The 115,343-nt window shown below is 42.5% G+C and carries 115 protein-coding genes, 1 tRNA gene, 1 other RNA gene and 3 riboswitches (2 of these 120 only partly in view); of the genes, 93 read left to right on the forward strand and 24 right to left on the reverse strand.

Going from position 1 to position 115,343, the window contains the following annotated elements; translation table 11 throughout:
- The 4 genes from nagA to JI665_RS14065 form a co-directional block, all read right to left on the reverse strand.
- A protein-coding gene (gene nagA, locus JI665_RS14050) for an N-acetylglucosamine-6-phosphate deacetylase (protein WP_206840160.1) crosses the window boundary here: on the reverse strand, positions 1-146 show its start. It extends 1,045 nt beyond the left edge of the window; the window shows 146 of its 1,191 coding nt (coding positions 1-146); it begins with the start codon at positions 144-146; its stop codon lies beyond the left edge, outside the window.
- A gap of 190 nt (positions 147-336) precedes the next feature.
- Positions 337-1,242: an N-acetylmuramic acid 6-phosphate etherase gene (gene murQ / locus JI665_RS14055; RefSeq protein WP_206840161.1), complete on the reverse strand. Its 906-nt coding sequence runs from the start codon at positions 1,240-1,242 to the stop codon at positions 337-339.
- 2 nt (positions 1,243-1,244) lie between these two features.
- Positions 1,245-2,312, reverse strand: a complete 1,068-nt coding sequence (locus JI665_RS14060; RefSeq protein ID WP_206840443.1) for a DUF871 domain-containing protein — start codon at positions 2,310-2,312, stop codon at positions 1,245-1,247.
- Between the two features lie 87 nt (positions 2,313-2,399).
- Positions 2,400-3,779 carry a PTS transporter subunit EIIC gene (locus JI665_RS14065; protein WP_206840162.1) on the reverse strand — a complete coding sequence of 460 codons (1,380 nt, stop codon included), beginning with the start codon at positions 3,777-3,779 and terminating at the stop codon, positions 2,400-2,402.
- 360 nt (positions 3,780-4,139) lie between these two features.
- Here JI665_RS14065 and hprK point away from each other — a divergent pair, with 360 nt between their 5' ends.
- The 21 genes from hprK (at position 4,140) to JI665_RS14170 (ending at position 23,234) form a co-directional block, all read left to right on the forward strand.
- Positions 4,140-5,075 (forward strand): HPr(Ser) kinase/phosphatase, encoded by a 936-nt coding sequence (gene hprK / locus JI665_RS14070; protein WP_009331851.1) that lies wholly within the window; start codon positions 4,140-4,142, stop codon positions 5,073-5,075.
- Between the two features lie 221 nt (positions 5,076-5,296).
- A complete protein-coding gene (lgt, locus tag JI665_RS14075) occupies positions 5,297-6,121 on the forward strand; it encodes a prolipoprotein diacylglyceryl transferase (protein WP_211202567.1) in 825 nt (274 codons plus the stop codon).
- Between the two features lie 19 nt (positions 6,122-6,140).
- Positions 6,141-7,088 (forward strand): nucleoside recognition domain-containing protein, encoded by a 948-nt coding sequence (locus JI665_RS14080; protein ID WP_206840163.1) that lies wholly within the window; start codon positions 6,141-6,143, stop codon positions 7,086-7,088.
- Positions 7,078-7,725: a pyrophosphatase PpaX gene (gene ppaX / locus JI665_RS14085; RefSeq protein ID WP_206840165.1), complete on the forward strand. Its 648-nt coding sequence runs from the start codon at positions 7,078-7,080 to the stop codon at positions 7,723-7,725. The genes JI665_RS14080 and ppaX overlap by 11 nt, the downstream gene beginning before the upstream one ends.
- On the forward strand, positions 7,722-8,273 hold the full coding sequence (locus JI665_RS14090; RefSeq protein WP_206840167.1) for an acyltransferase: 552 nt from the start codon (positions 7,722-7,724) through the stop codon (positions 8,271-8,273). The genes ppaX and JI665_RS14090 overlap by 4 nt, the downstream gene beginning before the upstream one ends.
- A gap of 271 nt (positions 8,274-8,544) precedes the next feature.
- Complete coding sequence (locus JI665_RS14095; protein ID WP_206840169.1) at positions 8,545-9,729, forward strand: ATP phosphoribosyltransferase regulatory subunit; 1,185 nt, start codon at positions 8,545-8,547, stop codon at positions 9,727-9,729.
- Positions 9,726-10,370, forward strand: a complete 645-nt coding sequence (hisG, locus tag JI665_RS14100; RefSeq protein ID WP_206840170.1) for an ATP phosphoribosyltransferase — start codon at positions 9,726-9,728, stop codon at positions 10,368-10,370. The genes JI665_RS14095 and hisG overlap by 4 nt, the downstream gene beginning before the upstream one ends.
- A gap of 160 nt (positions 10,371-10,530) precedes the next feature.
- Positions 10,531-11,802: a histidinol dehydrogenase gene (gene hisD / locus JI665_RS14105; protein WP_206840171.1), complete on the forward strand. Its 1,272-nt coding sequence runs from the start codon at positions 10,531-10,533 to the stop codon at positions 11,800-11,802.
- 15 nt (positions 11,803-11,817) lie between these two features.
- A complete protein-coding gene (gene hisB, locus JI665_RS14110; RefSeq protein ID WP_206840172.1) occupies positions 11,818-12,405 on the forward strand; it encodes an imidazoleglycerol-phosphate dehydratase HisB in 588 nt (195 codons plus the stop codon).
- Positions 12,406-13,044 (forward strand): imidazole glycerol phosphate synthase subunit HisH, encoded by a 639-nt coding sequence (hisH, locus tag JI665_RS14115; RefSeq protein WP_206840173.1) that lies wholly within the window; start codon positions 12,406-12,408, stop codon positions 13,042-13,044.
- The gene (hisA, locus tag JI665_RS14120; protein WP_206840174.1) at positions 13,041-13,778 is read left to right on the forward strand and encodes a 1-(5-phosphoribosyl)-5-[(5-phosphoribosylamino)methylideneamino]imidazole-4-carboxamide isomerase; all 738 of its coding nucleotides are present in this window, start codon (positions 13,041-13,043) and stop codon (positions 13,776-13,778) included. The genes hisH and hisA overlap by 4 nt, the downstream gene beginning before the upstream one ends.
- On the forward strand, positions 13,772-14,530 hold the full coding sequence (hisF, locus tag JI665_RS14125; protein ID WP_206840175.1) for an imidazole glycerol phosphate synthase subunit HisF: 759 nt from the start codon (positions 13,772-13,774) through the stop codon (positions 14,528-14,530). Before hisA ends, hisF begins: the two co-directional genes overlap by 7 nt.
- Positions 14,527-15,171 (forward strand): bifunctional phosphoribosyl-AMP cyclohydrolase/phosphoribosyl-ATP diphosphatase HisIE, encoded by a 645-nt coding sequence (hisIE, locus tag JI665_RS14130; RefSeq protein ID WP_206840177.1) that lies wholly within the window; start codon positions 14,527-14,529, stop codon positions 15,169-15,171. The genes hisF and hisIE overlap by 4 nt, the downstream gene beginning before the upstream one ends.
- Positions 15,172-15,414: 243 nt before the next feature.
- Positions 15,415-16,416 (forward strand): nuclease-related domain-containing protein, encoded by a 1,002-nt coding sequence (locus JI665_RS14135; RefSeq protein ID WP_206840179.1) that lies wholly within the window; start codon positions 15,415-15,417, stop codon positions 16,414-16,416.
- 147 nt (positions 16,417-16,563) lie between these two features.
- Positions 16,564-18,063 carry a tetratricopeptide repeat protein gene (locus tag JI665_RS14140; RefSeq protein WP_206840181.1) on the forward strand — a complete coding sequence of 500 codons (1,500 nt, stop codon included), beginning with the start codon at positions 16,564-16,566 and terminating at the stop codon, positions 18,061-18,063.
- Between the two features lie 129 nt (positions 18,064-18,192).
- Positions 18,193-19,143, forward strand: coding sequence for a thioredoxin-disulfide reductase (trxB, locus tag JI665_RS14145; RefSeq protein ID WP_206840183.1), 951 nt, complete (start codon positions 18,193-18,195; stop codon positions 19,141-19,143).
- A gap of 380 nt (positions 19,144-19,523) precedes the next feature.
- The gene (locus tag JI665_RS14150; RefSeq protein ID WP_113883709.1) at positions 19,524-19,982 is read left to right on the forward strand and encodes an 8-oxo-dGTP diphosphatase; all 459 of its coding nucleotides are present in this window, start codon (positions 19,524-19,526) and stop codon (positions 19,980-19,982) included.
- A gap of 28 nt (positions 19,983-20,010) precedes the next feature.
- Positions 20,011-20,904, forward strand: a complete 894-nt coding sequence (rapZ, locus tag JI665_RS14155; protein WP_206840185.1) for an RNase adapter RapZ — start codon at positions 20,011-20,013, stop codon at positions 20,902-20,904.
- Positions 20,901-21,878 (forward strand): gluconeogenesis factor YvcK family protein, encoded by a 978-nt coding sequence (locus JI665_RS14160; RefSeq protein WP_206840187.1) that lies wholly within the window; start codon positions 20,901-20,903, stop codon positions 21,876-21,878. Before rapZ ends, JI665_RS14160 begins: the two co-directional genes overlap by 4 nt.
- A gap of 118 nt (positions 21,879-21,996) precedes the next feature.
- Positions 21,997-22,947, forward strand: coding sequence for a DNA-binding protein WhiA (whiA, locus tag JI665_RS14165; RefSeq protein ID WP_206840189.1), 951 nt, complete (start codon positions 21,997-21,999; stop codon positions 22,945-22,947).
- Between the two features lie 29 nt (positions 22,948-22,976).
- A complete protein-coding gene (locus JI665_RS14170) occupies positions 22,977-23,234 on the forward strand; it encodes an HPr family phosphocarrier protein (protein ID WP_009331822.1) in 258 nt (85 codons plus the stop codon).
- 43 nt (positions 23,235-23,277) lie between these two features.
- On the opposite strand, the gene clpP is transcribed toward JI665_RS14170, so the two are convergent.
- A complete protein-coding gene (gene clpP / locus JI665_RS14175) occupies positions 23,278-23,883 on the reverse strand; it encodes an ATP-dependent Clp endopeptidase proteolytic subunit ClpP (RefSeq protein ID WP_009331821.1) in 606 nt (201 codons plus the stop codon).
- Between the two features lie 306 nt (positions 23,884-24,189).
- On the opposite strand from clpP, the gene JI665_RS14180 reads away from it, so the two are divergent.
- From JI665_RS14180 to JI665_RS14275, 20 genes are all read left to right on the forward strand, one after another.
- A tRNA-Arg gene (locus tag JI665_RS14180) sits at positions 24,190-24,261 on the forward strand.
- Between the two features lie 359 nt (positions 24,262-24,620).
- Entirely contained in the window at positions 24,621-25,952 is a 1,332-nt protein-coding gene (gene rpoN / locus JI665_RS14185) for an RNA polymerase factor sigma-54 (protein ID WP_206840447.1), read from the forward strand.
- Between the two features lie 17 nt (positions 25,953-25,969).
- Entirely contained in the window at positions 25,970-26,218 is a 249-nt protein-coding gene (locus JI665_RS14190; protein ID WP_206840190.1) for a glutaredoxin family protein, read from the forward strand.
- A 135-nt stretch (positions 26,219-26,353) separates the two neighbouring features.
- Entirely contained in the window at positions 26,354-27,376 is a 1,023-nt protein-coding gene (locus JI665_RS14195) for a sugar-binding transcriptional regulator (protein WP_206840192.1), read from the forward strand.
- A 45-nt stretch (positions 27,377-27,421) separates the two neighbouring features.
- Positions 27,422-28,429 (forward strand): type I glyceraldehyde-3-phosphate dehydrogenase, encoded by a 1,008-nt coding sequence (gene gap / locus JI665_RS14200; RefSeq protein WP_206840193.1) that lies wholly within the window; start codon positions 27,422-27,424, stop codon positions 28,427-28,429.
- 282 nt (positions 28,430-28,711) lie between these two features.
- On the forward strand, positions 28,712-29,896 hold the full coding sequence (locus JI665_RS14205) for a phosphoglycerate kinase (RefSeq protein ID WP_206840194.1): 1,185 nt from the start codon (positions 28,712-28,714) through the stop codon (positions 29,894-29,896).
- A 71-nt stretch (positions 29,897-29,967) separates the two neighbouring features.
- Positions 29,968-30,729 carry a triose-phosphate isomerase gene (tpiA, locus tag JI665_RS14210; RefSeq protein WP_206840195.1) on the forward strand — a complete coding sequence of 254 codons (762 nt, stop codon included), beginning with the start codon at positions 29,968-29,970 and terminating at the stop codon, positions 30,727-30,729.
- On the forward strand, positions 30,722-32,257 hold the full coding sequence (gpmI, locus tag JI665_RS14215; RefSeq protein ID WP_206840196.1) for a 2,3-bisphosphoglycerate-independent phosphoglycerate mutase: 1,536 nt from the start codon (positions 30,722-30,724) through the stop codon (positions 32,255-32,257). The genes tpiA and gpmI overlap by 8 nt, the downstream gene beginning before the upstream one ends.
- A 64-nt stretch (positions 32,258-32,321) precedes the next feature.
- Positions 32,322-33,617, forward strand: a complete 1,296-nt coding sequence (eno, locus tag JI665_RS14220; protein WP_206840197.1) for a phosphopyruvate hydratase — start codon at positions 32,322-32,324, stop codon at positions 33,615-33,617.
- A 372-nt stretch (positions 33,618-33,989) separates the two neighbouring features.
- Positions 33,990-34,223: a preprotein translocase subunit SecG gene (secG, locus tag JI665_RS14225; RefSeq protein WP_009331810.1), complete on the forward strand. Its 234-nt coding sequence runs from the start codon at positions 33,990-33,992 to the stop codon at positions 34,221-34,223.
- A gap of 208 nt (positions 34,224-34,431) precedes the next feature.
- Positions 34,432-35,178, forward strand: a complete 747-nt coding sequence (locus JI665_RS14230; RefSeq protein ID WP_206840198.1) for an alpha/beta hydrolase — start codon at positions 34,432-34,434, stop codon at positions 35,176-35,178.
- Positions 35,179-35,215: 37 nt separating this feature from the next.
- Positions 35,216-37,540: a ribonuclease R gene (rnr, locus tag JI665_RS14235; RefSeq protein ID WP_206840200.1), complete on the forward strand. Its 2,325-nt coding sequence runs from the start codon at positions 35,216-35,218 to the stop codon at positions 37,538-37,540.
- A 152-nt stretch (positions 37,541-37,692) separates the two neighbouring features.
- Positions 37,693-38,160 (forward strand): SsrA-binding protein SmpB, encoded by a 468-nt coding sequence (gene smpB, locus JI665_RS14240; protein WP_009331807.1) that lies wholly within the window; start codon positions 37,693-37,695, stop codon positions 38,158-38,160.
- A gap of 144 nt (positions 38,161-38,304) precedes the next feature.
- Positions 38,305-38,664, forward strand: a transfer-messenger RNA (tmRNA) gene (ssrA, locus tag JI665_RS14245).
- Positions 38,665-38,872: 208 nt separating this feature from the next.
- Positions 38,873-39,511: a TetR/AcrR family transcriptional regulator gene (locus JI665_RS14250; protein ID WP_244671197.1), complete on the forward strand. Its 639-nt coding sequence runs from the start codon at positions 38,873-38,875 to the stop codon at positions 39,509-39,511.
- A gap of 44 nt (positions 39,512-39,555) precedes the next feature.
- Complete coding sequence (gene sinI / locus JI665_RS14255; RefSeq protein WP_206840201.1) at positions 39,556-39,702, forward strand: DNA-binding anti-repressor SinI; 147 nt, start codon at positions 39,556-39,558, stop codon at positions 39,700-39,702.
- Positions 39,703-39,758: 56 nt separating this feature from the next.
- Positions 39,759-40,202 carry a hypothetical protein gene (locus tag JI665_RS14260; protein WP_206840203.1) on the forward strand — a complete coding sequence of 148 codons (444 nt, stop codon included), beginning with the start codon at positions 39,759-39,761 and terminating at the stop codon, positions 40,200-40,202.
- Between the two features lie 52 nt (positions 40,203-40,254).
- Positions 40,255-40,315: riboswitch (Fluoride riboswitch) on the forward strand.
- 23 nt (positions 40,316-40,338) lie between these two features.
- Entirely contained in the window at positions 40,339-40,749 is a 411-nt protein-coding gene (locus JI665_RS14265) for a fluoride efflux transporter FluC (protein ID WP_206840205.1), read from the forward strand.
- Positions 40,746-41,114: a fluoride efflux transporter CrcB gene (crcB, locus tag JI665_RS14270; RefSeq protein WP_206840207.1), complete on the forward strand. Its 369-nt coding sequence runs from the start codon at positions 40,746-40,748 to the stop codon at positions 41,112-41,114. Before JI665_RS14265 ends, crcB begins: the two co-directional genes overlap by 4 nt.
- 100 nt (positions 41,115-41,214) lie before the next feature.
- Positions 41,215-42,315, forward strand: coding sequence for a mechanosensitive ion channel family protein (locus JI665_RS14275; protein WP_206840210.1), 1,101 nt, complete (start codon positions 41,215-41,217; stop codon positions 42,313-42,315).
- 34 nt (positions 42,316-42,349) lie between these two features.
- Here the strand turns inward: JI665_RS14275 and JI665_RS14280 are convergent, their stop codons facing one another.
- Complete coding sequence (locus tag JI665_RS14280) at positions 42,350-42,889, reverse strand: flavodoxin family protein (protein ID WP_206840212.1); 540 nt, start codon at positions 42,887-42,889, stop codon at positions 42,350-42,352.
- A 174-nt stretch (positions 42,890-43,063) separates the two neighbouring features.
- On the opposite strand from JI665_RS14280, the gene JI665_RS14285 reads away from it, so the two are divergent.
- From JI665_RS14285 to JI665_RS14305, 5 genes are all read left to right on the forward strand, one after another.
- Positions 43,064-44,440 (forward strand): alkaline phosphatase, encoded by a 1,377-nt coding sequence (locus JI665_RS14285; RefSeq protein ID WP_206840214.1) that lies wholly within the window; start codon positions 43,064-43,066, stop codon positions 44,438-44,440.
- A 65-nt stretch (positions 44,441-44,505) separates the two neighbouring features.
- Positions 44,506-45,141 (forward strand): DUF4352 domain-containing protein, encoded by a 636-nt coding sequence (locus JI665_RS14290; protein ID WP_206840215.1) that lies wholly within the window; start codon positions 44,506-44,508, stop codon positions 45,139-45,141.
- Between the two features lie 420 nt (positions 45,142-45,561).
- Positions 45,562-46,533, forward strand: coding sequence for a nuclease-related domain-containing protein (locus JI665_RS14295; RefSeq protein ID WP_206840218.1), 972 nt, complete (start codon positions 45,562-45,564; stop codon positions 46,531-46,533).
- A gap of 100 nt (positions 46,534-46,633) precedes the next feature.
- Entirely contained in the window at positions 46,634-47,083 is a 450-nt protein-coding gene (locus JI665_RS14300) for a MarR family winged helix-turn-helix transcriptional regulator (protein WP_206840220.1), read from the forward strand.
- A gap of 218 nt (positions 47,084-47,301) precedes the next feature.
- Positions 47,302-50,406: an MMPL family transporter gene (locus tag JI665_RS14305; RefSeq protein ID WP_206840221.1), complete on the forward strand. Its 3,105-nt coding sequence runs from the start codon at positions 47,302-47,304 to the stop codon at positions 50,404-50,406.
- A gap of 63 nt (positions 50,407-50,469) precedes the next feature.
- Here JI665_RS14305 and JI665_RS14310 read toward each other — a convergent pair whose 3' ends face one another.
- Genes JI665_RS14310 through JI665_RS14325 form a run of 4 tightly spaced genes read right to left on the reverse strand, consistent with a single transcriptional unit; the run spans position 50,470 to position 55,022 of the window.
- A complete protein-coding gene (locus JI665_RS14310) occupies positions 50,470-51,696 on the reverse strand; it encodes a Zn-dependent hydrolase (RefSeq protein ID WP_206840222.1) in 1,227 nt (408 codons plus the stop codon).
- A gap of 18 nt (positions 51,697-51,714) precedes the next feature.
- Positions 51,715-53,199 (reverse strand): sodium:solute symporter family protein, encoded by a 1,485-nt coding sequence (locus JI665_RS14315; RefSeq protein ID WP_206840223.1) that lies wholly within the window; start codon positions 53,197-53,199, stop codon positions 51,715-51,717.
- A complete protein-coding gene (locus JI665_RS14320; protein WP_312886206.1) occupies positions 53,196-53,399 on the reverse strand; it encodes a DUF3311 domain-containing protein in 204 nt (67 codons plus the stop codon). Before JI665_RS14320 ends, JI665_RS14315 begins: the two co-directional genes overlap by 4 nt.
- A gap of 18 nt (positions 53,400-53,417) precedes the next feature.
- Positions 53,418-55,022 carry an amidohydrolase gene (locus tag JI665_RS14325; protein WP_206840224.1) on the reverse strand — a complete coding sequence of 535 codons (1,605 nt, stop codon included), beginning with the start codon at positions 55,020-55,022 and terminating at the stop codon, positions 53,418-53,420.
- A gap of 164 nt (positions 55,023-55,186) precedes the next feature.
- Between JI665_RS14325 and JI665_RS14330 the strand changes: the two genes are divergently transcribed.
- From JI665_RS14330 to JI665_RS14345, 4 genes are all read left to right on the forward strand, one after another.
- Complete coding sequence (locus JI665_RS14330; protein WP_206840225.1) at positions 55,187-56,770, forward strand: PucR family transcriptional regulator; 1,584 nt, start codon at positions 55,187-55,189, stop codon at positions 56,768-56,770.
- Positions 56,771-57,158: 388 nt separating this feature from the next.
- A complete protein-coding gene (locus JI665_RS14335) occupies positions 57,159-58,511 on the forward strand; it encodes an aspartate aminotransferase family protein (protein WP_206840226.1) in 1,353 nt (450 codons plus the stop codon).
- A 103-nt stretch (positions 58,512-58,614) separates the two neighbouring features.
- The gene (locus JI665_RS14340; RefSeq protein ID WP_206840228.1) at positions 58,615-60,129 is read left to right on the forward strand and encodes a CoA-acylating methylmalonate-semialdehyde dehydrogenase; all 1,515 of its coding nucleotides are present in this window, start codon (positions 58,615-58,617) and stop codon (positions 60,127-60,129) included.
- 237 nt (positions 60,130-60,366) lie between these two features.
- On the forward strand, positions 60,367-60,975 hold the full coding sequence (locus JI665_RS14345) for an FMN-binding negative transcriptional regulator (protein WP_206840230.1): 609 nt from the start codon (positions 60,367-60,369) through the stop codon (positions 60,973-60,975).
- Between the two features lie 54 nt (positions 60,976-61,029).
- Here JI665_RS14345 and JI665_RS14350 read toward each other — a convergent pair whose 3' ends face one another.
- Positions 61,030-61,746 carry a 3-ketoacyl-ACP reductase gene (locus JI665_RS14350; RefSeq protein WP_009331790.1) on the reverse strand — a complete coding sequence of 239 codons (717 nt, stop codon included), beginning with the start codon at positions 61,744-61,746 and terminating at the stop codon, positions 61,030-61,032.
- A 141-nt stretch (positions 61,747-61,887) separates the two neighbouring features.
- Here JI665_RS14350 and JI665_RS14355 point away from each other — a divergent pair, with 141 nt between their 5' ends.
- Positions 61,888-62,886: an LLM class flavin-dependent oxidoreductase gene (locus JI665_RS14355; protein ID WP_206840232.1), complete on the forward strand. Its 999-nt coding sequence runs from the start codon at positions 61,888-61,890 to the stop codon at positions 62,884-62,886.
- A gap of 241 nt (positions 62,887-63,127) precedes the next feature.
- On the opposite strand, the gene JI665_RS14360 is transcribed toward JI665_RS14355, so the two are convergent.
- Together JI665_RS14360 and liaG are read right to left on the reverse strand one after the other, a co-directional pair.
- Positions 63,128-63,820, reverse strand: a complete 693-nt coding sequence (locus tag JI665_RS14360) for a C39 family peptidase (RefSeq protein ID WP_206840234.1) — start codon at positions 63,818-63,820, stop codon at positions 63,128-63,130.
- Positions 63,821-63,949: 129 nt separating this feature from the next.
- Positions 63,950-64,804: a LiaG family protein gene (liaG, locus tag JI665_RS14365; protein WP_206840235.1), complete on the reverse strand. Its 855-nt coding sequence runs from the start codon at positions 64,802-64,804 to the stop codon at positions 63,950-63,952.
- Between the two features lie 265 nt (positions 64,805-65,069).
- Here liaG and JI665_RS14370 point away from each other — a divergent pair, with 265 nt between their 5' ends.
- From JI665_RS14370 to JI665_RS14390, 5 genes are all read left to right on the forward strand, one after another.
- Positions 65,070-65,612 carry a GNAT family N-acetyltransferase gene (locus tag JI665_RS14370; RefSeq protein ID WP_206840236.1) on the forward strand — a complete coding sequence of 181 codons (543 nt, stop codon included), beginning with the start codon at positions 65,070-65,072 and terminating at the stop codon, positions 65,610-65,612.
- 366 nt (positions 65,613-65,978) lie between these two features.
- Complete coding sequence (locus tag JI665_RS14375; RefSeq protein ID WP_206840237.1) at positions 65,979-67,469, forward strand: potassium/proton antiporter; 1,491 nt, start codon at positions 65,979-65,981, stop codon at positions 67,467-67,469.
- A gap of 213 nt (positions 67,470-67,682) precedes the next feature.
- Positions 67,683-67,874 carry a helix-turn-helix transcriptional regulator gene (locus JI665_RS14380; protein ID WP_009331775.1) on the forward strand — a complete coding sequence of 64 codons (192 nt, stop codon included), beginning with the start codon at positions 67,683-67,685 and terminating at the stop codon, positions 67,872-67,874.
- A complete protein-coding gene (gene def, locus JI665_RS14385; RefSeq protein ID WP_206840238.1) occupies positions 67,867-68,445 on the forward strand; it encodes a peptide deformylase in 579 nt (192 codons plus the stop codon). The genes JI665_RS14380 and def overlap by 8 nt, the downstream gene beginning before the upstream one ends.
- A 103-nt stretch (positions 68,446-68,548) precedes the next feature.
- A complete protein-coding gene (locus tag JI665_RS14390) occupies positions 68,549-68,761 on the forward strand; it encodes a hypothetical protein (protein ID WP_206840239.1) in 213 nt (70 codons plus the stop codon).
- 308 nt (positions 68,762-69,069) lie between these two features.
- Here the strand turns inward: JI665_RS14390 and JI665_RS28975 are convergent, their stop codons facing one another.
- Positions 69,070-69,201, reverse strand: a complete 132-nt coding sequence (locus tag JI665_RS28975; protein ID WP_280516093.1) for a hypothetical protein — start codon at positions 69,199-69,201, stop codon at positions 69,070-69,072.
- Positions 69,202-69,329: 128 nt separating this feature from the next.
- Between JI665_RS28975 and JI665_RS14395 the strand changes: the two genes are divergently transcribed.
- The 5 genes from JI665_RS14395 (at position 69,330) to JI665_RS14415 (ending at position 73,404) form a co-directional block, all read left to right on the forward strand.
- Positions 69,330-70,157 carry a DUF2935 domain-containing protein gene (locus tag JI665_RS14395; protein WP_206840240.1) on the forward strand — a complete coding sequence of 276 codons (828 nt, stop codon included), beginning with the start codon at positions 69,330-69,332 and terminating at the stop codon, positions 70,155-70,157.
- A 110-nt stretch (positions 70,158-70,267) separates the two neighbouring features.
- Positions 70,268-71,083 carry an amino acid ABC transporter substrate-binding protein gene (locus JI665_RS14400; protein ID WP_206840241.1) on the forward strand — a complete coding sequence of 272 codons (816 nt, stop codon included), beginning with the start codon at positions 70,268-70,270 and terminating at the stop codon, positions 71,081-71,083.
- On the forward strand, positions 71,070-71,771 hold the full coding sequence (locus JI665_RS14405; protein ID WP_206840243.1) for an amino acid ABC transporter permease: 702 nt from the start codon (positions 71,070-71,072) through the stop codon (positions 71,769-71,771). Before JI665_RS14400 ends, JI665_RS14405 begins: the two co-directional genes overlap by 14 nt.
- A gap of 18 nt (positions 71,772-71,789) precedes the next feature.
- Positions 71,790-72,524 carry an amino acid ABC transporter ATP-binding protein gene (locus JI665_RS14410; protein ID WP_206840245.1) on the forward strand — a complete coding sequence of 245 codons (735 nt, stop codon included), beginning with the start codon at positions 71,790-71,792 and terminating at the stop codon, positions 72,522-72,524.
- A 244-nt stretch (positions 72,525-72,768) separates the two neighbouring features.
- Positions 72,769-73,404 carry a histidine kinase gene (locus JI665_RS14415; RefSeq protein ID WP_206840246.1) on the forward strand — a complete coding sequence of 212 codons (636 nt, stop codon included), beginning with the start codon at positions 72,769-72,771 and terminating at the stop codon, positions 73,402-73,404.
- 31 nt (positions 73,405-73,435) lie between these two features.
- Here JI665_RS14415 and JI665_RS14420 read toward each other — a convergent pair whose 3' ends face one another.
- From JI665_RS14420 to spoIIP, 3 genes are all read right to left on the reverse strand, one after another.
- Positions 73,436-74,182, reverse strand: a complete 747-nt coding sequence (locus JI665_RS14420; RefSeq protein WP_206840247.1) for a (S)-benzoin forming benzil reductase — start codon at positions 74,180-74,182, stop codon at positions 73,436-73,438.
- 65 nt (positions 74,183-74,247) lie between these two features.
- Complete coding sequence (locus JI665_RS14425) at positions 74,248-74,430, reverse strand: hypothetical protein (RefSeq protein ID WP_206840248.1); 183 nt, start codon at positions 74,428-74,430, stop codon at positions 74,248-74,250.
- Positions 74,417-75,550, reverse strand: coding sequence for a stage II sporulation protein P (gene spoIIP, locus JI665_RS14430; protein ID WP_206840249.1), 1,134 nt, complete (start codon positions 75,548-75,550; stop codon positions 74,417-74,419). Before spoIIP ends, JI665_RS14425 begins: the two co-directional genes overlap by 14 nt.
- Positions 75,551-75,723: 173 nt before the next feature.
- Here spoIIP and JI665_RS14435 point away from each other — a divergent pair, with 173 nt between their 5' ends.
- The 4 genes from JI665_RS14435 to rodA all read left to right on the forward strand — a co-directional run bounded on the left by JI665_RS14435 (position 75,724) and on the right by rodA (position 79,725).
- The gene (locus JI665_RS14435; protein ID WP_244671198.1) at positions 75,724-76,179 is read left to right on the forward strand and encodes a hypothetical protein; all 456 of its coding nucleotides are present in this window, start codon (positions 75,724-75,726) and stop codon (positions 76,177-76,179) included.
- Between the two features lie 154 nt (positions 76,180-76,333).
- Entirely contained in the window at positions 76,334-77,098 is a 765-nt protein-coding gene (locus JI665_RS14440) for a FixH family protein (RefSeq protein WP_244671199.1), read from the forward strand.
- Positions 77,099-77,360: 262 nt separating this feature from the next.
- Positions 77,361-78,143 carry a DUF4931 domain-containing protein gene (locus JI665_RS14445; RefSeq protein ID WP_206840251.1) on the forward strand — a complete coding sequence of 261 codons (783 nt, stop codon included), beginning with the start codon at positions 77,361-77,363 and terminating at the stop codon, positions 78,141-78,143.
- A 409-nt stretch (positions 78,144-78,552) separates the two neighbouring features.
- Complete coding sequence (gene rodA / locus JI665_RS14450) at positions 78,553-79,725, forward strand: rod shape-determining protein RodA (protein ID WP_206840252.1); 1,173 nt, start codon at positions 78,553-78,555, stop codon at positions 79,723-79,725.
- Positions 79,726-79,757: 32 nt separating this feature from the next.
- Here the strand turns inward: rodA and JI665_RS14455 are convergent, their stop codons facing one another.
- The 4 genes from JI665_RS14455 to JI665_RS14470 all read right to left on the reverse strand — a co-directional run bounded on the left by JI665_RS14455 (position 79,758) and on the right by JI665_RS14470 (position 84,637).
- Complete coding sequence (locus tag JI665_RS14455; RefSeq protein ID WP_206840256.1) at positions 79,758-80,816, reverse strand: Ger(x)C family spore germination protein; 1,059 nt, start codon at positions 80,814-80,816, stop codon at positions 79,758-79,760.
- Entirely contained in the window at positions 80,813-81,913 is a 1,101-nt protein-coding gene (locus JI665_RS14460) for a GerAB/ArcD/ProY family transporter (RefSeq protein WP_206840257.1), read from the reverse strand. Before JI665_RS14460 ends, JI665_RS14455 begins: the two co-directional genes overlap by 4 nt.
- A gap of 35 nt (positions 81,914-81,948) precedes the next feature.
- Positions 81,949-83,442, reverse strand: coding sequence for a spore germination protein (locus JI665_RS14465; RefSeq protein WP_206840258.1), 1,494 nt, complete (start codon positions 83,440-83,442; stop codon positions 81,949-81,951).
- Between the two features lie 226 nt (positions 83,443-83,668).
- Complete coding sequence (locus tag JI665_RS14470) at positions 83,669-84,637, reverse strand: ABC transporter substrate-binding protein (protein WP_206840260.1); 969 nt, start codon at positions 84,635-84,637, stop codon at positions 83,669-83,671.
- Between the two features lie 226 nt (positions 84,638-84,863).
- Here JI665_RS14470 and JI665_RS14475 point away from each other — a divergent pair, with 226 nt between their 5' ends.
- From JI665_RS14475 to JI665_RS14495, 5 genes are all read left to right on the forward strand, one after another.
- Entirely contained in the window at positions 84,864-85,865 is a 1,002-nt protein-coding gene (locus JI665_RS14475; RefSeq protein WP_206840261.1) for a FecCD family ABC transporter permease, read from the forward strand.
- On the forward strand, positions 85,865-86,920 hold the full coding sequence (locus JI665_RS14480; protein WP_206840262.1) for a FecCD family ABC transporter permease: 1,056 nt from the start codon (positions 85,865-85,867) through the stop codon (positions 86,918-86,920). Before JI665_RS14475 ends, JI665_RS14480 begins: the two co-directional genes overlap by 1 nt.
- A gap of 83 nt (positions 86,921-87,003) precedes the next feature.
- Positions 87,004-87,828, forward strand: coding sequence for an ABC transporter ATP-binding protein (locus JI665_RS14485; protein WP_206840263.1), 825 nt, complete (start codon positions 87,004-87,006; stop codon positions 87,826-87,828).
- A complete protein-coding gene (locus tag JI665_RS14490) occupies positions 87,825-88,589 on the forward strand; it encodes an IucA/IucC family C-terminal-domain containing protein (protein WP_244671200.1) in 765 nt (254 codons plus the stop codon). Before JI665_RS14485 ends, JI665_RS14490 begins: the two co-directional genes overlap by 4 nt.
- Entirely contained in the window at positions 88,582-88,827 is a 246-nt protein-coding gene (locus JI665_RS14495) for a YusU family protein (RefSeq protein ID WP_206840265.1), read from the forward strand. Before JI665_RS14490 ends, JI665_RS14495 begins: the two co-directional genes overlap by 8 nt.
- Positions 88,828-88,918: 91 nt before the next feature.
- Here JI665_RS14495 and JI665_RS14500 read toward each other — a convergent pair whose 3' ends face one another.
- From JI665_RS14500 to JI665_RS14510, 3 genes are all read right to left on the reverse strand, one after another.
- A complete protein-coding gene (locus tag JI665_RS14500; protein WP_206840266.1) occupies positions 88,919-89,266 on the reverse strand; it encodes a spore coat protein in 348 nt (115 codons plus the stop codon).
- A gap of 15 nt (positions 89,267-89,281) precedes the next feature.
- Positions 89,282-89,554 carry a hypothetical protein gene (locus tag JI665_RS14505; protein ID WP_206840267.1) on the reverse strand — a complete coding sequence of 91 codons (273 nt, stop codon included), beginning with the start codon at positions 89,552-89,554 and terminating at the stop codon, positions 89,282-89,284.
- A gap of 159 nt (positions 89,555-89,713) precedes the next feature.
- Positions 89,714-89,845, reverse strand: coding sequence for a YuzL family protein (locus tag JI665_RS14510; RefSeq protein WP_019383262.1), 132 nt, complete (start codon positions 89,843-89,845; stop codon positions 89,714-89,716).
- A gap of 268 nt (positions 89,846-90,113) precedes the next feature.
- Between JI665_RS14510 and JI665_RS14515 the strand changes: the two genes are divergently transcribed.
- The 23 genes from JI665_RS14515 to JI665_RS14625 form a co-directional block, all read left to right on the forward strand.
- Positions 90,114-92,495 (forward strand): 3-hydroxyacyl-CoA dehydrogenase/enoyl-CoA hydratase family protein, encoded by a 2,382-nt coding sequence (locus JI665_RS14515; RefSeq protein ID WP_206840455.1) that lies wholly within the window; start codon positions 90,114-90,116, stop codon positions 92,493-92,495.
- Between the two features lie 39 nt (positions 92,496-92,534).
- Positions 92,535-93,710 carry an acetyl-CoA C-acetyltransferase gene (locus tag JI665_RS14520; RefSeq protein ID WP_206840269.1) on the forward strand — a complete coding sequence of 392 codons (1,176 nt, stop codon included), beginning with the start codon at positions 92,535-92,537 and terminating at the stop codon, positions 93,708-93,710.
- A 68-nt stretch (positions 93,711-93,778) separates the two neighbouring features.
- Entirely contained in the window at positions 93,779-95,563 is a 1,785-nt protein-coding gene (locus JI665_RS14525; RefSeq protein WP_206840271.1) for an acyl-CoA dehydrogenase family protein, read from the forward strand.
- A gap of 493 nt (positions 95,564-96,056) precedes the next feature.
- A complete protein-coding gene (locus JI665_RS14530) occupies positions 96,057-96,416 on the forward strand; it encodes an arsenate reductase family protein (protein WP_206840272.1) in 360 nt (119 codons plus the stop codon).
- Between the two features lie 75 nt (positions 96,417-96,491).
- Positions 96,492-96,875, forward strand: coding sequence for a glycine cleavage system protein GcvH (gcvH, locus tag JI665_RS14535; protein ID WP_009331744.1), 384 nt, complete (start codon positions 96,492-96,494; stop codon positions 96,873-96,875).
- A 433-nt stretch (positions 96,876-97,308) separates the two neighbouring features.
- Positions 97,309-97,548, forward strand: a complete 240-nt coding sequence (locus JI665_RS14540; protein ID WP_206840273.1) for a YusG family protein — start codon at positions 97,309-97,311, stop codon at positions 97,546-97,548.
- A gap of 325 nt (positions 97,549-97,873) precedes the next feature.
- Complete coding sequence (locus JI665_RS14545; protein WP_206840457.1) at positions 97,874-98,089, forward strand: hypothetical protein; 216 nt, start codon at positions 97,874-97,876, stop codon at positions 98,087-98,089.
- Positions 98,090-98,127: 38 nt separating this feature from the next.
- Entirely contained in the window at positions 98,128-98,481 is a 354-nt protein-coding gene (locus JI665_RS14550) for a toprim domain-containing protein (RefSeq protein ID WP_034296067.1), read from the forward strand.
- 15 nt (positions 98,482-98,496) lie between these two features.
- Entirely contained in the window at positions 98,497-98,805 is a 309-nt protein-coding gene (locus tag JI665_RS14555) for a thioredoxin family protein (protein ID WP_206840274.1), read from the forward strand.
- A 153-nt stretch (positions 98,806-98,958) separates the two neighbouring features.
- Entirely contained in the window at positions 98,959-100,230 is a 1,272-nt protein-coding gene (locus JI665_RS14560; protein WP_206840275.1) for an MFS transporter, read from the forward strand.
- 226 nt (positions 100,231-100,456) lie between these two features.
- Positions 100,457-100,795 (forward strand): hypothetical protein, encoded by a 339-nt coding sequence (locus JI665_RS14565; RefSeq protein WP_206840276.1) that lies wholly within the window; start codon positions 100,457-100,459, stop codon positions 100,793-100,795.
- Between the two features lie 51 nt (positions 100,796-100,846).
- A riboswitch (SAM riboswitch) is annotated at positions 100,847-100,948 on the forward strand.
- 152 nt (positions 100,949-101,100) lie between these two features.
- Positions 101,101-102,417, forward strand: coding sequence for an O-acetylhomoserine aminocarboxypropyltransferase/cysteine synthase family protein (locus tag JI665_RS14570; RefSeq protein ID WP_206840277.1), 1,317 nt, complete (start codon positions 101,101-101,103; stop codon positions 102,415-102,417).
- A 140-nt stretch (positions 102,418-102,557) separates the two neighbouring features.
- Positions 102,558-102,661: riboswitch (SAM riboswitch) on the forward strand.
- A 155-nt stretch (positions 102,662-102,816) separates the two neighbouring features.
- On the forward strand, positions 102,817-103,842 hold the full coding sequence (locus tag JI665_RS14575; RefSeq protein WP_206840279.1) for a methionine ABC transporter ATP-binding protein: 1,026 nt from the start codon (positions 102,817-102,819) through the stop codon (positions 103,840-103,842).
- On the forward strand, positions 103,835-104,503 hold the full coding sequence (locus tag JI665_RS14580) for a methionine ABC transporter permease (RefSeq protein ID WP_159345494.1): 669 nt from the start codon (positions 103,835-103,837) through the stop codon (positions 104,501-104,503). The genes JI665_RS14575 and JI665_RS14580 overlap by 8 nt, the downstream gene beginning before the upstream one ends.
- A gap of 12 nt (positions 104,504-104,515) precedes the next feature.
- Positions 104,516-105,361 carry a MetQ/NlpA family ABC transporter substrate-binding protein gene (locus tag JI665_RS14585; RefSeq protein ID WP_206840281.1) on the forward strand — a complete coding sequence of 282 codons (846 nt, stop codon included), beginning with the start codon at positions 104,516-104,518 and terminating at the stop codon, positions 105,359-105,361.
- Between the two features lie 129 nt (positions 105,362-105,490).
- Complete coding sequence (locus JI665_RS14590; protein ID WP_206840283.1) at positions 105,491-105,862, forward strand: carboxymuconolactone decarboxylase family protein; 372 nt, start codon at positions 105,491-105,493, stop codon at positions 105,860-105,862.
- A 293-nt stretch (positions 105,863-106,155) separates the two neighbouring features.
- Positions 106,156-106,308 carry a hypothetical protein gene (locus JI665_RS14595; protein ID WP_169799774.1) on the forward strand — a complete coding sequence of 51 codons (153 nt, stop codon included), beginning with the start codon at positions 106,156-106,158 and terminating at the stop codon, positions 106,306-106,308.
- Between the two features lie 336 nt (positions 106,309-106,644).
- A complete protein-coding gene (gene sufC / locus JI665_RS14600) occupies positions 106,645-107,430 on the forward strand; it encodes a Fe-S cluster assembly ATPase SufC (protein WP_035329355.1) in 786 nt (261 codons plus the stop codon).
- 17 nt (positions 107,431-107,447) lie between these two features.
- A complete protein-coding gene (gene sufD / locus JI665_RS14605) occupies positions 107,448-108,758 on the forward strand; it encodes a Fe-S cluster assembly protein SufD (protein WP_206840285.1) in 1,311 nt (436 codons plus the stop codon).
- Positions 108,758-109,987 (forward strand): cysteine desulfurase, encoded by a 1,230-nt coding sequence (locus tag JI665_RS14610; RefSeq protein WP_206840287.1) that lies wholly within the window; start codon positions 108,758-108,760, stop codon positions 109,985-109,987. Before sufD ends, JI665_RS14610 begins: the two co-directional genes overlap by 1 nt.
- Positions 109,977-110,426 (forward strand): Fe-S cluster assembly sulfur transfer protein SufU, encoded by a 450-nt coding sequence (sufU, locus tag JI665_RS14615; RefSeq protein ID WP_009331729.1) that lies wholly within the window; start codon positions 109,977-109,979, stop codon positions 110,424-110,426. The genes JI665_RS14610 and sufU overlap by 11 nt, the downstream gene beginning before the upstream one ends.
- A 107-nt stretch (positions 110,427-110,533) precedes the next feature.
- A complete protein-coding gene (gene sufB / locus JI665_RS14620) occupies positions 110,534-111,931 on the forward strand; it encodes a Fe-S cluster assembly protein SufB (RefSeq protein WP_206840289.1) in 1,398 nt (465 codons plus the stop codon).
- A gap of 507 nt (positions 111,932-112,438) precedes the next feature.
- On the forward strand, positions 112,439-115,343 hold the 5' portion of the coding sequence (locus JI665_RS14625; RefSeq protein WP_206840291.1) for a S8 family serine peptidase. Its footprint extends 536 nt past the window's final position; the window shows 2,905 of its 3,441 coding nt (coding positions 1-2,905); it begins with the start codon at positions 112,439-112,441; its stop codon lies off the right edge, out of view.

Below are 115,343 nucleotides of genomic sequence, written 5' to 3' on the forward strand. Positions count from 1 at the left end.
ATGATTTCTGTATCCTGGCCGACGGCAGGAAGCTCCTCCAAAGTTCCAGTTTTTAAGATTCGCTCATTTTCTATTAAAATAAATCCTTGATCAATCATGCGGTTTTCCAGAATAATTCTAGCGTTTTTCAGTAATAGACGGCTCATTTTTTAATTCATCTCCGTTTGAATGATACTTTTATTATAAAAGGTTTGTGTTTAGATGTCTATACCAGTTGAGATAATTAGCTCAATATGGTGTTTTGGTCTATACAACTAAAAGAGGATAGAAAGCGGCTGGACGCTTTCTATCCTATTATTTTGAATTTGAAGGTAAATTCATACAATTTATATCTGTTTATTTAGTATGATATTCCGCAATGGCTTCGCGTAAGTAGCCATTATGCTTTTTCAGAAGCCTGGCAGCTGCTTCACCTTTTAATCCTGTTAAAATTTGAAGAATCGCTGCCTTTGTATTATGGTTTTGTTCTTTGAGAGCAGCATGGGCTTCTGCATCAGATGCACCTGTTGCCATTTTAACGATATTTTCAGCACGTTTAAACAGCTTCTCATTTGTCATTTGCACATCCACCATCAGATTGCCGTACACTTTTCCGAGTTTGATCATGGAAGCTGTTGTTAACATGTTCAGGACGAGCTTTTGTGCGGTGCCTGCTTTCATTCTTGTAGAGCCTGTAACCACTTCAGGACCTGTGATAGGTGCTATCGTATATTTAGAGATTCTTCCCATTTCGGAGTTTTTGGTGCAGGCAACAGCAACAGTAACAGCACCGACTTCATTTCCATATTGAAGAGCTCCGATCGTATAAGGCGTACGGCCGCTCGCTGCAATGCCGACAAGCACATCCTTGTCCGATAATTGAATATCTGCGACATCCTGACGTCCCTGTTCACTGTCATCCTCGGCGCCTTCAACTGCTTCCGTCATGGCTTCTTTGCCGCCGGCGATAATGCCGACAACCATTTCCGGGTCCGTTCCATACGTTGGCGGACATTCTGAAGCATCGATAATGCCAAGACGTCCTGAGGTGCCGGCTCCAACGTAAATCAAGCGGCCTCCTTTTTTAAAACTATCCGTAATTTCATCCACCACGTTTACAATGTGAGGGATTTCTCTTGCAATGGCATTAGGAACAATCGTATCTTCCTGGTTTATGATTGTAATAATTTCTTCCGTTGTCATTAAATCTATTTTCATTGTTTTTGGGTTTCGCTGTTCGGTATTTAGCTTTGTAATATTCATTGTTAATCCCTCACTATTAATTGGAATTTAGTTCCTGCCTTGATCTGATCAAGAAGCGGCAGATCCTCATCAATAACTCTTGCGATCACATTCACGCGTTCATCCCGGGGCAGATCTGCTAAGGTAATTTGCATCTCGCCTGCGTAGCGGCCATATAGGCTATTATCAATTATGACACTGCCTTTTTTACGTTCCAGCTGGTTCATAGGTTCCCATGTCTTTGATCCCTGCCCAGCATATGACCTTGATTCAACTGACCTTACAGCATCCCGGGCAGGATCCATCCGATTTGTATGGGGTTTGTTAAAAAGCTCCTCATAGATTTGTCCGCCAATCAGCTCGATTCGGAGAGGCAAAACACCTTCAGCAATTTTTTTCAGTTGTGCAAGAGTCCCGTCTTTTACTGAATGGTCACCGATCAGCACCTTGTCTGTATAGCAGCTGTTCATCAATTCAGCCGCCGCCGCAGCGGGTGAACAGACACGGTGTTTTTCAAGAGTGGGAAGCCCGGCAAAAATAGGCCCGCGAAGTTCAGCGTCACCAGGCACAAACGCCATGGTGGTTATCCCCATACTTTTTAGGAACCGATTTCTCTCTATAAAAAAGTCCTTATCCAAACCCGTTTCAGGCCGAGGATAAAAATTATGCCAGGCTTCAACATTATGGGCGTTTAAGCCCAGCTCCATCCACTCCCGCAGTTCCTCAGCAGAGATAGTACTCGCATTGATTCCAAGCTTCATTTTTTTGGAGAGTTCAACAATCTGCTCAGAAGTAAAGCCGTAGTCTGCCCGTATTCCGGAGAGACCCCATTCGAGAAGAGTATCGAGCGATTCCCAGTCCAACCCCAGATGGTCCAATGATTGAGGGGAAACGTCGGCGAGGAGTTCCATTTGATGGTGCTTTGCAAGAGCACCGAGGCTCTGAAGCAAATGTTTATAAGTGCTGTGGTCATCTTCGGGAATATGGAGGGAAGTGAAGATGGATGTGAGGCCGTGAGAAGCTGCACGTTCAATCCATTTTTCATTTTGAAGCTGGCGCTCTTCTGATAGATAAACTGATATTCCAAGCATCATGGTCACCTCTATAAGTCTGAATTTTTAAAAAATGTAATTTCATAAGTAAAGAAGGAGGAATGGCTCCTCCTTCTCCTTGTTTTATTATATATTCTTAGCCATTTCCTCTTTGAATCCGAAAAGCCATGTGAACAGGAATCCAAATGCATAGGCAATTAATAGGCCGATCAGATACAGTACGATTTGATTTGTGTGAACGAGGAATGCAAGCGGTATGCCTGAAACCCCGATGGCTACTGTAGCAATCTTGAAGAACGCCTGGAAAGCACCGCCTACAGCAGCTCCCAGACATGCTGTTAAGAAAGGACGTCCCAGCGGCAGGGTAACCCCAAAAATAAGCGGTTCGCCAATACCGAGCATTCCAACCGGAAGTCCGCCTTTGATCACTTTCTTCAGACGGGCATTTTTTGTTTTGAAGTAGATGGCGAATGCCGCACCTACCTGGCCGGCACCACCCATTGCCAGGATTGGCAGGAGCGGATCGTCGCCGATTGAGTTAATCAATTCCATATGAACTGGAGTTAACCCTTGATGCAGCCCAGTTACTACAAGCGGAAGGAAGGTTCCGGCAAGTACAAGGCCTGCCAGGATGCCGCCAACATCCAGAACGCCAAGGAGACCTTTTGTGATAATGTCAGAAAGGAATCCGCCAACAGGCTGCAGAACAAAGAATGTCGCAAAGCCTGTTATTAATAATGCCAATGTTGGTGTTACGATGATATCAATTGCTGATGGAACGACTTTGCGGATTCTTTTTTCCAAAAAGGCCACTAGCGCAGCAGCGAGCATGACTCCAATCAAGCCGCCACGGCCTGGCACCAGCGCTTCACCGAAGAGAGTTATATTGGCAAGGCCCGGGTTGATTAATAGAATACCAGCCGCACCGCCCAGAGCAGGAGACCCTCCAAACTCCTTCGCTGTGTTAATACCTACAAACACGCCCAGGTAACCGAATAAACCCCATCCAATCAGATCAAGCATTTGAACGAGCGTGGATTCCGGATCTCCGCCTGATTTGATGATTACATTATTGATACCTGCAATCAAACCTGAAGCAACGATAGCTGGAATCAGCGGGATAAAGATACTGGCAATCTTTCTTAAAAATAACTTGAAAGGAGTAGCGTTCTTCTCATTGAGTCCCGCTTTTGTCCGGGCTGCCAGTCCTTCCAATGATGTGTCAATCTCTTCGTCATCATCAACGGATGAAACATTTTTGCCTGTCATCCTGGAAACTTCGTCAGCTACTTTGGTGACAATCCCAGGTCCGAGGATGATCTGGAGTGTTTCTGCTTCCACCACACCCATAACGCCATCAATATCCTTGATGCCATTCAGGTTGACTTTACTCTCATCGACCGGCTTCACGCGAAGGCGGGTCATGCAGGAGGCCAGTTCCGCGATATTGCCGGTGCCGCCCAACTGCTCCGTAATCTCTTTCGCCAAGCGTTCTTCTTTACGCATGAGTTTTTCCCCCTCTTTTTTTAAAAATAAATGAACGTAATAAAGGCTAAAAAAATGTAAATGAATTCGCTTACATAATTATATTACCAAGGTTTAGTATAGTTGTCTATACCATCTGAATATTTTTACAAAAAGCATATCATCATATTTATACGCAGAATATCCCTGGAAATTGTCCCTATTGAGAAGGATTAAGCATATGGGCCTAGTGTTAATTTTGTAAAAATCGTTTTCAGAAATTTGGTTCTGCGCTAAAAAGTGCTAAAATAGAGTGAAACTTCAGAGTGAATTTTTTTTGAAATTATAAGTTACATATAAAGAGATCATCCAGAAGTGCCAGCATTAAAGGAGGAACCTATTTTGGTAAAAGTGCGCACAAAAGATATTATAGAAAAATTTGGGCTCGAATTGATTGCCGGAGAGGAAGGCATTAACCGGCCGATTACGACGAGTGATATTTCCCGTCCAGGCCTGGAGATGGCTGGTTATTTTGATTACTATCCGGCTGAACGTATTCAATTGGTCGGAAAAACCGAGCTGTCTTTCGTTGAAAAGTTAAATAACTCCGAGCGGGAGATCCGGCTTGAACGGCTCTGTACAGATATTACACCCGGCATAATCGTCACGAGAGGACTGGATATACCTGACGAACTGATTGAAGCGGCAGAGAGGGAATCGGTTCCGCTGCTCCGCTCCAAGCAGAAAACGACCCGTTTTTCCAGCTTGCTGACCAACTTTTTGGAAAGCAAGCTTGCTCCAACCACGGCAGTTCATGGCGTCCTTGTCGATATTTATGGGGTGGGGGTATTGATAACTGGAAAAAGCGGAGTTGGTAAGAGCGAGACGGCGCTTGAGCTTGTTAAGCGGGGTCACCGCCTTGTTGCAGATGACTGCGTGGAGATCAGACAGGAAGATGAAGATTATCTGGTCGGAAACTCACCGGAATTGATCGAACATCTGCTTGAAATCCGCGGCCTCGGCATTATCAATGTCATGACCCTTTTTGGTGCTGGAGCTGTCCGCAGCTATAAGAAAATCTCTGTGGTCATGAATTTGGAGCTTTGGGATCCGAAAAAGCAGTATGACCGTCTTGGGCTTGATGAAGAAAAGATGAAAATCATCGATACAGAAGTGACAAAGCTGACCATTCCGGTAAGACCCGGACGAAACCTGGCTGTCATCATTGAAGTGGCTGCCATGAACTTCCGTTTAAAGAGAATGGGCATGAATGCAGCGGAACAGTTCACGAACCGCCTGTCGGATGTGATTGAGGATGGAGACCATGATGATCGTTAAAGAGGGCAAAACACGTTCAATCAAACGTTTGATTGAAAGCTGATAAACCTCACGCATAGCTTAATTAGAAGAATATTAGGAAAATGTCTGGCATTAGCGCCTGTGGCAAAAGACCAGCCCAGAGGTGTGTGCGCTTTTCCTGCCATAATAGAATTTATACCATTGAACTTAGATAACTTAAGCGGGCGCCTTGCGCTTTTCGATGAGAAGGAGAAGTGATCATGGAAAACAATATTCAGCCGTTAGATCCAATTGCCATTTCCCTTGGGCCGATTCAGGTCCACTGGTATGGCCTGATTATCGGTGTTGGCATTGCACTGGCTCTCATAATCGCAATGAGAGAAGGGGAGAGAAGGGGACTCCCTAAAGATATCTTTGCCGACTTAATGCTGTGGGCTATTCCCATTGCGATAATTTCTGCAAGAATCTATTACGTTATTTTTCAATGGGATTTTTACTCACAGAATCCGGGTGAAATCATCAAAATATGGAATGGCGGAATTGCCATTCATGGAGCCTTGATTGGTTCTGTCATCACAGCTTATGTTTTTGCAAAGAAAAAGAAGATATCATTCTGGAAGCTGGCCGATATAGCTGCCCCAAGCATCATTTTAGGGCAGGCAATCGGGCGCTGGGGCAACTTCATGAACCAGGAGGCCCATGGCAGGGAAGTCAGCCGGGCATTCCTTGAAAATATGCATTTGCCTGAATTTATCATTGACCAGATGTATATTAATGGAGCCTATTATCATCCGACGTTTTTATATGAATCAATTTGGAATATCATTGGATTTATCATTCTTATCTTATTAAGAAGAGCAAACTTAAGGCGCGGGGAGCTATTCCTCTCGTATGTAATCTGGTATTCGATCGGCCGTTTCTTCGTAGAAGGCCTGCGGACCGACAGCCTCATGCTTACTGAGACTTTAAGGATTGCCCAGACGATATCTATCGTTCTTATTATTGGGGCGCTAGTCCTGATTTTTTATAGAAGAGCAGAGGGTCTTGCCAAATCTCGTTATTTGGATAAAGCCGAGGGGAAATAACGGACAGGGGAGAGTAGAGATGCTGGTTGAATCTTGCAAACGGGGGCTGATGGCCGGCTTGAAGACAACATGGACACTGGGGAAAGTCATATTTCCGGTCACGCTGATTGTGGCACTGCTGCAGCATACGCCAGTGCTTCCATGGGTCATCAGGCTGATCACGCCCCTTATGAATCTGATTGGGCTGTCAGGAGATGCAGCCATACCGCTTGTATTGGGGAACTTCTTGAATTTGTATGCGGGGATTGGAGCCATTTTAACACTCGATCTCTCGGTAAAAGAAGTATTTATTATTGCCGTCATGCTGTCTTTTTCACATAATATGCTGATTGAAACAGGAGTGGCATTGAAGGTCGGCGTTAAGCTTTGGGTCGTTCTGGCAGTTCGCATCGGACTGGCGCTTTTAAGCGCAATTGTCATAAACCTTGTTTGGCAGGGAGGATCCAAAACGGCTAAGTACGGATTTATTCCGGCAAAAGAAGAACAGGTATCCGGTGCAATGCCAATCCTGCTGGATGCACTGCAGACTGCATTGCTCGGTATTCTCCAGCTTGCCATCATCGTCATACCGCTGATGATTATTATTCAAATCTTAAAAGATAAGCAATGGCTTGCTGTTTTTTCAAAATGGATGGCGCCTGTGACCAGGGCACTTGGAATGAAAGAAAATACGTCTACCACTCTTGCAGCCGGTTTGCTGATTGGCCTTGCATATGGGGCGGGCGTCATGATTCAGGCAGTAGAGGAAGATGGCGTCAGCAAACGAGATGTAACGATCGCATTTATTTTCCTCGTTGCCTGCCATGCCGTCGTTGAAGATACTTTGATTTTTGTGCCGCTTGGCATTCCGGTATTACCGCTTCTGCTGATCCGCCTGGGAGTGGCAATTATTCTGACGTTAGCAGTGGCATCGATCTGGAAGCGTGCTGATCTGGCAAAAAGAAAGGAAGCAACATATGAGCATTAACACACTATTATTTGACTTAGATGGAACATTGATTGACACAAATGAATTGATTATTTCCTCGTTTTTGCATACGCTGGGAAAATATTATCCTGACCGCTATCAGCGGGAAGATGTTCTCCCGTTCATGGGGCCGACCCTGCATGAAACTTTCGAGTCCATCAACCCGGAAAAAGTGGAGGAGATGATCTCGGTTTACCGGGAGTACAATATTAAGAACCACGACGTGCTTGTAAAGGAATTTGCCGGTGTGTTTGAAACGATTCGGACATTAAAAGAGTCGGGATATAAACTGGGCATTGTTACGACGAAAGTTTCCAATGTAGTTGAAAAGGGCCTAAAGCTGACAAATCTTGACCAGTTTTTCGACGTGGTTGTTACGCTCGACCATGTGGATAAGCCAAAGCCCGATCCGGAGCCAATCCTGAAGGCATTGAGCCTGCTGGATGCGAAGCCTGAAGAAGCAATTATGGTCGGCGATAATTCGCACGATATCGATGGAGGAAAAAACGCCGGCACAAAAACGGCTGGTGTTGCCTGGACAGCGAAAGGCCGTGATTTCCTCGAGCGCTTTGAACCGGATTATATGCTGGACAATATGGCTGACCTGCTCGATATTCTTGAGGCAGAAAACCAATGAGAAAAACGGAGCGTTTTCCGGTAGAGGGAGGCAATTCTCTCTGGCATGTGTATAAAACGGTTCCGTTCTTAAAGGTGGTCAAAAACTTTATTGTGATCCAGCTTGCGCGCTATACGCCATTTCTGGGCATGAAAAATTGGCTCTATCGTAATTTCCTGAGAATGAAGGTAGGGGATCAGACATCATTCGCACTCATGGTTATGCTGGATGTCATGTTCCCGGAAAAAATCAGTGTCGGCCGCAACTCGGTCATCGGATATAACACGACGATTCTCGCCCATGAATATTTGATTAAGGAATATCGCCTCGGCAGGGTTGAAATTGGCAGCGAAGTCATGATTGGCGCCAATTCAACCATTCTTCCCGGCATCACGATCGGAGATGGTGCGATTGTTTCAGCTGGAACGCTTGTTCATAAAGATGTCCCATCTGGCGCTTTTGTTGGCGGAAACCCGATGCGTGTCATCTATACAAAGGAAGAACTTGCCGCACGCTGGGCGGATGATCCGATATATGGTGGTAATAAAGAGAAGACTCCGCTAGCTTAGGCTGGCGGGGTTTTTTATTATTGTGTGAGATGTTGGATAGATAACAAAAGATGCAGATATTTTTAGATGTAAGTCTTAACTTAAATAACCTTTCCAAAAAAGTACAAACTATAAGAAAGCTCCTTTTTTAAAAAAGGGAGTCTTTTTTATTTTTCTGCTCCTTTTGGTTGACGGCATGGAGTTTGCGCGTTAAACTACATATAACTTCAATTTGCTACCATATTAGCGAACTAAAGGATTCGGAATTTTTAAGTCATAGAGGTGAATACGCTTGAGCCGATTATTTATGTTTGAAAAGCCGTTAGGCATGAGAGATACATTACCGGATTTATATGAAAGAAAGGCAGCAGTCCGGTCATCCATCCAGGGGGAAATGAAACGCTGGGGCTATCAGTTTATCGAAACGCCTGCACTCGAATATTACGAAACAGTTGGAGCGGCATCAGCAATACTTGATCAGCAGCTGTTCAAGCTGCTTGATCAGCAGGGCCATACCCTTGTGCTGCGTCCGGATATGACTGCACCGATCGCAAGGGTGGCAGCATCCCGTCTATTAAAAGACGAGCTGCCGATCAGGCTTGCCTATTCTGCCAATGTATACCGCGCCCAGCAGCGGGAGGGTGGCAGGCCGGCTGAGTTTGAGCAGATCGGTGTTGAATGCATTGGCGACCATACGATCAGTGCGGATGGAGAAGGGATGGCGATGATGATCTCTGCTTTGAAAGAAGCTGGGCTTCAGAACTTCCAGCTTTCCGCCGGCCACATCGGTTTTGTCCGGGACTTCTTCCAGCAAATTTTAGGAACAGAAGAAAGAGTGGAAAACCTGACAAGATTTTTATATGAGAAGAATTATGTAGGATACAGGGAACATGTAAAGAGCCTGGCTCTTTCATCCATTGATAAACAAAGGCTTCTTGATTTTCTTAAATTAAGAGGCGGGGAAGAAGTCATTGAGATTGCTTATGGGCTTCTGGAAAACGGCACAGGAAAAAAAGCCTTATCCGAGCTCGAACAGCTTTGGGGCATTATGCAGGACTACGGCCAGGAAGGCACAGTTAAATTTGATTTAACACTCGTCAGCCATATGAGCTACTACACAGGAATTCTTTTTGAAGTATATGCAGGAAATGTTGGTTTCCCGATCGGAAATGGCGGCCGCTATGATCTGCTCCTCCAAAAGTTCGGAAAAGATACGGGAGCAACCGGCTTTGCCATCAGAATGGACCGCTTGCTCGAGGCGCTTGAAGGCAGCAATGCAGCAGAACCTGTGTACTGCATTTTATACAGTCCGGAACGCCGCAAAGAGGCATTCGATTTTGCGAAAGAAGAACGTTCTGCCGGAAAGAAAGTGGTCCTGCAGGATATTAGCGGTGTCAAGGATATCGATGCCTGCACCAGCCAATACGAGGATATTACCTTTTTAGTCGGAAAAGCTGGAAAGGAGAGCATAAAATGAGTGATGTTTTAACGATTGCGATGCCAAAGGGGCGCATTTTTGAAGAAGCGGCTGAATTGCTCCGCCAGGCAGGCTTTCAATTGCCGCCGGAATTTGATGATTCTCGAAAATTGATTATAGATGTGCCGGAAGAGAATTTCCGCTTTATCCTCGCCAAGCCGATGGATGTGCCAACCTATGTAGAGCATGGGGTAGCAGACCTTGGGATTGCCGGGAAAGACGTAATGCTTGAAGAAGAACGAGATGTTTACGAGCTTCTTGATTTGAAAATCAGTGCCTGCTATCTTGCGGTTGCAGGACTGCCAAATACAAGGCTGAATGATGTTGCTCCTAAAATTGCAACAAAGTATCCGCAGATTGCGGCAGCTTATTTCCGAGAGCAGGGGGAGCAGGTGGAGATCATTAAATTGAACGGCTCCATAGAGCTGGCGCCGATGATCGGGCTGGCCGACCGGATCGTCGATATCGTATCAACTGGCCGTACGCTAAAAGAGAATGGCCTCGTTGAATACGAAACCATTGTCGGCATCACTTCAAGATTGATAGTCAATCCTGTCAGCTACCGCATGAAGGATGAACGCATAAGTGATCTGGTTGGACGTCTTACGGAAGTAATAGCAGGAGAAGAAATTCGTACTTAAAGTGAAACTTCCATAAGTGGCGTTCTTCCACTGATGGTTAGTTGAACCAATCGGGCCTTTATGGGCAGTTTATCCCTGCCTGATTCTAATTAGGTCTTGATTGGAAATATGAGGTAGGGTATTACTGCCCGTTAATCTGCGATAAAGGATGTAGAGGTCTATGAAAATTTTAAAAGTTAATGACCAGATTTCAATTAAACGGTCTGTTGATAACGGAACAGAAGAACAGCGGGCGATTGTAAAAGATATTATTGAATCAGTCCGCCAAAACGGAGATCGGGCATTAAAAGATTACACAAAAAAATTTGATGGCATCTCCCTGGATGATTTCAAGGTATCGCAGGCTGAAGTAGAAGAAGCATTGAGTCAAGTGGATGGAAAAATCCTTGAAATCATTAAAAAAGCTGCTGAAAACATCCGGTCTTTTCATGAAAAGCAGCTGCGTCCTTCCTGGATGACAACGGAAGAAAACGGCACAGTGCTTGGCCAAAAGATCACACCGCTTGATTCAGTCGGCCTGTATGTCCCGGGCGGTACGGCTGCCTATCCATCATCAGTCCTTATGAATGTGATTCCGGCAAAAGTGGCGGGCGTCAAACGGATTGTCATCACCTCTCCTCCTGATAAAAAGACTGGAAAGCTGCCTCCTGCAGTCCTTGCTGCAGCCCAAATCGCAGGGGCAGAAGAAATCTATAAAGCTGGCGGTGCCCAGGCAATTGCCGCGCTGGCATATGGAACGGAAACGATTGCACCTGTTGATAAAATTACCGGTCCCGGAAATATCTATGTGGCTCTTGCGAAGCGTGAAGTTTTTGGGGATGTTGATATTGATATGATCGCAGGTCCCAGTGAGATTGCCATTTTAGCAGATGATACGGCACACGCGGATGAAGTGGCTTCAGATCTTTTATCACAGGCCGAACACGATCCAATGGCAAGTGCAGTCCTTGTCACACCATCACCTGCTCTGGCAAAACAGGTCTCAAGCGAAGTGGACCGCCAGCTGGCTGAGCTGCCGAGGCGGGAAATCGCTGCTCCGTCCATCGAAACTTATGGTGCTATCTATGTGGCCGAAAACATGGATGAGGCCATCGAAACGGTGAATAGCCTCGCTCCTGAGCATCTGGAGATTTTAACAGAAAATCCGATGGAGCTTCTCGGACGGATTCGTCACGCGGGTGCGATCTTCCTCGGACGATTTAGCCCTGAACCGGTCGGCGACTATTTTGCCGGTCCAAACCACGTTCTGCCGACAAACGGGACGGCCCGTTTTTCAAGCCCGCTTAATGTGGAGGATTTTCAAAAGAAATCAAGCATTCTTTTATACAGTGAAAAAGCATTAAAGGATAACGGCGAAAAAATTGCAGCCTTTGCGCGTCTGGAAGGACTTGAAGCCCATGCCAGATCCATTGAAACAAGACTAAGAAAATAAGCTGGAGGAATAATCATGGCCAGAACTGCAGAAATTTCACGTAAAACCAATGAAACGAATATCACTCTTTCTTTAAATATAGACGGCGAAGGCAAAAGCGATCTGGAAACAGGTGTGCCTTTTATGACCCATATGCTGGACCTGTTCGCCAAGCACGGTCAATTCGACTTGAACATCGTCGCAAATGGCGATACGGATGTAGATGACCACCACACAACAGAGGACATTGGCATCTGCCTTGGCCAAGTACTTAAAGATGCTTTAGGAGATAAAAAAGGCATCAAGCGCTATGGAAATGCTTTTGTTCCGATGGACGAAGCGCTGGCTCAAGTTGCAGTTGACCTCAGCAACCGCCCTCACTTGGAGATGCGTGCTGAGTTCCCATGCCAAAAGGTTGGTACATTTGATACCGAGCTTGTTCATGAGTTTCTTTGGAAACTTGCACTTGAAGCGAGAATGAACCTGCACGTCATCGTTCACTATGGACAGAATACACACCACATTATCGAAGCCATTTTCAAAGCACTCGCTCGTGCGCTTGATGAGGCAACAACGATTGACCCAAGGATTAAGGGAGTTCCATCAACGAAAGGGATGTTGTAAATGATCGGCATCATCGATTACGGAATGGGGAATTTGTTCAGTGTCAGTAAAGCGCTTGAACGGTTGGAGGTTCCTTATTTCCTTTCTGAAAATAAAGACGAGCTTCTGGGAGCAGACGCCTTGATTCTGCCGGGTGTCGGCTCTTTCAAAGATGCCATGGCCATCTTAAATTCTACAGGCCTGGCAGATCTGGTAAAGGAGTTTGCTGATACAGGCAAGCCGCTTCTTGGCATTTGCCTTGGCATGCAGCTTTTATTTAAAGATAGCGAAGAGAATGGCATGACGGAAGGCCTGCAGCTTCTCCCTGGCCATGTGAGGCGTTTTCCCGGTACGACAGCAGAAGGCGAAACGTATAAAGTTCCGCATATGGGCTGGAACCGTCTTGAATTCTTACAGGGTTCGCCGATTTTAAAAGGCCTTGATGAAGATTATGTCTATTTCGTCCACTCCTACTTTGCAGATACAGATGATAGAGAAGTTGTTATCAGCAGAAGTATGTATGATGTAGAAGTGCCGGCAGTTGTCGGAAGGGGCAATGTGTTCGGCATGCAGTTCCACCCTGAAAAAAGCAGTTCGCTCGGCATGGCGCTATTACGCAATTTTACCGAGCTGGTTGAAGAAAGGATGTCTGTGAAATGAGTTTTACGATCTATCCGGCGATCGATATGAGAGGCGGCAAGTGCGTCCGGCTGCTGCAGGGGGATTACGATAAGGAAACGGTGTATGGCGACTCTCCGTTTGATATGGCCAAAAAGTTTGCTGATGAAGGAGCAGACTGGATTCATATGGTAGACCTTGACGGGGCAAAGGATGGGAAGCGGGTTAATGATCAGTATGTCATTCAGGCTGCCCGCGAACTTGGCGCCTCCGTCCAGATCGGAGGGGGAATCCGTACGGAAGAAGACATCCTGCATTACCTGGATAATGGCGTAACACGCGTAATCATTGGAAGCATCGCCGTCTCCAATCCTGAGTTTGCTATTGAAATGATCCGCAAATACGGCAAAGCCATTGCAGTCGGCCTTGATGCGAAAAACGGCTTTGTGGCCACACATGGCTGGCTGGAAACGTCTGAAGTGAGGGCAGTTGACTTAGGAAAGCGATTTGCCGACGCAGGTGCGGAAACTTTTATTTTTACAGATATCGCAACAGACGGAATGCTATCGGGGCCAAATATTGAAGCGGTTCGTCTGCTTGCAGGGGAAACCGGGAAAAGTGTCATTGCATCTGGCGGTGTCAGCCAGCTGGCTGATTTGGCGAAGCTGAGGGAGTATGCTTCTGAAGGTGTAACTGGCGCCATTGTCGGAAAGGCCATTTATGAAGGCCGGTTTACCGTAGCGGAAGCTCTGAAAGAGGTGAAGGAATCATGCTGACGAAACGCATCGTTCCCTGTCTGGATGTAAAAGACGGCCGTGTGGTAAAAGGGGTGCAATTTGTGCAGCTGCGTGATGCTGGAGACCCGGTTGAGCTTGCCCGGTTTTATGATGGACAGGGAGCTGACGAGCTGGTCTTCCTCGATATCTCCGCCTCTCATGAAGGACGGAAAACAATGGTTGAGGTTGTGAAGGCAGTTGCGTCTGAGCTGGCCATTCCATTTACAGTCGGCGGCGGGATTAACGCCCTGGAAGATATGAAACGAATTTTGCGGGCAGGGGCTGATAAGGTTTCTCTCAATACAGCTGCCGTAAACAATCCAGATCTAATTACAGAAGGGGCAAATTTCTTCGGATCACAGTGCATTGTTGTTGCGATAGACGCTAAGTACGATGAAGAGCTCGGTTCCTGGCGCGTGTACACTCATGGCGGACGGACACCGACCGATCTTGAGGTTATCGCCTGGGCGCGTGAAGCTGCGGAGCGCGGAGCCGGAGAAATTTTACTGACAAGCATGGACTCTGACGGAGAGAAAAAGGGCTTCGATATCAAGCTGACAAAAGCAGTCAGTGAAGCGGTTTCGATTCCGGTAATCGCTTCTGGCGGGGCCGGAAATGCCGATCACTTTGCTGAGGCGTTTATCGACGGAAAAGCGGATGCTGCATTGGCTGCATCAATTTTTCACTATAAAGAAACATCTGTTGCAGAAGTGAAATCTTATATTAAGGAAAAAGGGGTGGTAGTCCGATGAATATTGAAAGTGTAAAGTTCGATGAAAAGGGACTGATCCCTGCAATTGTGCAAGATGCGAAAACAAAAGAGGTATTAACGTTAGCCTATATGAATCGCGAATCCCTTTTAAAATCGGCGGAAACAGGTGAATCCTGGTTTTTCAGCCGTTCCCGCAATGAACTGTGGCACAAAGGGGCAACAAGCGGAAACACACAGAAAATTGTTGAAATGAAGCTTGACTGTGACCAGGATGCCATTGTGGTTCTGGTTGAACCAGCAGGACCTGCCTGCCACAATGGAACAGTCAGCTGCTTTGAGGAAAGAGTATACGGGAAAGAGTCAGGCGGCTTATCTGACTATGAAATCCTTTATACTCTTGAAAAAGTTATTGAAGAACGCGAAAAGACACGCCCTGAAGGAGCATACACGACGTATCTTTTTGAAAAAGGCGTGGATAAAATCCTGAAGAAGATCGGCGAAGAATCCGCAGAAGTCATCATCGCGGCGAAAAACCGTGATAAGGATGAACTGAAATGGGAAGCGGCCGACCTGATTTATCATTTGATGGTGCTGCTGCGTGAGCAGGAGCTGCCTTTTAATGAAGTTTTGAAAGTACTCAATAAACGGCATGACTCGAAAAAAGAACCGGCCTCCGAATAGGGAGGACGGTTTTTGTTTTGCAGTGTCAGGAATCTAGTTGTATCAAGGAGTGACTCATATATTTTAAAAGTGACGCATATTTACCGCGAAGTGGAGCAAAAAAATAAAAAGTGATTCATAAATCCAATTAGTTAATACATAATTCATAAAAGTGACGCATATATTATTTTTTCTTTCAGAATAAAGGTTTTATAGCCTTAAGAACCGAAATTACATAGAGGATAATAACAAAGGAGTGATAAATTGATTGTAAAAAAACGGAACGTACCCATAAGAATCTTAAAAAATCATGCATTACTTCGGCGGCTGCCAAACAATAACAAAGCCTATGTTGAAATTACAAATGATCTCGCAAGACGAATAGCCGGTTACAGAGGTGAACAGGCTGTTGATTTCCACTTAAGTAAACTTTCAGAAAAGGACTTTTATATTTTTCATGGACTTCGGCTGACGAACGGTAAATACTTTTTTCAAATCGATACACTCATTCTGACTTCAAGATATGCACTTATTCTTGAAATAAAAAATTATGCAGGTACTCTGTTTTTTGATCCAGTTTGTAATCAGCTCATTCAAACAAATTCTTCCGGAGAGGAGAAAGGTTATGCAAATCCAGTTGAGCAGGCAAATCAGCAGCTGCGTGAGTTAAAAAAATGGTTAAATCATAAAGATAGTAAACTCCCTATTGAATTCCTCGTTGTGATAAGCAAGCCAACTACAATTATAAAAACAAACCCCAATTCTGTTCATCTCCTCCAAAAAGTTAAACACGTCCAATACCTGACCAGCGAAATAGAGAAGTTAAGCCAAACCTATAATGAGCATATTGACTTAAAAGAATTAAAAAGAATTTCCCGCCAGCTAATGAAAGAGAATCATCCTGAAACATTTGATGCCCTAAATTTTTATAAGATTCCCTTTTCAGATATAAAAGCTGGTGTTATTTGCCCTTCTTGCCACACAACGTTTATGAAACGGCTCTTCGCAGCGTGGCATTGCCAAAAATGCAATTCAATAAGTAGAGAAGCTCACAGCCATGCACTAGTTGATCTGTTTCTATTAAATAATAATCAGCCAGTTTCAAACCAAGAGATCCGGCATTTCCTTGGTATAACATCCCGCACTGTAACTTTAAAACTTATCCAGTCCCTCAATCTCCCTCACACAGGCACCAACAAAGGCCGCCGCTACCACCCGCCGTTAAACTGCCAGAATTTTACCGATCTTAAACACCAGCACCGCTAAACCACCGCAACAACCCTTTAAAACATAACCGCAATAAGATTTCCAATAAAAAATTAAGAATGGGAATAGTATTGTCATTTCTTCCCTTCTCCACAGGCTTGTTCGTGTGATATACTACTTTAGTTACTAACATTTATGGAGGATTTCATGAGTAAAGACTCTAAAGCTAGACACCAAAAGGGAAAGTTACTGTCATTTATCCCGAATGGTGAGTACTATTTTTCCAAAGGGATTAAGGCGTACCACCGCAGGGATTTTCATAAAGCAAAGAAATATTTAATGAGGGCAATGCAGCTTGAGCCGGGTGAACCGATGATTATCTGCCAGCTTGCGATTGTTCATTCAGAAATAGGTGAGTATCAGGAGTCGAATGAGCTGCTTCATATGATATTGGAGGAGCTTGATGAGGATATGGTGGAATGCCATTATTTCCTTGCCAACAACTATGCTCATATGGGCCTTTTCAAAGATGCTTACACACATGCAAATACGTATCTGGATTTGGATCGGGACGGAGAGTTTACGGAAGATACAGAGGATCTGCTGGAACTTCTGACGCTTGAAGGGGAAGATTTGGATGATGAGCTCTACGAGCAGGATGACCTGATTACGAAGCAGGAACACGCACGGGAATTGCTGGAGTCCGGCCATTTTCCAAAAGCGGTTGAGATCCTGAACTCTGTTATTGATGAGTATCCGGAATATTGGTCCGCATACAACAATTTGGCCCTGGCGTATTTTTATCTTGGAGAAGTGCAAAAGGCATCAGATATTTTAGAGAAGGTCCTTGAAGAAAATCCGGGAAATCTCCACGCTTTGTGCAACAAGCTTGTCTTTGCTTTTTACGAGCGGAATTTCAGGCAGGTGCGCTTGTTAAAAGAGGCGCTGAAAAAAATTAAGCCGCTTTCAATAGAACATCAGTTCAAGCTTGGTGCCACTTTTGCTCTGACCGGCGAGTATGAGGCTGCCTTTGCATGGCTTCGCAAGCTTCAAAAGAAAGGCTTTGAAGGGGACGGACCATTTTATTACTGGTTATCCTATTCCGCCTATTTTACAGGCCGGGAAGAGATGGCGAAATCGGCATGGAAGAAAGCCATCGAGATTAATCCGGAAAAAGAAGGCTTTGAGCCCTGGAACGATGAAAAAGTAACCAGCAGCGGCTTTGAAGACCATTATTCATCCATTTTAAAAAAGCTGGAAAGCGACTATATAGAAGAGCGGCTATTCGGCCTTTTCCTTACGTCCGTATCCAGCAGAAGAGATGAAATTTTGATCTCTGAAGCAATTGTACAGAACAATAAGTTTTCGGCTATAGAGAAGGAATATCTCTCTTTTGTGAAAACAGACCAGGAAGCGCCTGCCCAGGTTCAGGCCGCACATGAGACAGCAGAACTGTTCTATGAAAACTACCATCCGATTGGCACGGTGGAAGCCGGCCTATATTTAATGTGGTTTACCATTTTTGCTGAATTGACAAACAACAGCCAGAATATTAAAAACAAAAAGGCCTGGGCTGCAGCCATTGAGTATGTCTGGCATAAGCTTCGAAACGAAAAGGTTTCCCAATCAAAAATTGCAGGGAGATACGGGATTTCCGCTTCGACGATGGGCAAATATGTAAAATCGGTGAATGACCGCCTTCAGTGAGCAGATGTTTGGACGAAACACGCGCCAATTTTATAGGATAACAGTAAGAAGGTCATACTATAATATGCGTATTTATAGAGTGTTTTATTTAAAATACTGGATTTCTGATTACTGAAGGAGTGATTCGCTGTGACTGAAGAAAAAATTTATGATGTCATTATCGCTGGCGCAGGCCCTGCAGGAATGACTGCTGCTGTATATACATCTCGTGCAAATCTGTCTACTCTAATGATTGAACGCGGTGTTCCGGGCGGGCAAATGGCCAATACAGAAGAAGTTGAAAACTATCCTGGCTTTGACCATATTCTAGGCCCGGATTTATCCACTAAAATGTTTGATCATGCGAAGAAATTTGGCGCTGAATATGCTTATGGAGATATTAAAGAAATCATTGACGGCGAAGAATATAAAACAGTTGTTGCTGGATCGAAGCAATATAAAGCACGCTCAGTCATTATTTCAGCTGGTGCCGAATACAAAAAGCTTGGCATTCCTGGTGAGAAAGAGCTTGGCGGACGCGGGGTATCCTATTGTGCAGTCTGTGACGGAGCATTCTTTAAAGGCAAAGAGCTTGTTGTTGTCGGCGGCGGCGACTCTGCTGTTGAGGAAGGCGTATATTTGACCCGTTTCGCTTCTAAAGTGACAATCGTTCATAGACGGGACCAGCTTCGTGCGCAGGCGATTCTGCAGCAGCGTGCATTTGACAATGAAAAAATTGACTTTATCTGGAACACGACAGTGAAGGAAGTCAATGATAAGGACGGAAAAGTAGGCAGTGTAACGCTTGTGTCTGCTGAAACAGGTGAAGAAAGAGAATTCAAAGCAGATGGTGTCTTCATCTATATCGGCATGGTTCCTCTTTCCAAGCCATTTGAAAGCCTTGGCATCACGAACAGCAATGGCTATATTGAAACAAACGACCGAATGGAAACTAAGGTGGAAGGTATTTTTGCAGCCGGGGATATCCGCGAAAAATCTCTTCGCCAAATCGTTACTGCGACTGGTGATGGAAGCATCGCTGCACAAAGCGCCCAGCACTATGTGGAAGAATTGCAAGAACGCCTTAAAACGAAAAAATAATGTGAGCAGGCATATGGTCCTATGGGCTGTACCCCTTTTATTTTAGTAAAAATAGCCACTGGTTGAAAAGTTTTACAAAAAGTCATGTGGTTTTAATTCTCCTGTAACCTTGATGAAATAAATTTCGGGTAATATAGGAATAGAAATTGACCCCCTTTTAAAGATATAATCCTTTTTAAAGCACAGGCATATGCCTGTGCTCTTTTTTTTATAACTGTAACTTTTGAAGAATGTATTTTGGAAATCTGTATTCATTGTGGCCCTAAGACAAAAATAGTATAATGAAATGAATAAGAAAAGAACGTTAGCCAGCCTTTGCTTTAAGCGATTTCATGGAAAGGCGGCAGCGGTATGATTTCGGAAATTAGAGGTGAAATGTGTTGCAGCGAGTCACGAACTGTGTGTTACTTAAAGACGATAAAGTATTGCTTTTACAAAAGCCAAGAAGAGGCTGGTGGGTGGCTCCGGGCGGAAAGATGGAGCCTGGTGAATCAGTGAGGGACTCGTGCATACGTGAGTTCAGGGAAGAAACAGGCATCTACCTGCGCAATCCGAATATTAAAGGCATTTTTACGTTCATCATGAAGGATGGCGATAAGGTCGTACAGGAGTGGATGATGTTTACTTTTCTGGCTACAGCTTCTGATGGGCTGAACCTGGATGAATCAGAGGAAGGCAAGCTTCGCTGGCATCCGTTTTCAGAGATTAAGAATCTGCCGATGGCTGCCGGAGATTCACATATTTTGGAGTATATGATTCATGGCCAGGGCATGATTTATGGAACGTTTACGTATACGCCAGATTTTGAACTGCTTAGTTACAGGCTGGATCCAAGCTGAATTTGACAGAAACAGGGGGAAATTATAAATGAGTACGGGTGCAGTTAATGATACTCAAATGGTGATTATTACGGGAATGTCAGGGGCAGGGAAAACAGTAGCCATCCAAAGCTTTGAAGATCTTGGCTTCTTCTGTGTAGATAATTTGCCGCCGACGCTGCTGCCGAAATTCCTTGAACTTATGAAGGAATCAGGGAATAAAATGAATAAGGTCGCATTGGTGATGGATTTGCGCGGCCGTGAGTTCTTTGACCACTTATTTAAAGCGCTGGATGAATTATCCGAAACATCCTGGGTCACCCCGCAAATTTTATATCTTGATGCAGATGATTCTACACTCGTCAGAAGATATAAAGAAACAAGACGATTCCATCCCCTTGCACCATCAGGATTGCCTCTTGAAGGCATAAAGCTTGAACGGGAGCTGCTTGAAGAATTGAAAGGCAGGGCCCAGCTTATTTATAACACATCGCAAATGAAGCCGAGGGAATTGCGCGAGAAAATCCTAACGGAATTCTCTTTGAATAAAAAAACAATATTTACGGTTAACGTCATGTCTTTTGGCTTTAAGCATGGAATTCCAATTGATGCCGACCTGGTATTCGATGTCCGATTCCTTCCGAATCCTCATTATATTGAACATATGAGGCCGAAGACAGGTTTGGATGAAGAAGTATCCAGCTATGTGCTGAAATGGACCGAAACTAGTAAATTTCTCGAAAAGGTTACGGATCTGCTGAGCTTTATGCTTCCGCATTATAAACGGGAAGGGAAAGCTCAATTGGTCGTTGCAATCGGCTGTACGGGAGGCCAGCATCGTTCGGTAGCGCTGACAGAATATATCGCTAACTTCTACAGCAAGGATTACCATACGGCAATCACTCACCGTGACATCGAGAGGAGAAAGGAAAACATCAAATGAACCGACAGCCAAGAATCGTCATCATCGGAGGAGGAACAGGGCTTCCTGTCCTCTTAAGGGGATTGAAACAATACCCTGTTGATATAACTGCCATTGTGACAGTTGCCGATGATGGCGGCAGTTCCGGAAGATTGAGAAATGATCTTCATATTCCGCCGCCCGGTGACATCCGCAATGTGCTGGCAGCTCTTTCAGACGTGGAGCCGCTCATTGAGGAGATGTTCCAGCATCGCTTTGCGACATCCAATGAGTTATCCGGGCATTCGCTTGGCAATTTAATTCTCGCGGCAATGACCTCGATTACCGGAAACTTTGTTCATGCGATTCAGGAAATGAGCAAGGTGTTAAACGTAAGGGGCAAGGTGTTGCCGGCTGCTAACCAGAGCGTGGTCCTTCATGCTGAAATGGAAGACGGGACCATAGTATCGGGAGAATCAAAAATTCCTTATTCCGGTAAAAAAATAAAACGGGTATTTTTAACCCCCAAAAATATTAAAGCCCTGCCTGAATCACTGCAGGCTATCAGACAGGCTGATATGATCATCATCGGGCCTGGCAGTTTATATACCAGTATTCTTCCAAACCTGCTTGTCCCCAGGCTGGGACGTGAAGTCTGCCATTCGAAAGCGAAAAAGGTATATATATGCAATTTAATGACACAGGCAGGAGAGACGCTCGATTATACAGCAAGCGATCATGTGAAAGCACTGTATGATCATATGGGAAGTGCTTTTATCAATACCATTCTGGTAAACAATGAAGAAATCCCTCCCCATATTCAGGAGCGGTACAGCGAAGAAATGGCAAAGCCTGTTGTGTATGATACAGGTGCTCTTACCGAACTGGGCCTTGAAATCATGCACGGTGAAATTGTCAGCCACGAAGGCGGCATCATTCGCCATGATACAAAAGAAGTTGCCCAGATGCTTTATAATTTGCTTTTACATGAAACCAATAGGCGTTTTAACGCGTAATATATAGGTGTGAAAGGGCTTTTGCCGGTAAAAAATAAACTGTGCATACGTTTGCTCAGTGAAGAATATCTTTTTATATGCCACTGGCTTAGCGCTTTTGCGGATAGGGGGTGAAGGGATGTCTTTCGCTTCGGAAACGAAAAAGGAATTGACGAACCTGGAAATAAAAGACTGCTGCGGCAAAGCGGAATTGTCCGCCCTGATCAGGATGAATGGTTCACTTTCTTTTTCCAGCCGGAAACTGATTGTGGATATTCAGACGGAAAATGCAGCAATCGCAAGAAGGATTTACACACTGATTAAAAGAAATTACAACGTTCAGGTTGAGCTTCTGGTCCGGAAAAAAATGCGGCTGAAAAAGAACAATGTTTATATTGTCAGGCTAACCGAACAGGCCAGCATGATTCTTGATGATCTGGAAATTTTAAGCGAGGGATTCGTGTTTACACACGATATCTCCAATGAGCTTATAAAAAAGAAATGCTGTAAGCGTTCTTATCTGCGCGGTGCATTCCTTGCCGGGGGATCTGTTAATAATCCGGAGACCTCCTCCTATCATCTTGAGATCTCTTCGCTTTACAAGGAGCATAATGACTCCCTTTGTGAACTGATGAATTCGTTCGGGCTGAACAGCAAAACGCTTGAACGTAAAAAAGGCTATATCACTTATTTAAAGGAAGCCGAAAAAATAACGGAGTTTCTAAATATTATTGGCGCACACGCTGCTCTGCTCCGATTTGAAGATATCCGGATTGTCCGAGATATGCGAAATTCGGTCAATCGACTCGTAAATTGTGAAACAGCGAACTTAAACAAAACTATCGGAGCGGCCTTGCGTCAGGTGGAAAATATCCGGTTCATCGATCAAACTGTCGGACTTCAGGTTCTGCCTGACAAACTGAGGGAAATTGCCGAATTGCGTGTAGCTTACCAGGATGTCACTTTAAAAGAACTTGGGGAAATGGTTTCAGGAGGAAATATCAGTAAATCGGGTATTAATCACAGATTAAGAAAAATAGATGAAATTGCTGAGAAACTTCGGTCAGGCGACACTATAGATGCTCACTGACAGAGGGATCAGCAGGGAGGAGATGTACAATGGCGGAAAAACAGGTTGAAGTTAAGCTGAAAACAGGATTACAGGCACGTCCGGCGGCATTGTTCGTACAGGAGGCCAATCGGTTCTCATCCGATATTTTTCTGGAGAAGGACGGAAAGAAGGTAAATGCGAAAAGCATAATGGGTCTGATGAGTCTGGCTGTAAGCTCAGGATCAGTCATTACCCTCAAGGCCGAAGGAAACGATGAAAACGAAGCCCTTGAGGCACTTGCGAACTATATTCAAAAGGAAAACTAAAACAACTCGCATCGGGAAGATGCGAGTTGTTTTTTTATGCTTATTATTTATCTTTCTTCTCATCCAAAGAGTTTCTAGTAATGATTTGGTCAACCAAACCGTATTCAAGAGCTCTTTCAGCTGTCATAAAGTTATCGCGGTCAGTGTCTCTCGCAATGACTTCAAGAGGCTGTCCAGTGCGCTCTGAAAGAATTGTGTTTAATTTTTCGCGAAGGAAAAGAATGCGCTTTGCAGCGATTTCGATTTCAGTCGCCTGTCCCTGAGCTCCGCCCAGCGGCTGATGAATCATGACTTCACTGTTTGGAAGGGCAAAACGCTTGCCTTTCTCACCAGCAGCAAGAAGGAACGCACCCATGGATGCTGCCATACCAATACAAATGGTTTGTACCTTCGGCTTGATGAATTGCATCGTATCATAAATAGCCATACCTGCCGTAATGCTTCCACCCGGGCTATTAATGTAAATGGAAATGTCTTTTTCAGGATTTTCTGCTTCAAGGAATAAAAGCTGGGCAACAATTGAATTTGCCACATTATCATCGATTGCGCTTCCCAGCATAATGATGCGGTCTTTTAAAAGGCGGGAGTAGATATCATAAGCGCGCTCCCCGCGGTTTGTTTGTTCAATAACTGTAGGGATTAAGTTCATTTTCCAATTCCTCCTTCAAGATAAGGTCAACATACAAGATGAACAAGCATGTTCTTCCAAGTAAAGAAAATTTTTTAACTCCTATGTATTATCATGATACACTGATGGTCAATTAAGGTCAAACGAATCGCATGGAAATCATGTTTGATTCGTTCGACACTTTTTTCTGTGCTGCACTATCTCATTCCATGATACCCATTGTTCTAACTTTTAAAACTAAAAGGAGGCTTGCAAAGTGAATAAACATATCATATAATTAGTTATCGTAGCGGCTGAGCGCTTGGTCAGCCACCTAATAAAATATTTGCCCTCGTGGTGCAACGGATAGCACGTGAGATTCCGGTTCTTAAGATGTGGGTTCGATTCCTGCCGAGGGCGCTGCCAAAACTCCTTGTCTGATATGGACAGGGAGTTTTTACTTTTTATGCTATCCGCAAATAAATCCGGCCTATATGCACATAAAAAATTTTATCCGCAAGTAAATTGGCTTTATCCGCAAATAAATTTCCTCTATCCGTACATAAATCAAAAAAACTTCCTGAATTTAAACCTGAATTTCAAAAAAATCCTTAAAATCCGCAGTTTTCACCATAAAAAATGAATATTCTTCCCTCTGCCATGCATATTGTGAAGTATTCAGAAAAATGGAGAAGTGCCGGTGCGAATGGCATTTGCCAACATATTTCCATACAACATTTACCGGGAATATTGTAAAATGGGGACAGGGGGAATGTATGATGAATTTGAAAGCTGGGTTATGGCAGCAGCAGACAATGAAATTAACAATGACACAGGAGCTGACGCAGGCGATTGCCCTTCTGCAATACAGCACACAGGAGCTCTCTGAATTCCTGGAAAGCAAAGCGCTTGAAAATCCCCTTTTAAAAGTTGAGTCCGGACATGTCCAGACGATGGATCCCCGTTATGACCGTGTCAAACTGACTAGAACAAAAGTGGAAAAGGATAAAATAAACTGGATTGAGCAGATTGGCTGCGGTAAGACGATGATGCTGGATGAATATTTGAGATCGCAGCTTCATTTGAAATTAAACAAGGACGAACAAAGAGTGATTGAGCACCTTATTGAGAGCCTTGATGAAAACGGTTACTTTCGGGCGGATCTGCAGACAGTTGCCAAGACTCTCCAGATGCCATTTGAATATGTGGAACAAATGCTTGAAGAGCTGCAGGAACTCGAACCTGCTGGCATTGGTGCTAGGAATCTTCAGGAGTGCCTGTCCCTGCAGATTAAGAGATTGCCAGAGAGAAATGAACTGGCTGAAATCATTATAGATGATTACTTTACCTTTTTTGCGGAAAAGAAATGGAAGGAGATTGCCAAACAGCTCAGTGTGGAGCTCAAAGAGATTCAAGAGGTATTCGACTTTGTTCAGACCTTGAATCCAAGACCGGCTTCATCCTTTCAAAGCGAGAAATCCGCATATATAACACCGGACGTGATTATTAAGTGGGATGGAAGCTCTTTTTCTGTCAGTGTTTTTGATGAAGTGCTTCCTAAAATCAGTTTTAATGAAGGCTATTATAAAAAGTTTTCGGCCACTGGTGACCGTAATGTCAGCCGCTTTTTACAGGAAAAGCAGCAGGATTACCAATGGATCATGAGGAGCATCCAGCAGAGAAAAGAGACTCTTGCGAATGTAACACTTAAAATCGTTGAAAAACAGCAGGACTTTTTTATAAAAGGACCTTCTCATCTGAAGCCGATGACCATGAAGGAAATATCAGATGAACTCGAAATACATGAATCAACTGTCAGTCGTGCTGTCCGGGAAAAATATGCACAAACGCCATATGGGACGTATGAGCTGAGATCGTTCTTCTCAAGCACAATCAAAACAACCTCCGATGAAAATACGTCTTCACAGCAGGTAAAGACGATTATTGGTAAAATGATTGAAGAGGAAAATAAGCAAAAGCCTTTATCCGATCAAGAACTTGTGAAGCTGCTGAAGGAACAAGAGGGGATGGTTGTCAGCAGAAGGACGATCGCAAAATATCGGGATCAGCTGGGCATCCCATCATCATCGAAACGGAAAAGGTATGACTGACAAAGGAGATTTGCTGATTGAAACAGCCAGAGCTAGTGTTTTATACACGCAGCAGATGCCCGCTGTGTGATAAAGCTAAGGAAGTAATAGTGGAATTAAAGAAAGAATATGATTTTACCATAATTGAAAAAGACATTGATGTGAGCGATGAACTGACCGAGAAGTATGGGCTCATGATCCCGGTGGTTGAAATTGATGGGAACGAAGTTCAGTTCGGGCATATTGACGCCATTACATTAAGTGAAGCGCTTACAGAAAAAAACTGAGTTTTATCAGTTGATTTCAATACTCACTCTTGCTATTATGAAGGAGAAGCAAGGGTGATTTTTTTTGTGGTAAGTGGGACATAATATGTCTATGCGGGACAAAAAATGACCACATATGATGAAGGAGTTTTCCGGATGTACTCACTAATTGATATTCAAAAAAGATTATTGCCTGATATGCTTGCGGTTATGCAGAAGCGCTATGGGATTCTTCATTACATAGGGCTGATGGAGCCGGTTGGAAGAAGGAGCCTTGCGGTTAGTTTAGGCCTGACGGAAAGAGTGCTGAGAGGTGAGGTTGAGTTTTTAAAAGACCAGAACCTGATCCGCATCTCGAGTACGGGAATGAGTCTTACTTCCGATGGGAGGGAATTGCTTGAAGCTCTTGAAGGAATAATGAGGGATATTTCGGGTATAGCCTTAATGGAGCAGGAGTTATCCCGAAAACTTGGCATTCGCCAGGCGATCATTGTTTCCGGAAACAGCGATGAATCTCCATGGGTGAAGCAGGAACTTGGCAGGGCCACAGCGCTGTGTATGAAATCAAGGCTCAAAGGAAAAAATATCATCGCAGTTACCGGCGGATCCACAATGGCAGCCGTAGCAGAGATGCTTACTCCAGATCTTGCTGAACGGGATTGGCTGTTTGTGCCGGCACGGGGCGGAATTGGCGAAGATGTTAAAAACCAGGCTAACACCATTTGTGCAAAAATGGCTGATCATACAGATTCCAGGCACCGCGTCCTTTATGTACCTGACCAGGTAAGCAGGGAGATGTATGAAAGCATCATCAAAGAACCCAATATTAAAGAAGTAATCACCCAGATCAAATCTGCAAGCATGGTTTTACACGGGATTGGGGACGCTATAACAATGGCTGAACGCCGCAAAACCAGTAAAGAAGATTTTGTTAAAATCAAGCATGCCAAAGCAGTAGGAGAATCATTCGGCTATTACTTCAATGAAGGCGGCGAGGTTGTACATAAGGTTCAGACCATCGGCCTTCAGCTGGATGACCTATCTCACATTGAACACGTCGTTGCAGTGGCAGGCGGTTCCTCAAAGGCGAAAGCCATCGCGGCATACATGAATCGGGCACCATCCTCTACCATCTTGGTAACTGATGAAGGTGCAGCACAACAGTTGTTAAAAGGGTAATCCCTTTTCAAATATAAAATCTACCTTTCTAAGGAGGAAATATTCATGGCAGTTAAAGTTGGTATTAACGGATTTGGAAGAATCGGGCGTGTTGTTTTCCGTGCAGCTCTTAAAAACCCTAACGTAGAGGTTGTAGCAGTAAATGACCTGACAGATGCAAACATGCTTGCACACCTTTTAAAATATGATTCCGTACACGGAACATTAAATGAAGAAGTAACAGTTGACGGCGATTACCTTGTTGTTGGCGGCCATAAAGTAAAAGTTCTTGCTGAGCGCGATCCTGCTCAATTAGGATGGGGAGATCTTGGCGTAGAAGTAGTAGTAGAATCTACTGGCCGTTTCACAAAGCGTGCTGACGCTGCGAAACACCTTGAAGCCGGCGCGAAGAAAGTAATCATCTCTGCTCCTGCAACTGACGAAGATATCACAGTGGTAATGGGTGTTAACCATGATAAATATGACCCTGCAAACCACCATGTAATCTCAAATGCATCTTGTACAACAAACTGCCTGGCTCCATTTGCAAAAGTATTAAACGACAGCTTCGGAATCAAGCGCGGTATGATGACAACTGTTCACTCATACACAAATGACCAGCAAATCCTTGACTTGCCTCACAAAGACTATCGCCGTGCCCGTGCAGCAGCAGAAAATATCATCCCAACAACTACTGGAGCTGCAAAAGCAGTATCTCTAGTATTGCCTGAACTAAAAGGCAAATTGAACGGTGGAGCTATGCGTGTTCCAACTCCAAACGTTTCTCTAGTTGACCTTGTTGCTGAGCTTGACAAAGATGTAACAGCTGAAGAAGTAAACAGCGCTCTTAGAGCAGCTGCTGAAGGCGAACTAAAAGGCATCCTTGCATACAGCGAAGAGCCATTAGTATCTGGCGACTACAACGGAAATCCTGCATCTTCTACAATCGATGCACTTTCTACAATGGTTATGGAAGGCAGCATGGTAAAAGTCATCTCTTGGTATGACAACGAATCTGGTTATTCTAACCGTGTAGTGGACCTTGTTGATTACATCGCTCAAAAAGGCCTTTAATAGATAAATCTTTTCCAGAAAAATTTTCGTTTTGCGAAGCATTCTCAAGGTGAATTTTTTCTCTAAAAAAATACCTCATCTTGTTGGATATTAAAATCGCTAACGTCTATAATGGATAAGGGTAAAAGGGGAGCAGGGAAACAATCCCTCTCCCTTTTGTTTTAAAGCAAAAAGTAAAAATAATTAACTGGGATCGTGTTTAGCTCCGGAACCTGGAGGCTCAAGCTTATTAGCCGCCGGGCAAGGCGCTTCCGTTTTTCCTGGTAAGGAGGTCCTTTTGCTGTGAACAAAAAAAGCGTAAAAGATGTGGAGTTAAAAGGGAAACGAGTTTTTTGCCGCGTTGATTTCAACGTACCTATGAAGGATGGACAGGTTACAGATGAAACTCGTATCCGCGCAGCTCTTCCAACGATTGAATATTTGACTAACCAGGGTGCTAAAGTGATCTTAGCGAGCCATTTGGGCCGTCCGAAGGGTTCAGTTGTTGAAGAATTGCGTTTAACACCAGTAGCAAAGCGTTTGTCCGAGCTTCTTGGCAAAGAAGTGAAGAAGGCAGATGAAGCATATGGAGATTCTGTAAAAGCAATGGTTGACACGTTAGGTGAAGGAGATGTTCTCCTTCTTGAAAACGTGCGCTTCTATCCTGGCGAGGAAAAGAATGATTCTGAACTTGCAAAGGCATTTGCTGAGCTTGCTGATGTGTATGTGAACGATGCTTTTGGAGCAGCACACCGTGCACATGCTTCTACGGAAGGAATTGCGCAGCATCTTCCTGCAGTATCAGGACTATTAATGGAAAAAGAACTTGATGTACTTGGAAAAGCTCTTTCAAATCCGGAACGTCCATTTACAGCCATTATCGGCGGTGCAAAGGTTAAAGATAAGATCGGTGTAATAGAAAACCTTCTTGAAAAGGTAGACAACCTGATTATTGGCGGCGGACTTGCCTATACGTTTGTAAAAGCTAACGGCCATGAAGTAGGAAAGTCACTTTTAGAAGAAGATAAAATTGACCTTGCAAAATCGTTTATGGAAAAAGCGAAAGAAAAAGGCGTGAACTTCTATATGCCTGTTGATGTCGTGGTAGCAGACGATTTTTCTGAGGAAGCAAATATTAAAACAGTAGCAATTGAAGAAATTCCTTCTGACTGGGAAGCACTTGATATTGGGCCTAAAACGCGTGATATCTACAGCGATGTAATCCAAAATTCAAAGCTTGTTATCTGGAATGGACCAATGGGTGTATTCGAATTGAAAAAATTCGCCGGCGGAACAAGAGCAGTGGCTGAGGCTTTAGCAGAAGCAAACGATACATATTCAGTCATTGGCGGCGGAGATTCTGCAGCTGCAGTTGAGAAGTTCCATCTTGCAGACCGCATGAGCCATATCTCGACAGGCGGCGGGGCTTCCCTTGAGTTTATGGAAGGAAAGGCTCTGCCAGGCGTAGTGGCTTTAAACGATAAATAATTTGGTGACAGGCACCACCCGAAATTTGTCGAATACATGACAATAATAAAAAGCATGAAAGGACGTGCAACATGCGTAAACCAATTATCGCTGGAAACTGGAAAATGCATAAAACACTTCCGGAAGCGAAAGTATTTCTTGAAGAAATCAATGGGTTAGTACCGGGGAAAGAACAGGTAGAAACAGTTGTATGTGCCCCTGCACTATTCCTGGAGCGCCTTGTGGATAGCGCAAAGGGTTCTGATGTTGAAATCGGCGCGCAAAACATGCACTTTGAAGAAAGCGGTGCTTTTACAGGCGAAATCAGCCCTGTGGCACTTGAAGACCTTGGAGTAAAATATGTAATCCTTGGTCATTCCGAGCGCCGGGAAATGTTTAATGAAACTGACGAGGCCGTTAACAAAAAAACGTTGGCTGCTTTTAAATCCAATTTAACTCCTATCGTTTGTGTCGGTGAATCGCTTGAACAGCGTGAAAGCGGTGAAACAATGGATCTTGTGGGCACACAGGTGGAAAAAGCTCTTAATGGCTTAACAGAAGATCAGGTAAAACAGACTGTTATTGCGTATGAACCAATCTGGGCAATCGGAACAGGCAAATCTTCAACATCTGCAGATGCGAATGAAGTATGTGCACATATCCGCTCTGTTGTTGCGAAGCAATTTTCACAAGCTGCTGCAGATGCAGTCCGCATTCAGTACGGCGGCAGTGTAAAGCCTGCAAATATTAAAGAATATATGAGCCAGCCTGATATTGATGGAGCTCTTGTAGGCGGCGCAAGCCTTGAGCCGCAAAGCTTCCTTCAATTATTGGAGGCAGGAAAGAATGAGTAAATCTCCAGTTGCATTAATCATCTTAGATGGTTTCGCATTGCGCGGCGAGCGGATGGGAAATGCCGTTGCCCAGGCAAAGAAGCCAAACTTCGAACGCTACTGGAATACCTACCCTAACGCAACGCTGACAGCCAGCGGTGAAGCAGTAGGTCTTCCGGAAGGGCAAATGGGAAACTCTGAAGTAGGCCACTTAAACATCGGTGCAGGCCGGATTGTATATCAGAGCTTAACAAGAGTGAATGTGGCCATTCGTGAAGGACAGTTTGAGAAAAACGAAACGTTCCGTTCTGCGATTGACCATGTTAAAAAGAATGGCACGGATCTTCATTTGATGGGACTTCTTTCAGATGGAGGCGTTCACAGCCATATTCAGCACTTATTCGCACTGCTTCGTATGGCCGCTGAAGAAGGTGTGAAGAATGTCTATGTTCATGGTTTCCTGGATGGACGTGATGTTGGCCCGCAAACAGCAGCAGGCTACATTAAAGAAGCGCAGGAAAAAATGAAGGAGTACGGAGTCGGCGAATTTGCGACGATTTCCGGACGCTATTATTCCATGGACCGCGACAAACGCTGGGAGCGTGTTGAAAAGTCTTACCGTTCCATGGTGTATGGTAATGGCCCTTCATACAGCGATCCTTTGGACTTAATTGAAGATAACTATAAAAATGGTATCTTTGATGAGTTCGTTATTCCATCTGTCATTACTGCAGGAGATGGTAAACCGGTTGCAACGATAAAGAAAAATGATGCAGTCATTTTCTATAACTTCCGTCCGGACCGGGCAATCCAGATCTCGAACACTTTTACAAATAAAGACTTTCGTTCCTTTGATAGAGGGCCAGGACATCCTGAAGACTTGTTCTTTGTATGTTTGACTCACTTCAGTGAAACGGTTGACGGGTATGTAGCGTTCAAACCGACTAACCTTGATAACACCCTGGGTGAGGTTTTAGCCCAAAATGGAAAAACACAGCTCCGCATTGCGGAAACAGAAAAGTATCCTCATGTGACGTTCTTTATGAGCGGCGGGCGCGAAGAGAAGTTTCCTGGCGAAGAGCGGATCCTGATCGACTCACCGAAAGTAGCTACCTATGACCTTAAGCCTGAAATGAGTGCTTATGAAGTGACGGACGCGTTGCTGAAGGAAATAGAGGCTGACAATTTCGATGCGATCATCCTGAACTTTGCCAACCCGGACATGGTGGGGCATTCAGGCATGCTTGAACCAACGATCAAGGCGGTTGAAACAGTTGACGAATGCCTTGGCAAAATTGTTGATCTCATTATTTCAAAAGGCGGAAAAGCGATCATCACAGCTGATCATGGAAATGCCGATGAAGTTGTTACCCTGGAAGGAAGCCCAATGACCGCCCACACGACAAACCCAGTTCCAGTCATCGTTACAGAAGATGGTGCAGAGCTCCGCACAGACGGAATTTTAGGAGACCTTGCTCCAACTGTCCTGGACCTGCTTGGACTGGAAAAACCTGCTGAAATGACAGGAACAACTTTATTGAAAAAGTAATCGGTGACAGGCACCACCCGAATTTTGTCGAAAACGATTTTTCATAAAAAAGGAGAGAATTACTATGCCATTTATCGAACAAGTATATGCTCGTGAAGTATTAGATTCCCGCGGGAACCCGACAGTTGAAGTTGAAGTTTTAACAGAATCAGGATTTTTTGGCCGTGCCATCGTTCCTTCCGGAGCATCCACTGGTGAGCACGAAGCAGTAGAACTTCGTGACGGCGACAAGTCCCGCTACCTTGGAAAAGGTGTTCAAAAAGCAGTAGACAACGTGAACAATCTAATTGCTGACGCTGTTATCGGCTTGGATGTAACAGACCAGGTTGGCATCGACCGCACAATGATCGCATTAGATGGAACTGAAAACAAAGGCAAGCTTGGCGCAAACGCAATCCTTGGCGTATCCATGGCTTGTGCACATGCTGCTGCTGAGTCTGTAGGACTTCCATTATACCGTTACCTTGGCGGCTTCAACGCGAAGCAGCTTCCAACACCAATGATGAACATCATCAATGGAGGATCTCACGCTGACAACAATGTAGACTTCCAGGAATTCATGATTATGCCTGTAGGAGCTCCTACTTTCAAGGAAGCAATCCGCATGGGTGCTGAAGTATTCCATTCATTGAAGAAAGTTCTATCTGGCAAAGGCTTGAACACTGCTGTAGGTGACGAAGGCGGATTCGCTCCAAACCTGGGTTCAAACCGTGAAGCTTTAGAAGTAATCATCGAAGCGATCTCTAACGCTGGCTACGAAGCTGGCAAAGACATCTACCTTGCAATGGACGTTGCTTCTTCTGAGTTCTACAACAAAGAAACGGGCAAATACGACCTTGCTGGCGAAGGCCGCAATGGCTTAACTTCTGAAGACATGGTTAACTTCTACGAAGAGCTTGTAAACGAGTTCCCGATCATCTCAATTGAAGATGGTCTTGACGAAAACGACTGGGATGGCCATAAGCTATTAACTGAGCGCATCGGCGGCAAAGTGCAGCTTGTTGGTGACGACCTGTTCGTTACAAACACGAAAAAGCTTGCTCAAGGAATCGAGCAGGGCGTAGGCAACTCAATCCTGATCAAAGTAAACCAAATCGGTACATTAACAGAGACATTCGAAGCCATCGAAATGGCGAAGCGCGCTGGCTACACAGCAGTTGTATCTCACCGTTCCGGTGAAACAGAAGATGCTACAATCGCTGACATCGCTGTTGCAACAAACGCTGGCCAAATCAAAACGGGTTCAATGTCACGTACAGACCGTATTGCTAAATACAACCAGCTTCTTCGCATCGAAGACGAGCTTGGCGATTTAGCTGTATACGATGGCCTTAAATCTTTCTATAACTTGAGCAAGTAATCTTGCTTGTGCAGCCGTCCCGGGTGGGGCGGCTGTTTTTGATTAAATTGGCTAAGAGCTATCTGAACGCACATAAAATAATTTATCCGCACATAAATTCTTGCTATGCGCACATAAATATTTTTATCCGCACATAAATTCTTGCTATGCGCACATAAATATTTTTATCCGCACATAAATCAGTGCTATCCGCACATAAACAATTTTTTTGAAGTAAATGTAAAGCAGTAATGGATGATTTCATTTGAAAAACACCTGATAGGAACTATTTAGCTGCTGCTCTTGTGCCGAGCCTTAAAATCTTATTGTTTATACAATAAAAATGTGATAAATTAAGAATAATGTGATTGTACGTTTTCAGGAGGTGGCTTCATGCATACATTATTGATTACCCTTTTAGTCATAGTCTCGATTGGCCTTATTGTAGTTGTACTCCTTCAGTCTGGTAAAAGCGCAGGTCTTTCCGGTGCCATTTCAGGGGGAGCTGAGCAGCTTTTTGGAAAGCAAAAAGCACGCGGAATTGATCTGATTCTTCACCGCATTACGATAGTTCTTTCTGTTTTATTCTTTATCCTTACTGTTTTAGTTTCTTATTTCGCGATATAAATGAATGCAGCGCCTGGCCTTCAGAAGGTCAGGCTTTTATTTTTGCTCTGTACATTTGCATATGTTGTCTAACGTCCACATTTTTTACATAAGAAAGCTTTTTATTGGCATGTTGCCCCGCTGTTTGCTAAAAATAAGGAATGCAGATTCAATCAAACGTTTGATTAATAAAATTATAGGAATTATAAAGGTAAAAGGAGTTTTATCAATGAGAGTTGTTGCACCAAAACCATTTACATTTGGAAATGGAAAAAGAGCAGTTCTGCTGCTGCATGGTTTCACCGGAAATACAGCAGATGTAAGAATGATGGCGAGGTTTCTTGAAACAAAGGGCTACACCTGCCATGCCCCGCAGTATAAGGGACATGGTGTTCCGCCCGAGGAACTTGTTCATACAGGTCCGGAAGACTGGTGGAAAGATGTGATGGAAGGGTACGAATTTCTGAAAAACAAGGGACATAAAGAAATTGCAGTGGCCGGACTTTCCCTTGGCGGCGTATTTTCCCTTAAATTGGGTTACACTGTACCTGTAAAGGGTATTGTTCCGATGTGCGCACCTATGTACATAAAAAGCGAAGAAGTCATGTATGAAGGAATTCTGAGTTATGCTAGAGAATATAAGAGACTTGAAGGAAAGCCGGAAGAACAGATTGAACAGGAAATGGAAGAGTTCCAAAAAACACCGATGAATACATTAAAGGCACTTCAGGAGCTAATCGCGGATGTACGCAATCATGTGGATATGATTTACTCCCCAACATTTGTTGTACAGGCACGACATGACCATATGATCAACACGGACAGTGCTAATATCATTTTTAATGAAGTGGAGAATGACTTAAAGCAGCTGAAGTGGTACGAAGAATCCGGGCACGTGATTACTCTCGATAAAGAGCGTGACCAGCTTCATGAAGATGTGTATGCGTTTTTAGAAAAGCTTGATTGGGAAGAATAAAAATAGAATAAAAATCTCCCCAAGGAGGGATGAAGATATGGAAAATAATATACAACAGCTGATTGACAAGCTGCTTCATTATATGAAGGATGAAGCGTACAAGCCATTGACAGTTCAGGAGCTTGAAGCCGCGTTTGGAATAGAGGATTCCACTGGCTTCAAAGATTTCGTCAAGGCACTTGTTGTCATGGAGGAAAAAGGGCTTGTCGTCAGAACGAGAAGTAATCGCTACGGCTTGCCGGAAAAAATGAATTTGATCCGCGGCAAGCTTTCCGGACACGCAAAGGGATTTGCCTTTGTCATTCCGGAAGAGCAGGGAATGGATGATATTTTTATCCCGCCCAATGAAACAAATAATGCCTTAAATGGCGATATCGTGCTTGCGCGTGTGACGACAGAGAGTTCGGGACAGAGGCGGGAAGGTACGATTGTCCGCATTTTAGAACGCGGTGTAACACAAATTGTCGGAACCTATACGGAAAGCAAGCATTTTGGATTTGTTATCCCGGATGATAAAAAGTTTGCCAGTGATATTTTTATCCCCAAGTCAGCATCAAAAGGTGCTGTTGAAGGGCACAAGGTCGTTGTAAAACTGACCACTTATCCTGAGGGGAGAAAGAGTGCAGAAGGAGAAGTTATCGACATTCTCGGGCATAAAAATGACCCTGGTGTGGATATTCTATCTGTTATTCACAAGCATGGCCTTCCGCTTGAATTTCCGGATGAGGTGCTTAAGCAGGCCGAGGAAACGCCGGATACGATTGATCCAAGTGAGCTTGAAAACCGCCGTGACTTGAGAAACGAAGTTATTGTCACAATAGACGGTGCAGATGCAAAGGATCTTGATGATGCAGTAATGGTTAAAAAACTGGATAACGGCAATTACAAGCTGGGCGTTCATATTGCCGATGTCACATACTATGTCCGTGAGGATTCCTCGATTGACAGGGAAGCGGAAGAACGGGCAACCTCCGTGTATTTAGTGGACCGGGTAATCCCGATGATACCGCATCGCTTATCAAACGGCATTTGCTCATTAAATCCGAAAGTGGACCGGCTTACCCTTTCTTGTGAGATGGAAATCACATCGGATGGGGAAGTGGTGAATCACGAGATATTCCAGAGTGTGATTAAAACAACGGAACGGATGACTTATTCAGATGTGAATAAGATTTTAGAAGAGCAGGATGAAGAACTAAACAACAGGTACCAATCGCTTGTTCCGATGTTCGAACTGATGAAGGAGCTTTCTCTGATCTTGCGCAAAAAGAGAATGCATCGCGGAGCCATCGACTTTGATTTTAAAGAAGCAAAAGTCATTGTGGATGAAGAGGGCAATCCGACAGAAGTGGCATTGCGTGAACGCTCGATTGCCGAGCGCCTGATTGAAGAGTTCATGCTCGCAGCCAATGAAACCGTTGCTGAGCACTTCCATTGGATGGATGTCCCTTTCATTTACCGTATCCATGAAGATCCGAAAGAAGATAAGCTGAGAAGATTTTTCGAGTTTATTACAAACTTCGGCTATATCGTAAAAGGAACAGCTAATGCCGTTCACCCGCGTGCCCTTCAGGAAATCATTGAAGAGGTTCAGGGAAAGCCGGAAGAAATGGTTGTATCCACAGTGATGCTCCGCTCTATGCAGCAGGCGAAGTACTTTGAAGAGAGCCTGGGTCACTTCGGGTTATCAACAGAGTTTTACACACACTTCACATCACCGATTCGCCGTTACCCGGATTTAATTGTCCACAGACTTATCCGCACCTATTTAATTGAAGGCAAGCTGGATCAGGCGACAAGAGAAAAATGGAATGCTCAGCTCCCGGATATTGCAGAGCACTCTTCCAATATGGAACGCCGTGCAGTTGAAGCGGAACGCGAAACAGATGAGCTGAAGAAAGCGGAATATATGGCTGATAAAATTGGCGAGGAATATGATGGCATCATCAGTTCTGTTACGAACTTTGGCATGTTTGTAGAGCTTCCAAACACGATTGAAGGTCTTATCCACGTCAGCTATATGACAGACGATTATTACCGCTATGACGAGCGCCAGATGGCGATGATCGGGGAGCGTACGGGTAATGTCTTCCGAATTGGCGACGAGATTACAGTCCGTGTCGTTAACGTAAACAAAGACGAACGCTCGATTGATTTTGAAATCGTCGGCATGAAGGGAACCCGCAGACGGGAGACTCGTGAAGCGCCAAAGGTGTTCAAGACAGGCAGCACCGAGAAAAAGCCGCGCAGAGGCAAGGCTGATCAGGGAAAAGGAAACAGTTCAGGCGGCCCGAGAAAGAAAAAAGAGAAAAAACATTACGAAAATGCGCCAAAAGCAAAACGGAAGAAAAAGAAGCGGTAATAAAACTGGGAGGGCCAAAAGGCTCTCTCTTTCCCTTCACAGCAGGGCTCCTCGTTGAGAGGGGCACGCAATTTTGCTATAATAGAGGGACCGCTATAGAACGGATGCTGCATTTCCTGATTTCAGGAAAGAGGAGCAAAGGGGGATTTAACATGCCAAAAGGAACTGGCAAAATGGTTGCGCAAAATAAAAAGGCATATCATGACTATGCTATAGAAGAAACATACGAAGCGGGCATTGTTCTGCAGGGGACGGAAATTAAATCGATCCGTGCGGGCAAGGTAAATCTGAAGGACTCATATGCCAGAATTCAAAACAATGAAATCTATCTTTTCGGCATGCATGTCAGTCCTTATGAGCAGGGAAACCGATACAATCACGACCCGCTAAGGACAAGAAAGCTTCTTTTGCATAGAAAAGAAATCAGCAAGCTGATTGGTGAATCAAAGGAAGTCGGCTACTCGATTGTTCCATTAAAAATGTACCTTAAGAATGGCTATGCAAAAGTTTTAATTGGACTGGCACGTGGTAAAAAGAAATATGACAAGCGTGAAGATCTGAAGAAGAAAGAAGCCAAGCGTGAAGTAGAGCGTGCTTTCCGCGAAAGGCAGAAAATGTAAATCCAGAACCTTACAATTGAAAAAATAGCTCAGTGTGCTATAATAGTAATTGTCACAGCGAGTGACACAATCTTTAGCTCATCTATTTCGAGCTGATCCGAACGTCAGCGTGCTGAATAAGATTCGACGCAGACCTATTATATTGGGGACGCTACGGATTCGACAGGGATAGTTCGAGCTTAGGTTGCGAGTCGAGGGGATCGGCCTCGTTAAAACGTCAAAGCCAATAACTGGCAAAACTCAAAACAACTTCGCTTTAGCTGCCTAATAGGCCTTTAGCGGTTCGCCCCTCCATCGCCCATGTGGTAGGGTAGCGGACTCACTCTTAGTGGGCTACGCCGGATTCCACCGCCTGAGGATGAAGGAAGAGAACAACCAGGCTAGCTGGCCGGACGCCCGTCGATAGGCATAAGGATCAGCGAATCGCGAATATATCGACTACACTCGTAGAAGCTTAAGTGCCGATATTTCTGGACGAGGGTTCGACTCCCTCCGTCTCCACCAAATACATATTTGGTGGTTTTTTATTGTCTTTTTTTAAAGCTTCTTCCTCAAAAAAGTTTTCTAAATATACTTCCGGTAACTTTCCATTTCACATCCCTCAGTGTAAAATAAGAATATATGTTCCCTTTTAATAATATGAATTTTCCATATATTATTAAAAATTCAGATAATTGGTTGACTTTCCCAAAGGTGATAGTAGATAATACTTATGAGTAATATAATGCAGACGGAGCTGTTATTTATGGGACAAAGAGGACGGAAAAAAGGGGCCTGCGGGGAGCAGAGCCGCGCAATGCTTCTTGAAATTGCCGCGGAGGAATTTGCGCAAAAGGGATATTTTCATACAAAAATAAGCGAGATTGTGAAAAGGGCAGGTCTGACACAGCCTTCTTTTTACCTGTACTTTGAAAGCAAAGACGCTATATTTCAAGAACTTGTCGATCTGTTTCGTGCAAGGCTTTCCGAACTTACGTCCAATAGCCGTGTGGAATCTGGCATTGATTTACCTGCATTGCCAGAACGAATAACCTCAGGCCTCTCTGCTATTTTTAAATTTCTAATGGACAATCAAAATTTGACCCGCATCAGTTTTTTCATGGCCCCGGATGCCGAGGAATTTAAAGAGATACTAGCTGGTCAAATTGAAGCCAACCTCTTATCAGAACAGCAAGCAGGATACTTCAGGGAAGATATTGATATGGGAACTGTCGCTGAAAGTCTGACGGGAATTATTGAACGCGTGACATTGACAAAATTATTCAATGGGTTAAAAACTCCAGAAGGTTTAGCAAAAGAAATTGTCCAATTATTCCTATATGGAATGATTTATAAAAGCAGCACTCAATGAAGACTTCTGAGGGAACAGAATCTTTACGGGAGAGTGGAAAGGGAATGGAAATCTGTGAGGGGAAAATTGATAAAGAATGGGTAGAGCTATTAATGACAGCAAAACAGCTGGGGTTAACAATTGAGGAAATCCAGGACTTTATCAGACAGTCCAAAGCTGGACTTAAGATAGGCCAGTTCACGGAATCATAAATAGTAATATTCTTTTCGTATGATCCTGCAATAAATGGGAAGGATAGGATAAAAATATGCGGAAACTTTGGGCAAAGGGGGCATTTACGGGACTGCTATCTGGAACATTCCTGGGGCTATTCCTGAAAATGATTGAGATAACCTCTGGAGTAAAAGTGTATACATTGCTTTTAAATGTGGATTACTTCCCTATTTTGAAAAACTATCATTTACCCGAATTAATCGAATTTGTATTTCATCTGATCATTTCTGCCGTTTTAGCAGTCAGCTTATTATTATTAATAAGAAAATACCGCTGGAACAGGTTCCAGATCATCGTCCGCACTTTATTAATAACCTTTTTCATAGGAGTTCTGCTTTATCCAACGACTGCATTATCTGATCGAACCCCTGAACTTACATCTATATCTGCCATGGTTTTTTGGCTTTTTGGCCATCTGTTATATGGGCTGCTTCTTTCAGCGTTTTTTATAAAAAAGGGAATACATATTGATCCATGAATAAAGGGCTTTTAATCCTTGTTCAAATGTTTTATAGTGTTAGTAAAGATACGTCTTTTTAGGTGATGGAGTTCACCTTTAACCGCCTTATGGCTAATGACTCCTGTCAGTGGTAACTGGCAGGAGTCTTTTTGTTTTGGACAAACTAAGAGAAATGGAGGGGATGGAGATGGTTTACTTATGGGTTGGGGCTGCAGGATTTATGGGTGCCTCTTTAAGGTACAGCACAGGTGTTTTTCTCTTTCATGAAAATGCCGTTTTTCCATTTGCTACTTTGACGGTTAATCTGCTGGGAAGTTTTCTTCTCGCTTGGCTGATGACGGGGCTGCTTGTGCGTTTTTCCTTGCCAGCCCATTTAAAAACAGCTCTGGGAACAGGTTTTGTTGGCTCCTTTACCACTTTTTCTACATTAAGCGTTGAAACGGTAACACTCTTTCTCGATGGAAAGACAGCTCTGGCAGTTTTGTATATTGCAGCCAGCATATTTGGCGGATTATGGATGAGCCGATTGGGATTCCAGGTCAGGAAAGGAGAAGAAACTGGATGAGTACGTTTCATGTTCTTCTGGTGGGGATAGGCGGTTTCTTTGGAGCAATATCTAGGCTGTGGGTCAGTCAGGTTATAAATACAAGGATTGTTTCGAGGTTCCCTGCAGCCACGCTTGTTATTAACTTAATTGGTTCCCTTCTTCTTGGAATCCTGGTGGGCTCAGGAATAGAAGGCAGTCTTTTTCTGCTGCTTGGCACAGGATTCATGGGGGCATTCACCACTTTTTCAACATTCAAGCTGGAAGCTATACAGCTCCACATAGATAAAAGGAAAAAAGAGCTCATTCTTTATAATGTATTGAGCTATGGCGGAGGAATCCTTCTGGCTCTTCTGGGGATTGAACTGGGAATGCTCCTCGGATGAAGAGAAGGTTTTTCCAATCTGTTTTTTAGGGAATATCGTATGATAACCTGTCTTATAGAATTATGTTATGATAACAAATAGCATCAAGGAGGTTATTCATATGTTCTGGGAAACTTACATGAAAGAAGATATATTGGTGGACCTGGGAATATCAATTGGGATTTTCCTGCTGTTTCTCATTTTCCGGAAGCTTTTCACCAAATATGTATTTACACTATTATTAAGGCTCAGCAGAAAAGCGCCAAATGACTTTTTCTCACATGTTTTTGTTTCATTTCAAAAGCCGATTCAGTGGTTATTTATCATTATAGGAATCTATGTTTCTGTCGGTTATTTTCCTTACTTAAACCAGCATAATTCTTTATTTTTAGATATTATTAGGGCTTCAGTTATCATTATGATTACCTGGGGTTTGTACAATATGGCAGCTGCATCATCTGCACTTTTTACCAGTCTTAAGGTTAAGTACGATCTTGAAATTGATGATATTCTTATTCCTTTCATTTCAAAGGCCTTGAGAGTTGTTATTGTGGCAATCAGTATTAGCGTGGTTGCCCAGGAGTTTGATTATGATGTGAATGGCTTTGTAGCGGGGCTTGGATTAGGCGGAGTCGCCATTGCTTTTGCTGCCAAGGATGTTCTGGGCAATTTGTTTGGCGGATTTGTCATTATTACGGAAAAGCCTTTCACGATTGGCGATTGGATTATGACTCCAAGTGTCGAGGGAACGGTTGAAGATATTTCTTTTCGAAGCACCAGGGTAAGGACATTTGCACAGGCGCTGGTCACAGTTCCTAATGCTACTTTAGCAAATGAATCGATTACAAACTGGAGCAAGATGGGGAAAAGGCAAATCAGCTTCAGATTGCGCGTTACTCATGATACGACTAAAGATCAAATGGCGAATGTGGTAGGGCAGATCGAGTATCTTTTAAAAAATCATCCGGATATTCATCCGGAAACCATTCTTGTTACCTTTGACGACTACAAAGAAAATGGGCTCGATATCTTCCTTTATTTCTTTACCAAAACGACAAATTGGGGCGAATTCCTGAAAATTAAGGAAGAAATCAATTTTGAGATCATGGATATTCTTGAAAATGAGCGTGTTTATGTCGCTATGCCAAGCAGGAAATTATATATAGACCCTGATGGGGAAAATCAGCTGAAAAAAGATTCCAGGGTAAGGCAGGAATCATGATAGGTAAAAAAGGCGGAACCATGAGTCCGCCTTTTTATTTTGAAAAGAATGTATTCCACTGTTCGGCCTTCGTTAAAGCAAGAGTGTCCTCTTTAACTTCTCCCGGCTTTACTCCACTCCCAATGATATAGTCTTCAAGCTCCATGCCTACAAACTCACAGATATATTGAAATTGCTGAACAAGGGGAAGTCCCTTTACTTTAGCACTGCTGCCGCCTGTAATTACAACGTAAGCTTTCTTCTTTGCCAGCTCTTCTTTCAGGTTAAAGCGTTCATCCCTTAGATACTGTGACCAGCGATCAAAGAAATCCTTCATCGGACCACTCATGCCATACCAGTATAAAGGGGTGGCGAATACAAATACATCATGTGACAACATATGCTGCACTAATTGTTCATAGTCGTCATCAACCGGTGTAAAGCCCCCATCCGCATGCCTCTTATCCACAATCGGTTCGATATGCAGATCTGATAATTTTACCAGGGTGTGATCAGTACCTTCTACTATTTTTTTTGCCAAGAATTCAGAGTTGCCATTTTCTCTTGTGCTTCCCAGCAGGGCCAAAACCTTCATCAAAATCTCCCCTTCGTTCCTATCGTCTTTTTATGAATTTTACATAAAAAGATTTTGGAAAGCAAAGATAGTATCTTTACATATGTTTATATCATTTTTACACTCTATTAATTCTTTATTTACACTATGTCTCTATACTTTTACATGTAAGTTAACAACAAGGAGGTTCATTCAATGACATTAAAGAAATTTACAAAAAAAGCAATTCCGGTTCTTGCCGCTTCTGCAGTTGCGTTTGGAGGACTAATGGGTACAGTTCAGCAAACAGAAGCTAAAGGACAATCAGATAAAAGAGAGATCAAAAATGTTATTTTCCTTATCGGTGATGGAATGGGCGTATCTTATACGTCTGCATACCGTTATTTAAAAGACGACCCAAGCACAAAATTTGTTGAACGTTCCGAGCTGGATAAATATTTGGTCGGTCAGCAAATGACTTACCCGGAAGATCCGGAACAAAATGTAACAGATTCCGCATCTGCAGCAACAGCAATGTCTGCAGGCATTAAAACTTATAACAATGCGATTGCCGTAGATAACGATGGCTCAGAAGTGAAAACCGTTTTGGAAGCAGCAAAAGAGAAAGGAAAAGCAACAGGACTTGTTGCAACGTCTGAAATTACGCATGCGACTCCTGCATCATTCGGCTCCCATGACGAAAGCCGCAAGAATATGAATGCCATTGCGGATGATTACTATGATGAGCTTATCAATGGCGACCATAAGGTAGATGTTCTTCTTGGCGGAGGCACAGATTTATTTGTCCGTAATGACAGAAATCTTACAGAAGAGTTTAAGAAGGATGGATTTAGCTATGTAACAGACCGCGAGCAGTTATTAGCGGATGACAATGAGCAGGTTCTTGGTTTATTTGCAGAGCGTGGCCTGCCAAAAATGATTGACCGCACAGAAGACACTCCTTCATTGGAAGAAATGACTACTTCTGCAATCCAGCGTCTGAACAAGGATAAAGACGGCTTCTTCCTGATGGTAGAAGGCAGTCAGGTAGACTGGGCTGGCCATGATAATGATATTGTTGGGGCAATGAGCGAAATGGAAGACTTCGAAAAGGCATTCAAAGCAGCCATTGATTTTGCGAAAAAGGACAAGCATACCCTTGTTGTTGCAACTGCTGACCACTCAACTGGCGGCTATTCCATCGGTTCTGATGGCATCTACAATTGGTTCAGCGAGCCAATTAAAGCAGCAAAGCGTACACCTGACTTTATGGCAGCGGAAATTGCAAAAGGTGCGGATGCAGAAAAAACGTTGAACCAGTATATCGACCTCGATTTAACTGGTGAAGAGATCCAATCTGTTAAAGATGCTGCTGAAACGAAGAATGTAACAGAGATTGATAACGCGATTGAGGAAATCTTCAACGAGCGCTCCCATACTGGCTGGACAACTGGCGGCCATACTGGTGAAGACGTGCCGGTATATGCATTTGGCCCTTCAAGCGACCGCTTTGCAGGACAAATCGAAAATACAGACCATGCTAAATTGATTTTTGAAATATTGAAGTCCAATGTAAAGGTTGGAGATAAATAATGTATAATCTCCCGCTGCTTTCAAGGAGCAGCGGGAACTTTTTACACTATAAAAGGGGGATCATCATGAAAAAACTGATCACAATGCTTGCTCTCTTATCGTTTGTTTTATTTGGCTGCTCGGGCGCGCCGGAACAGCCTTCTGATGTAAGTGCAGAAGCTCCGGAAGAAAGTGAAGCTGTGAAAAATTATGCACCAAACCCTCAGGTTCCGGATGATCGGCAGTTGAAAAAAGCAGGACAGACTCACCTGGACGAAAAAGGTGAACTTACTTTGAAAAAAGTAAAATACGTTAATGGAACTTACAGCATCGGCCCAATTGAAATGAAAGTGACAGACGCAAAAGTAATGCATTTGAAGCCAGACTACAGCTTAGTGGATTATTTTCACACCCTGACTCATGACGAGGAATTCGACTTTGTTAAAGTCTTTGTTGAAATAAAGAACACTTCTGATCAAAAAGTGAACTTTGCCCCGGCAGCCATCCTTGAAACAAGTAAAGGTGAGCAAGTTACATGGGAAAAGGATATTTACCTTGATGGGCTAACCGAAGAAATCGGGCCAAACGAAACCAAAGATGGCAATGTTGGCTTTATTATAGAAAAATCGGATCTGACACATTTCGATATCACCACTAGCGATGTGTTTAGTGCTGATGGGAACAAGATTGAAGATGCAGAAAAGATTCAAATCGAATTTTAACCGACAAGGCTCCAAAGATGGGGTCTTTTTTGATGGAAATTAAAATTATCGATGATTGCCATTGTTGCAGTGCAGTCTTTGGCAAGACGGAAAAATGGCAGCAACAGTAGTCCCAAAGCCAGACTTAATGGGTGAGCAAGCAGTAGATCCAGCTTCAAAGGTTCTTGCTTAGGAAGAACTGGAAGAATTTTTTCCTGAAATGCAGCAGTCCTCCGAATGGGGGGACTGTTTTTGGTTTAGCTGATAAAATGTCAGGTTTAGCTTATATATCTCAGATTTCGCTGATAAAAATGTTATATCGCCGATATATTCTAAATTTCGCTGAAAAAATCAATTTTTAGCAGATCGATCATTCAAATAAAGGAAATGGTTGCTGAAAAGTCGAATTCTTTTTATAAAAATTAATAGAGGAGTGATAAATTGATTGCAAAACCTAGGGCAAAACCAATCTTTCTGGTTAAATTGGAGACATTATTGAAAAGATTGCCGGAAGGTCATCCAAAATACTCTTTGATAAAAACAGATTATGCCAGACAAAGGGCTGGATATATAGGTGAAAAACTTCTTGAATTTCCCTTGAGCTACCTCCCCGGCAAGGATTATTTAATATTCCATGATTTGAGACTTTCGAATGGCAGGCATTTCTTCCAAATTGATGTCCTGCTCCTTACCCCTTTTTTTATTTCCATTCTCGAAGTGAAAAATATTTCAGGATCTATCTTCTTCAATTCCTCATTTAAACAAATTATCCGGACCATTGAAGGTAAGGAGGAAGGATTTGCCGACCCGGTGGCACAGGTAAAACGGCAGGCAGAGGATTTAAAGAATTGGCTCGTTAGGTACCGTTTCCCTGTCCTTCCGATTGAACCACTCGTTGTTATGGCAAATGAACACACTGTAATTAAATTCGATCCCCGCGATAAAATAACCCCATATTTAGTAATCCCCTCTTTGGATATCCTCAGCAAAATGAGATTCTATGAAAAGAAATTTACATCCTCGTTCCTCAATTCAAGACAGCTCAAGAAGTTATATTCACGCCTAATAGCTGACCATACTCCAGCAGAAATTGATATTTTTCAAAGATATGCAATACAGAAAACTGACTTGATAAAGGGTATTCAATGTCCTAGCTGTTTATCGTTTCCTATGAACAGGGTCCATGGCAACTGGAAATGCCTTGCATGCAGCCATGTTTCAAAAAATGCACATATTCAGGCATTAAATGATTATGCCCTCCTGATTAGTCCCACAATAACAAATAAAGAGGCCAGATATTTTTTGGGCAGCCTATCCAGTGATACTGCAAAGCGGATTCTTAAGCAATCTTGCAGAGTAAGTACAGGAGATAAAAAAGGGAAACGTTATTTTATTCCTTTTGATGAAGTTTAATTGACAACGAACTTTCCCTGTATTAAAGTTAACTATGTTAATAGTTAAACAGTTGAACAGTTAAATGGTAGAATAATTACTCCGTGAGGTGAATATATAAGTGAATGTGCCAAATATTAAGGACTTGGTCGACCGGTATATTGCAGTTTCTTTTTCCGTGGAGAAAAAGGCTGCGTCACTTGTGAAAAATCAGATTGGCAGCGATTTGACCAATGACCAGCATTTTACACTGAGGTACATAAATCAGGTGGGTTCTTGTACTTCCTCAGAGCTTGCTGAAGTGTTTGACGTGAAAAAGAGCGCGATTACGGCGATGATCACGCGTATGTGGGAAAAAGGGCTGATTCAGCGAACACGAGATGAAAATGATCGCAGGGTTGTCTATCTGACTCTTACCGAAAAAGGGAATGAGTTGTACATCAAAGCAGAAGAAAAGATTTATAACCTTGTAGAATCACTGATAAATAGATTTGATCAGGCCGAAATTCAGCAGTTCATTGAAACCTTTGAAAAATTGGATAAAGTACTATCGCAGTCTAACGGGCAGTAAGACTCCCGTTCTAGACTCAGGAGAAATCGAATGAGTATGAGCGGAAGACAAACTGCGCGTATAGCCCCGAAAGAGGGACAAAGACTAGAGAACGCCACTTCCTGTGGCAACGCCTTTGTGACTCACTTCCTGTGGGCCTCAGCAAACAGTCAGCGGGGGGAGAGAACCCCACTGATTGAAGTTTCACTTTATCAGAAAATAAAGCGGGGGATTAAAGAGTGTATTCAATTATTAAAAGAAAATGGCTTGTCATTGTCGTTTGGATCGCAGTGGCTGCCGGCTTGTTAATGGCAGCGCCAAACATGGCAGATCTGGTCCGTGATAAAGGGCAGATTACTGTGCCTGAAGAGTATTCATCCACACTTGCCGGGGATATCATGCAGGAAGTGCAGAAGCAGGAAGGCGGAGGGGATGAGACCCAGGTTGCACTTGTTTTTCATAATGATAAAAAGCTTACTGGAGAAGAAATCAAAGAAGCGGAGAAAGCTATCCGGACGCTTGAAGAAAAAAGCGGCGAAATGGGAATTACAGAAATTCTTAGCCATTTTAATGAAGAAAGCTTGAAAGAACAGCTTGTTTCAGAAGATGGCAAGTCGATTCTGGCTTCTGTCAATGTAAGCTGGAATGACCGTGAGCCAGCGGAGCTGAGTGAAGAGCTTTATTCAGCTATTGATGATGTAAAGGTAGATCATTATTATACGAGTGAATGGCTGATCAATGAAGATCTCATGAACAGTTCCCAGGAAGGACTGAAAAAGACAGAAGGAATCACAGTCGTTTTTATTCTGGTTGTTTTGCTTCTGGTATTCCGATCAGTGGTTGCACCAATTATCCCGCTGATGACAGTGGGATTCACCTATCTTGCCTCACAGTCCATAGTGGCATTTTTAGTCGATAGGCTGGATTTCCCGATTTCGAACTATACCCAGATTTTCCTTGTTGCGATTCTGTTTGGGATTGGAACAGACTATTGTATCCTGCTGCTGAGCCGTTTTAAAGAAGAACTTTCCTATAATGAAAGCACAGCGGACGCCATTGTGGCAACATACCGAAATGCGGGCCGCACAGTATTCTTCAGCGGTTTGGCTGTTATGATTGGCTTTGCTGCAATTGGCTTCTCGCAGTTTATTCTTTATCAGTCAGCAGCAGCTGTGGCCATTGGTGTAGTAATATTATTAATTGCTTTATTTACCATCGTGCCATTCTTTATGGCAGTGCTGGGACAGAAAATTTTCTGGCCTTCAAAGAAGAGTGCCGAGCATGGAGAAAGCAGGCTATGGGGAACGGTAGGCCGATTCTCGCTGGCGCGTCCATTCCTGGCATTGCTTATAGTGGCAGCCGTTTGTGTGCCGTTCCTGGTGACATATGACGGAGAACTTTCTTACAACTCCCTGGAGGAAATCGGCGGAGATGTTAATTCCATTAAGGCGTTTAATGCCATTGCTGACAGCTTTGGGCCAGGAGAATCCATGCCAACGCAAATCGTCCTGAAAAACGATGAGGAAATGGACTCGGCTGAATATATAGGCCTGGCTGAAAAAATTAGCCGAGAGGTTGAAAAAGTAGATCTGGTGGATACAGTCCGCTCTGTCACAAGACCAACTGGAGAGCCAATCGAAGACTTCTTTGTTGCCAAACAAGCTGAGACTCTTGAAGAAGGCCTTGGAGAAGGTAAGGACGGGTTAAATAAAATTTCAGACGGCTTAAATGAAGCAAGCAGCGAACTGTCCAAATCAGAGCCTGAGCTGCAGAATGCCACAAAAGGAATCAACGATTTGATTTCTGGTACCAATGAAATCAAGTCCGGCCTTGGTGAGATACAAACAAACCTTGCTAAAATTGAAGATGGTATTCGTCAGGGGTCTGCGGGTTCAGATCAAATTAAAGATGGTTTGGAAAAATCCAAGGCTGGAGTGGAAAAACTCACAGCTAATTATCAAAAACTATTAAATGGTTACCAGGATACTCAAGAGGGGTTAACCCAGCTGCAAGCTGGATATGCCAAGGTGGGTTCAGGACTTGGTGAAATTAGTGCAGCTAATGATAACTTGTATAAGCATCTTGAGGCAAATTATGACTTAAAAACAGATCGAACCTACCAAACATACAAACAGGCTATTCAAAAGAACCTTGGTGAACTTACTGGGGCCTTAACGGAGTTAAATTCGGGGCTAACACAGTTAAATAGTGGAATAGCAGAAGCAAATAATGGATTTGGTGCGATTTTAAATGAACAATCAAATCTTTCTGCAGGACTCCAGCAGCTAATCGATGGAATCGAAGCCCAGCAGGCAGGCCTCAATCAGCTTGCTGACGGCCAGGGGCAAATCGTCAATAATTTTCCGAAGCTGACAAATGGTTTAGCAGGAATCAATGGCGGGCAGGAACAGCTGCTGGCAGGATTCGGCGATCTTGGAGGACAAATCAGCCAGCTGACAGATGGTCTTGGCCAGAGTGCAGATGGACTGGAACAGGTGTCCGAAGGTCTCGGTTCGGCACAGGATTATCTGGCAGGCCTATCGAATTCGGAAAACATGGATGGTTTCTATCTGCCGCCTGAAGTTCTGGAGGATGAAGAGTTTCCCCAGGTGTTTGATGTCTATTTATCAGAGGATCGTAAAGTTATGACAATGGATGTGGTGCTTGAAGCAAATCCATATTCCAACGAAGCTATTAATCAGGTGGATGAGATTAAAGCAGCTGTGGAAAGAGCCACTAAAGATACTAAGCTTGAAAACGCGGTTGTCGCAGTAGGCGGGATTACAAGCACAAATGCTGATTTGAGTACGATGTCAGATCAGGATTATTCCCGTACAGTTGTATTGATGCTGCTTGGTATTTCGATTATTCTTGTGTTCCTTTTCAGATCTATCATAATGCCAATCTATTTAATTGGTTCATTGATTTTGACCTACTATACAAGTATGGCAATGAATGAAGCAATTTTCGTGAATTTGCTTGGATATTCGGGCATCAGCTGGGCGGTTCCATTCTTTGCATTTGTTATTTTGGTCGCGCTTGGCGTTGACTACAGCATTTTCTTAATGGATCGCTTTAATGAATACCGTGATCTTTCCATTGCAGATGCAATGCTGTTATCCATGAAAAAGATGGGCACTGTTATTATCTCAGCTGCAGTAATCCTTGGTGGCACATTTGCGGCAATGATGCCATCCGGAATGCTGTCGCTATTGCAGATCGCGTCCATCGTTCTGGTCGGGTTGATGCTATACGCACTGGTGGTGCTGCCGCTATTTATTCCGGTTATGGTCAAGAACTTTGGCCAGGCAAACTGGTGGCCGTTTAAAAGAAGTGCTAACTAAAGAAAAGAGAGGCTGCCTTCTCACGAAGGCAGCCAATTTTTTAGCAAAGAAAACTGCTTCAGACTATGAGTTTACCTTTTCCCGGCATAATTTTAATATAGCGTTAAGTAGAACATCAGCTCCCTTAGCACAGTCTTCATATGAAGTAAGTTCATCTTCACGGTGACTGTATCCATTTACACTTGGAACAAAAATCATTGCTGTTGGAATAAATGAAGCGATGAATTGTGCGTCATGTCCAGCGCCGCTGTACATTCGATGCCCCCTATACCCTAATTCATTGCAGGCATACTCCACAGCATCAACTACTTCTGCATCAAAGTCAACTGTATCCCGATCCCAAAGCCGTTTCGATTCCACTGAACAGAAATTTGGGTTTTCTGGTAATCCATTTACTATTCTCGTTACTTCTGCGATGACTTTTGGATCCTTATGTCTTGCCTCTAAAGTAAAGGTTACTTCAGAAGGAATGACTGTATGAATATTAGGATAAGCATTTATACGACCGATTGTGTAGACAATATCAGAATCCAGTCTTTGCAGCTGCTTCTGGATATCTGCTATCAAATTGGCAGCGGCGAACATTGGATCCCTACGCATATTGATTGGAGTAGTACCTGCGTGATTGGATTCTCCATAGACAGAGATTTCATAGCAGACCATTCCAAGCACACCTTCAACAATACCAATATCTAAGTTTTTCCGCTCTAGCACAGGTCCTTGTTCAATATGCAATTCGATAAAAGCACTGGCTTCCTGCAAGCGATTTGTTTCTGGACCTTCAAAACCGCTTTCACTTAATGCTTGGGCAAATGAAATGCCATTTGTATCAGTTGAAGCAAGCATCTTCGTTTTATCAAATTTGCCTGATAGAACACCGGAAGACATAAGGGATGGCTCAAACCGGGCTCCTTCTTCATTAGTAAAATTGACAATCGTAATAGGATAATCTAATTCGATATTATCTTCTTTAATTGTATAGACAGCCTCTAAAGCAGTAAGGACACCCAGCACGCCATCGAAACGCCCACCCTTGATTACAGAGTCCAAATGAGAACCTATTACAATAGGAGGCAGGTTTTCCTTACCAGGCAAAGTTGCATATATATTTCCCATATCGTCGCAGGTTACTTTCATGTCCAGTTCCTCGCATAATTCCTGGAATTTCTTCCTTGCTGCAAGATCCTCAGCCGATAATGAAAGCCTTGTTACTCCGTTGTTTGCGGTTTTGCCATATCCACTGAATAATTCAATTAATTGCTGAAGCCGATTAGCATTACACTTTTTCAAAGAATGACCCTCCCTTAATTATTGGGCAACTTCTTCTGCTACCCGGGCATTTTCTCTTTCTACGATTGCGTTAGTAAGGAGACTGACACTCACTCCGATGAATATATTAATCCCAATTGCTACAAATCCAATATTGATATCATTAATAGCACTTGGAATATTTGGGAAGATATTGATTAATTTAAAAGATGTTATTGCGTTATATAATACAATCGAAACTCCTGTTAAAATTCCAGCCATAGCACCGTATTTATTCATAAACTTGGTATTAAAGAAGCCGAAAATCAGCGCTGGCACTAATTGTGTGATCAAGCCATATGACATAATGTTTAGGATAGCCAATGCATTCCCGCCTGTAACAGTGAAAACATAAGCTATTAAAATAATCAATAAAACAAATAGTTTGGATACAGTAAGCTGCTGGCGGTCACTGGAGTTTGGCTTAATTAACTTATAAAAACCTGTCATTAATCCTACAGCACCGGACATAACCATAACGGATACCGGCACTAACGCAGTTAATAGGCCAGCCCCGCCTACAATTCCTACAAACCATGGATCAAATGTTTGCATAGTAAGACGCAGCAGTGATAGGTCACCTTCTGCTCCTTGTAATCCCGGCACTTGAATAATCGCTGCAAATCCAATAAAAAAGGCAAATAATATTAAAATGGTATACAAAGGCAAGGTGATCGCATTTTTCTTTAATGAGCGTTCACTTTTAGCAGATAATACTACACTGAAAGATTGCGGTAGCAGGTAAAAACCAAATGCATTTAAAATAATGGTGGAAATAAACCATGGCATACTATAGCCTTCAGCTGCGAAGGTTAAAGCTTCTGGCTTTACTGTTTGAACGGCCTCAAATAAAGGCTGAATGCCGCCGAAATAATGATATGGAATATAGATGCCTAAAAATACAATGACAAATAAAATCATTATATCCTTTAATACTGCATTCCAGGCGGACCCGTGGATACCTGAGACTGTGACATAAATTGTGACAATTACTGCACCGATGGTAGAAGCAATTAATGGCGATATAGCTCCATATGAGGCTTCGGATACAATAATTCCTAAACCTTTTAATTGGATTACAATATATGGAACTAGAGCGATTAAACCAATAAAAGCTACGACTACACCCAGTGCTTTGCTGTTATAATTTTTCATAAAGTATTGAGGCTGAGAAATTACGTTATGCTTTTTTGCAAAACGCCAAATTTTGGGGATGATCCAATAAGAAAGCACATAAGCCAAGCAAATATAGGCTGGAACATAGTAAGCTGCTGCACCATTTGAATAGGCCCATCCACTGCCGCCTAAAAAAGTAAAGGTCGTGTAAACTTCACCTGCAATTAATAAGAATACGAACAGCGTGCCGAATCCTTTGTTCCCGACCGCAAACTCATTTACGTTCATTTCTTTTCCGCGAGTAGCACGAATACCTAAGTATAAAGCGACAGCAGCAACGAGAAAGATGATCACTAAGGCGACGTTCATTCGATTTCACTTCCTTCATTTGCAGGGTCTAATTTATAAACGATGAACAAAATGACAGATGATAGAATCATCCAAACGGCAATCCAAAATAATAAGAATGGCAATCCTAAAATATAGGGTTCAATGCGATTAGCTGCCGGCAGAAGGACACACATTCCTATGAAAGGAATAAGCAGTAATAGTTGTGAGTACTTTTTCACATGCTTCACTCTCCATTCTTAGATTTCATTTGCGTAGACTATTTCACCATCCAGCATTGTTAAATCTGCTTTCACCTTGGGAATCTCCTCAATATGGCAATTTAACAGGGAAGTGTTTAAGATGACTAAATCCGCCAATTTCCCTGCTTCAATGCTTCCTTTTTCACCCTCATCAAAGCTAGCGTAAGCAGCGTTATAGGTATACATGCGGATGGCATCCATGAGAGATACTTTTTGCTGTTGCCCAAAGGCTGTATTTTCGCGTGTTAAACGACTGACAGCAGTGTAAATACCCACAAATGGATTAACTGTTGTTATCGGTGCATCTGAACCAGCAGCTGAAATGATGCCCTGGTCCAATAAATCTCTTGCGGCATACATATAATGAATACGTTCACCATAATTGCGGATATAACTTTCTCCGAATTCATATGGGAATGAAGGGTTGAGAATCGGAATCACCTTCAGCGCCTTAGCTTTTTCCTGCAAATCTGGGGGACATACGCCTAAATGTTCTACACGATGGCGGTGATCCTCGCGCGGATACTCGTTTAGCAGTCTTTCCACGACATTTAAATATTGCTCTATTGCTTTATCTCCCTGAGCATGCACGGTAATTTGATAGCCATTTTGATGAGCTGTGGAGAAAATTGCATATAGCTCATCTTCTGTATACTGCAAGTAACCGTAATTATTTTCATCACTTGTATAGGGCTCACGAGTAGCAATTGTCGGCCCTGTACTGCTTCCATCAGTAAATAGTTTAGCAGGACCAATTTTGAAAAAGTCATTGCCTGTATGGGTTATTACACCAGCATTCAGCATGTTTTTAGTAAAGTTCTCGCAATCATTCAGACTGCCGATCATTGCATAAATCCTGGTCTTTATTAGCTTCTTGTGTGAAGCAATTTGCATAATTCTAAAGCTGTTTTCATCAAATCCTCCTGCATCATGTACACTTGTAATTCCATAGGAAAATAATTGTTCTTGGGCCTTTGAAAGTGCGTTAAATAATTCTTCATCACTATAAGTCACATACTGATTAAAATGTAAAAAGGCATTCTCGATGAGGCGGCCCGTTAATCTTCCGCGGCCGTCTTTTTCAATGGTTCCGCCTTGGGGATCAGAAGTTGATGAATCTATATCGGCCAGCTTTAAGGCGGCTGAATTAACCATGCCGATATGACCGCAAGTACGGGTAATGACGATTGGGTGTTCTTGTGAAAGGTGATCAAGTTCCTGAATTGAAGGATAACGCTGTTCCTGTACCATAAGCTCATTGAACCCAAAAACCCGTATGATTTGTCCATTTTTAGTCTTTTGGACAATTTCTGATAATTTGCTCAAAAGTTCTTCAACCGAGTTAATCACAGGGTCTTTACAGTTGAGATGCATTAATGTATTGCCGTATAAAAAAAGATGCATATGAGCATCAATTAGACCAGGCAAAACAGATCTTCCATTCAAATCAATGACTTTTGCCGAGGATTTAACGAGTTTTTTTATTTCTTCTGTTGTACCAACCGCTGCAATCTTATTCTCTTCTATCAAACATGCTTCATAGACTTCGTTTTTACTATTAACTGTAATCACTTCGCCATTAATTAAAGCTGTCTGATTCATGGGCTCACCCTCCTTGTCACAAATAAAGTTATAAAAAAAATATAACATAGCTATTTAAGAGCTTGATATGAACATTATGTAAAGTAGTTCCCTCTATCGTTTTACATTATGTTATATTTTTCTGTATAAAGTTTCATAAACCTTTTTTCTTGGGAGGGTAATATATGTCATATTCACTGACAGTTCAAGACTTATTTGATAAAAACCATTTCCAAAAGGCAGAAGTGATAGCAGGTCATAACGGAATTTTGAATACGATCAAGTGGGTTCATATACTGGAATCGAAAGAGATAGGCACTTTCATTAAAGGAAATGAATTAATATTAACGATGGGAATTCAGCTAATCCATGAAGAAACACTGTTTGAATTTGTTGAACAGCTCATCAATAAAGAAGCTGCTGCATTATGCATTGAATTTGGTGAACATATTCAAACTGTTCCAAAGAATGTGATTGAGCTCGCTAATCAGTACAATTTACCGATTATTGTATTTAACGAAATCGTCCCATTTATTGAAATAACGCAAGAGATACATAGTATGTTAATTAACCAGCAGTACGAAATGATCAAACGTCTCGAAAATTATTCACAGGATATTAATAAATTAACTTTAAAAATAACCCATTATGAACATATTTTAATGAGGCTTTATAAATATTTAAATCTAAGTGTTGCATTCATTATAAAAGGGCAGCAGCCATTATTTATTCCAAATGAGAAGCATCATGTATATCATAACTTAAGGGAAAAGTACGAAAAAAAAGGGGAAGGAAAGCATTTCGCCAAATGTGAAGTAAATATTTTAGAGGAAAGCTATGGAGAAGTTTGTATCTTCACAGAGAACCGAACTATAAATGAGTTTGAATTATTGGTGCTGGATAGAACGGTTACTGCCTTATCACAATATCTGCTGCGAAGTCTCTATATAGAGGAGAAACAAAACATTCACTCCCGCCTTTTATTGGAGTCCTGGTTGGATGGAACAGTTGAAGATTCTGCCATTACATCCTTCTTACAGGAACAGGGTTTTCATAATTTATTAAATTGCTCTTATTTTGTATTAATCGACCAAATCAAAAATACAAAAAAAGAGTATGATTTAAACTATTATAAATTATATTCCCGCAATATTTTTGAAAATAAAGGCTTCATCCCATTTTTATTAGAAGAAAAGCAAAGGCTTATATATGTAATTGCTGATATCTATGGACATGATAGAAAACACCGTATCATAGACTGCATTGAGAAAATCAGAAACTTTAGAAAGAACAATAATTATATAAATCTATCGGTCACTACTGCTGTCGGGCAGATTATCAATAATTATAAATCAGTCCGCCAAAGCTTCGAAACTGCACAGGATACTCTGTTAATCCGGAATAACGCTCTTCAGCTTTCCTATTTTTATGAAGATCTTTACATACATCAATTAGTTCTGCAAATGCAAAAAAATAAAGCAATTATGGATTTAGCTAAAAACTATTTAAAGCCTCTTTATGAATACGATGCAAAAAATAATGGACAGCTGATTGTAACGTTACAAGTTTATCTGCAGTGTAATTGTCTCAAAAAAGAAACCGCTCAAAAGCTATTCATTGTTCGCCAGACGCTATATCATCGTTTGTCCAAAATTGAAAGTTTAATAGGAAGTGATTATATGCTTCCTCCCAAGCGCCTTGCTGTAGAAATAATGCTGCTGGCTACTCAATATAACTTTCAGTCTGCCGGCATCGAAAATCAGGATTAGAGGTTTTACACTCATTAATTTTAGAATCTTCAGTTATTGTTTCGCGTGAAGTTTTATCCATCAAGAAGGAAAGCGCTCCTTTCATTTGTCAAATAGTAAATATAAGTGTTGTTAAAGCTCACTGCCTCTTTAAGCATATGGGCTGAAAGCAAAAAAGTTAATCCTTGGCATCTCGCATTCAAATACTGCACAAAGTCTTGCTAAAAGGAGTCTCCCTGACCGCATTTTCCGTTCGCGGATCTTCTGAAAAGCGAGTTTAATAGACATCAGACAGAGTCAATATGTGAAATGATATTTAGCAAACATTTTACATTATGTCTGATGATAAACACGAAATTTCACTTCACAATAAAGACAGATGAATTATATTTCTAAAGGAGTGACTCAAATGGGTAATGTTCATATTGCAGATAATTTAGCAGCGAAAGATGAAAAATACCTTTGGCATTCAATGAAGCCATATAACCCGCAAGCAACAGCCATTATTCAAAAAGCGCAAGGAGCCTGGCTGACGGATATTGAGGGGAATCGTTATCTGGATGCCATGTCAGGATTATGGTGTGTAAACGTTGGTTATGGAAGGGAAGAAATTGCAAAAGCTGCATATGACCAGCTCCTTGAGAATAATTATACTCCCTTAACTGTTAGTCATCCTTCAGCGATTTTGCTTGCCGAGAAAATAAGTAATCTATTAGGCGGAGATTATGTTGTGTTTTTCTCCAACAGCGGTTCTGAGGCAAATGAAACAGCATTTAAAATCGCCCGCCAGTATTATCAGCAGAAAGGGCAAGGAACCCGGTATAAAATTGTTTCGCGTTATCGCGCATATCACGGAAACTCTATGGGTGCACTCGCAGCAACAGGGCAAGCTGAGCGGAAATACAAGTATGAACCTTTAGCTCCAGGATTTATTCATGCTAAAGCTCCGGATCAGTATCGTTACAATGAGGATGGATATAAGAGTGCAGCTGATTTACCTTCTGTTCAAGCGGTAGACGAAATTATGACATGGGAACACTCAGATACAATAGCGGCGATGATTTTGGAACCGATTATTACAGGAGGAGGAGTAATCATGCCTCCTGATAACTATTTAAAAGGTGTAAAGGAAGTTTGCGAGAAACATGGCGCTTTATTGATAGTAGATGAAGTAATCTGCGGTTTTGGGCGTACTGGCAAAGCCTTTGGGCATCAGCATTATGGAGTGCAGCCTGACATTGTTACGATGGCAAAGGGGCTTACGAGTGCTTATATGCCGCTTTCTGCAACAGCGGTAAAGAGAGAAGTTTATGAAGAGTTTACTAGAAACGGAAACTATGATTTTTTCCGCCATGTTAATACATTTGGGGGCTCTCCCGCTGCATGTGCAGTTGCATTAAAAAATCTTGAAATAATGGAACGTGAGAATTTATTTGAACAATCTTCAACAATGGGTGATATTCTTGTTTCTGAATTAAAAGATAAAATATCACATTGTCCTTATGTTGGGGATATTCGAGGAAAAGGATTGCTTATAGGAATCGAGCTGGTAGAAGACCGCATTACAAAAAGTCCCTTACCTGCAGAGAAAGTGAATCAAGTGATTGCTAAGTGCAGGGAGAAGCGTCTGATTATTGGGAAAAATGGCGTGACAGTTGCAGGATACAACAATGTATTAACACTTTCCCCGCCGTTAAACATTACCCTTGAGGAGAAAGATTTTATTATTGCAGGCATAGTGCAGGCAATTGAAACTTTATAAGTAAGTAAACATTCCAACCAGCAGAATTTCCGGTGAAATAAAGCAGGGACAGCCTAAGAATTATGAAGCGGCATCCTGTTAATATAGAAAGGAGAAAATGAAGATGGCAAACATTACGGATGTAAAAGAACTTACACATTTTATTGAGGGAAAAATGATCACTGGTAAAAGCGGCCGTTTCTCCGAAGTTTTCAATCCTGCAACAGGAGAGGTCATTGCGAAAGTGCCATTAGCTTCCGCAGAGGAAGTGAAGGAGGCAATTGAAAAAGCAGAAGCTGCGTTCCCTGCATGGCGTGATCTCTCAGTAGCCAAGCGTGCAGAAATTGTTATGAAATTCAGGCACTTGCTGACGGAAAATAAAGAAAAATTAATTGAATTAATCTGCACGGAAAGCGGGAAAACCGAAGAAGATGCATTAGGTGAAATTACCCGTGGAATCGAATCTGTAGATTTAGCTATTAATGCTCCTCATTTGATGAAAGGCGAATATTCAGTAAATGTTGGCGGGCAAATAAATGCTTATTCTGCTAAATATCCGCTAGGTGTAGTAACAGCAATCTCTCCATTCAATTTTCCAATCATGGTGCCGCTCGCCCAGACAAGTATGGCGGTAGCGGTTGGAAATGCGGTTATTTTAAAAGCGTCTGAGCGGGTTCCTATGACAGCTTTATTCATGAGTGAGTTATGGAAAGAAGCAGGACTCCCAGATGGTATTTGGACAGTAATCAATGGAGATAAAGAGGCAGTCAATGAACTGCTTGAGAATCCGGCAGTACAGGCAGTTTCTTTTGTTGGCTCAACACCGGTAGCACATTATATTTATGAAACAAGCGCTAAATATGGCAAACGTGTTGTTGCTTTAGGCGGAGGAAAAAACAATATGGTAGTCATGCCGGATGCTGATCTGGAACAAGTAGCAAATGCTTTCATCAGTGCAGGGTATGGAGCTGCTTCCCAACGTTGTATGGCGATCTCTACATTAATGCCGGTAGGACAAGAAACCGCTGATCGTTTAGTAGAAATATTAAAAGAAAAGATTGAAAACTTAAAAGTGGGGGCTTATACAGACAATGCCGATTATGGCCCTGTTATTTCCCGACAAGCGAAAGAAAATATTCTAAAAGCCATAGACCGCAGTGAAGAAGAAGGTGCAAAAATCGTTTGCGATGGACGTTACAAAGACATTACAAAAAATAGCAATGGCTTCTTTCTGGCACCAACCTTGCTTGATAATGTTAAGCCGGGAATGGAAATTTATGAGGAAGAAGTCTTTGGTCCAGTTCGAAATATTGTACGCGTAGATAATTTAGAAGAAGCGATTGACTTAATCAATCAGCATGAATTAGGGAATGGTGTAACAATTTTCACCAATGATGGTCTGGCAGCAAGGAAGTTCACAACTGAAATTGATGTAGGAATGGTTGGTGTAAATGTACCTATTCCGATTCCGGTTGGCTATCATAACTTTGCAGGTTTTAAAGGTTCAAGATTTGGTGATGGTCAAATGTTTGGTCCAGATCAGGCAAATTTCTATACAAAATCAAAGATGGTCTCAGAACGCTGGCTGGCCCCAAGCGAAAACAGTGGTTTGTCATTTGCATTCCCGAGTAATAAATAGTTTTTATGAAAGCGTTGCCCTGTTGTGGCAACGCTTTGTGCAGTCTGGACCGTTATTTTGTTTCGGAATACGCGGCAGGGAGTGCTGAGAAGAAATCAATCTTAGAACCAATGGCTTCTGTCAGTAGTTTTTTAATACTTGGACTTTTTATTATTTGTTTTGGTAAATCATACCGAGTGGGTTGTGTAGAAAGATTTAAAAGGGTTTCCCATACCCTTAAAACGAGGAGGAATTAATTTGTATATACCGAATCATTTTAAAATGGATGATGAAGAATTAATCTATGAATTTATTGAAGCATACGGATTTGCCACCTTATTTTCTCAGCATAATGGGGAACCCTGCGCTACTCATCTTCCCCTCATGTTTAATAAATCTGAAAATGCATTATATGGTCATTTTGCACGTCCGAACGAACAATGGAAGGACGCTCAAAACCAACAAGTCCTTGCTGTTTTCCAAGGTCCCCATTGTTATATCTCGCCTTCCTGGTACGAAACAACTAATGCAGTTCCGACTTGGAATTATGTGTCTATTCATTTATATGGAGAGATGGAGATAGTCGAAGATAGAAAAATAATTTTCGATTCTTTAAATAACTTAGTCAATAAATATGAAAGCAATGATAGTCCATACAATTTAAAAAATGTTGAACCTGGTTTTATAGAAGGAATGAGTAAAGGGATTGCTGCTTTCAGAATAAAAATCACAAAAATTGAAGCAAAAGCTAAATTAAGTCAAAATCATTCCGTGGAGCGGCAAGAATTAATTATTAAGAATCTAGAAAAAACCTCTATACACGAAAATATCCAAATAGCAGCTCTGATGAAGAAAAATCTTCAGTAAATTAATTAAAAGGTTCATAAAAAGCAGACCTTACGAAGGTCTGCTTCCACTTGCTTATGGATTAGTCGACCACATGCCGGCTGTTTTCACAAACACCCGAGGGTTCAATTTCAGCTGTGCCACCATGAATTCTGCGAGGTCTTCCGGCTGCATAACCTTTTCCGGGTTGCCGTCTGTCAGGTTTGTTTCAATCGCAAGGTCAGTGGCCACCGTACTTGGAGTCAATGCGCTAACTCGGATATTATGCTTTCGAACCTCAAGCATCAGAGACTCTGTTAAGCCTAAAACAGCAAATTTGGATGCACTGTATGCACTAGTGACAGGCGCTCCTTTTTGTCCGGCTGTGGATGCGATGTTGATAATGTCTCCGGACTTCTGTTCGATCATTTCAGGAAGAACAGCTCTTGTAACATTATAAACACCCATCAAGTTGACCTGGATGATGCTTTCCCACTCATCAGGCGATAACTCCAGGAATCCTCCGAACTTAGCAATTCCGGCATTGTTAATCAGGATATCCACAGAGCCAAGGTCTGATTTAATATGCTCGACTGCATGAGTAACGGCTTCAAGGTCGGCAACATCGGCTGCTGCAGCAGATACATTCACATCGTACTGGCTAAGTTCATCCGCCATTTTTTCAAGATTTTCAATCGTACGGCCAAGTAATCCAATATTGACGCCTTCTTTCGCGAGCGCGATAGCTGCTGCACGCCCGATCCCTCTGCCTGCTCCTGTGATTAGAGCTGTTTTGCCTTTTAATGTATGCATCGTTTTTCCTCCTCTAAAAAAATCATTCATATACTACCAGAAAGGCTGTAAATTTCCTAATAAATCGCTTGCGCAGCCGGGACATTTGAGGAAGCTTTATCCCTTGTGATAAGATCATCTTCAATAAAAGGGGGGATTCTAATGAAGCTTAGTGTTTTGGATCAATCTGTCGTGGCAAAAGGGGATACTGCAGCTGAAACTTTTCGTAAAACAGTCAAGCTCGCCCAAGTGGCAGAAAACCTTGGCTACACCCGTTTTTGGGTGGCTGAGCATCATAATTCGAATGGAATAGCTGGCTCCTCACCGGAAATTCTTATCTCCCATATTGCATCAAGCACCAGCCGAATTAAGGTCGGTTCAGGCGGCATCCTTCTGCCGCAATACAGCCCTTATAAAATAGCCGAAAATTTTAATGTGCTCCAAACTCTATTTCCAGGACGGATCGATTTGGGCATTGGGAGGTCTCCCGGAGGAACCGCATCCACCCGGCTTGCCCTGACAGATGGAGTAAGGAAAAGTCTGAATGAGTTTCCTAGACAGCTTAGGGATTTGCAGTGGTTTTTGAACAAAGAGCTTCCAGAAGGACATCCTTATCAGCAAGTGAAAGCTTTTCCACAGGCTGAAGATCCTGCACTATTGTGGCTTCTTGGAATCACGCATCGCGGAGCAAGACTGGCAGCGGAACATGGAGCTGCCTTTACGTATGGACACTTTATCAATCCTGCAAATGGGAAGAGAGCAATGGATACATATTTCAGTCAATTTCAGCCTTCAGCAGCTTTGTCTGAGCCGAAAGCAAATGTGTGTATTTTTGTTGTATGCGCCGAGACACAGGAAGAGGCTGAGAAGCTGGCTTTGAGCCAGGATATGTGGCTGCTGGCAGTTGAAAAAGGGAGGGATACGAGATTAATCCCAAGCATTGAAGCTGAAAGTATCCAGCTCACACACGTAGAAAAAGAAAAAATCACTGTTAACCGCAATCGGATGTTAATCGGTACCCCAGCAAAAATAAAAAAAGAATTGCAGCTGCTCAGCGAAGTCTACGGAACGGATGAGTTTATGATCATCACCAATATTCATGATTTTCAAGGCAAGCTGAATTCATACACAATGCTGGCTGAAGCTTTCGGCTTAAGTTGAGAATTTATAATCCCCAATTAATCCACCGATAATAGAGGAGTATTTTCCTTTTGAGCTTCCCGGATTTCAAAGTGTGCATAACTAATTCATTGATTTTTTAAATTTTTCAGAAGTATCCACAATTAAAGGCATTTTTTGCCCGATTCATCCACACTAAGTGGATAATCTAAGCAGACAAAAGAGTTATCCACATAGGCGATCATGATTGAGACAAAAAGTTATCCCCAAACATCCTTCTCTATTATTTATCCACATAAGTGATTGCCTGTCTTCCCATCTGTTCCCATCCGGCAATGAACTTGTCCCTTTGGAATTGGGTATTTTTCTCCTTAAGCGGGTCGTTTGCATAGATATGATCTTCATCATAGCCTGTGACTAATACAGCATGCATTCGGTAGGTTATTTTGACCGGGCCATCTTTAGTTTCCCAGATTTCCCATTCTGAATCAGGCAATACGTCGTAAGTGCTGGTGATGATCACCCAGGCTGGTCTCCCTTCATCAAGCTGCTGGATTACTTTGTCGAATCCGCTGCCTGTCAGGTCTTCAATTTTTCCGGGCAAATAGCTTTCAGCCAGTTCTGCAACGGGTTCATGATAGGCGCCGAGTCCAGGTTTATCCAATGTTTGCATATTGCCAACAAAGCCTTTATGAATGTTTCCCCTATAGCCATCCTTTTCGAAAGGAACACGGTTTATTTTTTCGGCTAATTCCATTTTATCGGTCTCTTCTCCTGCATGATTCAGGAGCATGGCAAGACTGGTTACTTCACATCCTCTTTCAAGCTCAGGCTTTTGCGAATAATGAGGGGCATCAATTAACACTTTGCCGTCTTCCTGTTCTGCGGATTCAGATTCACTTTCCTGGCCGGTAAACCAGGATGGTGAAGAGCAGCCTGACAGCAGAATGGATGCCAGTAAAATAGCTCTCTTCAAGACTTACACCCCTTTGTGAAAATTTCGCTTGTCAAAATAATAGGTATAAGACTATTTCCCCATAGTGTCCAGCCTTAATCCACATTCAGCATCAAAAAAAGCCCGGTTTCCCGGACTTCAATGCAGCAGTTAATTAATCTCAGCTTTCCCGCTGGATACAGAGATACGGATGTCATGTTCTCCTGATCCATGTTTGCCGGAAATATCATTTTTATCGCGTTTCTCATCATCCAATTCAAAATGGCTGCTGATATGGCCGCTGCTTGCTTTGCCTTTTAAGGTAAAGTCCGCATCATCAGGCAAATCAAGGCGGACAAAGCCTGAACTTGCTTCCACTTTAATAGAGTCAGTCAGTTTGCCGACCATTATATCCAGCTGTCCTGATGATACCCCGGCATCAAGCTTGCCTTGATAGTTGCGGACCTTCACTTTGCCGGAACTCATATCTATTTCTCCAGTACGGGTAATGATATGATCTGCTTCCATCATTCCTGATGAACCTTCATGCTCAAATTCATCAGTCTTAATGTTGGCAAGGCTGACTTTGCCGGAACTCATATTAACATTCAGACTCTCAAGCACGAAAGGCCTGCTTTCAGATTCACCGGCAAAATTCAAACGGCCGGAACCAATGTTAATTGACATGGACTTATTGAAATCTTCAGGAATGTAAATCTTCAGATTGCTTTTATTATTGAAAAACTGAAAGCCATCCAGCCACTTTCTTTTGTATTCCACGCGAACTTCGCTTCCAGCCTTATTTACGGTCACTTTCCCTTTGCCGTCAAGCTCAGCTCTAACGTCATTCCTCTTTTCAGGAATAATGACTGTATCGGAACTTGATACATCTATGCTGATATGATCTGTCCTCTTGCTTAGAGAAGCCTCGGTACTGCTTTCTCCAAAACTCAGCCAGCTGTTTACGCCAGTAAAGAGCAAATAGGAACAGACTAAAATGATAAAAATGGCGAAAATCCTTTTCACAATGAACCCCTGCTTTCCTTCATAAATTTCTTACTTATATTTTATGATAATCCCCATTCATGCACATTGAGCCCCAGCTTTAATTTCTGCTAAGACTTGAGGCGTACAGACTTTAGTATAACGCTCTTTTGTCCGGCGGGAATTTGCAACTTGAATATATACAGAGCAGCAGAAGTTCTACAGAGGCTTTGCATATATAACTGTCAAAAAGAATTCTCTTTTCACTCCTAATATCTTATTATAAAAGGAAAAAACAGGAGAATCTATGAAAACCACAATTGTCAATGGAAAAACAATTAATGCAGGTATGCCTGAGCTATGCGCTAAAAAAAGGGCTGATGCTGATCAGAAAATGATTAAAAAGGATATTAAGATTGTACAGATCTCAAAAGATTACGAGACTGCTGCAAAAGAATTAATACTGAAAGGATTCCAGGAACGCTTCGGATTTATTGACCATTCTTTAAATCCTGATTTGAATTGCCTTACAGAGACGTATAGCGCTGAAGGAGATTTTTTTCTGGCTGGTTTGATTGAAAATGAACTGGTGTGTACGGGTGCAATTACCAATGTAGGCAAAGGGGAATGCAGGCTGCAGCGAATGTCTGTAAAAAAGGAATTCCGGGGTCAGGGCATTGCCGGAATGATGGTACGCCAACTGGAGGATCGCGCCAGAGCAGCCGGTTATAGAAAGGTTGTTCTCGAAACAAATATGGCCTGGGATAGCGCTGTGAACCTCTATAAACGCTGCGGATATATGGAGTATTATATGGAAGATGAGATGATTCATTTATCTAAAGAAATTTAGCGGATTTGCCTAATGGCAAGTCCGATTTTTATTTAAAAGCATGCATATGAGGTGCGATGTTACATAATATATGTTATAATGTATTTATGTTACATTAAAAAATCGATAAAGACAGTGAAAGCGGTAAAAGATAATCTTATGCTGGAAACAGCCGGCGATTCACTGCCACTTCTTTTCTTAAATACAAATATCAGCTCTGAACCATGCTAAAGGCTTGTCACGAGCTGCTGTCATCATCTCTCCGGGCATTACACTAAGTTAAACTCAAATCCGCCTTTTTTTCTTTCAAAACACAAGTCATTCTCCACTATGGATAAACTTTTTATGTAACCTTGATAAAAATCTAAATAAAGAAGGTGATTCGTATTGGCTGAATTTATTTGGCACACAGATGCACTTATCCTATTGGCTGCTATTCTTTTTATTACTGGAGTTATGACAACTAAATTTTCTGCAAGGCTTGGGGTGCCTGCTCTTGTTCTCTTTATCGCGGTAGGAATGGGATTGGGGCAATTCATTTATTTTGATAACGCGAGAATTGCGCAGATGATCGGGGTTTTGGCCTTTATCATTATTTTGTTTGAAGGAGGACTGCAGACGAACTGGAAAACAGCCCGGACAGTCATTGCACCTTCCTTATCATTGGCAACCTTAGGCGTGGTGATTACCACCGGGCTTGTTGCCGTGGCGGCAAAGTTTATTCTCGGTGTAGATTGGACTGTTGCGGTGCTTTTTGGTGCGATTGTCGGTTCGACTGATGCAGCTGCCGTTTTTGCTGTATTAAAAGGGCAAAATATAAAGCCCAGGATTTCCGCAACACTGGAAGCAGAGTCTGGCTCCAATGATCCCATGGCAGTATTCCTGACAGTTGCCATGATTGAGCTGATTATGACTCCCGGCTCCGGCATATTCTCACTTGTTGGTTCTTTCTTTATCCAAATGGGAGTGGGAGCTATAGCTGGTCTCTTGTTTGGCAAATTCGCAATATGGTCATTGAATAAAATTAACTTGGATTCAAGCGGGCTTTATCCCGTTTTTGCCACAGGATTTGCCATGCTGACATATGGAATAACTGCTTATCTGGGGGGCAGCGGCCTTCTCGCTGTATATGTGGCGGGTATCATGATTGGGAACGCAGACATTGCCTATCGCCACTCTGTTTTCCGTTTTACGGAAGGTTTTGCCTGGATGATGCAAATTGCGATGTTCGTTATTTTGGGCCTTCTGGTCTTTCCAAATGAACTTTTCCATTCTGATATTTTGCTAAAAGGCCTGGCTCTTTCAGCACTTCTTATATTTGTTGCCAGACCTGCTGCTGTGTTTCTAACCACCATTAAAATGGGCTTTTCGATGAAAGAATTGATCTTCTTATCCTGGGCAGGATTAAAAGGTGCCGTGCCAATCGTTCTGGCCACTTTCCCGCTGTTATCCGGTGTGGAAGGAAGTCATGAAATTTTCAATGTTGTCTTTTTCGTTGTCCTGACCAGCGCTCTTATCCAGGGATCAACGATTACATTGTTAGCAGAAAAGCTCGGTTTGACTGGTCCTGAAAAGGCTACTCCCATGCATTCACTGGAATTGGTTTCCCTTGGAAAAGCAGATGCAGAAATGATTGAATTCGAAATAGAAGAAGATGCCTTCATTATCGGGCAAAATCTGATGGAGATCCCCTTTCCTGAAGGCGCACTTGTCAACGCAATCATTCGTAAAGATGAGTTAATTACTCCAACAGGCAACACCCAAATTGAGCAGGGAGATTTTCTTTATATCCTTACAAAAAGAAAATATAAAAGAGATCTCAAGCTGCTGCTGAAAAAGAAAAAACCAGCTGAAACTTTGGTAGAAGCAGAGGCGTAGTCAAAAAAGGAACCAGTGTGGAGGAGATCTGCACTGGTTTTTTTGCACTTTCGCGGATATGGCAAGTAAAATCGCGGATAAACTGGAAATTTCGCGGTAATCTTCTATATATTAGCGGATAAATTTTTGAACAGCTACTAATGTCCAAAGTATTGGACATTCTGCCGCCTGAAATGCTACTATAAAAACAGTTTCGGCCCAAAAGGTGATAGGATGAAAAATAAAATAAAGGAAATACGAAAAAAGCTGGGCATAACTCAGAAAAGGCTCGCTCAAGAGTGCAGTGTGGCCAGGCAGACAATCAATTGCATAGAAAATAATAAATATGATCCCACACTGGAGCTCGCTTTTAAAATTTCTAAAACATTAAAAGTAAAGGTAGATGAATTGTTTATTTATGAGTAAATTTAATGCGGATACGACCATCACTATGAAAGATATTGTGCGGGAAGGGGATCCTATCCTGCGGGAGACAACAAAAGAAGTCGCATTGCCTTTAACTGAAGAAGATCGCGGAACACTGACTGCGATGATGCAATATTTGAAGAACAGCCAGGATCCTGCCATTGCAAAAAAATATGGCTTGCGTCCGGGCATTGGGCTATCTGCCAACCAAATTGGCCTAAACAAATGCATGTTTACTGCCTATTTTACCAATGAAAAAGGTGAGCCTCAGGAGTATTTCATAATTAATCCGAAGATCATCAGCCACTCTGTCGGTGTGATTTTCCTGCCGGAGGGTGAGGGCTGCCTGTCTGTTGACCGTGACGTAAAAGGGTATGTGCCCCGTTATGAACGCATTAAGGTAAAAGCCCATAATCTTGAGGGAGAAGAAGTGACACTCCGGTTCAAGGGTATCCCGGCCATCATTATGCAGCATGAAATCGACCATCTGAACGGAATAATGTTTTATGATCGAATTGATAAAAATGACCCGTTCAAGATGCCGGAAAATTCGGTTATGGAGAATTTTTAGAAGCATAGACCATGGGTTTATGCTTTTTGTTTTATGGGAACAGGATGTGGTAAATATTTTATAACCACTTATAACAAACTATAACAAAAGGAGGATTAGGCAAATGGATGATAAAACTGCTGAAACCAATATCAAGCTAAATGAAAAGCTGGAGGATCAGACTATTCACTCCCAAATGAACAGCAAGACAGAAACAGAGGATGCCAACCTAAAGTTGCAAGAAGCAATGAATAATCGTGATGAGGAACAAAACATGGCTCCAGCCTATCTTTATAACAACACGCCAGCCATTAAAATTTCAGGAAATGACGAATAAACCGGCTTCGACAAGGAAGCCGGTTTTCTATTAAAAGATTAAAAGTATAACTTTGAACTTCGATAACTGTCTAGCTCCAGGCGCCATCGGCTCTCGGGTCTAAGCCAATCCGTCCAAAAGGTTAAAGAACAACCTTTCAGCCGGCTTGTCTTATGCTTGAGGCCCGCAGGACAAGGAAGGCTTCGTCAGCATTGCATCGCACGACCGAAAGCGGCAGCTTTTGGGAGGATGCGGGTCATGCAGACGTTGCCACAGGACGTGGCGGTTTTAGTCTGCGTTCCTAGGTAGGCGGGCGCCTTGCGCTTTTCTTAATCCAAATCAGTCTTATCCTTTTGATCTTTATTCCTCTTATTGCCCTTACTGTTATCTCCGCTGATGGCTGATTGATTTCCTTTTGGTGAGTTTTGATTATTACTGCCTTTATTGAACTTTTTTGTCATAGCGATTCTCCTTTCTTATAAATGCTTCCTTATTTTTTCTAAAGCGCTCCTTTTTTATCCGGACCGGCCTTCATCTTTCCTTTATGAAAAGCATATACATCTAAAAGGATTATGATGGGGGGATCTATATGAATGAAATAGGATTGACGCCTTGGGAGGAGCATGCCTTTTGGCTGGAGATTCTTGAAGACCATGCGATCTTTGTCAGGGACTTTCTTTCTCCAACAGAAGGCAAGTATGTAAAAAGAGCGGATGAATACAGACAAGCCTTCCGTAATCTTAGGAATAAGCTTAATCTGGTACCTCCTTCTGCACAGGCCAGCTCACAGGAAGCAATTGCGATGGCCATGGAGATATGGCCGGTTGCAAACGGTTATTTTCAGTTCGAAGGAAAGCTGCAGAATTTGAGAATCAATAATTTGATCAATCTTAATCTCTCGCCAACCTACTTTAATGGCACATTAAGTGAAAATCAGGAATATCTGCGCCTGCTGACTTATTATACAAATGGACAGACACCGCCGCCGCAATCCCTTTTTGATTTGCTGGATTTGTGGCTTGAGGACCAGCTGGGACATATCATTCTTTTAAGAAACTCGATTGATCCAATTGAGGTTTTTGTTGATGACCAGGCAGAAACCTATACTAGGATTTTTCAGGGCTTCGTTGTACAGAACAGGCATATGAAGGGATATCTCCGGTTTACTCAGCCAGGGTTTCCGCGCCAGCAGGAAATGGCCCGGGATGTGGGGATGGCTGTGATTGAAATGAATGAATACATTAAAGGCATTGTCCAAAAATACACCGGCAAAAGAATTCTTAATAAAGCGACGCTTCGATTTCTCGAACATCATTTCCCTGAAGCCTGTTATTTAATTAAAAAACTCAGCTACTATGCTCCCGAACTGGGTGAAGAAGCTTCTAAATGTTCTTTGAAAAAACCATCTTATTCATAGCATCCTTAAGCCCTCTTTTAGAAAGAGGTTTTTTTTCTTTAGCCTCCTATAAACTAACCACTTTAGGAAAAGATAAAATATAATCCATTTCTCAAGCAGGAGGCAAACACATGAAAAAGACTATTTTTAGTGCTGTTCTAATCTGTTTAGTTTTAATTATTTCAGGGTGCGGAACGAATAAAGCAAATCCTGAAAATCAGGATAAAAATGTTTCAGAAGAGCAGGATTTATGGGCAAAAGTCCAGGATGAGGGAAAGCTGTTAATAGGAACAGAAGGCACTTATCCGCCATTCACGTTCCATGACGACAAAGGCGAGCTTACCGGTTTTGATGTGGAAATCTCAAAGGAAGTGGCCAAAAGGCTTGGTGTGAAGCCGGAATTTCTGGAAACACAATGGGATGCCATGTTCGCCGGATTGGATTCAAAACGTTTTGATATGATCGCAAACCAGGTGGGGATTCGCCCTGATCGCCAGGAGAAATACGACTTTTCGGATCCTTATATTTCTTCTGCAGCTGTTTTGATTACACATGAATCCAACAATTCAGTTTCAAGCTTTGAAGATATAGAGGGTTTGAAAGCCGCACAGTCCATGACGAGCAATTATGCAGATCTGGCAAAGTCATATGGGGCGGAAATTGTAGGAGTCGACGGATTTAACCAGGCGATTGAACTGATTAATTCAAAGCGTGCAGATGTTACACTCAACGATAATTTGTCTTTTTTGGATTTTAAAAAACAAAAGCCTGATGCTCCAGTCAAAATCGCAGACGAATCCGAAGACGCTTCCCAAAGCGGCCTAATGTTCAGAAAGGGCAGCGGTACATTGGTTGATGAAGTCAATAAAGCCTTGGAAGAAATGATTGAGGATGGCACTTACTTGAAAATTTCAGAAAAATGGTTTGGTGAAGATGTACTTAAATAGTATATTCATCGATCCGGAAAGGGTCGAAAGACTTATAGAGATTGGCAAGAATTCATTTCAGCCATTGCTGGAGGGTGCCATTGTCTATACCATCCCATTAACACTGATTTCATTTATATGCGGGCTGGCATTGGCAATCTTTACGGCACTTGCCCGCATTTCAGGAAATAAGGCGCTGGAGACGATAGCCAGAATTTATGTATCAGCCATAAGGGGCACACCGCTTCTTGTGCAGCTGTTCATCATTTTTTACGGGCTTCCGACGATTGGTGTCATTATAGATCCTTTCCCCTCAGCGATCATAGGATTCTCGCTGAATGTAGGGGCGTATGCTTCCGAAATTATCCGGGCAGCCATCCTTTCAATCCCAAAAGGACAATGGGAAGCGGGATATTCCATAGGCATGTCTTATTCGCAGACGCTTAAGAGGATTATCCTTCCGCAGGCATCCAGAGTATCAATACCGCCGTTATCCAATTCATTCATCAGTCTTGTAAAAGATACCTCTCTGGCTTCCATGATTCTGGTTACAGAGATGTTCCGAAGAGCACAGGAAATAGCCGCAACTAATTATGAATTTTTGCTTCTTTATACGCAGGCTGCCTTCATATATTGGGTGATTTGCTTTATGCTCTCGATCGTGCAGGGAAGGCTTGAACGCCGTCTGGACCGATATATTTCTTCATGAAAAGAGGCAGTGCTATTAATGATTAATATTAAGGATTTGCATAAGCAATTTGATCAGCTGAAAGTACTGAAAGGAATTAATTTGGAAGTGACGAAAGGAAAAGTGGTTGTAGTGATTGGGCCATCCGGCTCCGGAAAAACGACCTTGCTGCGGTGCTTAAATGTGCTGGAGCAGCCTACTTCAGGCCTGCTTGCCATTGGAGATCAAGTCCTCGACTTTTCTCAGCAGGTCTCGAAAAGGCAAATACCTCCCTTCAGACGCCTTACGGGAATGGTTTTTCAGAACTATAATTTATTTCCGCATATGACTGCAATCGAAAATGTCATGGAGGGGCCGGTTACAGTGAAAGGCGAATCAAAGGAAGCGGCAAAGGAAAAGGGGGAAGTGCTTTTAAGAAAAGTTGGATTAGCTGATAAATCTGCCTATTATCCTTTTCAGCTTTCAGGCGGCCAGCAGCAGCGGGTAGGGATTGCACGTGCTCTTGCAATGGAGCCAAAGGTTATGCTATTTGATGAGCCTACTTCGGCACTGGACCCTGAACTAGTTGGAGAAGTGCTGAGGGTGATGAAGGATCTGGCCGCTGAAGGAATGACAATGGTGGTCGTTACTCATGAGATGAGATTTGCAAGGGAAGCAGCGGATGAAGTCATTTTCATGGACGGCGGTATTGTAGTGGAACGCGGCAAACCTGAACAGATATTCTACAGTCCAAAAGAAGTCCGCACCAGCCAGTTCCTGAATTTAATTCAATAGACAGACCTCTGCAGACAGGCAGAGGTCTATTTTTATCAAAAAAATGCTTCCTTAACAGGAAGCGGAAAAAAAGGGGGATTTACACTTGTAGAATTAGTATGCCCGGGCAGAGTATTTCTTATTCATACCTTCTAAAAATTAATAATTGATTTAAACACATTCTCATGGATCCCTTTTGCTGCGGGGTTTATTTCATGGTATTCGTGCTATACTGAAAATAGAATCCGGTGATAGAGGTGTAAAAATGAAGGAAAATATTTTAATATGTGTAAGCAATCCCAATCATGCGGAAATACTGACCCAAAGAGGAAAAAAACTGAAGGAAGCATTTCAGGGGGATGGCTATATTCTATCCGTAGAAAACCGGAAGCACGAAGAGCTTAACTTTAACGAGCTTCAGACAAAATATTTATTCGAAAGTTTAGCAGATAAATACGGACTGAAGATGCTCTCCAAGTTTGCCGAGGGCAAAAAAATCGCCAGGGTGATAGCCGATGTGGTAAAGGAGCATAATATTACCCAGATTATCCTTGGGCAGGCTGTTCAAACCAAGCTGGAGCGGATGGTAAAGCATTCGCTGATCAATGATTTATTCCAGCTGCTTGAAGGAGTAGATATACATGTCGTAGAAGTTTCAAGAAAGGTTCATGATCCTTCTGACGACTGGGATAAGGGGCTGCCGGCCATGATCGTCAAGAAAGGCTCCGATTATCATTTAATCATTGGAGAAGATCATGAAAATGGAGTAAAGGGCATCTTTTTTAAAGAATTATCATCCGACTTCTCGAACGGTTTTTTTGTTATACAAAAAGATAATAACCATGAAGTGCTCCGTATTCACCATGGTGTTGTAGATAGTAATATATTGGGAGATAAATAAGCCGGCTCATCCAGCCGGCTTTTGCTGCTTTTTAGATTAAGTCATTTACATAATAAACTTTTCCGCTCTCAATTTCCTTCTGCAGAAGCAAATTGACTAGTGCATTAGCCACAGTTTCCGTATCCCTTAGCATGCCTTTCTCCTTATATGCCTGGAATTTTTCAAGATCATGAAATGCTTCCTTCGCTGATGAACGTATGGTTCCCTGCATAGCAGTGTCCATAACACCGGGACTAAAGGCAATAATCTTTTGGGTGCTGCCTGCTGTCAGCAGCTCCAATGCAGCTGTTTCCGTAAACATATTAATTCCGGCTTTTGTGCTGCAGTAAGCACTCCATCCCTGTATGGGCCTTTCAGCAGCACCTGAAGTAATGTTGACAATGGTCATTTCACTTGAAACTTCACGCAGCAGGATGTTGGAAATCATAATAGGAGCAATCAGATTAACGTGAGCATTTTGAATTAATGCCGCATGATCAAGGTTTCCGGCAGTACCAATTGGATCAATGACCCCTGCGTTATTAAATACATATAGGGTTTCCGGCTGTTTTTCCTTCAATAGTGCTGTCAGTTCTCTGAAAGCAGATTCAAGCTCATCCGGTGAGGACAAATTGCAGAAATATTGGGCAAAGAATAATTGATTCTCTGCAGCAAGTGTTGCCAGCTCAGGATTTTCAGTCCTTGATACAGATATGATGCCAGTTCCTTCTGTAATCATTCTTTTGGCAATGGATGCTCCTAAACCTTTGGATGCACCTGTTATGATAGCTATTTTCATTTTGATCACTCCTATTTCCTGTTTGATTCTTCTATTAAAACAGAAAATAATTATTTTTTCCTTAATCAGCCATTGTGGTCCTTTCTGAATGCCTTCATTTCATCTTCTATTAAATTGATGATTGAGAGGATAATTCCTGAAAATAGGCTGGCAATCGTAATGATGCTTATGCCAAACAGAAGGTAAAGAATACATGTGCTGAAAAAAGTAAACAGGAGACAATAATGGCAAGCCTTAATTTTCCGCATTGACTGGCTCTGCCTTCCAGTAATATTCACTAAACACATCAGCAAATGCTTTGATGGAGTTATTCAGTTCATCCAGATTGTTTTCAACACCTCCGAATTCCAGCAAAAGAGCCCGCTCGGAAAGATCCTGATTGTAAATGCCGTTGCCTTCACTTTTTCCTTTAACAAAAACTCCCCTGCTTATTCCTTTATATTTTGCTTCCAATGCTTTATGGAGCTCGGTAGCCACTTTTAAGTTCTGTTCATAGTTTTTGTGCTCTTTGCCGACGACAAAAAACAGTCGCGCGTATGGTTCCTGGCCAATTACTGCGGTTGTTTTCCCTCGGGGAAGCGAATCCCTATGGATATCAATCAGGAATTTAACATCCTTATTCTCTGCCATGGCGGATTGTACAGTTTCTCTGGACATGGCATAGGAATTTTCCCAGTTCCAGCCCTTCTTTTTCAGTTCTGAGGCAATATTGGTTTTATCATGCTCAGCACCAATGCCTTTTCTCGCCAGCTCTTCACTAAGCTTTTTCCCGACAGCAATAACATTCACCTGTTCATTTGGACTAACGGCCTCATCAGTATCCTTTACATCTTTTAAAAGCGGAGCGAACGATTCCCAGCTGTGGGAATGGTAAATAAGAACCCCTTTTTTGTCCGGAATAACTGGAGGAGCCGTATTTTCTTCATTTTGACCGTCATTCATAGCAAGTTCTTTTTCTTTTAAAAGGACTTCTAGGGGAGGGGCAGATTCCACTGGAAGGTTGGTAAAGTCGGTACCTTCTCCGGCAACAGCAATACCAGTGTCGAAGATCGAAAAACCAGGCAGCTCCCGGCCAAGGAACGTTCTGATATCCTTCGGCTGTGTGTTGGTTGCCAGCTTAAATAGGGTTCCGGATAGGGAATAGCTTTCAGCGGGAAATTCCTTGTGAAAATAATGATTCTCAGCTTTCAAAATGTGAATGAAGAGCTGGTCGGCTTTAATGTCCTTAAGCAGCACATTCATATGTGACGAGGTGAAGGCAGCCGGATAAAGCGCAACAACCCCAGCGAGCGCCACTGCTGCACAAATACTGAAAATCCAGCTGTTTATATAAAAGAAAATAGAATGGACTCTTAATTTAGAATTCATATAAATCCCTCCATTCTCTAAATATATGACGGATTAGCTGATTTAGAAGATGGGGAACGCTCTAAAGAAAAGGAAAAACCGGGCAGAATGCCGAAATCATAAAAAGAGATGCTGAAATGAACTAATTCTATTTGTATTTAGATTTATAAGCCTGTATAAAGGAGATGCATTATATGGCACAGCCAGCATTAATTGAAAAAGACGAACATAAAAAAATAGCCATAAGCTTATTCAATAAAGTGTGGGATTTAATGGAAAATCCTGATAGAACCGATGAGGAAGACCACGAAATGATACATATGGCGCATGCATCGTGCTATCATTGGGGTGTCGCAGGTCAGCCTGTTAATCTGTCAAGGGGAGAGTGGCAGATATCCAGGGTATATACAGTCTTAAACAGAGCTGAGCCTGCTCTCTTTCATGCTAAAAGAAATCTTGAAATTTGTCTTTCTAACAAAATTGGAGACTTTGATCTGGCATTTTCTTATGAAGCTCTAGCCCGTGCATATAAACTAGCCGGCGATGAGGAAAATGCACACCAGTATAAAAAGCTGGCTTGCGAGGCTGCAGAAGAGATAGCGAAAGAAGGGGACAAAAAAGTGGTCCTGAATGATCTTGCTTCCATCTAGTATATAACTCATAATTAAAAGCAATCCTTTGTACTGAATCTCAAAAGGCCTGAAAGGGTCTTTTATTTTTTGAAAAGATTTCATTGTTTTATCACAAATGGCTTTTATATTGATAATATCAAAAGACAATATAGAAAAAGAGAGGGACACTAAATTGAAAAAGTTATTATTCAGCATAATGGCGAGCTTGCTTGTTCTTGGCGGATGCAGCCAATCAGAAGAAGAAAAGCCTGCCAAAAACGACGAAGTGCCGCAAATCATTGAAGCAGTCATCCAGGTGCCTGAAACCATTGATCCGGGTGAGGAGGCAACCCTTGCCGTCACTGTCAGACAAGGCGGTGAGGCCGTAACGGATGCGGATGAGGTGAAATTTGAAATATGGCAGGAAGGACAAAAAGAAAACGGTGAAATGGCAGAGGCAAAGCACGACTCAGAGGGGAGATATACAGCTGATCATATATTTACAGAAGAAGGCCTCTACTATGTTCAGTCCCATGTAACGGCAAGAAGCCAGCATACAATGCCAATGGTTTCCATACAAGTTGGCGAGGCAAAAGCGGAGGACCCGGGAACGGAGCATGAACAAGAAAATGAGGGACATGAAGAAGGCCACTCTCACAGCCATGGCGGAGAAGTATCCATTGAGCTGCAGGCACCTGACCAAATTCATGTAAACGAACAAACAGCTTTATCTGCCATGGTTGATAATGAAGGGGAACCGCTGGCGGATGCTAAAGTAAAGCTTGAAATCTCACTTAATGGCGCAACGCCTCAATGGGTGAACATGCCTGAAACGGAACCGGGCAAATACACTGCCGACCATCAGTTTAGCGATGCGGGCACATACACCATCACGACACATGTTGAAAAAGGCGACGATATTCACGAGCACACAGAAACTGAACTAACGGTGCAATAAAGCATTAATCAGCGGGGTTCTTTCATGCCCTGCTGATTTTTTGTTGGGTCAGGCAGAAGTTATTTAATTATACAGATGAACTTTAGCTGTAGTTTGGGATCCTGCAGGGCAAGTTCGGACAGGAAAGGCAGAAAAAGGCCGGAGTCTGTCCGAACCTGGGTCTCCTTCGGGCAAGAGCGCCAAAGAAACTGCCTCAGATACTCCGCTTTCATTTTCATGATAATATAAGGGGAGAGATTACAGAAAAGCAGGTGTCAAAGAGATGTCAGAAACACATTTGCATTTTAATACGGGAATTGGGGTCCAAAAGCCTAATAGCATTCGGAATAAGGATATAAACTGCCCTTTTTGTGCAAGGGAGGAGCTGACGGATATTATCGCCGTTGAGGATTCAATTATTTTGCTGAAAAATAAGTTTCCTGTTCTGGAAAACTCCTATCAGACCGTGCTGATTGAAACGGATCTATGTGACGGTGAGCTATCCATTTATCCTGAGGAGCATTTGGTCAGGCTGATTTCATTTGGATTAAAACATTGGCTTCAAATGGAAGAGAGCGGAGAATATGAGTCTGTTTTATTTTTCAAAAACCACGGTCCATTATCCGGGGGGAGTATTGCCCATCCGCATATGCAAATAGTCGGATTGAGAAATATTGATTACAAGGAAAAAATTCAGGCAGAGGACTTTGAAGGCCTCCTTATACATGAGGAAAGCAATACGGTGTTCACTTTATCCACTTCACCTAGAATCGGTTTTTATGAATTCAATGTAAAGCTTGCCGATCAGGATTATATTCCGTACTTTGCAAAATGCATCCAGGCAGCTGCCCATTATATTCTGAATGCCTTTCCATTTCCAAGCAATAGTTATAATTTGTTTTTCTACAGGCTGGGCAGGGATATTTACGCAAAAATTGTTCCCCGCTATATTACCACACCAATTTTTATTGGCTACAGCATCCCTCAGGTACCTAATAATCTTGAATGGATGAGAGATGATATAAAAGTGAGATATTTCAGCGGGAAGTTTAAAGCCAGGCCTTAATGCCTTGTGTACCCGATTGATGGGTACCTTAGACGGATGCTGAATATGGACGGAAATAACCATTCTCAGTAATCGTAAAAATTTGAAATAATACCCATTCGCTTTTAGAAGTTGTGATTTATCTCTATAAAAAATATAATGAAATATTGTAGCGGGGAATAATGTGAGGTACATACCTATTCCTTGCGCTGTGCTCCGTTATGCCTTAAAAGCTAAAGGCAAATGGTTTTGTTAATTGATAAGAATATATGAATTCTGAAGTTAGATTACTGTCTAGTTCCAGCGCCTGCCCCCTCGAGGTCACAAGCCGAGCCCCCCAAAAAGGCATAGGACGCCTTTCCGTGAGGCTCGTCTTGTGCTTGTCGGGGGTGGGCAAGGCGCTTCCGCTTTTCTTTAAAGGAGAATGATCATGACCTCAAATCGATATACACCTCCTAAGCTGGATTGGGGCTTAGTATTAATATTGATGCTTTTATTTCTAGTAAGTGCCGTTTCCATTTACAGCGCACAGACAACGGGACAATATACAGAAAACTTCCTTTTGAAGCAGGTTGTCTGGTATGCCGTTGGAACAGGAATCATCGCTGCGGTAATCACACTGGATTCCGATCAGCTGAAGAAGATTTCCTGGTATGTGTACGGCCTGGGAATTGTACTGCTTGGATTCCTGATTGTGGCGCCATCAAGCATTGCCCCGGTCATTAATGGGGCGAAGGCATGGTACAAGGTTCCGGGTATGGGTTCCCTGCAGCCTGCAGAACTTGTTAAAGTGTTTATTATTCTGGTATTAGCGAAAACAATTGACGAGCATCACCAAAAAAATGCATATAAAACCATGCAGACTGATTTATGGCTGCTCATTAAACTGGTTGGTTTAACAATGGTGCCGCTGCTGCTGGTTATGCAGCAGCCTGATTTAGGGACAAGCCTTGTATTTCTGGCAATCATGCTTGGCATGATATTCATTTCAGGAATCAGCTGGAAGCTTCTGGCGCCAATATTTGGAACAGGAGCCGCTCTTGCAGGGACTATTCTGTATTTTGTTTTATGGCATCCGGATATTCTGGAGAAGTATTTAGGGGTAAAGGAATATCAGTTTGCACGTATTTATTCCTGGATTGATCCTTATAACTATCAAAGTTCAACCGGATTTCAACTGACACGCTCCCTCCTTGCCATTGGATCAGGGGAAACAAGCGGGAAAGGATATGGAACGAGGGAAGTCTATCTTCCTGAAAGCCATACCGACTTTATTTTCAGTATCGTAGGGGAAGAATTTGGTTTTGTAGGCGCAAGCATTGTCGTCAGCCTTTTCTTTCTGCTGATTTACCATATTACCAAGATTGGCATGGAAACCAATAACAATTTTTATACCTATATTTGTGTAGGTGTCATCAGCATGGTTACATTCCATGTCTTTCAAAATATCGGGATGACCATCGGCCTTTTGCCAATCACAGGCATACCGCTTCCTTTCATCAGCTATGGAGGAAGCTCGCTGATGGGGAATATGCTGGCCATGGGGCTGATTTTCTCGATCCGCTATCACTATAAAAAGTATATGTTCTCGACAAATGATTAAAATTGAAAGAGCGGGCTGCGAAAGCCCGCTCTTTATTCAATTACACCGGTTTCTTCAATTGTTACATTGCTTTTCACATCAAAACTCAGCGTTTTGTAGTCATCTTCCCACTTTTTAAAATCAAAATTCCGATGCTTGGATTTTTTCATTTGGCCAAGCCCAATTGGATCAATTCCGAGTTCCTGAAACTGTTTTAATAGTCTGAGGCATTCCTTTTCGACCTTATTCTCCAGGTTCTTTTGAACAGCGCTAACAACCTCTGATGCTAACTTATCTCCGGTATACTCCCGAATAATCCCTTCAATGTTAATCGTTATGGAAGCATGATGATCAGTTATCTTAATTTTATGCTTGGACCTTAAACTCTTTACAGCAGCTAACTCACCTTTTTTTAATTTAACATCGAAGTTTCCTTCACTATATTTATCGACCAGCAATTTAAAAAAGAACATATCTTTTACAGGAAGGATTTCTACTTCCTTATCATCTTTAAAAAGGCTGATTCCAACTATCTCCACTTTATCATCAGCGATTTTTTTTAGACGAGGCAGAAAAGGGTCCTTGCCATTCTGATAATAATCATTGGCCAAGATATGCAGATTGGTTTTGGGAATATCCCGATGGTCAATATTATGCTGTATAAGATTATAAATATAGGTTGAATTCCCTCTTGTTCCATACTCTCCTGCCATCAGATCCTCCGCTTTTCCCTCCGAAGTTGCAACAAATACCCGAGCTCCAATACTTGCGTCTCTTTGAAAGGAATCTACAAGATCATAAATTCCTTTCCTGGAAAGTTCCGGTCCAAAAACTGCCAGTTTTAACCCGCCTGTTACGACTGGCTCTGATGATTGTTTAGTCACTTCGAGAAGAAGGTCCTGGCGCAGCTTCCCACTTCCTGAGAATGTCCGGTTAATCACACTTTTATCAGGCTGGAATTCCTGGAATAATACAGTACCTCTATATTTGTCTTTTGAATCATCTGCTACATCATAGCCAACTCCTACTTCAATATTAATATCATCGAGTATTTCTTTGTCCACACAGCCGGTAAGCAGCAAAACAAGACAGAATAGTATAAGCTTCCTCATTTTTTCTTCCCCTTTTTCAGCTTCTTGGCGATCATCACAGCAGCGAAAAGCAAAGGAATGTAAATAAAGGTAAAAGCAAATCCCATTTTTCCTACATAGTCATTAAGTGTATTGATCTTTTCTCTTGTATCCAGAAAATATATAACGGAAAGCACTGCAGCAACTACAAAAAACACTCCCACTTTCTGGCGGATATTAAAGACCCGTTTAATAAGCCTGGAGGCGATCCAGATGGAAATGCACACATTCGGAAGAATGATTAGGTTCCAGTTGGCAATCCCGATATATTCAAATCGTTCAACAAAGGGCATTTCAACAATTTTCCACATCGTTAAGCTGGCCCAAATTTGTTTAGCCAGCTGGTCTTCGGCAAAATAGGCAAAAGTAATAATCGCTAGAATTGTGTAAATAAGAGTGGTTGTTAATGCGCCCAGATGAGCCCACTTCTGTGATTTTTTTGGCTCTTTAATAAATGGATAGAAAAAAAGGATGATTTCAAACCCAATAAAAGTAAGGGACATATGATAAGAAGCTGTAAGAATCTCTTTAATGGAATGATCCCAGATGGGCAGCAGATTGTAAAAGTTGGAGAATTTAATCGCCCAGCCGAATGTGAGGAGGAGGTAAGCCGGCAGTACAAGCCCGAAGAAGGCTGTACCGACTACTGTTCTAAATCCTCCAAAAATAATATAAACACAAAGAATCATAAAGCCGAAGGAGAACCAGAAAGTGCTTAATTCAGGGAACATCCAAACCTGTATGACTTCAATAAATGTCCTTACTACTGTTAAGGAATACAGGATAAAATAGCCAATAAAAATGAAGCAGAGTGCCTTGCCGAAAAAGTTCCCTACGACGTATTTGTGAGCTGTTACAATATCGCCGCCAACGGTCTCGCCTATTTTATAAATCATCCAAATAATTACATGGATGCATCCGCCGGCAAATAATATGGAAATCCACGCATCGTATCCTGCATCCATTGCAATTATCCTTTGATATCCTAATACACCAATCCCTATTTGCATGGACATGACCAAGTAAAATACTAAAAAGGGAGAAATCTGCAATCTTTCTGGTATTGGCTGTTCCTTCATCTGGTTCACCTCCATTTAAGTTGGTACATTTGGCATTATTCGTCGATATCTTTTTTCTCTTCCGCCTTTTTCTTACTGAAGCGGATTGGATTTTTTGTCCGCAAAAATATCGGCCTTTTGGATTGCTTTTCAAATGGAAGCCTGATAAGGGCATCTTTCATATCCACAACACGAGGCGGATAGAGCGGCTCAAGGAATGGCCTGCCAAGTGAAGTCAGCCGTATTAAATGAGTCAGCAGTAAACAGAAGCAAAATACAATCCCGAGCAGGCCCCATAATTCTGCGAAAAACAGGAAGGGAAAGCGCAGCAGACGGATCGTATTGCCCATCCTGTATACAGGTGTTGTAAAGGAGGCGAGAGCGGCGAGAGCTACAATAATGAGCAGGACGTTACTCGTTAAGCCTGCTTCTACAGATGCAGTCCCAATTACGATTCCTCCCACGATACCGATTGTCTGGCCGACCTTGGTCGGAAGTCTGGCTCCTGCCTCACGCAGCAATTCAATGGTCAGCTCCAGAAACAATGCCTCCAGAATCGGAGGGAGTGGAATCTCCCGCCTTGATGTAATTAATGTACTAAGCAAATCCTTTGGAATAAGTTCATAATGATATGAAAGGGTTGCTACATAAATAGGTGTAACCAGTATGGAAAACGCAACTGCGAACAAACGGATGAGCCGGAAAAAAGAAGATAAAATCCAATTTAAAAAATAATCTTCAAAAGAACTGAAAAATTCAACAAGCGTGGTTGGTGTAATTAACACATGAGGTGAACCGTCAACCACAATGGCTATTTTTCCCTCTGCCAAAATTCCCGCGACCCTGTCAGGCCGCTCTGTATCAAGCAGCTGAGGGAAAGGGGAATTAGAGTTATCACTAATCAGCTGAACAATATAGGAACTGTCTGTAATGGCATCAAATTTCACATTTGTAAGTCTCTGTCTGACAGTGTTTACATTATCCTCATTTGTGATATCTTCCATATAAAGGATAGCGACTGAAGTTTTTGACAGGCTTCCCAGTGTGAATTCTTCAATAATCAGTTCTTTTACCGGCAGACGTTTCCGGATTAAATTTAAATTTTGGCCCATTGACTCGACAAAGGCTTCTTTAGGACCGATAACGGAAAATTCAACTTCAGGCTGGCTTAGCCCCCTGACGATTTCTTTTTGTGCAGCTATAAAGCCGAAATGTTTAAGTTCTGTCTCAATCGTCAGCATGACGTAGCCATTTAAAAGCTTTTGTTCGATTAGAGAAGGATCATCACAAATCTGAACATCGGCCACAGGGACAAGCTGTTTAATATCCTCTATTTCCCTGAATTCTTCTTCAAGCAGATTGGGGAGGACACCATCCTGAATAATATTTTCATCAATTAAAGTAGCCATGAAAGTAAGTCCAAAGCGCACATTTGTTTTTTGGTTATAATAAAAGATTTTTTTGAAGTCTTTGGATTTAATCAAGGATTTTTCCCATTCCTTATGCTGGATATCCTCTTTAATCCGCTTATTTTTCAACCATTTTCTCATAGGAAAATCACCATCATTTTTGGCATTACGCTTATTGTTGCCGGTTTTGGAAAACTTATGAATGGAAGGCAATAAAAAAAGAAAGTTTTGGTTGTATGGCAGTAATAGCGGGGAAAATGTAATATGGACAAATAAAAAAGGAATCTGATTGGTTCAGGTTCCTTTTAATATATTTGAGCTCCTATAAAAGAGGGGGTATTATGGGAGCGCAATCACGAGTTTAGCATTACTTCACTAGATATTTCTCTAAGTCATCCAATAGCAGGTTAGCAGCAATAACGCCGCCGGCAGTATTCCAGATGGTATCGCTGACTTCATGAACATTGCCTTCCTGTGCTACTTTAAGGTTTTTGAATAATGGATCTTCAATCCATTCTTTTGCAAGCTTGTTTGCTTCGCCATCACCAGTTTCATATGTGAAGTAGAATAATACATCTCCATCCATAGCAGGAATGCGTTCTTTTGTTGCATTTACCTCAGCGAAGTCATCTACATTCTGGCTTTCCGGGCGTGCAAGTCCAATTTGATCAAGAATGACGCCTGAGAAGGAGTCTTTATGGTAGATGCGGACATCGCCAGCCATAAAGCGGACAATGGAAACTTCCTGGTTTAAATTATCGCCAAGGCTTGTTTTAATTTCTTCGATACGGCTGTCATAATCTGCAATGACTTTTTGGCCTTCTTCTTCTTTATTAAGTGCTTTTGCATATAATTCAAAGTTTTCCTTCCAGTTTCCGCGCAATGTTTCAGCGAAAATAGTAGGGGCAATATCATTTAACTGGTCATAGATTTTTTCCTGGCGCATCTTGTTGCCAATGATAAGGTCCGGCTGCAGCGCTGCAATTGCTTCAACATTGACTTCGCTTTCTGTCCCCACAACCTGAACATCTTTCATATCATCAGCGATGTGTTCATACCATGGATCGCCAGTCCAGGACTGAACGGCACCAACTGGTGTAACACCCAATGAAAGTAATGCTTCTGTACCTTCGTTTGTCAAAATAACAACTTTTTCAGGCGCTTTATCAAGCTTAGTTGTGCCCATTGCATGCTCAACTGTATAGCCTGTATTTTCTGTTTTGTTTCCTTCTTTTTCCTTATCAGCTGTCTCATCCTGTTCGCTGTTATTCCCGCAGGCAGCCAGGAACAAGATAGTGAAAACTGAAAGAATTGCAAGTAAAGACTTGAATTTCATTATGTACTCCTCCAATTTTGCGTTGTTAATGATAATCATTTTCATTTGACATTTTTATAGTACTGTGGACACTTAAAATTGTCAATAGGTAATTGAAAATCATTTTCATTTAATTTGATAAATGATCAGTGAAAATGATTTTCAAACTCATTGACAGCTATACTCCCGTACAATAGACTGAAAATATAAGTAAACTTTATTATTTGATGCAAGAAAGGTATTATCTATGGAGCTAAAAACAAATTCTGCAAGGTGGGCTGGGTTAATTGCAGCTATCCTGCTATTACTAGTATTAATGTCTTTCAGTATTGTATACGGATATACTGACACAACCTGGAAGATGGCAATTGATGCATTTACAAAATTCGATGGAACGAATGAGCACATAATCATTCAATCAGTCCGACTGCCTAGAGCCTTGATTGCGGCGTCGGTAGGGGCAAGCCTTGCGATAGCGGGCGTATTGCTCCAGACATTGACAAAGAATCCCCTTGCAGCTCCTGAGATTTTCGGAATAAACGCGGGTGCTGGATTTGCTGTCGTTATTACAGTAACGCTCTTTTCAATTAGTAACTTGCAGGTCTTTACATGGGTTTCATTTCTGGGAGCTGCTGTTTCATTTATTTTTGTATATATAATTGGCTCTATCGGCAGGGAAGGGCTGACACCCATGAAATTAACCCTTGCCGGTGCTGCGATGAGTGCCATGTTTGCTTCGATGACACAAGGCTTTCTCGTTATTAATGAGACTGCCCTGGAACAGGTGCTATTTTGGCTGGCAGGATCGGTATCGGGGAGGAAGCTGGAGACCCTCGCAGCTGTATTCCCATATTTATTAGCCGGCTGGATCTTCTCGATGATCATTGCGGGGAAATTGAACGTCTTATCAATGGGCGAGGATGTAGCGAAGGGGCTTGGCCTGAAAACAGGACTGCTGAAATTGGGTGCGGGGATTGTTATTGTGCTTCTCTCAGGAGGAGCGGTGGCTGTTGCTGGTCCTATTGGCTTTCTGGGCATCGTCATTCCCCATTTAACCCGTGCAGTTGTCGGCATTGATCATCGCTGGGTGATACCTTATGCTGGCCTTTTCGGGGGGATGCTCCTTCTTGTAGCGGACATAGCATCAAGGTATATCATCATGCCGCAGGAAGTTCCTGTTGGAGTCATGACAGCTGTAATTGGAACTCCTTTCTTTGTGTATATTGCCAGAAGGGGGTTCAATCAGTAATGAAAAAATATTATAACTTGCGTTTGTTTAGCGATAGAATTTCTTTTTTAGTAAACCGGAAAGCACTTATCACTTTTTTATTATTGGCAGCAGCTGCTGCCGGAGTTTTTGTCATCAGCACCGGCACGGGTGAAATGAAAATCAGCCCTCTGAAGGTAGTGCAGGTATTCTTTGGCGGGGGTTCGGATATGGATAGGCTGGTCATTCAGTCATTCAGACTTCCAAGAATTATCGTCGCCTTAATGGTAGGAATAGCGCTTGCTGCAGCGGGGGGCATCCTGCAGGGAATTATCAGAAATCCGCTTGCATCTCCTGACATAATCGGGATTACAGGAGGGGCATCTGTAGCAGTTGTGGCTTTTCTTGCTTTTTTTAGTGATAAAAATAATGCCTTAACTGTAAGTATTAATTGGATGCCTCTTGCAGCTTTTGCTGGTGCTGCTATTTTGGCCTTCCTTGTTTATTTTCTTGCCTATAAGGATGGTGTGTCGCCAGTACGGCTTGTTTTAATTGGGATCGGACTTGCAAGCCTAATGAAGGCATTGACCACCTTGATGATGGTCTTTGGGCCGATTTACCAGGCAAGCCAGGCGAATATTTGGATCACCGGGACTGTTTACGGTTCAAATTGGGATAATGTCGCAATTTTGGTCCCGTGGACAATCGTGTTTCTGGTATTGGCGTTTGTTTTAGCACGAAATGTCAATATCCAGGAACTTGGAGATGATATTGCAAAGGGTGTAGGGAGCACAGTACAGAAATACCGGTTTCTTTTGCTGATGGTCAGCACAGCATTAATTGGCGGGGCTGTTGCATTTGGCGGCGGGATAGGCTTTGTTGGATTAATGGCTCCTCATATGGCCCGGAGGCTGGTTGGCTCTGCTTTTGGCGCTTTGCTTCCGGCTTCCGCACTGATTGGAGGAATCCTTGTGATGGCAGCCGACCTGATAGGCAGGACTTTGTTCTCTCCGCTTGAAATCCCGGCGGGTGTTTTTACAGCCAGCATTGGCGCACCTTACTTTATTTACCTGCTTTTCAAGACAAGAAACGCATAAGCTGGAAAAGCTTGAAACTCGTATCGTATTAGTAACTGGATAGCCTATAGATATAGATAATAACGAAAAGGAGAGGGGCAGAAATGACAGCAGGGCAAGCGATCGCAACAAAAGACTTAACCTTATCATATGGGGACACCATTATTATTAATGAATTGGACTTGGAAATTCCTAAGGGAGAAATCACAGTATTTATCGGTGGAAATGGCTGCGGAAAATCGACATTGCTAAGGTCCATTGCCCGGCTGCTAAAGCCTAAATCAGGTGCCGTTTTATTGGAAGGTGAGGCTATAGCAAGACTATCGACCAAAGATGTTGCCAGAAAGATGGCGATTCTGCCCCAATCCCCTTCTGCGCCAGAAGGACTCACTGTGCTGCAGCTTGTCAAACAGGGGCGGTACCCTTATCAAACATGGCTGAAGCAATGGTCAACTGAAGATGAATTAAAGGTCAGAAATGCCTTAAAGGCCACAGGCATGGAAGAATTAAAAGACCGGACTGTCGATTCATTATCCGGGGGACAGCGCCAGCGCGCCTGGATTGCCATGACATTGGCTCAGGATACTGATACGATTCTTCTTGATGAGCCTACTACCTATTTAGATATGACCCACCAAATTGAAATACTGGACTTATTATTTGAATTAAATGAAAAAGAAAAGCGTACCATCGTCATGGTGCTGCATGATCTGAATTTGGCCTGCCGCTATGCCCATAATATTGTTGCCATAAAGAATCAGAAGGTTTTCGCTCAGGGCAAGCCCGAACATGTCATAAATTGCGGATTAGTCAAAACCGTATTCGGCATGGAGTGCGAGGTTACGATAGATCCATTATTCGGCACACCGCTCTGCATCCCTTATGGGAAAGGCAGATGTATTTTAAAAGGGCAAGGATTCCAGGGATGATTAAATTAACAGGAGAACAGGCAGAAGCTCTCAGGCAGTTCAGACTTGCCCAGGATTCAGGAGAACGGTCTCCTTTAACCATTGAAGTGAAAAAGCTGCTGGATACCGTTCAGACAGGTTCATACCTGGATAAAGTGAAAAATCATATAGGAGCAGCTGATAAAAAAACGGCTGCTTCTATATTAATTAAAAGATATGCCTTTCTGCCTGTAATTTACTTGTATAGCATGACGTCCTGGAATATCAAATTGGATATCAGGCATGAAAATGTAACATTTGTCAGTCAGGAACAAGATGGACTATGGCTTCCCAGCTTTAGTTTTATTCACCTTCAAGGCAAAGGTATTGAGACGGAAAGGGAAAATTGGAGAGAGGATGCTGTAGGAACTCTTTTTAATGGCCATATCTTTCCGGTATTGAATAGAATAGCAAACGAAGCAAATGTTTCTAAATTAATTCTTTGGGAGAATATAGCGATTTATCTGTTCTGGCTTTATGAAAAGATTTTACCTTCGGAAACACATTCGGAACAGGCTGCTGAAGATTTTAAGTTTATCCTTGAAGAGGCTTCTGGCAATTTGTTCGGCTGCGGAAATACTAATCCCTTAAAGAAATTTGACAGTAATAAAATACTGATAGAAAGTACCGGCAAAACAGTGAGGCCAAGAAAAACATGCTGCTTTTCCTATTTGACCAGCAGCGGCAAACGATGCGGAACATGTCCACAGGCTTGCAGGATAAAGGAGGATCGCAATGAATGAGAAGTTGAAGGAACAGCTGGATGGCCTGCTTGAAAAATATACCGAACTTCTAATCGGAGAGACCTCCCCGGAGTTAAAAGAAAAGGTTGAAGCTTGGGCGCTGTACTCTTTTATAGCGAAATCCATGCCGCCTCTAGCCAAACATTGGAATGATACATACCCTGATGCAAAAGAGGAAATGAAGGCTCTGATCGCCGAAATTAAAACAATGAATGAAGAGATTAGAAACAAAAAATAGGTAATAATTTTAGGATCTGGAAAAACCGCTGCAGATAAAAAATCAGCGGTTTTTTTTGAGGAATGTTTTGCACTTGTTAAATGCAGCTTTCTTATTGCATCTGACCATTGCCATATGGCAATTGATTTGTATAGCCCTGAAATTGCTGATAAGATTGCTGAAGCTTCTGCTGGTCAGCCGCTTCAACTTTATACCAGCCTTTTTTGAACATTAGATTATAAAATTCTCTCTGCTGGTTTTGTGTTTCGTTAAAAGCCGCAAGAATATCCTGATACAGGCTCTGATGGCTTGCCTCATTTAGGGCAACAGAGTAGGCATCAGTCATATATTTTTCTGTAGATAAAATATCATTCGTAAAATCCCGTTCATTCATTTGCGGTGTTTTATTCACCTGTGTCTCAGGATTTTGAATCGTATTTGGATTCTGGTTCTGGTTCATTTTCAAGGCTCCTTCCTATTGCATTCCCATAAAGCTTTGCTGATTTTGCTGGTTTAAATGAACAAGCAGCTGTTCGTAGTGTCGCTGATGCATTTGGCCGCATTGCTCGAAGTGTGTTTTTAGCTCCTGGTCCTGGCATTGCTGAGCGTAAAAATGCGCTTTTTTACAGGCGAGAAGGTTCCAGGAAAGCATATCTGTTAAGTAAAGGGCATCCTTAGTGGAAATAACAGCAGGAGGCTGCTGCATAATGCCCTGCTGGTTCTGCATATTCATATTTGGCTGTTGCATTAATTGTCCCTCCAATTCTTTTAGCGCTATAATACACTGCATTTCTTTTCGAGGATATCTTTCCTCTTAAAAACGTTTACTATTCTGCAGGAAATGAATCACCTGTATACATAATGGAAACTATAAAAGGCTGACGGCAGCCAGCCTTTAAACAGCAGGTTATCGCTTATATTGATTATTTTGGCTATTCCTTTTTTTAGGCCCTTGCCTTTCAACGGTAGGACCCGCATCTCCCTGGACACTTGCAGCGCTGACACCTGCTTTAGAAGGATCTTTTTTCATTTTTCCCATTTCTTTCACCTCCGTAACGAACAAAAAATGTTTCCCTTTTAGAGTGTCCAAAACACTTATTTACATTTCGCATAAAATATATAAATAACAGCTGAGGCGTTAAAAGAATTCAAAACATTTTTAAATTTCCACTTAAAATCATTGCGTAAATTTTGCAAATATTTTATAGTTATAACTAACAGAACTCATTCAGAAGAGAAGCATATTTTTTTTGAGATTAAAATGAATGAGTATTCATTCAAAAAAGTTAAAGGGGGAAATAAAGTTGATCCAACAAATAAAGAAGGCGGCAGTTTTAGGCTCCGGAGTCATGGGTTCAGGAATTGCAGCCCATCTGGCCAATATCGGAATCCCGACATTATTACTGGATATCGCTCCTCGCGAACTAACGGATGCTGAAAAGGCAAAGGGGCTTACTCTTGAAGATAAAGCAGTCCGCAATCGAATCAGTGAAGGAAACCGCCAAAAATTATTAAAGCAAAAACCGGCTCCATTAACTTCCAAAAAGAACATTGCGTTGATTGAGGCGGGAAACTTTGAAGATGACATGGAGCGTCTAAAGGATGTCGATTGGATTATTGAAGTTGTTGTTGAGAATCTCGCCATAAAGAAGCAGGTTTTTGAAAAAGTGGACCAATTCCGCAAGCCTGGTAGCATCGTCAGCTCCAATACGTCTGGAATATCTGTAGAAGCAATGTCAGAAGGGCGCTCGGAAGATTTCCAAAAAAACTTTCTTGGAACACATTTCTTTAATCCTCCTCGCTACTTAAAGCTTCTTGAGGTCATCCCTACTAAAAAGACTTCTTCTGAAGTGCTGTCATTTATGAAGCAATTTGGAGAAGATGTACTGGGAAAAGGAGTAGTTGAAGCAAAAGATACACCAAACTTTATCGCCAATCGAATCGGAACTTATGGCCTGCTGGTTACAGTGCAGGAGATGCTAAAGGGCGGGTACAGTATCGGTGAAGTAGATTCCATAACCGGACCGCTGATTGGCCGGCCAAAAAGTGCTACATTCAGAACACTTGATGTTGTAGGGCTTGATACATTTATACACGTGGCAAACAATGTTTATGACCAGGTGGACGGGAAAGAAAAGGATGTATTTGAAGTTCCGGGCTTTATGAAAGTGATGCAGGAAAAAGGCTGGCTTGGAAGCAAGTCAGGGCAAGGATTTTTCTTGAAAAAGGGCAAAGAGATTCTTGAGCTGAATCCTGAATCTCTGGAATACGGTCCGCGCAAAAAGCTTAAGACAGCTTCCACGGAATTGAGCAAGCAGGAAAAAGGCACTTCTGGAAAATTGAAAGCACTTGTCTATTCAGATGACCGAGCAGGCCAATTATTGTGGAATATCCTGAGTCCGGCTCTTCTTTACTCGGCGCAATTACTCGGCGAAATAGCTGATGAAGTAACAGCAATAGACAAAGCGATGAAATGGGGCTTTGGCTGGGAAATGGGGCCATTTGAAACCTGGGATGCCATTAGTGTAGGGAAATCTGTTCAGAAGATGGAAGATGCAGGTGAGGAAGTGCCGGCATGGGTAAAGGATATGCTGGAAAAAGGATTTGATTCTTTCTATAAAGAAGAGGAAGGCAAGCAATATTTCTATCACAATGGCGAGTACAGATTGATTGTGGAAAACCCTAAAGCAATCAATTTGAAACAGTTAAAGAAGCAAAAAGGTGTAATTAAAAAGAATACCGGTGCAAGCATGATTGATGTAGGCGATGGTGTTGCACTGCTTGAATTCCATTCGCAAAGCAATGCCATTGGACTGGATATTATCCAAATGATCAACTTTGCAGTGGATGAAGTGGAGAAGAACTACAAAGGGCTTGTTATCGGGAATCAGGGCAAAAATTTCTGTGTAGGCGCGAACCTCGGAATGATCCTCATGGAAGCGCAGGATGACAATATATATGAACTGGATATGGTAGTCCGCCAGTTCCAGAATGCCATGATGAAAATTAAGTACAGTGCGAAACCGGTTGTTGCGGCTCCATTTGGCATGACGCTTGGAGGCGGGGCTGAGGTTTGTCTGCCGGCAGCACATATTCAGGCATCAAGTGAAACATATATGGGACTTGTTGAAGTGGGGGTAGGCCTGATTCCGGGAGGCAGCGGTAATAAGGAGCTATACCTCAAACATCTTGAAAGTATGCCAAATGGTGTTGATTTTGACCTTCAAAAGGTTGCCAATAAAGTTTTTGAATCAATTGCAATGGCAAAGGTTTCTACATCAGGAGAAGAAGCAAGGGATAATAACTTCCTGAACCTTGCTGATGGAATCAGTGTGAATGGAGACCATCTTCTCTATGATGCAAAGCAGGCTGTACTGGCTCTTCATGACAAAGGCTATAAGCCTCCAGTCCGCAAAAAAGTGCCGGTTGTCGGAGAAACAGGATATGCAACACTTCTGCTTGGAGCTCAGGCAATGCTTTATTCCGGCTATATTTCAGAGCACGATCTTAAAATCGCTAAAAAGCTGGCTTATGTAATTGCAGGCGGAAAAGTCCCATATGGAACAGAAGTAGATGAGCAATATCTGCTTGATCTGGAGCGGGAAGCATTCCTTAGTCTTGTGGCTGAACCGAAATCTCAGCAGCGTATGCAGCACATGCTTTTAAAAGGAAAGCCATTGCGCAACTAAATGATAGATTAGGACATTAAGAGAAAGAGAGGGAACATAATGAGAGAAGCGGTAATAGTTGCAGGTGCCAGGACACCGGTCGGAAAAGCCAAAAAAGGTACGCTTGCAAACGTCAGGCCGGATGACTTAGGTGCACTTGCAGTAAAGGAAACCCTTAAGCGCGCAGGAAATTATGAAGGAAATATCGATGATCTAATTATCGGCTGTTCAATGCCTGAAGCAGAACAGGGTCTGAACATGGCAAGGAATATCGGAGCTCTTGCCGGACTTTCACATGAAGTGCCGGGGATAACAATCAATCGCTATTGTTCTTCAGGCCTGCAGGCAATTGCCTATGCAGCTGAAAAAATCATGATTGGCCATGCAGATACAATCATTGCGGGCGGAGCGGAATCTATGAGCCTTGTGCCAATGATGGGGCATGTAGTCCGCCCGAATGCCAAACTGGCCGAAACAGCTCCCCAATACTATATGGGTATGGGACATACAGCTGAAGAAGTTGCAAAGAAGTATGGCATTACACGAGAAGACCAGGATGCATTTGCGGTCAGAAGTCATCAGAGGGCTGCGCAGGCAATCCGGGAAGGCAAATTTGAAGATGAAATTGTGCCAGTAGACGTAACGCTTAGATCCATTGGAAAAGACAATAAGCTTACAGAAAAAACAATCCAGTTCAGCCAGGATGAAGGCGTCCGTGCGGATTCTACAGTTGAAACACTCGGAAAATTGCGTCCGGCATTCTCGGTAACCGGCAGTGTCACAGCTGGAAATTCCTCGCAGACAAGCGATGGAGCTGCAGCTGTGATGGTAATGGACCGGGAAAAGGCGGAGTCTTCTGGGCTGAAGCCAATGGCTAAATTCAGAAGCTTTGCAGTAGGCGGTGTTCCTCCTGAAATCATGGGTGTCGGTCCAGTTGTGGCCATTCCTAAAGCGTTAAAGCTTGCAGGGCTGGAGCTTTCCGATATCGGTTTGTTTGAATTGAATGAAGCTTTTGCATCCCAATCCATTCAAATTATCCGTGAGCTGGGCTTAGATGAAGAGAAAGTAAATGTTAATGGAGGGGCGATTGCACTTGGACACCCGCTGGGCTGCTCCGGTGCCAAGCTCACTCTATCTCTAATCCATGAAATGAAGCGCCGCAATCAGCAATTCGGGGTTGTAACAATGTGCATTGGAGGCGGAATGGGCGCCGCTGGAGTATTTGAGCTTTTATAATATGAACCAATAATCCGGAGGGGAAGCCAGCAGCTTTTTCCCGCAAAATAGAATGGAGGAAATAGATAATGTCAAACCAAACTGAAAATCTTATTAAAGGCGGAAGCTTTTTAATCGAAGATGTTTCCTATGACCGGGTTTTTACGCCTGAGGACTATACAGATGAGCAGATTATGATTGCTAAGACAACTGAAGATTATGTTGTAAATGAAGTTGTCCCGCAAATTGAGCATCTTGAAAACCACGAATTTGACCGGTCGGTAAAGTTATTGAAGCAAGCTGGAGACCTTGGACTATTAGGCGCAGATGTTCCTGAGGAATACGGCGGACTTGCTTTAGATAAAGTAAGCTCTGCACTTATTGCCGAGAAAATGGCGCGTGCAGGCGGCTTTTCCATATCGCATGGTGCACATGTTGGAATCGGCTCCCTTCCGATTGTTCTTTTCGGAAATGAAGAGCAAAAACAAAAATACCTTCCTGCACTGGCTACTGGTGAAAAGCTTGCTGCTTATGCATTGACGGAGCCAAGCTCAGGTTCTGATGCTCTTGGAGCAAAAACGAATGCCAAGCTGAATGCTGAGGGTACTCACTATGTATTAAACGGAGAAAAGCAATGGATAACGAATGCAGGCTTCGCAGATGTATTCGTAGTATACGCAAAAATTGACGGCGAACACTTCTCTGCATTCATCGTTGAAAGAGAGTTCCCAGGTGTATCTGTAGGGGCAGAAGAAAAGAAAATGGGAATTAAGAGCTCTTCTACCCGTACGTTAATTCTTGAAGATGCCCAGGTGCCAAGAGAAAATCTTCTTGGTGAATTTGGCAAGGGGCATGTGATTGCTTTTAATATCTTAAATATTGGCCGCTATAAGTTAGGTGTAGGAGCAGTTGGCGGTGCGAAGCGCGCATTCGAACTTGCCGTTCAATATGCCAATCAGCGCCAGCAGTTTAAGACACCAATCGCGCAGTTTAATTTGACAAAAGAAAAGCTGGGAACGATGGCTTCTAAGATTTATGCCGCTGAAAGTGCAGTATATCGGACTGTAGGCTTATTTGAGGACCGTATGAGCAAGCTTTCGGACGAAGAAGTGAAAGATGGAAAAGAAGTGGCGAAGTCAATCGCTGAATATGCTATTGAGTGCTCTATGAATAAATTCTTTAATACGGAAGTCCTCGACTACGTAGTGGATGAAGGTGTTCAGATCCATGGAGGCTATGGATTCATGGCTGAATATGAGATTGAAAGAGCTTACCGTGATTCACGCATTAACCGTATTTTCGAAGGAACAAACGAAATCAATCGTCTGCTGGTGCCTGGCACGTACCTCCGCAAAGCACTAAAAGGAGAGCTTCCATTATTTCAGAAAGCCCAGGCGCTGCAGGAAGAGCTCATGATGATGATGCCTGAAGAGCCAGGTGACGAGCCGCTTGCACAGGAAAAATATCTGGTGAAAAACGCGAAGAAAATCGGCTTGCTTGCAGCTGGTTTAGCAGCACAGAAGTACGGAAAAGCTCTTGAAAAAGAACAGGAAGTACTTGTAAACATTGCGGATATTATTTCAAATGCTTATGCAATGGAGTCTGTAGTACTCCGCACTGAAAAGGCTATTGAAAAGGCAGGACTTGAAAAGAGCAAGCAAAAACTTCTGTATACCCAAATCTTCTGCCAGGAAGCATTTAACAAAATCGAGCAGGATGCAAAAGAAACACTTGTAGCAGTAGAAAATGGCGATGCCCTGCGCATGATGATGTCTGCACTTCGCAAATTCACCCGCCACACCCCAATCAACGTCATTGCAAAGAAGCGTGAAGCATCAGAAAAACTGATCGACGCGGAACGTTTCACAGTTTAATCGATTTTAGGCTCCCTTTATCAAGAAGGGAGCTTTACTTTTTTCAAAGCTGTTTTCGTATATTCTTTTGCTACAAACTAAGTTTAAAATATCTGAGTTGATTGGAGCGGAGGGCGCTTGATCCTCGAAAATGCTGCCGCATTTCCTTCGTGCGGTGTAAGTTCGAGGAGGCTTATTCAATGTCCTGCGGGAAGTGAGGGAAGTGAGAGACCCCGCAGGCGAAGCCGAGGAGGCTCTCATCTCTCCCCGCGGAAAGCAAGTGCCTGGAGCGGAAATCAACGGGCAACATTAGCGAACAACAATTATTATTAAAACAGTTTTTGGAAAAATAGCCCTTAAAAGATTTTTTTTTTTGCCAGAAGGATTATATAGAAATTTGTCGAATATTAAATTGGTGATCAATGTTATGCTTTGTCATCCATTTATGTTACTATTCAATTAAAAGGCAGCAATTTTGGATAAGCCTGAATTTGCTAAAATGGGTGGTGAAAAAATGGCGTTGACTTTTTATTGGTATCCTAAGTGCGGGACATGCCGAAAGGCCAAGAAATGGCTTGATGAACATAATCTTTCCTATGAAGAAATACATATTACAAACAATCCGCCTTCTCGAAGTGAACTTGAAACGCTTTATAAAAAGAGCGGATTAGAACTAAAAAAGTTCTTTAATACGAGTGGCCAAAAATACAGGGAACTCGGCATGAAGGACAAGATGAAGACCTCTTCGGAAGAAGAACTGCTCGATATTCTGGCAACAGACGGCATGCTGATCAAGCGTCCGCTGCTGACAGATGGAGAGAAAGTAACAGTGGGCTTCAAAGAAGAGGAATATGAAAAGAAATGGCTTTCCTAATAGCTGGAAGCCATCATTAACCATGAGATCGATTTACTGATCATAAATTGAACTATTAATATGGAGGGATACATAATGAGCACACCAAAAGAATTACGTTATTCAGAAGAGCATGAGTGGGTAAAAACAGAAGACGGGAAAGTACGCATTGGGATTACGCATTTCGCGCAATCGGAACTTGGTGACATCGTATTCGTTGAGCTTCCTGAAGTTGGCGATGAACTAAGTGCAAACGAGCCATTCGGAAGCGTAGAATCTGTAAAAACAGTTTCTGAACTTTATGCGCCTTTAAGCGGTAAAGTGGTTGAAGTAAATGAAGACCTTAACGACAACCCTGAATTCGTGAACGAATCCCCATATGAAAAAGCATGGATGGTTGTGGTGGAGCCTTCAGATTTAAGCGAAGTAGAAAGCTTGATGACTGCTGAGCAATATGAAGAAATGACAAACGAAGACTAATGAGTGAAAGCCGGTTCTTTAAGAACCGGCTTTTATACTGTTTATGTAACTGAGGGGCTGATCAAGGGTTCTCCTATTAGAATTTGTATCTATGTACTTGGAGACATGTCTAGCTCCAGCGCCTACCCCCTCGAGGTCACAAGCTTGTCTAGTTGCGGCTCCTAGGGACTCGGGATCATAAGCCGTTTTCTTTCAGAAGGAAAAACGCCTTCTTACAGGAACCGTCTTATGCCTGTCGTCCCTGGGCAGTCGCCTCCACATTTCTGGCAATCCTCCCAAAAAGGCAAAGGACGCCTTTCCGTGAGGATCGTCTTGTGCTTGTCGGGGGTGGACAAGGCGCTTGCGCTTTTCTTACTGGCTTTAATTGCTATTTTTCTTTTACAGAGAAAGGGCAAACTATAGATACCTAAATGCATGAAAGGATTGGTTACCCATGACATTGAATCAGCAGAAAATCGATATTACAGACCGGGTTGTCGGCAAGCTTCAAAATAATGGGATAGATCTTTATCTTGAAAACGAAAAAATTGGCCAAATCAGCCTTCCTGAAGGATCTTCCTTTAACTTGTCCCATCATTATGAAACCGACCACCAAAAAATATATCAGAATGTCTCCGTTCCAGATAAAGCGCAAGAGCGCTACACAGACTGTGACGAAGGCGGCTGGTGCTGACTATTGTAAACAGCGGAATGGATTCCGCTGTTTATTTAATAGGCTAAAGCAATATTACCGGGCATACAATGAAATAGGCCTTTTAAGATTACTGCAATGATTATTTTTCTTCAAAAACATTTCCTTTGCTAAACTGTAGAATTAATATATAAAATCAGTGCAGTGCTACCTCCAATATGGGCAGGAGATTCACACCATTACCGAGAATAATGAATATATTGAGATAAAAACCAATGCATGACTGGTTTTTGAATTTTGGCTGTTTTTGTAAACTTTGCTTACGACAACTAAGTTTGACAACTGAGTTGATTGGAGCGGAGGGCACTTGATCCTCGAAAATGCTTCCGCATTTTCTTGGTGCGGTGCTGATTCAAGGAAGCTATTTTTCAATGTCCTGCTGGAGGAGAGGGAAGTGAGAGACCCCGCAGGCGAAGCCGAGGAGGCTCTCATTCCTCCCCGCGGAAAGCAAGTGCTCGCAGCGGAAATCAACGGCTTCATTTATAATCTAACATCAATCTATGGAAAACAGCCGTACCTTTAACGCAACAGTTTCAAAATAACTCCTTTCAGGTGATGACGATGAACGAGGGAATTCCGGAAAAAGTTATTATTGTCGAGGGAAAGTCAGATAAAACGAAGGTTAAAAACATTATAAGAGAACCTGTAGAGATTATCTGCACAAATGGAACAATTAGCATTACTAAACTGGATGAATTAATTGACACACTGTTTGATAAGGATGTATATATATTGGTGGATGCCGATTCAGCAGGTGAAAAGCTTAGAAAACAGTTTAAAAGGGAATTTCCAGAGGCAGAGCATCTATACATCGATAGAATGTACAGAGAAGTAGCGACAGCACCGGAACATCATTTGGCTACAGTGCTGCTGGGAGCTAATATTGACGTTTATACACAATATTTAGATAGATAAAGTAAGGATGATAAAATGCAGGAATGGTCGCAGCTGGAGATTGAGGAAACGGTTAACGGGCAAGAAACGGTCCTTGTCTATTTGTACACGCCTATGTGCGGTACCTGTCAGATGGCTGGTAAGATGCTGACAGTTACAGAACAATTGCTGCCTGATCAAAAGATTGGGAAAGCGGACTTAAATTATATGCCGAAATTGGCGGAACAATGGGGAGTGGAAAGCGTACCTTGTCTCCTTATCTTTAAAGAAGGAGTTTTACAGGAAAAATTATATGCATTCCGATCAGTTCCCTATTTGCTGGATAGAATCAGAAGCATTAATTGAGAAAAACCAGGAGCAGAGCTGCCTGGTTTTTTGCATGGTTAAAAAACATTGAAATCCGCCTTTTCAATATTCGAAATATATTTACAAATCCTTTCCGGAAGAGTATGATACTTAGGAAATCGAAATAATTAAACAGTGCAGGAAGGGATCCGGATGGCATTTTACAAGGAGTGGGCTGGCCAATTTAAAGGCTATAACCGCAATATCAAATTGGCCTTTATGGCGAATATCCTAACACAAATAGGTTTTGGGATATTCATGGTAATCTATAACTTCTACATAAGGGAGCTCGGCTATACTGAAAGTGTTAATGGGCAAATCATATCCATGACTGCTCTCGCCACAGCACTGACTCTAGTGCCGGCAGGGATCGCCAGCGACCGATTTGGCAGAAAAAGAGCGATGCTTCTTGGGGCTGTTGCCACGGGTGTCGCTATGCTTTTCAGAAGTATGGTTGAAATGCAGGAACTTCTGATATTATTTGCTTTTTTTACAGGGCTGACAACAGCATTTCTGCAAGTATCCGGCATACCGTGGCTGGCTGAGAATTCAAAGGCTGACCAAAGGGTTCATTTATTCAGCATCCATTTTGCCATTATGACGGCTGCAAATGTAATCGGAAACTTAAGCGGAGGCATCTTAACGGATGTATTTTCTATATTTGTGGATCAGCTTACCAGCATCCGCATTACCCTTCTGATTGCAAGTGTTTTCTTCATAGCGGGCCTTGTTCCTATCTTGCGTTTCACAGAAGCTCCGAAAAATAAAAACGATGTAAGAGGATTAAGAGAGTTTTCGTTCAAAAAGCTTTCCCCTAAAAATGAAGGCGTCAAAATTATCGCCATGTTTGCCTTTGCGCAGCTGCTGATAGGAATTGGCGCAGGACTGGTTATCCCTTATCTAAATTTATACTTCGCAGACCGTTTTGAAGCTTCCAATTCAGCCATTGGCATTATTATTTCATTAGGGCAGGCTGCCACCGCTTTTGCTATGATTATCGGCCCGGTTGTGGTAAGGAAGGTAGGAGAAGTAAAAGCAGTTGTAATCCTTCAGCTCATGTCACTTCCATTTCTGCTTTTAACTGCTTATACCGAGAATCTCTGGCTGGCTGCCATCGGCTTTTTGTTCCGGCAGGCATTAATGAATGCAGGAAACCCTATACAAATGTCGCTGATGATGTCTAAGGTAAATGATTCGATGAAAGGACTGGCAAACTCCGTCAATCAGATGGTTTTCAATTTAGGATGGGCTGTAATGGGACCTATTTCAACGGGAATCGTCATGAGATATGGTGAATATTGGGGATATGCACTCGTATTCACCATTACAGCTTCATTATATTTGATTGGCTCTCTCTATTTTTTCATTGTTTTCAGAGGCTATAATAAGACAAAAACTGCAGCGTCTTCTGTAAAAATAGTATAATCTGACATATTTCTCGGGAAATGAAAGGACAATGCCTAATAAACGGGCATTGTCTTTCTGGTTCTATCAGGTTTAATAACTTTGAAACTTTGAGAACTGTCCAGCTCCAGGAGCCGGATGGGCAAGGCGCTTCCGCTTTTCTGATCTTGTCGAAAGAAAATTAAAGGATTGAAGCCCTTTATTACTGAATATTAAAGATAATAAACCCATTAAAAGAGGTGAGGCCGTGAAGGATTTACCTGATTTATTTATCCGGGAATTAAAGGCTAAAGGGCATCTTGGATACTTTTTAAGAAAATCAAATTTCTCTTTGCATATTAAGGCGGGAATTATAAGCATTCCTCTGATGGTTTCGAATGGGGATATCCGGAAGGCAAGTCACACCAGCCATTTTGATGTGGAGATATTGGGGACTGAGGAAGCTGTGCTGTCACTGATTTCAGGGGAGTTAAAGTTAAGGGATGCACTTTCCCAAAATAAAGTAATGATGGAAACCACCTTCAGAAAAAAATTGTTTCTCGAGTCTTTTTTCTGTTTGGGAAAAATTTCATATCATAATGCTTGACCGTTTTTTAAATAGTATGATAATATCGTTTTAATGTGAATTAACTGAATATTCTTATCAAGAGAGGCGGAGGGACTGGCCCAGCGAAGCCCGGCAACCGGTAAAGTACACGGTGCTAAATCCAGCAGAGCGGGATGCTCTGGAAGATAAGGAGAGACGATACGGCCCTCTTCTTATGAAGAGGTTTTTTAATATTATCTTTATTTTAATCTTTTAAAATGGATAACTGTCTAGCTTCAGGCGCCTTGCGCTTTTCTTAGTTCTTCGATAAGAAATACTAAAATTTTTATAGAGGAGAGAAAGCAATGACTGACAAACAAAAAAATTACCGTTTTGAAACCATTGGAGTGCATGGGGGACTGAAGCCTGACCCTGTAACTGGTGCAAGGGCGTTACCGATTTACCAGAATAATGCTTATCAGTTCAAGAATACAGATCACGCTGCAGATCTCTTTGCCCTTAGAGAGCCAGGATATATATATAGCAGGATACATAACCCTACTGTAAGTGTATTTGAGGAAAGAGTGGCCTTGCTCGAGGGAGGAGTTGGTGCATTGGCTCTTGCAAGCGGACAGTCTGCCATTACTCTTGCCATATTAAACATAGCTGAAGCAGGCGATGAAATAGTTGCTGCGTCCAATTTATATGGCGGCACTTATAATTTGTTTGCAGTCACACTTCCCAAGTATGGGATTAAAGTGAAACTGGTCGATCCAAAAGATCCGGAAAATTTCCGTAACGCGATTTCGGATAAAACAAAGGCCATCTTTGCGGAAACGATTGGAAACCCCAGCTTAAAAATCCTGGATATTGAAAAGGTCGCAGCAATTGCACACGAGAATGGTGTGCCGCTGATTGTCGATAACACCTTTGCTACACCTTATCTTTGCAGGCCTATCGAACATGGTGCTGATATTGTTATACACTCTGCGACTAAATGGCTGCTCGGCAATGGAACAACAATGGGAGGAATTATTGTAGACGGCGGAAAATTTGACTGGAATTCCCCTAAGTTCCCGGGCTTTACAGAACCGGATCCGAGCTACCATGATATTGTCTATAGCGAAGCAATTGGCGAGGCGGCTTATATTATTAAAGCACGCGTTCAGCTGTTAAGAGACCTGGGGCCAGCGATGAGTGCGCAAAGTGCATTTCAATTTGCGTTGGGGCTTGAGACTTTGCATGTGAGAATGAAGGAGCACATTGCCAATACAAAAAAAGTAGTGGAATATCTGGAGGCGCATCCAGCCGTTAATTGGGTGCTTTATCCAGGGCTTGAAAGCCACCCGGACAAAGAGTTGGCAGATAAATATTTGCCTAAAGGAGCAGGCGCTGTGGCTGTGTTTGGTATATCTGGCGGAAGAGAAGCTGGAGCCAAGCTAATCAATAATCTGCAGCTCTGGGCACACGTAGCAAATGTAGGGGACGCAAAGAGTCTGATTATCCACCCTGCAAGCACCACTCACCAGCAGCTGGATAAAGAAGGTTTAAAAGCTGCCGGAGTGGCGGAAGACCTAATTCGGATTTCAATCGGAATCGAGAATGCGGAAGATTTGATTGAGGATCTGGAACAGGCGATTGAAGCAGCTTCAGGCATCACATCGCTTGCTGCAAAAGCATAAAGGAAAATTTACCATTCATTTTTTTCCGAAAGTTTAAAATTTCATCGTTGACACCTTTTTAGTGGCTATGATACGATAGCAAACGTAATTAAAAAACTGCTTAAATTACTTAAAGTATTAATTGAATATAGAACGTTACGCTCTTATCAAGAGAGGTGGAGGGAAGTGCCCTATGAAGCCCGGCAACCGTCAATTATTTGAAATGGTGCCAATTCACTCAAAGCATAGCTTTGACAGATGAGAGAAAGGACTTAATTTTTTAATGCCTTTCTGCTCATGTGCAGAAAGGCATTTTTGCTTTTAGCGCATGAACTCCATTAAGGAGTAAAAAATAGAGGAATATGAGCAGTCTATTAATTATAATCTGTATTTTTCGATTAAAGAGGTGACATTTTCACGTTGATTTCTATAAAAGATGTACAGAAGATTTTTCCTTCAAAAAAGGGCCAGGTAAAAGCAGTTGATGATGTAAACCTGGAGGTGAAAGAGGGAGAAATTTTCGGAGTTATCGGATATAGCGGTGCAGGTAAAAGTACCTTGATCCGCATGCTGAATGGGTTAGAGCTTCCTACCCAGGGCAGTGTAACAGTTGCAGGCAATGAAGTTTCAAAGATAAAGGGAAGCCAGCTAAGAAAAGCGCGTCAGGAAATCAGCATGATCTTCCAGCATTTCAACCTTTTATGGTCAAGAACGGTAAGGGAGAATATCGCATTTCCGCTTGAAATCGCTGGTGTTTCCCGGCAGGAAAGGCTGAAAAGGGTAGACGAGCTCATTAAACTCGTTGGTCTTGAAGGAAGAGAAGATGCTTATCCTTCCCAGCTTAGCGGCGGCCAAAAGCAAAGAGTTGGAATTGCGAGAGCCCTTGCCAACAATCCGAAAGTGCTGCTTTGTGATGAGGCGACATCTGCACTTGATCCGCAGACTACAGACTCCATTTTGGAGCTGCTTGTTGATATCAATGAGCGTCTGGGCTTAACAATTGTCCTAATTACACATGAAATGCACGTTATCCGTAAAATCTGCCATCAGGTTGCGGTTATGGAGGGAGGCCGAATTGTTGAAATCGGGCCAGTATTGGATGTGTTTAGGAATCCTAAAGCTGCGATTACAAAGCGTTTTGTACAGCAGGTAACAGAGCCTGAAGAAACTAAGGAAACGATTGATCACCTGGTCGATTTGTATCCAGAAGGAAAAGTAGTGCAATTAGGATTTGTCGGCGAATCAGCTGAACAGCCATTGATTACAAACCTGATCCGGAATTTCCAGGTAACCGTAAATATCCTTCAAGGAAAGATTTCACAAACACAGAATGGTTCTTACGGTACTTTATTCATCCATGTTGATGGAGAGGCAGAGGAAGTTGCAAAAGCCATCGAATTTATTCACTCTCAGCAGGTGGGCGTGGAGGTGATTTCCAATGCTTAACGAATGGTTTCCAAATGTACAATGGGATTCCATGTGGGAAGCTACAATGGAAACTCTATATATGACAGCCATTTCTGTTCTCGCAACCTTTATTTTGGGAGCAGTTCTGGGACTGTTGCTCTTTTTGACCTCGAAGGGAAATATTTGGGAAAATGCAGCAATCAATAAAATTATTTCTGCTTTCGTAAATATATTCCGTTCGATTCCGTTTATTATTCTGATCGTGTTATTGATTCCATTTACAAAGTTTCTTCTTGGAACAATGATCGGGGAAGATGCAGCACTGCCTGCGTTAATTATTGGTGCTGCCCCGTTTTATGCCCGTATGGTTGAAATCGGCTTGAGGGAAATAGATAAAGGTGTAATTGAAGCGGCCAAGTCTATGGGCGCAAAAACAAGCACGATTATCTGGAAGGTTCTGCTTCCGGAATCAATGCCCGCCCTTGTTTCAGGAATTACTGTTACAGCAATCGCGCTGGTTGGCTACACAGCCATGGCCGGTGTGATCGGTGCTGGCGGACTTGGAAACCTTGCTTACCTGGAAGGATTCCAGAGGAGCCGCAGTGATGTGACGCTTATGGCAACTGTCATTATTCTAATCATCGTATTTATCATCCAGTTTATTGGAGATATCATAACAACAAAATTAGACAAACGTTAAGGAGAGATTAACATGAAAAAATGGTTATCACTTGCTCTTGCACTTGCAGTAGCACTTGTTCTTGCAGCGTGCGGAACTTCAGAAGAAGACGGCAATGCCGGTGAAGGCGGAGAAAGTAAAGAAAGCACAAAAATTACAGTAGGGGCTTCCAACGTACCTCACGCTGAAATTCTTGAAGAAGCAAAGCCATTACTTGAAGAAAAAGGCTTTGAACTTGATGTTGTGACATTCCAGGACTATGTATTGCCAAACCAGGCTCTTGAGTCTAAGGAGCTGGATGCAAACTATTTCCAGCACATTCCTTACCTTGAGTCACAGAAAGCTGAACATGGATATGATTTTACAAATGCAGGCGGAATTCATATTGAGCCAATCGGAGTATATTCCCAAAAGTATAAGAGCCTTGATGAACTTCCTGAGGGTGCATCAATCATCATGAGCAACTCAGTAGCAGACCATGGCCGTATTCTCTCCATGCTTGAAGCAGAGGGACTTATTACTCTAAATGAAGATGTAGAAAAAACGGAAGCAACTCTAGAAGATATTAAAAACAATCCTAAAAAATTAAAGTTTGATACTGAATATGAAGCATCACTTCTTCCTCAAATCTACAATAATGGAGAAGGGGATGCAGTCCTGATCAACTCCAATTATGCAATTGATGCCGGATTGAATCCTCTTGAAGATTCAATTGCAATTGAAGACAAAGATTCACCATACGTTAATGTAATTGCAGTCCGTACAGGCGATGAAGAAAAAGAAGGAATTAAAGCTCTTGTAGAAGTGCTTCGTTCTAAAGAAATTCAGGATTTCATTCTTGAAAAATATGAAGGTGCCGTTGTACCGGTATCTGAGTAATAGTGGAAAAAAACAGGCGGCTAAAATCGCCTGTTTTTTAATTGCCCTTCCAGGCTCTGTCACCCGCATAGTTTGAAAAGTAATCAAACATACTAACCTTGATACTATTTCGAAATGGAGTGGAGCCGAATGGAACATTATCATGAACCTTCAAACTCAATAGAAGCAGCCCTTCATGACTATAAAGTTGGATTGGGTGTATTCACTGACAAAATGCCTGATTTAGCAGATCATTATAATGCTTTTACAGAAGCCTGTTTTAAGGATGGGGTTTTATCCCAAAAGGAAAAGCAGCTGATTGCACTTGGAATCAGTTTATATTCTCAAGATGAATACTGCATTATTTATCATACGAAAGGATGCATCGATCAAGGAGCGTCAGAACAAGAAATTCTTGAGGCAGTTGGAGTTACAGCAGCTTTTGGCGGGGGGGCTGCAATGAGCCAGGCGGTTACGCTCGTCCAGGAGGCCATGACAGAATTAAATCAGCAAAATCACTGATAACCAGCTCCTGCTCAATAGCAGGAGTTTTATTTTATCATAATCATTTTTCAGAAAATTATTAAAACAACCATTAATCCAGAGGATACGGCCAGTATTTTAAGAATTCTCATTATGAAAGCGCTTCACGGGTTCTCATTCCTTATATTGCTAAAAAAATCAGGTTTTTTCCGCTTTGTGCTGGGTATATTGTGAGTGTTAAGATTTTAGATGTAAAACGAAATGCGAAAAGCATTAAAAACCGAAAGGATTGATTCATTATCAGTCAGTTACAGCTGAACTACACGAGTGAAATGGAAAAAGCTATGCAAGCTGCCCATGGAGTTGGATATGAAGTGTACAGCCGGAAACATGATATTCGAATGGAAGTTGAAAAAAGACGCGAGGAAGATTATCTTCAAAGCCAGCGCTTAGTTGCAGATCTTGAAAGAAAAATTCATTCCTAGGTTAAAGGTATAAATAATAATGAAGAAAATAGAAACCAGTGCCAATTATGCACTGGTTTTCTTTTTTGCTATACATGAAATAACAGTCCCGGGAAAAAATAGATAGGACATGCCTGGTTCCCGGTTATTTTATACTTTGATGCCATTAACTTAATATGATAAAATCTATATTTACAGGCTTTCTAAACATTTTTGTTTGAAAAGTTTGTTAATGGTCTTAAAGAGTTGCTATCAAATTTGATTTGTTATAAGATTGTAATGAGAATAAAATGAGAATAGAGATTTGCGGCTGAAGGCCGATTTACAAATCTTCTTTTATTGACGGAGGTATATATTATGGCAGGATCAGTACTTACAATTAAAGACCTTCATGTTGCTATTGAGGGAAAAGAAATATTAAAAGGTGTAAACCTTGAAATCAAAGGCGGAGAAATTCACGCTATAATGGGGCCGAACGGTACAGGTAAATCAACTCTATCTTCTGCAATCATGGGCCATCCTAAGTATGAAGTAACACAGGGAAGCATCACCTTAGATGGTAAAGATGTTCTTGAAATGGAAGTTGACGAACGCGCACGTGCGGGCCTATTCCTTGCAATGCAATATCCAAGTGAAATCAGCGGCGTAACAAATGCCGATTTTTTACGTTCTGCAATTAACAGCCGTCTTGAGGAAGGCAATGAAATTTCTCTTATGAAATTCATCCGCAAAATGGACAGCAAGATGGAATTCCTTGAGATGGATCTTGATATGGCGCAGCGTTATTTAAATGAAGGCTTCTCAGGCGGTGAAAAGAAGCGCAATGAAATTCTTCAATTAATGATGCTTGAGCCTAAAATGGCGATTCTTGATGAAATTGATTCCGGACTGGATATCGATGCATTAAAGGTTGTTTCTAAAGGAATCAATGAAATGCGCGGCGAAGAGTTTGGCTGCCTAATCATCACACACTATCAGCGCCTTCTAAACTACATCACTCCTGACCATGTTCACGTAATGATGCAGGGACGCGTTGTAAAATCTGGCGGTCCAGAGCTTGCACAGCGCTTAGAAGCAGAAGGATATGACTGGATTAAAAAAGAATTGGGCATTGAAGACGAAACAGTTGGGCAAGAAGCGTAAGCGTTAGGGGGATCACTATGACAACGGAAATAAAATTACCATTTGATAAGGAATATGTTAGTTCCTTTTCAAAAGATATGGGCGAGCCGGCATGGCTGACAGAACTCCGTCTAAATGCGCTTGCAAACGCGGAAAACCTGCCAATGCCAAAGCCTGATAAAACTAAGATAGATAAATGGAACTTTACACAGTTTGAAAAGCATATCGTCGGAAGCGAAGATTTTTCTTCACTGAACGACCTTCCTGAGGATGTCAGAAATCTGATTGACACAGAAGCCGGCGATCAAAACCTATACATTCAGCGTAATAATAGACCAACTCATTTGGCTGTTTCTAAAGAATTACAGGAAAAAGGTGTTATTTTCACAGATATCTTTACGGCAGCAAGAGAACATAGCGACCTTCTTCAGAAGTATTTCATGAAGGACGGCGTCAAAACGGATGAACACCGTTTAACTGCCTTGCACGCAGCTCTTTTAAACGGCGGAGCGTTCTTGTATATTCCGAAAAACGTGGAAGTTTCGGCGCCTATTCAGGCTGTATATATTCATGATGATAAAGAAGCCAACCTTTTCAACCACGTGTTGGTTGTAGCTGATGATAACAGCTCTGTGACGTATGTAGAAAACTATGTATCAACTGTCGAAGAAGCAAACGGAATCTTCAATATCGTTACTGAAGTGATAGCGAATGCAAATTCAAGAGTTCAATATGGTGCAGTTGACACACTTGCAAAAGGCACTACAGCTTATGTGAATCGCCGCGGTGTTGCAGGACGCGATGCACGCATTGAATGGGCTCTTGGCCTCATGAATGATGGCAACACAGTATCTGAAAACACAACCAATCTTATTGGAGACGGCTCTTTCGGAGACACAAAAACAGTTGTTGTAGGTCGCGGGGAACAGACTCAAAACTTTACAACGAAGGTTGTTCATTTCGGAAAGAATTCAGAAGGATACATCTTAAAGCATGGTGTTATGAAAGACTCTGCTTCTTCCATCTTTAATGGAATAGGCAAAATCGAGCATGGGGCTTCCAAGTCTAATGCAGAGCAGGAGTCACGTGTACTTATGCTAAGCGAAAAAGCGCGCGGAGATGCAAACCCTATTTTATTAATTGATGAAGATGATGTAACAGCAGGACACGCCGCTTCAGTTGGCCGTGTGGATCCATTGCAGCTTTACTATCTAATGAGCCGCGGTATATCCCAAAAAGAGGCAGAGCGTCTTGTTATTCACGGTTTCTTAGCGCCAGTTGTGAATGCTCTTCCTATCGAAGGTGTTAAAAAGCAGCTTACAGCCGTTATTGAAAGGAAAGTAAAATAATGAATGCCCGTGAGATTCGGCAAATGTTTCCCATTCTGGACCAGGAAGTCAATGGAAAGCCTCTTGTTTATTTAGACAGTTCCGCTACTTCCCAAAAACCTGTTCCGGTGATTGAAGCGCTTGACAAATACTACCGGGAATACAACTCGAATGTTCATAGAGGAGTCCATACCCTGGGTACTAGAGCGACTGATGGCTATGAAGGCGCCAGGGAAAAGGTGCGTAAATTCATTAACGCTAAATCCACTGAGGAAGTTATTTTTACAAGAGGTACAACAACTGCACTCAATACTGTTGCAGCAAGCTATGGGCGTGACAACCTGAAAGAAGGCGATGAGATTGTTATCTCTTATATGGAGCATCATAGCAACATCATTCCCTGGCAGCAGGTAGCAAAACAAACGGGTGCCACTTTAAAATACCTTCCTCTTCAGGAAGATGGAACAATATCGCTTGATGATGTTCGGGAAGCTGTGACAAGCAATACGAAAATTGTGTCTATCATGCAAGTATCGAACGTTCTTGGTGTAATAAATCCAATCAAGGATATTGCGAAAATTGCCCATGAAAATGGAGCAATCATGGTTGTAGATGGTGCACAAAGTGCTCCACATTTGAAAGTTGATGTCCAGGACCTGGATTGTGATTTTCTTGCCTTTTCCGGCCATAAGATGTGCGGCCCTACAGGCATTGGTGTTCTGTATGGAAAGAAAAAGCATCTGGAAAAAATGGAGCCGATTGAGTTTGGCGGTGAAATGATTGACTTTGTAGGCCTTTATGAATCCACTTGGAAGGAGCTTCCCTGGAAATTCGAAGGCGGTACGCCAATCATTGCAGGTGCGATTGGATTAGGAGCAGCCATTGATTTCCTGGAGCAGATCGGCCTGAATGAAATTGAAGCTTATGAGCATAAACTGGCTGCATATGCCTTGGAAAAAATGTCTGCTATAGACGGAATGACCATATATGGTCCAAAAGAAGCGTCAAAGCGCGCCGGAGTAATTACTTTTAATATAAATGATGTCCACCCTCATGATGTGGCTACTGTATTGGATGCAGAAGGAATTGCAGTCCGGGCCGGCCACCATTGTGCACAGCCGCTGATGAAGTGGCTCAAGGTGTCGGCAACTGCACGTGCAAGCTTCTATCTGTACAATACGGAAGAAGATATTGATAAGCTTGTTTCAGGGCTTGTCAAAACAAAGGAGTATTTCAGCGATGTCTTCTAAAAATTTAGATACCCTTTACCGCCAGGTTATTATGGATCATTATAAAAACCCTCGTAATAAAGGGGTACTTGAAGATGACAGCCTGACGATCAATATGAATAACCCTACTTGCGGAGACCGCATTCAATTGACGCTGAAGCTTGAAGATGGCAAAGTGGCAGATGCGAAGTTTGAAGGCGAAGGATGTTCCATTTCCATGTCCTCGGCTTCCATGATGACTCAAGCCATCAAGGGCAAAAATATTGAAGAAGCATTAAAGCTTTCCAAGGTTTTCTCAGACATGATGCTGGGAAAAGAATATGATGAAGACGATCTGGACCTTGGCGATATTGAAGCCCTTCAGGGAGTTTCCCAATTCCCTGCCAGAATCAAATGTGCTACATTGGCATGGAAAGCAATGGAAAAAGGCGTTAGCACGGAGAAAGAAGAACAGGAATAAATCAATCAAACGTTTGATTAAGAATTTTTCATCTGCCTTGTGTGCTAAAATAAAAGAAAATGATGGGGTGTGAATACCCTTTCTCATACGAATGGAGGAATACGACGATGGCAAAAAAAATGCCTGAGATCGGCGATTACAAGTATGGTTTTGCCGATAAAGACGTTTCCATTTTCCGATCAAAACGCGGTTTGACAAAAGAAATTGTTGAAGAGATTTCAAAATTGAAGGAAGAGCCACAATGGATGCTTGACTTCCGTTTAAAATCATTGGAGCATTTCTATAACATGCCTATGCCGCAATGGGGCGGAGATTTAGCGTCATTAAACTTTGATGAAATTACGTATTATGTAAAGCCTTCTGAAAAAACTGAACGTTCTTGGGATGAAGTTCCTGACGAAATTAAACAGACATTTGATAAACTGGGTATTCCTGAAGCAGAGCAGAAATATCTTGCTGGTGTTTCGGCTCAGTATGAATCAGAGGTTGTTTACCATAACATGCAGGAAGACCTTGAAGCGAAAGGAATTGTGTTCAAAGATACTGATTCCGCTCTTCGCGAAAATGAAGATATTTTCCGTGAGCACTGGGCAAAGGTTATCCCTCCAACAGACAACAAATTCGCTGCATTAAACTCAGCGGTTTGGTCTGGCGGATCGTTCATTTATGTTCCTAAAGGGGTTAAAGTTGATACGCCGCTGCAGGCATATTTCCGAATTAACTCTGAGAACATGGGGCAGTTTGAACGTACATTAATCATTGTTGATGAAGGCGCACATGTCCACTATGTAGAGGGCTGTACAGCACCTGTTTATACAACAAACTCACTTCACAGTGCGGTTGTTGAAATCATCATCAAAAAAGACGCATACTGCCGTTATACAACCATCCAGAACTGGGCGAACAATGTATTTAACCTGGTTACGAAGCGTGCTGTTTGTGAATCAAACGCAACAATGGAATGGATTGACGGAAACATCGGTTCAAAACTGACGATGAAATATCCGGCAGTTATTCTTAAAGGAGAAGGCGCACGCGGCATGACCCTTTCCATTGCATTAGCAGGTAAGGGGCAGCACCAGGATGCAGGTGCAAAAATGATTCATCTTGCACCAAACACTTCTTCAACAATCGTATCGAAATCGATTTCCAAGCAAGGCGGTAAAGTAACATACCGCGGAATCGTTCACTTCGGCCGCAAAGCGGAAGGTGCACGTGCCAACATCGAGTGTGATACGTTAATCATGGATAACCAGTCAACTTCGGATACGATTCCTTACAATGAAATCCTGAATGACAACATCTCTCTTGAGCATGAGGCGAAGGTTTCAAAAGTATCAGAAGAACAGTTATTCTATCTTATGAGCCGTGGAATTTCAGAGGAAGAAGCAACAGAAATGATCGTAATGGGCTTCATCGAGCCGTTTACGAAAGAACTTCCAATGGAATACGCAGTAGAAATGAACCGCCTGATCAAATTTGAAATGGAAGGTTCCATCGGTTAAAGTTTGAAAAGCCTTGGCATATAAGGAATATGCTAAGGCTTTTTTTTGAAATTTAGTGGGAGCCAATATCAAAGTAAAAAATGTTTGCCGGGAACAAAAGCAACATTTTGGTCAGTTTCATTTTTCACTTTGATTTATGTGATGTTGCAGCACACATTCATCGAGATGATGCTCATAGAACCTATTATGATCTTTGGATTTGAACAATTGAATACTGAACCATTATAAAAATTTGAAAGATGTCTTTTTTATATTAGGGACATCTTTTTTTTATTAAAAAAGGGCCAGTTTGTTAAGTAAAAGACTTAAAGCCTGTGCCTTAATGTTAAAGATATCGAGAAAAAGATATTGCTGCTATGTGCTGCTCATCCTTATTCTTTATTAAAATTTTTTATTAATATGATCAAAAAACTTGTATTGTTTAAATTTCAGAATACTAATACTATTGTGTCTAGTGGTTGGTGAATTGAATGATGTGTTTTATCAAGTATTAAAAGGAGGCATTAAATGAAAGGTTTAAAAAAGAGAAAACGGGGTTTATCAGCTTTTTTGATGATTTTATTTTTACTGGGAACAATATTCCCTCTAGAAGGATATGCGGTTCAAAATAAGGTACCGAATCCAAACCCATTACATGAAAAGGTGGACCCAAAGGTAATAAAAGCTTTTGAAAAAAACAGGTACACTAATGTGATTGTAGAATTGAAAAACCAGGCGGATGTTGGACAAATCGCTAATCAAGCTCGGGAAGAGGCTAAGAAAGTGAAGGCTAGCCGCTATCAAGAGAAACTCCGCGTCCGTTCTGCTGTTGTGTCAGGACTGCAAACGAACGCTGAACAAACACAGTATCATATTAAGAATTTTATCCTTCAAAAGAAAGCTGAAGGCAAACTGAAGGATGAACAATATTACTACATCGTAAATGCTGTTTCATTTACATCCACAAAAGACGTTTTGCAGGAAATAGCAGCCTTTCCGGAAATCAACCATATTTACCTAAACGAAAGGCACGCTTTGCCTAAACCAAAGGCACCCGGAGTCCAAAAATTAACAAGTGAGCTACCTTGGAACCTGGAAAAAATTCAGGCAAAAAAGGCATGGGAAAATGGGTTGGATGGTTCAGGGGTCGTGGTCGCAACACTTGATACGGGGGTGGACGTAAACCATCCCTCGCTTAAGAATCAATACAGAGGACTCAGTGCGGATGGCACCTTTACACACACCTTCAATTGGCTGGACTTGGTGGGAGATAGTCCTGCTCCAGTTGATTCACATGGACATGGGACACATGTGACAGGCACAATGGTGGGCTATGATCCTGAAGCGGGCACACATATCGGAGTGGCACCAGGGGCAAGCTGGATTGCAGTTCGCGCATTTTCAGAAGACGGCGCTCTGGATACAGACTTGTTAAAAGCAGGGGAATGGCTTCTCGCTCCACTGGATGATAAGGGAATTCCTCATCCTGAGATGGCACCGGACATTATTAACAACTCATGGAGTAGCAGTTCTACCTTAAATGAATGGTTTAGATCAATCGTTAAGGCATGGGCGGCAGCCGACATTACACCTGTTTTTGCCGCAGGAAATCATAGCCCTTCGACGCCGGTTGGGCCAGGTTCAATAACCAATCCAGCTAATTATCCTGAAACCATTGCAGCTGGCTCAACGGATTCATCCAGCCGAATCTCATGGTTTTCTTTAAGGGGACCTTCTCCTTATGGCGGCAGTGAGATAAAGCCGGATTTGGTTGCACCTGGGGAAGAAATTCTTTCAACCCTCCCGAATAACGAATACGGGATGTCATCGGGGACCTCCATGGCCGCACCACATGTTTCAGGCGCCATTGCCATTCTAAAGCAAATGCAGCCAAACATGCCGATCGATAAGATAAAAGAATCCTTGTATGCCGGATTGATTCCGCTATCCGATTTAAACTATTCATCTTCCCCAAATGATGCCTATGGGAGAGGGTTACTTGACCTAACTGGTATGGTTAAGAGCGGTTCTAATGGGGTAGGCACTCTAGCAGGGAAAGTAGGTTATAAAGCTGCCGATAAAAAGAAACCATTAGCAAGCCATGAACCACTTCCCTATGCTTATGCTAATGCACCTCTAAAACTCTCTGTACAAGCCTCTGACGATTTTGCAGTTTCCACGGTGGAACTTCATTATAAAGTTGACAGAGCACCAGGAAAAATATTAAATGGCACACTTTTTAAAGGAAACTTTAAAAGCGGTTTCTATTCAAGTGAAATTCCTCTAGAACAAGTAAGGGGGAAAGAAATTACGTATTACTGGAAAATTACGGACTATGCAGGAAACAGTTCGAAAACTGTCCCAGTTCGCCTGCCACTGAAGAAAGGGCTGTCGGTCGGGTATGCTACAGACTTTGAAAAAATACCTGTAGGTTGGTACAGTACAGGTAGAAGCAGTTCGTGGAATTGGGGGAAGATTATGACGCCCGTCCTGAAGGCGCCTTCTGGAAACAATGTGTACGCCACCTCGATTCCTGACTGGAGAGACAGCATTGATTTTTTCTGGAGTTATTACAATAATGAGGAATCCATGCTAACTATGCCTCCGATCCAAGTCAAGAAAGGAGAAGCGGTATTCCTTAACTTTAAACAGACCTTTGGATTTCCAACTTTTGTAGGGTGGAATGATTATGGCCAAGTGCTCGTTTCGGAAGACATGAAGAACTGGCATGTTGCTAAAACAAACGAAGGGCATTTAGAGGCAAAGTGGGAAGACGTTTCTGTCGACTTGTCTTCCTTCTCAGGAAAAACGGTTTATGTAGCTTATCGTTTCCATTCCGACAGTACGGAAACAAACTTAGGGTGGTACTTGGATGATATTTCCATAAAGGACAAGCCTTCCGGCACTGTATATCAACCCTCCCAATCAACGACTGCATTTGAACCATTAGGGGAGACTGCAAGGCTACAAGGCACCCATAAAAAACAAGTTCTCGTCCCACTTAGCGCGCAAATACAGATTGTTGAAAATGGAAGGCTTTTAACGACCGATCCAACGGATGGCAGCTTCAGCGTGAAACTGCCAGCAGATGAATACCACCTGCTAGCTGAGTCCTATGGCTTTAAGCAAAAGATTCAAACGGCGAGAGTAACAAAAGATGAATCGACCAATGCAGCTATACAGTTATCCCCCTTAGATAAAGGCGTCGTCCATGGAACCGTCAAGAGCAGCAAATCCAAAAAAACGATAAAGGGAGCAACGGTGAAACTCATTGAAGACGCCGCAGTCGCCCCGATAAAAACAGGTGCAGACGGGAAATATTCGCTTAACCCTTTTGAAGGAACATATACGCTTGAAGTAAGTGCACCCTATTTTCATACCTACCGGGAACAGATTGAAATTAAGGGCAATTCCATCCGTGCAATTGACATAC

Origin of the sequence: Bacillus sp. NTK034, assembly GCF_017303275.1 — a bacterium.
Classification (GTDB): Bacteria; Bacillota; Bacilli; order Bacillales; family Cytobacillaceae; genus Cytobacillus.

What these genes read in the sequence shown, in the direction of transcription:
- murQ (WP_206840161.1), bottom strand. Translation starts at nt 1,242, where the DNA reads ATGAATATTACAAAGCTAAATACCGAACAGCGAAACCCAAAAACAATG.
- JI665_RS14060 (WP_206840443.1), bottom strand. Translation starts at nt 2,312, where the DNA reads ATGCTTGGAATATCAGTTTATCTATCAGAAGAGCGCCAGCTTCAAAAT.
- JI665_RS14065 (WP_206840162.1), bottom strand. Translation starts at nt 3,779, where the DNA reads ATGCGTAAAGAAGAACGCTTGGCGAAAGAGATTACGGAGCAGTTGGGC.
- lgt (WP_211202567.1), top strand. Translation starts at nt 5,297, where the DNA reads ATGGAAAACAATATTCAGCCGTTAGATCCAATTGCCATTTCCCTTGGG.
- JI665_RS14080 (WP_206840163.1), top strand. Translation starts at nt 6,141, where the DNA reads ATGCTGGTTGAATCTTGCAAACGGGGGCTGATGGCCGGCTTGAAGACA.
- ppaX (WP_206840165.1), top strand. Translation starts at nt 7,078, where the DNA reads ATGAGCATTAACACACTATTATTTGACTTAGATGGAACATTGATTGAC.
- JI665_RS14090 (WP_206840167.1), top strand. Translation starts at nt 7,722, where the DNA reads ATGAGAAAAACGGAGCGTTTTCCGGTAGAGGGAGGCAATTCTCTCTGG.
- hisG (WP_206840170.1), top strand. Translation starts at nt 9,726, where the DNA reads ATGAGTGATGTTTTAACGATTGCGATGCCAAAGGGGCGCATTTTTGAA.
- hisD (WP_206840171.1), top strand. Translation starts at nt 10,531, where the DNA reads ATGAAAATTTTAAAAGTTAATGACCAGATTTCAATTAAACGGTCTGTT.
- hisB (WP_206840172.1), top strand. Translation starts at nt 11,818, where the DNA reads ATGGCCAGAACTGCAGAAATTTCACGTAAAACCAATGAAACGAATATC.
- hisH (WP_206840173.1), top strand. Translation starts at nt 12,406, where the DNA reads ATGATCGGCATCATCGATTACGGAATGGGGAATTTGTTCAGTGTCAGT.
- hisA (WP_206840174.1), top strand. Translation starts at nt 13,041, where the DNA reads ATGAGTTTTACGATCTATCCGGCGATCGATATGAGAGGCGGCAAGTGC.
- hisF (WP_206840175.1), top strand. Translation starts at nt 13,772, where the DNA reads ATGCTGACGAAACGCATCGTTCCCTGTCTGGATGTAAAAGACGGCCGT.
- hisIE (WP_206840177.1), top strand. Translation starts at nt 14,527, where the DNA reads ATGAATATTGAAAGTGTAAAGTTCGATGAAAAGGGACTGATCCCTGCA.
- JI665_RS14140 (WP_206840181.1), top strand. Translation starts at nt 16,564, where the DNA reads ATGAGTAAAGACTCTAAAGCTAGACACCAAAAGGGAAAGTTACTGTCA.
- rapZ (WP_206840185.1), top strand. Translation starts at nt 20,011, where the DNA reads ATGAGTACGGGTGCAGTTAATGATACTCAAATGGTGATTATTACGGGA.
- JI665_RS14160 (WP_206840187.1), top strand. Translation starts at nt 20,901, where the DNA reads ATGAACCGACAGCCAAGAATCGTCATCATCGGAGGAGGAACAGGGCTT.
- whiA (WP_206840189.1), top strand. Translation starts at nt 21,997, where the DNA reads ATGTCTTTCGCTTCGGAAACGAAAAAGGAATTGACGAACCTGGAAATA.
- JI665_RS14170 (WP_009331822.1), top strand. Translation starts at nt 22,977, where the DNA reads ATGGCGGAAAAACAGGTTGAAGTTAAGCTGAAAACAGGATTACAGGCA.
- clpP (WP_009331821.1), bottom strand. Translation starts at nt 23,883, where the DNA reads ATGAACTTAATCCCTACAGTTATTGAACAAACAAACCGCGGGGAGCGC.
- rpoN (WP_206840447.1), top strand. Translation starts at nt 24,621, where the DNA reads ATGAATTTGAAAGCTGGGTTATGGCAGCAGCAGACAATGAAATTAACA.
- JI665_RS14195 (WP_206840192.1), top strand. Translation starts at nt 26,354, where the DNA reads ATGTACTCACTAATTGATATTCAAAAAAGATTATTGCCTGATATGCTT.
- gap (WP_206840193.1), top strand. Translation starts at nt 27,422, where the DNA reads ATGGCAGTTAAAGTTGGTATTAACGGATTTGGAAGAATCGGGCGTGTT.
- tpiA (WP_206840195.1), top strand. Translation starts at nt 29,968, where the DNA reads ATGCGTAAACCAATTATCGCTGGAAACTGGAAAATGCATAAAACACTT.
- gpmI (WP_206840196.1), top strand. Translation starts at nt 30,722, where the DNA reads ATGAGTAAATCTCCAGTTGCATTAATCATCTTAGATGGTTTCGCATTG.
- eno (WP_206840197.1), top strand. Translation starts at nt 32,322, where the DNA reads ATGCCATTTATCGAACAAGTATATGCTCGTGAAGTATTAGATTCCCGC.
- secG (WP_009331810.1), top strand. Translation starts at nt 33,990, where the DNA reads ATGCATACATTATTGATTACCCTTTTAGTCATAGTCTCGATTGGCCTT.
- JI665_RS14230 (WP_206840198.1), top strand. Translation starts at nt 34,432, where the DNA reads ATGAGAGTTGTTGCACCAAAACCATTTACATTTGGAAATGGAAAAAGA.
- rnr (WP_206840200.1), top strand. Translation starts at nt 35,216, where the DNA reads ATGGAAAATAATATACAACAGCTGATTGACAAGCTGCTTCATTATATG.
- smpB (WP_009331807.1), top strand. Translation starts at nt 37,693, where the DNA reads ATGCCAAAAGGAACTGGCAAAATGGTTGCGCAAAATAAAAAGGCATAT.
- JI665_RS14250 (WP_244671197.1), top strand. Translation starts at nt 38,873, where the DNA reads ATGAGTAATATAATGCAGACGGAGCTGTTATTTATGGGACAAAGAGGA.
- sinI (WP_206840201.1), top strand. Translation starts at nt 39,556, where the DNA reads ATGGAAATCTGTGAGGGGAAAATTGATAAAGAATGGGTAGAGCTATTA.
- JI665_RS14260 (WP_206840203.1), top strand. Translation starts at nt 39,759, where the DNA reads ATGCGGAAACTTTGGGCAAAGGGGGCATTTACGGGACTGCTATCTGGA.
- crcB (WP_206840207.1), top strand. Translation starts at nt 40,746, where the DNA reads ATGAGTACGTTTCATGTTCTTCTGGTGGGGATAGGCGGTTTCTTTGGA.
- JI665_RS14275 (WP_206840210.1), top strand. Translation starts at nt 41,215, where the DNA reads ATGTTCTGGGAAACTTACATGAAAGAAGATATATTGGTGGACCTGGGA.
- JI665_RS14280 (WP_206840212.1), bottom strand. Translation starts at nt 42,889, where the DNA reads ATGAAGGTTTTGGCCCTGCTGGGAAGCACAAGAGAAAATGGCAACTCT.
- JI665_RS14285 (WP_206840214.1), top strand. Translation starts at nt 43,064, where the DNA reads ATGACATTAAAGAAATTTACAAAAAAAGCAATTCCGGTTCTTGCCGCT.
- JI665_RS14290 (WP_206840215.1), top strand. Translation starts at nt 44,506, where the DNA reads ATGAAAAAACTGATCACAATGCTTGCTCTCTTATCGTTTGTTTTATTT.
- JI665_RS14315 (WP_206840223.1), bottom strand. Translation starts at nt 53,199, where the DNA reads ATGAACGTCGCCTTAGTGATCATCTTTCTCGTTGCTGCTGTCGCTTTA.
- JI665_RS14325 (WP_206840224.1), bottom strand. Translation starts at nt 55,022, where the DNA reads ATGAATCAGACAGCTTTAATTAATGGCGAAGTGATTACAGTTAATAGT.
- JI665_RS14330 (WP_206840225.1), top strand. Translation starts at nt 55,187, where the DNA reads ATGTCATATTCACTGACAGTTCAAGACTTATTTGATAAAAACCATTTC.
- JI665_RS14335 (WP_206840226.1), top strand. Translation starts at nt 57,159, where the DNA reads ATGGGTAATGTTCATATTGCAGATAATTTAGCAGCGAAAGATGAAAAA.
- JI665_RS14340 (WP_206840228.1), top strand. Translation starts at nt 58,615, where the DNA reads ATGGCAAACATTACGGATGTAAAAGAACTTACACATTTTATTGAGGGA.
- JI665_RS14350 (WP_009331790.1), bottom strand. Translation starts at nt 61,746, where the DNA reads ATGCATACATTAAAAGGCAAAACAGCTCTAATCACAGGAGCAGGCAGA.
- JI665_RS14355 (WP_206840232.1), top strand. Translation starts at nt 61,888, where the DNA reads ATGAAGCTTAGTGTTTTGGATCAATCTGTCGTGGCAAAAGGGGATACT.
- JI665_RS14370 (WP_206840236.1), top strand. Translation starts at nt 65,070, where the DNA reads ATGAAAACCACAATTGTCAATGGAAAAACAATTAATGCAGGTATGCCT.
- JI665_RS14380 (WP_009331775.1), top strand. Translation starts at nt 67,683, where the DNA reads ATGAAAAATAAAATAAAGGAAATACGAAAAAAGCTGGGCATAACTCAG.
- def (WP_206840238.1), top strand. Translation starts at nt 67,867, where the DNA reads ATGAGTAAATTTAATGCGGATACGACCATCACTATGAAAGATATTGTG.
- JI665_RS14390 (WP_206840239.1), top strand. Translation starts at nt 68,549, where the DNA reads ATGGATGATAAAACTGCTGAAACCAATATCAAGCTAAATGAAAAGCTG.
- JI665_RS28975 (WP_280516093.1), bottom strand. Translation starts at nt 69,201, where the DNA reads ATGACAAAAAAGTTCAATAAAGGCAGTAATAATCAAAACTCACCAAAA.
- JI665_RS14395 (WP_206840240.1), top strand. Translation starts at nt 69,330, where the DNA reads ATGAATGAAATAGGATTGACGCCTTGGGAGGAGCATGCCTTTTGGCTG.
- JI665_RS14400 (WP_206840241.1), top strand. Translation starts at nt 70,268, where the DNA reads ATGAAAAAGACTATTTTTAGTGCTGTTCTAATCTGTTTAGTTTTAATT.
- JI665_RS14405 (WP_206840243.1), top strand. Translation starts at nt 71,070, where the DNA reads ATGTACTTAAATAGTATATTCATCGATCCGGAAAGGGTCGAAAGACTT.
- JI665_RS14410 (WP_206840245.1), top strand. Translation starts at nt 71,790, where the DNA reads ATGATTAATATTAAGGATTTGCATAAGCAATTTGATCAGCTGAAAGTA.
- JI665_RS14415 (WP_206840246.1), top strand. Translation starts at nt 72,769, where the DNA reads ATGAAGGAAAATATTTTAATATGTGTAAGCAATCCCAATCATGCGGAA.
- JI665_RS14420 (WP_206840247.1), bottom strand. Translation starts at nt 74,182, where the DNA reads ATGAAAATAGCTATCATAACAGGTGCATCCAAAGGTTTAGGAGCATCC.
- JI665_RS14425 (WP_206840248.1), bottom strand. Translation starts at nt 74,430, where the DNA reads ATGCGGAAAATTAAGGCTTGCCATTATTGTCTCCTGTTTACTTTTTTC.
- spoIIP (WP_206840249.1), bottom strand. Translation starts at nt 75,550, where the DNA reads ATGAATTCTAAATTAAGAGTCCATTCTATTTTCTTTTATATAAACAGC.
- JI665_RS14435 (WP_244671198.1), top strand. Translation starts at nt 75,724, where the DNA reads ATGGCACAGCCAGCATTAATTGAAAAAGACGAACATAAAAAAATAGCC.
- JI665_RS14445 (WP_206840251.1), top strand. Translation starts at nt 77,361, where the DNA reads ATGTCAGAAACACATTTGCATTTTAATACGGGAATTGGGGTCCAAAAG.
- rodA (WP_206840252.1), top strand. Translation starts at nt 78,553, where the DNA reads ATGACCTCAAATCGATATACACCTCCTAAGCTGGATTGGGGCTTAGTA.
- JI665_RS14455 (WP_206840256.1), bottom strand. Translation starts at nt 80,816, where the DNA reads ATGAGGAAGCTTATACTATTCTGTCTTGTTTTGCTGCTTACCGGCTGT.
- JI665_RS14460 (WP_206840257.1), bottom strand. Translation starts at nt 81,913, where the DNA reads ATGAAGGAACAGCCAATACCAGAAAGATTGCAGATTTCTCCCTTTTTA.
- JI665_RS14465 (WP_206840258.1), bottom strand. Translation starts at nt 83,442, where the DNA reads ATGAGAAAATGGTTGAAAAATAAGCGGATTAAAGAGGATATCCAGCAT.
- JI665_RS14470 (WP_206840260.1), bottom strand. Translation starts at nt 84,637, where the DNA reads ATGAAATTCAAGTCTTTACTTGCAATTCTTTCAGTTTTCACTATCTTG.
- JI665_RS14475 (WP_206840261.1), top strand. Translation starts at nt 84,864, where the DNA reads ATGGAGCTAAAAACAAATTCTGCAAGGTGGGCTGGGTTAATTGCAGCT.
- JI665_RS14480 (WP_206840262.1), top strand. Translation starts at nt 85,865, where the DNA reads ATGAAAAAATATTATAACTTGCGTTTGTTTAGCGATAGAATTTCTTTT.
- JI665_RS14485 (WP_206840263.1), top strand. Translation starts at nt 87,004, where the DNA reads ATGACAGCAGGGCAAGCGATCGCAACAAAAGACTTAACCTTATCATAT.
- JI665_RS14490 (WP_244671200.1), top strand. Translation starts at nt 87,825, where the DNA reads ATGATTAAATTAACAGGAGAACAGGCAGAAGCTCTCAGGCAGTTCAGA.
- JI665_RS14495 (WP_206840265.1), top strand. Translation starts at nt 88,582, where the DNA reads ATGAATGAGAAGTTGAAGGAACAGCTGGATGGCCTGCTTGAAAAATAT.
- JI665_RS14500 (WP_206840266.1), bottom strand. Translation starts at nt 89,266, where the DNA reads ATGAACCAGAACCAGAATCCAAATACGATTCAAAATCCTGAGACACAG.
- JI665_RS14505 (WP_206840267.1), bottom strand. Translation starts at nt 89,554, where the DNA reads ATGCAACAGCCAAATATGAATATGCAGAACCAGCAGGGCATTATGCAG.
- JI665_RS14510 (WP_019383262.1), bottom strand. Translation starts at nt 89,845, where the DNA reads ATGGGAAAAATGAAAAAAGATCCTTCTAAAGCAGGTGTCAGCGCTGCA.
- JI665_RS14520 (WP_206840269.1), top strand. Translation starts at nt 92,535, where the DNA reads ATGAGAGAAGCGGTAATAGTTGCAGGTGCCAGGACACCGGTCGGAAAA.
- JI665_RS14525 (WP_206840271.1), top strand. Translation starts at nt 93,779, where the DNA reads ATGTCAAACCAAACTGAAAATCTTATTAAAGGCGGAAGCTTTTTAATC.
- JI665_RS14530 (WP_206840272.1), top strand. Translation starts at nt 96,057, where the DNA reads ATGGCGTTGACTTTTTATTGGTATCCTAAGTGCGGGACATGCCGAAAG.
- gcvH (WP_009331744.1), top strand. Translation starts at nt 96,492, where the DNA reads ATGAGCACACCAAAAGAATTACGTTATTCAGAAGAGCATGAGTGGGTA.
- JI665_RS14540 (WP_206840273.1), top strand. Translation starts at nt 97,309, where the DNA reads ATGACATTGAATCAGCAGAAAATCGATATTACAGACCGGGTTGTCGGC.
- JI665_RS14550 (WP_034296067.1), top strand. Translation starts at nt 98,128, where the DNA reads ATGAACGAGGGAATTCCGGAAAAAGTTATTATTGTCGAGGGAAAGTCA.
- JI665_RS14555 (WP_206840274.1), top strand. Translation starts at nt 98,497, where the DNA reads ATGCAGGAATGGTCGCAGCTGGAGATTGAGGAAACGGTTAACGGGCAA.
- JI665_RS14560 (WP_206840275.1), top strand. Translation starts at nt 98,959, where the DNA reads ATGGCATTTTACAAGGAGTGGGCTGGCCAATTTAAAGGCTATAACCGC.
- JI665_RS14570 (WP_206840277.1), top strand. Translation starts at nt 101,101, where the DNA reads ATGACTGACAAACAAAAAAATTACCGTTTTGAAACCATTGGAGTGCAT.
- JI665_RS14580 (WP_159345494.1), top strand. Translation starts at nt 103,835, where the DNA reads ATGCTTAACGAATGGTTTCCAAATGTACAATGGGATTCCATGTGGGAA.
- JI665_RS14585 (WP_206840281.1), top strand. Translation starts at nt 104,516, where the DNA reads ATGAAAAAATGGTTATCACTTGCTCTTGCACTTGCAGTAGCACTTGTT.
- JI665_RS14590 (WP_206840283.1), top strand. Translation starts at nt 105,491, where the DNA reads ATGGAACATTATCATGAACCTTCAAACTCAATAGAAGCAGCCCTTCAT.
- JI665_RS14595 (WP_169799774.1), top strand. Translation starts at nt 106,156, where the DNA reads ATGGAAAAAGCTATGCAAGCTGCCCATGGAGTTGGATATGAAGTGTAC.
- sufC (WP_035329355.1), top strand. Translation starts at nt 106,645, where the DNA reads ATGGCAGGATCAGTACTTACAATTAAAGACCTTCATGTTGCTATTGAG.
- sufD (WP_206840285.1), top strand. Translation starts at nt 107,448, where the DNA reads ATGACAACGGAAATAAAATTACCATTTGATAAGGAATATGTTAGTTCC.
- JI665_RS14610 (WP_206840287.1), top strand. Translation starts at nt 108,758, where the DNA reads ATGAATGCCCGTGAGATTCGGCAAATGTTTCCCATTCTGGACCAGGAA.
- sufU (WP_009331729.1), top strand. Translation starts at nt 109,977, where the DNA reads ATGTCTTCTAAAAATTTAGATACCCTTTACCGCCAGGTTATTATGGAT.
- sufB (WP_206840289.1), top strand. Translation starts at nt 110,534, where the DNA reads ATGGCAAAAAAAATGCCTGAGATCGGCGATTACAAGTATGGTTTTGCC.